Below are 115,343 nucleotides of genomic sequence, written 5' to 3' on the forward strand. Positions count from 1 at the left end.
GTATTAGGCACGCCGCCAGCGTTCATCCTGAGCCAGGATCAAACTCTCCAATAAAGTTAGTTTGTCTAGCATCTAAAATAAAAATTGACGTTTCACGTTGTTTGTTTCGTTTAGTTTTCAAAGTTCAACATCGCGTTTCAGCGACCTTTATAATATATCATAGTATATTATTTTCGTCAACAAGTTTTTTCGATAACTTGTATCTCTCATTTGCTGACTCTGCCTATTATATAGACTTTCTCTTCCCTATGCAAGTATTATTATAAAAAAATAAAGAGGGGAGATATCTCCCCTCTTATTCTTCTGAAGAAACCTCTTCGCTCGTTTCTTCCTCATCATCTTTTTGTGCTTTTGCTACTGTCGCTACCTCTTGTTCATCCTCTAATCGAATTAGACGAACACCTTGTGTATTACGTCCCATTTGAGAGATTTGATCAACTGGCATACGAATAATAACACCTGCCGCTGTAATTAACATGATATCTTCTTCACCTGTTACAGATTTAACAGCTACTAATTTACCGTTTTTATCTGTAATATTACAAGTCTTCAGACCTTTACCACCACGGCTTTGTAGACGGTATTCATCAATCGGCGTACGTTTTCCATAACCATTTTTCGTTACAATTAAAACATTTACATCCTCTTCGACAATTTCCATACCTACAACTTGATCCTCTTCACCTAATGTAATTGCTTTTACACCAGCCGCATTACGTCCCATAGAACGCACATCTTGCTCGTTAAAACGAATTAACATACCATTGCTTGTTCCTACAATAATATCCTTATCACCAGATGTTAAACGTACAGATATTACTTCATCCTCTTCACGAAGAGAGATTGCAATCAAACCATTTGTACGGATATTTGCAAATGATGAAAGTGGTGTTCTCTTAGAGATACCTTGTTTTGTTGTGAAGAATAAGAATTCATCGTCACCAAATTCACGAATTGGAATAATGGCGTTAATCCATTCCCCCTTATCTACACCTAATAGGTTAATAATAGGTATACCTTTCGCTGTACGACTATACTCTGGGATTTCATATCCTTTCGTACGGTATACTTTACCCTTATTAGTGAAGAATAGAATATGATCATGCGTAGAAGTAGTTAATAAATGCTCTACGAAATCATCATCATTTGTCCCCATTCCTTGCACACCACGTCCACCACGGTTCTGTGTTTTATACGTGGAAGCTGGTAACCTCTTAATATAACCATTATGAGTTAACGTAATGGCGATATTTTGTTCTGGAATCAAGTCTTCATCTTCAATAGACTCCATACCACCAATTGTAATTTCTGTGCGTCTCTTATCATTGAAGCGCTCTTTTACTTCCGTTAATTCTTCACGAATAATCTCAAGAACCTTTTCTTCATCTGCTAAGATTGCTTTTAATTCAGCGATTAACTTCATTAAGTCCTGATATTCTTGTTCAATCTTTTCGCGTTCTAAACCTGTTAAACGTTGCAAACGCATATCTAAAATAGCTTGCGCTTGTTTTTCACTTAAGCCGAAACGTTCCATTAAACCTTGCTTTGCAATTTCCGCTGTTTTCGAACTACGAATTAATGTAATAACTTCATCCAGATGGTCTAAGGCAATTCGTAATCCTTCTAAAATATGAGCACGCGCTTCTGCTTTTTCTAGTTCATAAGCTGTACGTCTACGAATTACTACCTTTTGATGTTCCAAGTAATGATATAAATTTTGTTTTAAGTTCAGTACTTGCGGCTCTCCATTTACAAGAGACAGCATGTTAATACCGAAACTTGTTTGAAGTGCTGTATGTTTATATAAGTTATTTAATAATACATTAGCATTGGCATCACGACGTACTTCCATAACAATACGCATACCATTTCGATCTGATTCATCACGTAAATCTGTAATACCTTCAATTTTCTTATCGCGAACTAATTCTGCAATTTTTTCAATTAATCGCGCCTTATTTACTTGATAAGGTAGTTCCGTTACGATAATAGATTGTTTGCCATTTGACTTCTCTTCAATTTCAACTTTAGCACGAAGTATAATAGAACCGCGTCCTGTTTCATAAGCTCTACGAATACCACTTCTTCCTAAAATTAAACCTGCCGTTGGGAAATCTGGTCCTGGAATGCACTCCATTAATTCTGCAATAGTAATATCGGGATTATGACTTAATGCCAATACGCCATCAATTACTTCGCCAAGTTGATGCGGCGGAATATTCGTTGCCATACCAACTGCAATACCTGTCGTACCATTTACTAGTAAGTTAGGAAAACGCGCTGGTAATACAATCGGCTCTCTTTCAGAACCATCGTAGTTATCTTGATAATCAATCGTATTTTTTGAAATATCTCGTATTAATTCCATAGAGATTTTAGACATTCTTGCTTCTGTATAACGCATTGCTGCCGCAGAATCTCCATCGACAGATCCAAAGTTACCATGCCCATCAACAAGCATATAACGTTGACTGAAATCTTGCGCCATACGTACCATTGTTTCATAAACAGCTGAATCACCATGAGGGTGATACTTACCGATTACTTCACCAACAATACGTGCTGATTTCTTATACGCTTTATCAGCCGTAATTCCTAAATCATTCATCGCATATAAAACCCTACGATGCACAGGTTTTAATCCATCACGAACATCTGGTAATGCACGAGATACGATAACACTCATTGCGTAATCTAAAAATGAGGTACGCATTTCATGACTAATATTAATTTCTCGAATTCGTGCTTGTTGTTGATTGTCTGACATCAACGAGCACCTCCTCTTACATTTCCGTTACACATACATTGATTTATATGTAGAAGACAGGAATACTCAGATTCCTGTCATTACTCATTTAAATATCAAGGTTTTTCACGTATTTTGCATTTTCTTGGATAAAGTTACGACGTGGCTCTACTTTATCCCCCATTAAAATTTCAAATGTTTCATCTGCTTCAATTGCATCTTGAAGGGAAACTTGAAGTAATGAACGCACTTCTGGGTCCATTGTCGTTTCCCAAAGCTGGGTTGGGTTCATTTCTCCTAAACCTTTGTAACGTTGGATACCAGGCTTAGGTTGAGCTGGTAATTCAGCTAAAATCTTTTCAAGCTCTTTTTCATTATAAGCATATTGAATTTTTTTACCTTGTTGTATTTTAAACAACGGTGGCTGTGCAATATAGATATAACCATGTTCAATAATTTGACGCATATAACGATAGAAGAACGTTAATAATAGGGTACGAATATGCGCACCATCTACGTCGGCATCCGTCATAATAATAACTTTATGATAACGAGCTTTCTCGATATCAAAATCGCCGCCAATGTTCGTACCAATTGCAGTAATAATTGTACGCACTTCATCGTTAGATAAAATTTTATCCAATCTTGCTTTTTCAACATTAATAATTTTACCTTTTAACGGTAAAATCGCTTGGAAGTGACGATCACGCCCTTGTTTTGCTGATCCACCGGCAGAGTCACCCTCTACAATGTAAATTTCACTAATTGCTGGATCTTTCGAAGAGCAATCTGCTAATTTACCAGGTAAACTTGAAACTTCTAATGCGCTCTTGCGGCGTGTCAATTCACGCGCTTTTTTCGCTGCAACACGTGCACGTGCTGCCATCGTACCTTTTTCTACGATTTTTCGTGCAACATTCGGGTTTTCTAGTAAGAACTTTTCAAATGCCTCTGAAAACACAGACTCTGTAATCGTTCTTGCTTCACTATTCCCAAGTTTCGTCTTCGTTTGTCCTTCAAATTGTGGGTTTGGATGTTTAATTGATACAATTGCAGTTAAACCTTCACGAACATCCTCACCCGTTAAGTTACTGTCTGCATCTTTTAAAATACTATTTTTACGTCCATAATCGTTAATCACACGAGTTAAAGCTGTTTTAAACCCTACTTCATGTGTTCCACCTTCATACGTATGAATGTTATTCGTAAATGAGTAAATATTATTTGTATATCCTTCGTTATACTGTAAGGAAACCTCAACTTGAATACCATCTTTTGATCCTTCTACATATACAGGTTCTTCATGGATTGGTTGTTTTGAGCGATTTAAATGCTCGACGTATGATTTAATTCCACCTTCATAATGGAATTCTTTCTTTTGCTTATGTTCACGTTTATCTTCAATTGTTAATTTAATATTACGATTTAAAAATGCTAATTCACGCATACGAGTTGCGAGCGTATCAAATTCGTATACTGTTGTTTCCTGAAAAATTTCTGGATCTGGTTTAAATCGAGTTATCGTTCCTGTTTGATCTGTGTCACCAATGACTTTTAAATCCGCAACCGGAATACCTCTTTCGTATTTTTGATAATGGATTTTACCTTCACGATGTACAAATACCTCTAGTTCTGTTGATAGGGCATTTACTACAGATGCCCCAACACCATGCAAACCACCAGAAACTTTATAACCGCCGCCGCCAAACTTACCACCAGCATGAAGAACGGTCATAATAACTTCTACAGCAGGACGTCCCATTTTTTCTTGTATACCAACTGGAATACCACGTCCATTATCCGTTACACGAATACTATTATCTTCTTCGATACTAACGTTAATTTCATCACAGTACCCTGCAAGTGCCTCATCAATACTATTATCGACGATTTCCCATACAAGATGGTGAAGTCCTTTTCCGCTTGTAGATCCAATATACATACCAGGGCGTTTTCGAACTGCTTCTAGTCCTTCAAGTACCTGTATTTGACTTTCATCATATGAATTTTCTTGCATTTGCTTTTGTTCCATTGACACAAAGATCACCTACTTTTCCATTTAAACAGGGATTACGCCCTATCTATTTCACAATCTACCGTGCCGTTCGTTACATGAATTGTTTTCGCTTCTTTTAATGTTTCGTGTTCAATTCCGTCGACACTCGTCGTTGTCACAAATGTTTGCACTTTTCCTTGAATTGTATTTAACAGATGCGATTGACGATAATCATCTAATTCTGATAATACATCATCTAATAGAAGAATCGGATATTCTTTAACTTCTGAGTAAATCAATTCAATTTCAGCTAATTTTAGGGACAGTGCGGTCGTTCGTTGTTGTCCTTGCGAACCAAAGACTTGAACATTTTTACTATTAACGAAGAATTGTAAATCATCACGATGAGGACCAATTAAAGTCGTACCACGGAAAATTTCACGTTGTTTCACGGATTGAAAACTTTCATAGTATACTTCTTTTATTTTCGACAAATCCATTGATTCTGATACATCTACACTCGGTTTATAGACAATTTCTAATTCTTCTAACCCACGGCTTATACCACGATGAATTGGAGCTGCCCATTCTTGTAGTAAATGCAAAAATTCAAAGCGTTTTTGCAAAATTTTTGTACCATGCTCAATAAGTTGAAGTGTAAATACATCCAACATCGTTTCCTCATTCTTACTATTCCCTTGCATCTTTTTTAGCAAGTGATTTCGTTGTGTGAGCACCTTTTGATATTGACTCAGTTCATACAAATAGACCGGAGCTATTTGGCCTAATTCCATATCTAAAAAGCGTCTTCTTACTTGAGGGCTTCCTTTTACAAGATTTAAATCTTCTGGGGCAAACATGACAACATTCATCACGCCAATATATTGACTCAATTTTTGTTGTTCAAGTTGATTTAATTTTGCCTTTTTACCTTTTTTCGAGATATTTAATTCCAAAGACAAAGAACTATTTCTCTTTTGTAGCTTTCCTTTAATTTGACCGAAATCTTCATCCCAACGGATAAGCTCGCGATCATTAGAGGTTCTATGAGATTTCGCCATCGCTAAAACATAAATAGCTTCCATCAAATTCGTTTTCCCTTGCGCATTCTCGCCGATAATTACATTTACCTTATCTTCAAAGGAAAGCTCTAACTTTTCATAATTGCGATAGTTTTTTAATTGTATTTCTGAAATAAACAAAGGGCTCCCCCTTTATGACTGAACTTGGAAACTTCCGCTTCCTGGAATTTCAATAATATCGTTCGCATATAGTTTGCGACCTCTTCTATTTTCAAGTTCTTGATTCACGTACACTTCATATTCTTGTAAAAACCATTTTACAGCGCCACCTGTATCAATTACATCGGCTAACTTTAAAAATTGCCCTAGTGTAATATACTCTGTTGAAATTTTAATACGTTTCATAAAATCGCTCACTTTCTGAAAGTGTTCATTCTTTCATTGTACTAAATAAACTAGCATTAGGAAAGTAATACCCAAAAATCAAATAAGGGCTACTAGCATCTGAAAACTAGCAACCCTTATTTCTTACTTAGTAAGTACGAACCGGTAAAATTAATTGAATAATGGATTCATCATTTACTGTACGAATTAAGAATGGTCTCATTGCTCCAGTAAAGCTAATCTTAATTTCAGTACTATCTAATGCTTTTAGTGCATCCATCATATATTTTGCACTAAAAGATATTTTTAACTCTTCCCCATCTACTTTTTCACATTGAACTTCTTCTACTACTTTTCCGATTTCTGGTGAATTCGAGGAAATTTCTAGCATTGCCTGCTCTAAAGTTGATAATTTTACAACATTATTACGACCATCTCTTGCTAAAAGAGATGCACGATCAATTGCTTGTAAAAATTCTTTTGTATTTACAAAAATATCTGTTTTGCTCTCCGCTGGAATTAAGCGAGTTGTATCAGGGTAATTTCCTTCTAACAATCTTGAGAAGAATAATAAATGTTTTGTACGGAATAATACTTGATACTCCGTAATAACGATATCTACCATTTCTTCAGACTCATCTAGAATTTTACTTAATTCATTTAAACTTTTTCCTGGAATAACAACATTTGCTTGGAACTCATCTGCAATGCCTTCGATTTTCGCTTTTCGAAGAGCTAGTCTGTGACTATCTGTAGCAATGCCAGTTAGTTCGCTGTTATATACCTTCCAGTTTACACCTGTCAAGATTGGTCTTGTTTCAGAAGTGGAAACTGCAAATACAGTTTGTCTAATCATATGTTTAAGTAAATCCGTTGGAATCTTAAAAACATGATGTTCTTCAATTTGTGGTAACAATGGATATTCTGCAGAATCTAAACCATTTAAATTAAACTCTGATTTTCCAGAAGTTATTTTTGTCATCAAATGATTTTCCACAGAAATTTCTACAGTTTCTTTAGGCAATTTTTTTACAATTTCACTAAAATATTTAGCCTGTAAAACAATACTTCCTGATTGTTTCACTTCTACGATTTCTTTTCCATTCTCTTCAACTGGAATGAAAGATTCAATCGAAATATCAGCATCACTTCCTGTTAATGTAACTCCTTCTTCCGTAGCGACAACTTTAATCCCCGTAAGAATCGGAATTGTTGTACGAGAAGAAACTGCCTTCATTACATCTTGTACACTTCTTACAAGATAGTCTTTTTGTATTGTAAAACGCATAAAGAAAAACCTCCGGTAAGTATAAGATTTTATTTAATTAATAAAGATAAAAAATAGTAGTAATAGTAATAGGGCTTGTGGATATGTGGATAACCCCGTTAAAGGATGTAAAAACAGTCTATCTACATGTGGATAGACTGTGCGTAAAACAAGGAAAGTTATTCACACTATTCAGCTACTACTTTAAAATATCGTTAATTTCTTCAACTTGCTTTTGTAATTGCGTGTCCGTCTTAAGTAGCTTAGAAATTTTTTCATGAGCATGGATAACGGTTGTATGATCGCGTCCACCGAATTCTTCACCTATTTTAGGTAAGGAGGAGTCTGTCAGTTCACGTGATAAATACATTGCAATTTGGCGAGGAAAGGCAACTGATTTCGTTCGCTTTTTCGCCTTGAAATCTTCCAATTTTACTTGATAAACATCTCCGACAGCTTTTTGAATATCATAAATGGAGATAATTTTTGGTTTAGAATTTGGAATAATATCTTTAAGTGCTTCAGCTGCTAAATCAGCATTAATATCTTTATTAATTAAAGATGAATAAGCTACAACTCGGATGAGTGCACCTTCTAGTTCACGAATATTTGAATCGATTTGATTTGCAATATAAAGCATGACCTCATTTGGTATATCAAGTCCTTCAGCCTTTGCTTTTTTGCGCAAAATTGCAATTCGTGTTTCTAAATCTGGTGGCGTAATATCCGTAATGAGTCCCCATTCAAAGCGAGAACGAAGACGATCTTCTAAAGTTGGAATTTCTTTTGGTGGCCGATCACTGGAAATTACAATTTGTTTACTTTCTTCGTGTAATGCATTGAATGTATGGAAAAACTCTTCTTGAGTTTGTTCTTTTCCCGCTAAAAATTGAATATCATCTATCAATAAAACATCTACATTGCGGTATTTATTACGAAAATCGACTGCTTTATTATCACGAATAGAATTAATAAATTCATTTGTAAATTTTTCTGATGATAAATATACAACTTTGGCATTTGGGTTATGTTCAATTACATAATGACCAATTGCATGCATTAAATGGGTCTTTCCAAGTCCAACTCCCCCATAAATAAAGAGGGGATTATATGCTTTAGCTGGCGCTTCGGCTACGGCCAATGAAGCAGCGTGAGCAAAACGGTTACCAGAGCCAATAACAAACGTATCAAACGTATATTTTGGATTTAGCATACTCTGTGGTAAATGATTAGAATCATCTTGTGCTGAATTCGGTTTAGAAGGAGGAAGATCGATCTCCTCTTCAGCTTGACTTTGGGGAATAATAAAGCGAATAGCTAGTTTTGCCCCTGTTAAATCATAAAGTGTTTCCGAAATTAGCTCTGAATAATGAGATTCTAGCCAATCGCGGGCGAATTCATTTGGAGCCGTAATTGTTAATACATCTTTCTTTAAATTATGTGCGGTCGTTGATTTTAACCATGTTTCATAGCTTGGTTTACTGACCTTTTTTTCTAGTTCTTTTAAGGCGCTGTTCCATAAATCAGAGATGTTTTCCAAAGGTGTCCCTCCTTTACTAAGATGGTAAAAGAATAAGGTTGCGCAACAAATGTACAACCTAAATAAATATAAAATGTATATTTATACGAAACGTATTTTAAAACCTAAAAACGTCGTTTGTATATGAGATAGGGTTTTCGACAAAAAAAGCGAATGTGGATAATCATTTACCCACATGTGATTAAAACTGTCCACATGTTATGCACAAATTGTGGATAAGATAAAGATGTGGAAAACTTATTCAAAGTGAAAACACAACTATAATATCAAAAAAAAGTAGCTATAGCAATGAAATTAAGAAAGTTATCCACAAAATCAATACCTTGTGGAATAAACTTGTCCACAACACGATATACTGTGTAAAAGTACGAAAAGAGTTTGTGGATATAAAAAACAAGAAAAATTATTTATCCACAAGGAAATATAGCGTCTGTGAAAAAGTATGTGAATAGGTTCAAAATGAATATTTGATGAAAATTTCTAGAACCATTGACATTTTCCTAGTTGATTAACTATAATTTATAAGACTGTCTTTAACAGATATTCCTCAGGGAGGTGTCATATAATGAAAAGAACTTACCAACCAAATAAACGTAAGCGCAGCAAAGTACATGGTTTCCGCAGCCGTATGAGCACAGCGAACGGACGTAAAGTGCTAGCAGCTCGTCGTCGTAAAGGAAGAAAAGTATTATCTGCGTAGACCACTGATCGTTCAGTGGTCTTTTTTTCTAATAATAGTGAATTTCCGCTGATGAACTACAGGAGTGTCAATTGATATGAAGAAAAAACATCGTATAAAAAAGAATGATGAATTCCAGACGGTTTTTCAAAAAGGAAAATCGAATGCAAATCGTCAATTTGTTGTCTATCAACTAGATAAAGAAGAACAGCCAAACTTTCGTATTGGCCTATCTGTCAGCAAGAAAATAGGAAATGCAGTAGTGCGTAATCGAATTAAACGTATGATTCGCCAGTCGATCACAGAATTAAAAGATGAGATAGATTCTGGAAAAGATTTTGTTATAATAGCAAGGAAGCCTTGTGCAGAGATGACATATGAAGAATTGAAGAAAAGCTTAATTCATGTCTTTAAACGCTCTGGTATGAAAAGAATAAAAAAGTAGCGTAAGGAAATGAATTACACTATATACATACCGAAACAAGGAGGAGCAGGCTTTGAAAAAGAAAATAGGTTTACTAGCCATGGTTATTGCATTAATGGCAATTGCTACTGGCTGTAGTGAAGTCAATCAGCCGATTACACCGAAAAGTACTGGAATTTGGAATGAATATTTCGTATACCCGCTTTCTCAGTTAATTACGTATTTTGCCAACTTATTTGGTAGTAATTACGGTTTAGCAATCGTTGTTACAACTCTTATCATTCGTTTTGCATTATTACCGTTAATGATTAAACAAACGAAGAGTACGAAAGCAATGCAATCGTTACAACCAGAAATGGTGAAGTTAAAAGAGAAATATAGTTCTAAAGATCAAGCGACACAGCAAAAATTACAACAGGAAATGATGCAGTTATATCAAAAAAATGGTGTAAATCCATTAGCCGGTTGTTTACCAATCTTCATTCAAATGCCAATTCTATTCGCTTTTTATCATGCGATTATGAGAACGGCTGAAATTAAGCAGCATAGTTTCTTATGGTTTGATTTGGGACATGCAGATCCGTACTATATCTTACCGATTGTTGCGGCAATTACGACATTTATTCAGCAAAAGCTTGCAATGGCAGGAACTGCTGGCCAAAACCCGCAAATGGCAATGATGATTTGGCTTATGCCTATCATGATTTTAATCTTTGCAATTAACTTCCCGGCTGCATTATCACTTTACTGGGTTGTTGGTAATATCTTTGGTATTGCTCAAATGTATTTTATCAAAGGACCAGAAATTAAGGCTAGTAAGGCTGAGGGATCAGGCAAGTGAGTATAATCACTGCTAAAGGTCATACAGTCGAGCTGGCAGTAGAGGATGCTTTAAGACAATTAAATGCTTCAAAAGACCGAGTAGATATAAATATTATCGATGAGGGTAAGAGAGGGTTCTTAGGTTTATTTGGAAACCGACCTGCAGTAGTAGAAGTTGTATTGAAGAAAGATCCAATTCAAGAATGTGAAGAATATTTAAAAAATGTTATTCACGATATGGGTGTGGAAGCTGAGATTAGTAAAATTGTAAAAGGACGCGAAGTTGAATTTACAATTTACGGCGAAAATGTAGGTGTTTTGATTGGAAAGAGAGGAAACACCTTGAATTCTTTACAGTATTTAACAAAACTTGTGGCGAATCGTAATAAGAAGCAGTACATTGGTATCACACTAGATGTGGAAAATTATCGTAGTAAAAGAAAAGCTACGTTAGAAGCACTTTCTTATCGATTAGCAAAACAAGTAGTAAGTACGAAAAAAAGAGTTGTGTTGGAGCCTATGCCATCTTTTGAACGAAAGATTATCCACCAAGCATTATCTAATCATCAAAATATCATTACAACTTCTGAAGGAAAAGAACCACATCGACATGTTGTAATATCTTCCAAGTGACCGGTTACTCAATTGAGTGCCGGTTTTTTTGAGGGGAAAATAGGTGTGGATAACTAAAAAACACTAAACTTATCCACTGTGAATAAGTTTAGTGTTTTTTACATGAGGACATAATAAAATGAGTTATTATTCTTTTGTAGATAGGTTCGTTATGGTATTCTAATAATTTAGTGAAGAAAATAATCATGTTGAAATAGAGATAAATAAGCAAGTGAGGTGAAAGGACATGGAATTTGATACAATTGCCGCGATTTCCACAGCGCTTGGAGAGGGTGCAATTGCCATTGTTCGAGTAAGTGGGGATGATGCGGTTGAAAAAGTTAATCGTATTTTTAAAGGGAAGGATTTAACAGAGGTTCCTTCTCACACAATTCATTATGGTCATATTGTTGATTTAGATACAAATCAGGTTATTGAAGAAGTAATGGTGTCTATTATGCGTGCACCAAGAACTTTTACACGTGAAAATATAGTAGAAATTAACTGTCATGGTGGACTTGTTTCAGTAAATAAAGTATTGCAGCTTATTTTAGCGCAAGGAGTACGATTAGCGGAACCTGGTGAATTTACAAAACGTGCTTTTTTAAATGGCCGTATTGATTTATCACAAGCAGAAGCTGTTATGGACTTAATCCGTGCAAAAACAGATCGTGCAATGAATGTAGCGATTAATCAAATGGAAGGACGATTATCTAAATTAATCGGCCGTTTGCGTCAGGACATATTAGAAACGTTAGCTCATGTTGAGGTAAACATAGATTACCCTGAATATGATGACGTGGAAGAAATGACACATAATATTTTAATTGAGAAAGCTACACATGTTCGTGCTGAAATTGCAAAAATATTAGAAACATCGAAGCAAGGAAAGATTTTACGTGAAGGTATTGCTACTGCAATCATCGGTAGACCTAATGTTGGGAAATCATCGCTATTAAATAGTCTCGTTCAGGAGAAAAAGGCAATTGTAACTGATATTGCAGGAACAACTCGTGATGTTATTGAAGAGTACGTTAATGTGCGTGGTGTACCACTTAAACTTATAGATACAGCCGGAATTCGTGAAACAGAAGATGTTGTTGAACGAATTGGTGTAGAGCGTTCAAAAGAAATGATGAGTCAAGCTGATTTAGTGTTAGTTGTCGTTAATTATAGTGAAGCTTTAACGAATGAGGATGAAGATCTATTCCGTGCCGTACAAGGAAAAGATTTCATTGTTATTGTAAATAAGACAGATTTACCGCAAGCAATTGATATGGAACGTGTTATAGAATTGGCAGCGGGGAATCGTGTTATTACAACGTCGTTAATTGAGGAACAGGGAATAGATGAGCTTGAAACGGCAATCGCTGATTTATTCTTTGAAGGAACAATTGATTCTGCAGATGTAACATATGTTTCTAACGCGAGACATATTGGATTATTAACACAAGCAGGAAAAACAATTGGAGATGCAATTGAGGCGATAGAAAATGGTGTTCCAATTGATATGGTGCAGATTGATTTAACAAGAACGTGGGAAATACTTGGTGAAATTACTGGTGACACCGTTCATGAAAGCTTAATTGACCAGTTGTTCTCTCAATTTTGTTTAGGAAAATAATATAGTGATGTTTCAGAAAGATAGAGATTATTAGGAGGAATAAACAATGGGATACAATGCCGGTTCATACGATGTCATAGTAATCGGTGCAGGTCATGCAGGATGTGAAGCTGGTCTTGCGGCAGCACGAATGGGCTCCAAAACATTAATGTTAACAATTAACTTAGATATGGTAGCGTTTATGCCATGTAACCCTTCTGTTGGTGGACCAGCAAAAGGGATTGTTGTTCGTGAAATTGATGCATTAGGCGGAGAAATGGGACGCAACATTGATAAAACGCATATTCAAATGCGTATGTTAAATACAGGTAAAGGGCCAGCTGTACGTGCACTTCGAGCACAAGCAGATAAGTTCTCTTACCAGCATGAATTAAAGAAAACAATTGAAGAAACACCAAACTTAACGTTATTCCAAGGAATGGTAGAGCGTTTAATCGTTGAAGACGGCGAATGTAAAGGGGTAATTACGCAAGCTGGTGCTGAATATACAGCAAAGACAGTCGTAATTACGACTGGAACGTTTTTACGTGGTGAGATTATTATGGGAGATTTAAAATATTCGAGTGGTCCAAATAATCAACAACCATCTATTACCTTATCGGAACATTTAGAGGAGCTTGGATTTGATCTTGTTAGATTTAAAACAGGTACACCTCCGCGCGTAAATAGTAATACGATTGATTACAGTAAAACAGAAATTCAGCCAGGCGATGATAAGCCACGAGCTTTCTCTTTTGAAACGACAAAGTTTATTATGGATCAAATTCCATGTTGGTTAACGTATACAAGTACGGAAACACATCGTTTAATAGATGAAAACCTACATCGCTCAGCTATGTATTCTGGTATGATTAAGGGAACAGGTCCTAGATATTGTCCTTCAATTGAAGACAAGGTAGTAAGGTTTAATGATAAACCACGTCATCAAATTTTCTTAGAGCCAGAAGGACGTAACACACAAGAAGTGTACGTACAAGGTTTATCCACAAGCTTACCAGAAGACGTACAGCGTGATATGCTTAGAACAATCCCTGGTCTAGAAAATGTTGAAATGATGCGTACAGGTTATGCAATTGAATATGATGCAATTGTGCCAACGCAACTATGGCCAACACTTGAAACGAAAAAAATTAAAAATTTATATACAGCAGGACAAATTAATGGAACTTCTGGTTACGAAGAGGCGGCAGGACAAGGGCTTATGGCCGGAATTAATGCAGCATGTCGTTCTTTAGGTAAAAAAGAAGTTATTTTAGGTCGTGAGGATGCTTATATTGGTGTCTTAATTGATGATCTTGTAACGAAAGGGACGAATGAACCATATCGTTTATTAACGTCTCGTGCAGAGTATCGTCTATTATTACGCCATGATAATGCGGATCTTCGTTTAACTGAAATTGGTCATGAAATTGGATTAATTAAAGAAGAACGCTATGAGCGATTTACAAATAAAAAATTACAAATTGAACAGGAAAAGGAACGTTTAAGTAGCATTATTATTAAACCACGTCCTGAAGTTCAAGAATTAATTCGCAATATTGGTGGAAGTGAATTGAAAGATGGAATACGTGCAAGTGACTTATTACGTCGTCCAGAGATGACATATGAGCATATCCATCTTTTAGTACCAAGTGAAGTAGAATTAAGTGATGAAGTTACAGAACAAGTTGAAATTCAGATTAAGTACGAAGGATATATCGAAAAATCTTTACAGCAAGTAGAGCGTATGAAGAAGATGGAAAGCAAAAAAATTCCTGTCGATATTGATTATGATGCGATTTCTAGCCTTGCATCAGAAGCTAGACAGAAATTGAAAGATGTTCGTCCACTTTCAGTGGGGCAGGCTTCACGTATATCGGGCGTAAATCCAGCGGACATTTCCATTTTACTTGTGTATATTGAACAAGGAAAAATTGCGCGAGTATCGAACCAATAAATAGTAAGGAGATATTGTTAGATGAACATAGAACAATTTCAATCTATGCTAGAAGAGAAGGGTATCATCCTCTCTTCTAGACAGTTAGAGCAGTTCGAAATCTACTTCGAAACATTAGTAGAGTGGAATGAAAAAATGAACTTAACGGCTATTACGGAAAAAGAGGAAGTATATTTAAAACACTTTTTTGATTCTATTACAGCTGCTTTTTATTACGATTTTTCAAAACCATTCTCAATTTGTGATGTTGGCGCAGGAGCTGGATTCCCGAGTATTCCTTTAAAAATCTGTTTCCCGCATTTAAAAGTGACGATTGTAGATTCATTGCAAAAACGTATTAATTTCTTAAATCATTTAGCACAAAAGTTGGAATTGAGTGACGTCGCGTTTTGTCATGATCGTGCTGAAACATTTGGAAAAAAAGAAGGTGTACGTGAAGCGTACGACATTGTAATGGCACGTGCAGTCGCGCGTCTTTCAGTATTAAGTGAGCTATGTTTACCACTTGTAAAAGTTGGAGGAACATTCATTGCAATGAAAGGTGCTGCAGCAAACGAAGAAATTGAAAATGGCAAGTATGCTTTAGAGGTGCTAGGCGGGGATTTAAAAGAAATGTCTACGTTCCAATTACCGTTTGAAGAAAGTGAACGTAATATTTTATTAATCGAGAAAAAGCGCAAGACACCAAAGAAATATCCACGCAAACCGGGAACACCCAATAAATTACCTATTGAAAAATAAATCTTATTAGACGTAAGATTAAATTATATAAATGAAAACGTAAATGTTTCATAGGAAACATTTTATGGAGAATAGTCAATAGGCCTAAAGGTGGTGGAATATGTATGAAAAATACGTTTTCTCGTTTATTTGGCTTTGGAGATAAAGAGAGCGAATTCGAATTACAAGACGAAAGCCATGAAGAAATAGATAAAAAGGTATATGAAGAAATACAAGAAATTCCGATAGTAAATATTACCCCTAACCGTTATCAACCACGAACAGTTTTTGATGACGCGCGTATTGAGGAACTAGCATTAACGATTCGTACACACGGACTTATTCAGCCAATTGTTGTGAGGCAATATGAGGATGATAAGTACGAGATTATTGCTGGAGAAAGGCGTTTCCGTGCAGCAACAAAGTTAGGGTGGGAAAAGGTTCCTGCAATTATAAAAAACTTAAATGATACAGAAACAGCTTCTGTGGCTTTAATTGAAAATTTGCAACGTGAGGAACTAACAGCAATCGAGGAAGCTGTGGCATATCAAAAGCTAATTGAGTTACATAATTTAACGCAAGAAGCATTGGCACAAAGACTCGGAAAAGGACAATCCACAATCGCAAATAAGTTGCGATTGTTAAAGTTGCCTGAAGAAATAAAAAATGCGTTATTAGAAAAAAGTATTACAGAACGCCATGCCCGTGCGCTCATCCCTTTAAAGAATGAGGAATTACAACTGAAGGTTTTACAGGAAATTGTGGAGAAACAACTGAATGTAAAGCAAACAGAGGAACGAATTGCGAAATTACTAGAGGAAGCAAAACCGAAGCGTAAGGCAAAGCAAAAAGCAGTAAGTCGAGATACGAGAATTGCCATGAATACAATTAGGCAGTCATTACAAATGGTTGCTGACAGTGGTTTAAATGTTAATTCTGAGGAAGAAGAGTTTGACGAGTACTATCAAATTACAATTCAAATTCCGAAGAAAAAATAATAATGGCGTGTTAGAGACCTGATCCTATTGGATAGGTCTCTTTTACTATATTTTCTTGTTAGATGAAGAAGGAGTTTACAAATAAATTTTGAAGTTTAATAAGGACGTAAAAGAAAAACTTTTATTTCATGTTACAATAAACGTAATTGTTACTAGAATAAGATAGAAAGGTTGAAAGTAGGTGACATCATGGGAAAAATCATTGCTATAGCCAATCAAAAGGGTGGCGTTGGAAAAACAACAACATCTGTTAATTTAGGGGCTGGATTGGCACAAGTAGGTAAAAAGGTCCTTCTTGTAGATATTGATGCTCAAGGAAATGCAACGACGGGTGTGGGAATTGAAAAATCCGAATTAGATCAATGTATTTACAATGTTCTTGTGGAAGATGCAGATGTTCAAGGGGTTATACAGAAAACCGCAACTGAAAACTTAGATGTTCTACCCGCTACAATTCAATTAGCAGGTGCTGAAATTGAATTGGTACCGACTATTTCCCGGGAAGTACGTTTGCAAAGGGCATTACAGCCAGTTCGTGATGAATATGATTATATTATTATCGACTGTCCCCCGTCCTTAGGGTTATTAACGATTAATGCATTAACTGCAGCAGATTCTGTTATTATTCCTGTTCAATGCGAATATTACGCACTAGAAGGGTTAAGTCAGCTATTAAATACAGTTCGACTTGTGCAAAAGCACTTAAATAAAAATCTAGCAATTCAAGGCGTATTGCTAACAATGTTAGATGCCCGTACAAATTTAGGGATTCAGGTTATAGATGAAGTGAAAAAATACTTTAGAGATAAAGTATACCGTTCGATTATCCCTCGTAATGTTCGTTTGAGTGAAGCACCAAGTCATGGGAAACCAATTATGCAGTATGACGCTAAATCAAGAGGGGCAGAAGTATATATAGATTTAGCAGAGGAAGTGATTGCAGGTGGCTAAAGGATTAGGAAGAGGAATCAATGTGTTTTTTCCTGATTTAGATGCGAAAGAAGAAGAGACAATTCAGGAGATTACGATAACTGAATTAAGACCGAATCCATATCAACCACGTAAACACTTTAATAAAGAGGCGATTCAGGAATTATCGGCCTCTATTAAAGAGCACGGCATATTACAACCATTAATTGCTAGAAAGAGTATTAAAGGATATGAAATTGTTGCAGGTGAAAGAAGATATCGTGCTGCTAAAGAGGCGGGACTCGAAAAAGTACCTGCCGTTGTAAGACAATTAAATGAGCAGCAAATGATGGAGTTTGCATTGCTTGAAAACTTACAACGAGAAGATTTAAATCCAATGGAAGAAGCAATGGCATATCAAATGTTAATGAATGAGCTAAATGTGACGCAAGAACAATTAGCAAAACGTCTTGGTAAGAGTAGACCTTACATTGCAAACTATACGCGGTTATTGAGCCTCCCTTCTTTTGTTCAAGATATGATTGCAAATGGTCAACTTTCAATGGCTCATGGGAGAACCTTGCTTACGATAAAAGATGAAGAACAATTGAAAGCTTTATTGAAACGAATTGAAAAAGAAGGATTAAATGTTCGTCAATTAGAGAAAATTGTTCAGGAGATCAATCAACGCGTTTCACGTGAAACAAAACAAGTGAAAAAAGAAAGAAATATATTTTTCGTAGAACGCGAAACATTCTTAAGAGAAAAGTTTGGCACAGATGTAAAAATTAAAGAAACAAAAAAAGAAAAAGGTAAAATCGAAATTGAATTTTTCAATAAAGAAGATTTAAATCGTATTTTAGAATTATTAGCGCAGCAAAACTAAAAAGCAAACCATCTTATTATTTATAGATGGTTTGCTTTTTTTAATACAGATAATTTTTGGTCTGTTTCTTTTATGCTTTGTGCAATTACATCAGCCATTTTCATAACTAAACTTAATCTTGTATTTTGCAGGACGAAAAATTCCATAAAACCATTTAGATTTACGATGCCATGAATATGTAAATCACCAACTGCCGGTAATTTCTTATTCATCGCAGCTCCAGGTTTACTAGGTCCCATTCCGGTAGTGATGGAACCAATACTTTGAGACTTTCCTAAACAGGCATCCACTGCAATTATAAATGAAGCAGGATTATCTTTCTGTATATTCTGAATTTTTTCTTCTAAGTTTAGCGCATGTACTGGATCATCTAGTGTGCCGAACACTTGGAAGTTTGTAATTTCTACTTGTTCTAGTTTCGTACCGACTAACGGACCGAGTGCATCTCCTGTGGAACGATCTGTTCCGATACAAACGAGAATAATTGGTATATGAGTCTTAATAGGGATATGGGAAAGTAAGAAGTTACTAATTGTCTCGGAGGCTTCTAAATCTTGGTGCATAACATTTTGAGTTTCTTTTTCGAAAAAAGGTAAGCGAAAACTTCCAATATTCATGAAGCACCCATCCTTTTAATAAATTTTCAAAATATGTTATATGGTGAGTGAAATGGAAAACTATAAGTGCGTACTTGCTGTAAAATTTAAGTGAGAACGGAAATAATAGTACTAGTATATATATATTCGTTCCATTTTATACCTGTATGTAGGTTAACAAATGGAATTAAAGTCATAAAATTTTTTCAGCAATTAGGAGACTTCTGATACAATAAGAAGGATAACTAAAAAGAAATTTTGGCTGGAGAGGTAGAGGTACATGGATTTATTAACGAAGTGGTTTAATGCTACGAAACAGTATTTACTAGATGCTGATCGTTGGGCTCATATTGGAATTGCGACATTAAAAATATGTATCATTTTAACAATTGGTGCAATTGTAGTACGAATTGCAAGAGCGGTTGTACGGAATGCGTTTCGTATGGGAAGTCGTTCGCCAATTCAAATTTCAGAACGTCGTACAGTTACAGTAGCGAAGTTACTTGAAAATATTGTGGCATACGTTGTTATGTTTATTATGTTAATTGCGATTTTAGGTGTGTTTGATATTAATGCATCAGGTTTATTAGCCGGTGCAGGGGTAATTGGTTTGGCAGTCGGATTTGGTGCTCAAAGTTTAGTAAAAGATGTTATTACAGGGTTATTTATCTTGCTAGAAGATCAATTTTCAGTCGGTGACTACGTAAAAATTGGTCAGTTTGAAGGAGTCGTTTTAGAGATTGGACTTCGTACAACAAAAGTAAAAAGCTGGACAGGTGAAATTCATACTTTACCAAATGGAAGTATCATTCAAGTTACGAACTATTCAGTTAGTAATAGTGTAGCATTTGTTGATGTATCTATTTCGTATGAGGCTGACATAGCGAAAGCAGAGCAAGTCATTGAAGACTTATTACAAGAATTACCTGCAAAGTACGAAAAAATGGTAACAACACCGCAATTGTTAGGTGTACAAACATTAGCTGCTTCAGAAGTGATATTACGTGTTATTGCTGAAGTAGAGCCAATGCAACATGCAGTTATTGCAAGAGCACTTCGTAAAGAAATTAAAAATCGTCTAGATCTACATGGTATTGAAATTCCATATCCACGTATGGTTTTATATAATCGTGAAGAATTAGTGAGTGAAAAAGCAAATTAGTATGGAGAGGGGTTTGGAGAATGGAGCAAAAGCAGTATAACTTGTATGATGTTGTGGAAATGAAGAAAGCCCACCCATGTGGTGAGAATCGTTGGAAGATTATTCGTATGGGAATGGATATCCGCATTAAGTGCGAGGGATGTGACCATTCAGTAATGATTCCTCGAAGAGAGTTTGATCGTAAGGTAAAAAAAATACTTGTGAAGCACGAAGAATAGAGAGAAAGTAACAGTTGCAGTGGGTAGCTGTTACTTTTTTTCGTTTGGAGGAAACTTGTCATTTTTTTCGTTACTATCTATAATGATGAAAGATTGAGACATAGGAGTGAAAAATATGGGATTAACGGCTGGGATTGTTGGATTACCTAACGTAGGGAAGTCCACTTTATTTAATGCAATTACACAAGCAGGAGCAGAATCTGCAAACTATCCATTCTGTACAATTGATCCAAACGTAGGAATTGTAGAAGTACCAGATGAGCGTTTAAATAAATTAACGGAATTAGTAGAACCGAAAAAAACTGTTCCGACTGTATTTGAGTTTACTGATATTGCAGGTATCGTAAAAGGTGCTAGTAAAGGCGAAGGTTTAGGAAATAAATTCTTATCTCACATTCGCCAAGTAGATGCAATTTGCCAAGTTGTTCGTTGTTTTGAAGACGAAAATATTACGCACGTTTCAGGGAAAGTAGATCCAATTGATGATATTGAAACAATCAACCTAGAACTAATCTTAGCCGATTTAGAATCTGTTGATAAACGTATCGAACGTGTTGCGAAATTAGCAAGACAAAAAGATAAAGAAGCAGTATATGAGCATGAAATTTTAGTTCGTTTAAAAGAAGCTTTTGAAGAGGGAAAACCGGCTCGTACTGTTGAATTTACAGAAGAACAAATGAAGATTGTTAAAGGCCTTCATTTACTGACAACGAAAGAAATGTTATATGTAGCAAACGTAAGCGAGGACGATGTAATCGATCCTTCTGAAAACAAATATGTACAAATGGTAAAAGAATTTGCTGCGAATGAAAACTCTCAAGTAATCGTTGTATGTGCAAAGATCGAATCAGAAATCGCTGAGTTAGACGAAGAAGAGAAAAAGGTATTCCTTGAAGAACTAGGCATTGAAGAATCTGGTTTAGATCAATTAATTCGTGCTGCATATGATTTATTAGGACTTGCTACTTACTTCACAGCTGGTGTACAAGAAGTACGTGCATGGACATTCAAACAAGGTATGAAAGCACCACAATGTGCTGGTGTAATTCATACAGACTTTGAGCGTGGATTTATTCGTGCAGAAACAGTTTCTTACGAAGACTTAATGACAAATGGTTCTATGACAGCTGCAAAAGAAGCTGGTAAAGTTCGTTTAGAAGGAAAAGAGTATATCGTAAAAGACGGAGATGTTATGCACTTCCGTTTTAACGTTTAATTTAATATTTCCTAGGAAAAATAAAGATATGAGCTTGGCAAATATATTATATGTTTGCCAAGTTTTTTATGTATGGGTGAGTTGATTCATCTAACTTACTATGATATAATCTAAACTCGTGAGTAATTACTATAAATTAATTGCTCCTTGCCCATTATGGGCCGTTTAGACCAAAAGGAGGTGAAAGTGTAATGAGAAAGTACGAAATTATGTACATCATTCGTCCTGGCGTTGAAGAAGAAGCTCAAAAAGCTTTAGTTGAACGTTTTGCAGGTGTTTTAACAAACAATGGTGCAGAAATCATTAACACGAAAGAGTGGGGTAAGCGTCGTTTAGCTTACGAAATCAACGACTTACGTGAAGGTTTCTACATGATCTTAAACGTGAAATCTAACGCAGAAGCGATTAACGAATTCGACCGTTTAGCTAAGATCAACGAAGACATCCTTCGTCATATCGTTGTTAAAGAAGAAGAAAAATAATTGATATATAAGGGAGAGTGGTTCGATTGATGAATCGTGTTATCCTCGTTGGTCGTTTAACTAAGGACCCTGACTTACGTTACACGCCCAATGGTGTTGCAGTAGCTACTTTTACGTTAGCTGTGAATCGCGCATTTGCCAATCAACAAGGTGAGCGTGAAGCTGACTTTATTAATTGTGTAATATGGCGTAAACAAGCAGAAAACGTAGCAAATTATTTGAAAAAAGGTAGCTTAGCAGGCGTAGATGGACGTCTTCAAACTCGTAATTACGAGGGACAAGATGGTAAACGTGTATACGTAACAGAAGTTCTTGCGGAAAGCGTACAATTTTTAGAGCCGCGTAATGGCGGTGGGGAGCAACGCGGTTCATTTAATCAGCAACCATCAGGAGCTGGTTTCGGTAACCAAGGCTCTAACCCATTTGGTCAATCTAGTAATTCAGGTAACCAAGGTAACTCTGGATTTACGAAGAATGACGATCCATTTTCAAATGTAGGTCAACCGATCGACATTTCCGACGACGATTTACCGTTCTAATACAGTAAATTTGTTAGTTTTAACAAAGAATGGAGGGAAATAGACATGGCAGGACGCAAAGGTGGACGTGCGAAACGTCGTAAGGTGTGTTTCTTCACAGCTAACGGCATCACTCGCATCGATTATAAAGATGTTGATTTATTAAAACGTTTCGTTTCTGAGCGTGGTAAAATTTTACCTCGTCGTGTAACAGGAACAAGCGCAAAATACCAACGCAAACTTACAGTTGCAATTAAACGTGCTCGTCAAATGGCACTTTTACCATATGTTGGTGAATAATAGCGTATGAAATGCACAGTAGAGTCGGACTCTACTGTGCATTTTGCTATGCTTTTCTTTTTTGAAAGAGAGGTTAAAATGTGAGGCAAGCGAGATTTATTACTGAAGGAGCCGCGTTGTTGGCTATATATGTAATGTTATTGTTTATATCTATGTATGTTCCGATTTTAGGTACAGTTGTAACGTTTGCATTGCCGTTGCCATTTATATTGTTAACGATAAGATATAAATTATCGAATGCATTTGTAATTTTTACGGCTGCATTTTTAATTGTTGTTTTTGTAAGTCAGCCGATAGGTCTAGTAAAGACGGTCGTATTTGGGTTGATGGGTATTGTTTTAGGGTGCATGTATAAAAAACAAAGAAAGCCATTGGAGATTTTAATAACCGGTTCACTTGCATACTTAATCAGTATTATGCTCATTTATGTTGCCAGTATAAAGTTTTTTAACATAGATTTTATAAAGCAAATACAAAATATGTTTAATAAAAGCGTAGTGCAAAGTGAAAAGATAGCAAGTGTTGCTGGTATGCCGATTAGTAAAGAGCAAAAAGAGTTATTTGTACAAATGAATGATATATTACAAGTGGTATTCCCGAGTATACTTGTGATGGTTTCTGTATGTCTTTCTTGGATTACCATAATAATATCAGGTAGTGCTTTAAAAAAGCTAAAGCATGATGTTATACCTTGGCCTAAGTTCAAAGATATACAATTACCAAAGAGTATTGTTTGGTATTACGTTATATTTATTTTGCTATCAACTTTTATAAAAGTAGAACCGACATCATATTTACATATGGTATTTTCTAACCTATATGTCATATTTGCTTTATTACTAGTGCTGCAAGGCCTGACGTTTATCACTTTTCTAGCGCATAGCAAAGGTTTTACGAAAGGGGTTCCTATTATTAGTTTTATCGCCTGCATGTTTATTCCGATGCTGTTTCCTCTTGTGACAATCTTAGGTATAATTGATTTAGGGATTTCATTGCGTTCTAAAATAGGAGGATAAAATAATATTTCTTATACTATTTTAATCTGTTTAACTAACTGGAAGATAAGTTAGTTTTACTTTATAGGAGTTGTATACATGCCTGAATTTTATAAGAAACAGTGGTTTTTATATCCTGTTTACGTATTGGCATTTTTTGTGTTTGTGCTCATTTCAATTCTCTGTTATTTTCATTTACTAATGGGGATAGTCTCCTTCTTTATTTTTTGTATCGTCCTTTTTGTTGTTGTACGATTTGAACTTACTTTCCAAAAGAATTTTGAAAAACATACGACAGATATGATTACAAGGGTAAAGAAAGTGAGTAATGAGGCATTTAACCAGATGCCAATTGGTATTTTGTTATACAATAAGGATTATGGGATTGATTGGGCAAATCCTTATTTATCTTCATGTCTGGGGCAGCATGCATTGGCTGGATGGCACCTTTATGATGTATCAGAAACGTTACTTCTTTTTATTAAGGGAGAAACGTCCGATGATATAGTCTCTTTAAATAATCGAAAGTTTCGTGTCTTTGTAAGGAAAGAAGAAAAGTTAATTTATTTCTTTGATGTAACAGAACAAACAGAGATTGAAAAGATGTACGAGGATCAACGTACTGTTTTAGCTGTCATTTATTTAGATAATTATGATGAAGTTACACAAGGGTTGGATGATCAATTACGTACGAATATAACAAGTCTTGTAACATCAAGACTAAATGAGTGGGCCGTTAAGTATGGGGCATATTTAAAACGTGCATCTTCAGAAAGATTCTTCGTTGTGTTAAATGAAAGTATTTTAGCGCAGATGGAGAAAGGGAAATTTAGCATTTTAGATCAAGTACGTGAAGAAACATCTAAAAGGAATATACCACTTACATTAAGTGTAGGTGTTGGATCAGGTGATTTACCTTTATCCGAGCTTGGGGCAATGGCTCAATCAGGTTTAGATCTTGCGCTTGGGCGTGGTGGAGATCAAGTAGCTATTAAACAAGCGACAGGTAAAGTTAAGTTTTATGGTGGTAAGACAAATCCGGTGGAAAAACGTACTCGTGTACGTGCCAGAGTGATTTCGCATGCATTAAAGGATTTAGTATTAGAAAGTAGCAATGTCATTATAATGGGGCATAGGGCTCCTGATATGGACGCAATTGGTGCTGCGATTGGTATTTTAAAGGTAGCGCAATTAAATGAGCGCAAAGGATATATTGTGCTCGATGAAAATGATTCTGATAAGGGAATTAAGCGTTTAATGGATAAAGTGAAACAAAATGAAGAGTTATGGTCTCACTTTATTACACCAGAACAAGCGATGGAATTTGCAAATGATGATTCCTTACTTGTTGTTGTTGATACGCATAAACCTTCAATGGTGATGGAAGAAAAGCTGTTACGCAAAATTGAAAATGTAGTTGTGATTGACCATCATCGCCGAGGAGAAGACTTTATTGAGGATCCGTTGCTTGTTTACATGGAGCCATATGCTTCTTCTACGGCAGAGCTTGTTACGGAATTACTTGAATACCAACCGAAAAATTTAAAAATGACAATGTTAGAAGCAACAGCATTATTAGCAGGTATTATTGTTGATACGAAAAGCTTTACATTCCGGACAGGTGCTCGTACGTTTGATGCGGCTTCTTATTTACGCTCACACGGTGCAGATACTGTACTTGTACAAGAGCTTTTAAAAGAAGATATGAATCAGTATTTACGGGTTGCAAAAGCTATTAAAAATGCGTACATTTATACAAATGGAATTGCGATTGCAAAAGTTGATAGCGATGATTACTACGATCAAGTGCTTATTGCGCAATCAGCGGACACATTATTAACAATGACAGGAATTATTGCATCGTTTGTTATTGCAAAACGTGGCGAGAATTTCATTGGAATTAGCGGCAGGTCTTTAGGTGAAGTGAATGTGCAGCTAATTATGGAAAACTTAGGTGGTGGCGGGCATTTAACGAATGCAGCCACACAAATGAAAAATGTTACAGTAGATGAAGCTGAGGAGAAGCTTCGATTTGTTATTGATGACTATTTACAGGGAGGCACACAATCATGAAAGTAATTTTTCTAAAAGACGTAAAAGGTAAAGGGAAAAAAGGGGAAGTAAAAAACGTACCAGATGGTTATGCAAATAACTTCTTACTAAAACAAGGATTAGCTGCTGAAGCGACAAATAGCAGTATGAAAACTTTAGAAGCTCAAAAGCGCAAAGAAGAAAAAGATGCAGCAGCAGAGCTTGAAAATGCAAAACAATTAAAAGAAACGTTAGAGAAATTAACTGTAGAATTAAAGGCTAAATCTGGAGAAGGCGGCCGTCTATTCGGTTCAATCACAAGTAAACAAATCGTAGATGCAATGCAAAAATCTCACAATATTAAACTTGATAAGCGTAAATTTGAAATGGATGATGCAATTCGTGCGTTAGGCTATACAAACGTTACTGTGAAATTGCATCCGCAAGTAACAGCAACAGTAAAAGTTCATGTTAGTGAACAATAAAACTAAGTTAAGCAAGGAGGATTGCGTATGAGTGATGTAATGGCTGATCGTACCCCTCCGCATAATATAGAAGCTGAGCAGGCAGTCTTAGGTGCTATATTGATTGATCAGGATGCATTAACTTCAGCATCGGAACTGTTGGTACCTGACTCATTTTATCGAACGAAACATCAAAAGATTTTTGAAGTCATGCTTGGGCTATCTGATAAGGGGGAGCCAATTGACTTAGTAATGATGACGTCAGCGATGGCTGATCAAGGATTACTAGAAGAAGTTGGTGGGGTTTCTTACTTAGCAGAATTAGCAGAAGTTGTTCCGACTGCTGCTAACGTAGAGTATTATGCAAGAATCATCGCTGAAAAAGCACTGTTACGTCGTTTAATTCGAACGGCGACTCATATTGTGTCTGATGGATATGAGAGAGAAGATGATGTGGATGGTCTTTTAAATGAGGCTGAGAAAAAAATATTAGAAGTATCTCATCAGACGAATGCGAAAGCATTCCAAAATATTAAAGACGTTCTTGTAGATGCTTACGATAAAATCGAACTTTTGCATAATCAAAAAGGTGAAGTGACCGGGATACCGACTGGATTTACTGAATTAGATAAGATGACGGCAGGGTTCCAACGAAATGATTTAATCATCGTGGCGGCACGTCCTTCGGTAGGTAAAACGGCATTTTCATTAAATATCGCACAAAACGTAGCGACGAAAACGGATGAAAATGTAGCGATTTTTAGTCTAGAGATGGGTGCTGATCAGCTTGTTATGCGTATGCTTTGTGCAGAAGGGAATATTGATGCACAAAGACTTCGTACCGGATCGTTAACTTCTGATGATTGGGCGAAATTAACGATGGCAATGGGTAGCCTTTCTAATGCTGGTATTTATATTGATGATACGCCGGGGATTAAAGTAAATGAGATTCGAGCAAAATGTCGTAGATTAAAACAGGAACAGGGTCTTGGTATGATCTTGATTGACTACTTACAGCTTATTCAAGGAAGTGGGAAATCAGGAGAGAACCGTCAGCAGGAAGTATCTGAGATTTCTCGTACACTAAAAGGGATTGCGCGTGAATTACAAGTTCCTGTTATTGCCTTGTCACAGTTATCTCGTGGTGTAGAATCTCGTCAAGATAAACGTCCGATGATGTCTGATATTCGTGAATCGGGAAGTATCGAGCAGGATGCCGATATCGTAGCCTTTCTATATCGTGAAGATTACTATGACCGAGAAACGGAAAATAAAAATACGATTGAAATTATTATTGCAAAGCAGCGTAATGGTCCAGTAGGCTCAGTAGAGCTCGCATTCGTTAAAGAGTTCAATAAGTTCGTTAACTTAGAACGTCGCTTCGAAGATGGACATGCGCCGCCGGCATAACGATAGTATAAAAAAGAAACGCATTTCTTATAATAAGATGTGTTTCTTTTTTTTTATAGAAAAGATAAGGCTTTCATAGTGTGAAAATATAATTCTTACGAACGAAAAAGTTTTTTGGTAAAAAAATGTTCGTTTTTTGGTTGACTTCTTTTTCGGTTTTGGTACAATTATATTGTTTGAATAGATCGTTTGAAAATTGCGGAGGTGCTTTAATAATGTCTTCAGTAGTAGTTGTAGGAACACAATGGGGCGACGAAGGAAAAGGTAAAATCACTGATTTTCTTTCTGAGCATGCGGAAGTAGTTGCAAGATATCAAGGTGGAAATAACGCAGGACATACAATTGTTTTTGGCGGAGTTAAATATAAATTACACTTAATTCCATCTGGTATTTTCTATAAAGAGAAAATTTGTGTAATCGGAAACGGCTTAGTAGTAGATCCGAAAGCATTACTTGAAGAGTTAAAATACTTACACGATCGTGGTGTAAGTACTGATAATTTACGCGTAAGTAACCGTGCGCACGTTATTTTGCCTTATCACTTAAAACAAGATGAGTTAGAAGAAGCAAGTAAAGGTGATAACAAAATCGGTACAACGAAAAAAGGTATCGGTCCTGCATATATGGACAAAGCTGCTCGTATTGGTATTCGTATGGCTGATCTTTTAGACCGTGAAGCATTTAAAGAGAAGCTTGAGCGCAATTTAGCACAAAAAAATCGTTTGTTTGAAAAAATGTACGATACAGAAGGTTTCAGTGTAGAAGAAATCTTCGAAGAGTACTTCGAGTACGGACAACAAATCGCGCAATATGTGTGTGATACGTCTGTTGTATTAAATGATGCATTAGATAATAATCACCGTGTATTATTTGAAGGTGCACAAGGTGTTATGCTTGATATCGACCACGGTACGTATCCGTTTGTTACATCTTCTAACCCAATTGCTGGTGGTGTAACAGTTGGAACTGGAGTTGGTCCTGCAAAAGTTACTCGCGTTGTAGGTGTATGTAAAGCATATACAAGCCGTGTAGGTGATGGTCCATTCCCTACTGAGCTTCATGACGAAATTGGTCATCAAATTCGTGAAGTTGGTCGTGAGTATGGAACGACAACTGGTCGTCCACGCCGCGTAGGTTGGTTTGATAGCGTTGTTGTAAGACATGCGCGTCGTGTTAGTGGTTTAACAGATTTATCATTAAACTCTATCGACGTTCTAACTGGTATTCCAACTCTTAAAATTTGTGTTGCTTACAAATACAATGGCGAAGTTATCGATGAAGTTCCAGCAAACTTAAACATTTTAGCGAAATGTGAGCCTGTATACGAAGAGCTTCCAGGTTGGACAGAAGATATTACTGGTGTAAGATCATTAGACGAGCTTCCTGAGAATGCAAGAAAATACGTAGAACGTGTTTCTGAGTTAACAGGAATTCAATTATCTATGTTCTCAGTTGGACCAGATCGTAACCAAACGAATATCGTTCGTAACGTATACGAAGCTTAATTGATATTTTTAAGAAAAAACTCATGTCCGCATGAGTTTTTTCTTATTTTTTATAAAAAAATAAAAAAGGTATTGCAAAAAATAAATAAAACATGTTATGATACATCTTGTCGTCACGAAAATATGACGTTGGTGAGTATGAGCCATTAGCTCAGTTGGTAGAGCATCTGACTTTTAATCAGAGGGTCGAAGGTTCGAGTCCTTCATGGCTCACCATTTTATTTTTCGTGGCCCGTTGGTCAAGTGGTTAAGACACCGCCCTTTCACGGCGGTAACACGGGTTCGAATCCCGTACGGGTCATGTTTTTTTATGTTCATTTTTGGTCCCGTGGTGTAGTGGTTAACATGCCTGCCTGTCACGCAGGAGATCGCCGGTTCGACCCCGGTCGGGACCGCCACTTTTGTTTATACCACCATTAGTGGTTTTATATATAGTTTTGGCTCGGTAGCTCAGTCGGTAGAGCAGAGGACTGAAAATCCTCGTGTCGGCGGTTCGATTCCGTCCCGAGCCACTCTCAGGATATTAAGTGGGCCCACTTAATATCCTTTTTATTTGTGTAATTTTACAAAATTGAGTAGTTATTTTAAAATAGAATGAGGAGCCTCTAGCAGTTGAAGCTAGAGGTTTTTCTATAGATCGTATAGGATTCCGTGTAAAAGTGGATCATACATGAGTCTGTGAGAATAGAGGAGAAAGTACTTAAGCAAAAGATGCGGTCATATAGGGACATACTATGTAGACATCAATGTGTTTAGGGATATTGACCATATTTTTACCCCGCTATTTAATGGGCAGTAAGGCCTTCACCTTAAAATTCAGCGAAAGCAAAGAAGTTAGGTGGAGGGAGGGCTGCCCGTAAAAGCCCAATTGGTGAGGGCTGATTAAAGCTTCACTTTATAAGGAGGAAATAAACGATGATGGGAAAGAAAATTTTAGTAGTTGATGATGAAAAGCCGATTGCAGATATTTTGAAGTTCAACCTAGAAAAAGAAGGTTTTGAAATTGTAATGGCGCATGATGGTGATGAAGCAATTGAAAAAGCAACTGAAGAACAACCAGATATGGTTTTATTAGATATTATGCTACCAGGTAAGGATGGCTTAGAGGTTTGCCGTGAAATACGTAAAAGCTCAGAAATGCCGATTATTATGCTTACAGCGAAGGACTCTGAAATCGATAAAGTATTAGGACTTGAGCTTGGGGCAGATGATTATGTAACGAAGCCATTTAGTACGAGGGAATTACTTGCTCGCGTGAAGGCGAATTTACGTCGCCATCAGCAAGGTGGTGCGGCAGAAAAAGAAGAAAATACGGAAATGGTTATTGGACCAATTGTTATCAATCCAAATGCGTATAGTGTAACGAAACGTGAGGAAAATATTGAGCTTACACACCGTGAATTTGAGCTATTACATTATTTAGCAAAACATTTAGGACAAGTTATGACACGTGAACATTTATTGCAAACAGTTTGGGGTTATGACTATTTTGGAGATGTACGTACAGTGGATGTAACAGTACGTCGTCTACGTGAAAAAATCGAAGATAATCCAAGTCATCCTACATTAATTGTCACTAGACGTGGAGTAGGGTATTACTTGCGTGACCCAGAGCAGGAATAGTATATGAAGAAAGTCGGTTTTTTTCAATCTATTCATTTAAAATTTGTACTCATATATATGCTATTAATATTGATAGCTATGCAAGTTATTGGGGTATATTTCGTAAGAGAGTTAGAAAAGAGTCTTGTACAAGGTTTTAGAGATTCTTTAACGCAACAAACGAACTTATTATCGTATAACTTGAAACAAGAGTTTAAAAAAAGTTATACAAAAGCAGAGACAGAATCAACAGGTGAAACGATTAAAACTTCTATTCGAAAATTTGCCTCTGATCGAAAGAAGGATATTCAAGAAGTAAGTGTATTTGATGCGAATAGAAAGCTGCTCGCTATTTCAGATGAGTCAAAGCAAAACAAGGTAAATAGAACGTCAACTGATATAGCTGTTCAGCGGGTATTGGTACAAAAAAAACCAGAAGTGAAAATTGAGAAGGATGGTCGTACAGGTCACCGTGTACAAGTTATGATTACTCCTATTATGGATGATAACAACAAAGATGCACTTGGTGCTATTTACGTTGTTGCATCCATGGAAGATGTTTATAAGCAGATGAAGGATATTAATCAAATCTTTGCGACTGGAACCGTTATTGCATTACTCGTAACAGCTGTACTTGGAATTTTGTTAGCTCAAACGATTACGAGACCAATCTCTGATATGCGAAGACAAGCAATTGAAATGGCGAAAGGAAACTATTCAAGAAAAGTAAAAGTGCACAGCCATGATGAAATTGGACAATTAGCATTATCTTTCAATAATTTATCAAAAAAATTACAACAAGCTCGTTCTTCAACAGAAAGTGAAAGACGTAAATTGTCATCCGTATTATCACATATGACAGATGGAGTAATTGCTACTGATCGAAAAGGGGACATTATTTTATTAAATGATCCTGCGGAAAAGATGCTAAATGTTTCGCGTGAAACGGCGCTCGATCAATCTGTTTTAGAAGTATTGGGAATACAAGAAGAATTTACGCTCGATCATTTATACGAAGAGCCGGATTCTGTTTTATTAGATTTTAGTACGAGAAATGAGCCATATATTTTACGCGCTAGTTTCTCTGTTATTCAAAAAGAGACAGGGAAAGCAAATGGTTTAATTGCCGTATTATATGATGTGACTGAGCAGGAGCGTATAGAAAGAGAACGCCGCGAGTTTGTAGCAAACGTCTCTCATGAATTAAGAACGCCATTAACGACAATGCGCAGTTACTTAGAGGCACTTACAGACGGTGCATGGCAGGATCCAAATATTGCACCACAATTTTTAACAGTTACACAAGAAGAAACAGAAAGAATGATTAGACTTGTAAATGCATTATTGCAACTATCTAAACTCGATAGTACAGAACATCGTTTAATGAAAGAATGGGTCGACTTTACTGACTTCTTTAATAACATTATTGATCGTTTTGAAATGTCTAAAGAGCAAAACGTAAGCTTCAAACGATCTTTCTCTAAAAAATCTCGATTTATTGATATGGATACGGATAAAATTACGCAAGTATTGTATAACATTATTTCGAATGCATTAAAGTATTCGCCAGAAGGTGGAACAGTAACATATCGCTTACGTGATCGCGGAGAATTATTAGAGATTAGTGTAAGTGACCAAGGAATGGGTATTCCGAAAGAAAACGTTGATAAAATCTTTGAACGTTTTTATCGCGTAGATAAAGCACGTTCAAGACAAATGGGCGGTACAGGACTTGGATTAGCGATTGCGAAAGAAATGATTGAGGCACATGGTGGCTCAATTTGGGCAAAGAGTGAGGAAGGAAAAGGGACAACGATTTATTTCACATTGCCTATGGCAGCAGATGAAGAGGACGAATGGGAATGAGTATGGAGAATGTTAAAACGATAGTTTTAATTAATTTAGTTGTAATTAGTCTATTTCTTACTTTTAACTTATGGACGTATGTGCCAGATTCCACATCTATGCAAAATGCAAAATTTGTACAGGGGAATGAGGGAAATACTCAAACTAAAATCGCTGATGTTGTCCGCCCTACTTCTATCATCGTGCATAAAGATAAAAATCATTACGGGAGCAAAAGAGAGGGAGATATAGAATCAATCTATAGAACTTTGGAAGCAGGGGAATTAAATGAGTTCAAAGAGATATCGATTGCTAAGGCTGACTTCCTTTCTTATGTTCATGGTGAAGGGAAAATTGAACTTATTTTCCCTACCAACATCCCATTTGATGCAGTTAAATCTATGTTTAGTATGAAAGAAAAAAGTATAGCTAAGCCTAAACACTTTAATCGAATTATTCTTGATCCTTCTAGAAGTAGGGATCAAGAAATTAAAATTAATTTTGTTTCTGATGGTGATAACTCTAGAATATATGAAGCAAAATTAAGTGGTGTGTATTTAAAAGATATTGTAAATGCACAAAATCAATTTATAGTATCAGCGAAACCTTATTTTGACTATCAAATTAATGATATGAAAAAGTTATTTTTACCAGATGGAACGACAGAATTAAGCAATATAACATATATTTCATCTAATTTGGCGGTTGATACATTTAAGAATGCTCTTTTTAGTGATCCACGTTATTTAAGCCCTATTATCGAGAGGTCGAAAGAAATATTTACAGATGGTATTAGGTCTATGGAGATTGAAAACGATCAGCATATGCTAAAGTATAAAAATTCTTCTGTTTTAAGTGAGAAAAAGCCAGATAATTTAATGCTTTTACAAAAAAGTTTTGATTTTGTAAATGGTCACAGTGGGAGTTTGGATTCATATCGTTTGGACTATATGAATAAAGGACAGACAGTATTCCGCTTACAGGAAGATGGATATCCCGTATTCAATACAGATGGATTAGCTGAATTGAGACAAGTATGGGGATCGGAAGAAGTAATGGAATATGAAAGACCGTTACTTTCTTTAAATACGAAAGGTATAGAGCAGAAGGTTACTCTTCCGTCAGGTCATGTTGTAATAGCATCCTTAGAAAATAATGCCGCGGTAGATAAAAAATCTATTAAAGATATTGGGATTGGATACAAATTATCACTAGATGGGCAAGTAGCGCGACTACAGCCAATTTGGTATGTAAAGTTTGTTGAAGATGAAGCTGGCAAACAAAAAATATATGAGTGGAATGAGGGAGGACTAAATGGATTGGGATCGGATTAAAACCATATTTATTGTGACCTTTTTTGTTTTGGACCTCTTTCTCATTTTTCAATTCATTCAAAAGCAAGATAGTAATCAATTGGAGCTTATTGCAGAAACAAAGATAGATCAAGAATTAAAAGCAAACAAAATTACTATGGGTAATTTTCCTAAAGAACCGAAAAAAGAGTCATTTATTAGGGCTGAAAACAAGACATTTAAAGAAGAAGACGTACAGTCTTTAAAAAATCAAACGGCGCATATACAAAATATGTATAAGATAGAAAGTAAGCTAAAAGAGCCCTTTTTAAATACAAAATCTTTATCCAAAGATAAGTATAATGATTTTTTGAAGAACTATGTATTAGATGGACAAAAGTATGAGTTTGGGGCGATGAAAGACTCTAAAATTTACTTCTTCCAAAAATATAAAGATAAGCCTATTTTCTATAACGATCAGGCAATGATTGTTGTGGAATTAAATGAAAAAAATGAACTTGTGTCGTACACGCAGACGATGCTAACAGGTTTAAAAGAAATGGGCGAAAGTGAAAAAATGAAACAGCAAGAAATTATTACTGCCCAAACTGCTTTAGAAAATCTGTATTTAAAAAATAAAATTCATGGGAATATACATGTAAAAGAAGCGCAAATTGGTTATGCCAACCTTACCGCATCTACTTCTAATAACCAAGTACTTGCTCCAACGTGGAACTTAAAGACGGAGCAGAAGCAGGACTTCTTTGTAAATGCAATTGAAGGACAAGTTATGGAATTAGGGGAAAAGGAAAATCAAGTGGTTGATGAACATACTGGAGTGAGAAAGAATGGGATTGCATTTTAGCGTACTTGCAAGTGGAAGTACAGGGAATATGCTATATGTAGGAACAGATGAAAAGAAGTTACTTGTCGATGCAGGTTTAAGTGGCAAAGCAACTGAGGCTTTATTTAAACAGGCAGAATTAAATATAAACGATGTATCAGGTATTCTTGTAACACATGAACATAGTGATCATATTAAAGGATTAGGTGTATTGGCACGTAAATATGATTTACCTGTTTATGCAAATGAGAAAACATGGAATGCAATGGAACACTTAATAGGAAATATCCCAACTGAGCAAAAGTTTATTTTCTCAGTTGGGGATGTAAAAACATTCGGTGATATTGAGGTCGAGTCATTTGGAGTTTCACATGACGCGGCAGAGCCGATGTTCTATGCTTTTCATAACAATAATAGAAAGTTAGCTCTTATTACAGATACAGGATACGTGAGTGACCGTATGAAAGGTGTTATTAAGGGGGCTAATGCTTTCGTGTTTGAAAGCAATCATGACGTGGAAATGCTTCGTATGGGACGCTATCCATGGAGTATTAAGCGACGTATTTTAAGCGATGTGGGGCACGTTTGTAATGAAGATGCTGCATTAGCGATGGCGGATGTAATTACAGATGAGACAAAGCATATTTATTTAGCCCATTTAAGTTTAGATAATAACATGAAAGAATTGGCGCGTATGTCAGTATCACAAGTATTAGAGGAAAAGGGATTTGGAGTGGGAGAAGCTTTTGAAATCCACGATACAGATCCAAAAATGCCTACAAAAATTCAATACGTATAATTCTCCATTTTAGTAAACAATAAAGGTGAATATAGTTGTTTTCAGGAAGATGGGTGAACAAATATGTCCTTTATTGATGGAGAAAATTATCGTATGAAACGTGCAAGGAAAAAGAAGCATAAAGGTATTGTTATTTCTAGCATAGCAGGAACAATTGTAGGAGCTTCGTTATTTGCATTTGGAGCTCCTTTATTTTCAAATGATACGGACGCGTTTCCGCAAGCTGAAGCAAGTGGAAGTAATATGGCGGAAGCTCAAGGCATTAAACAGATTAGTTTTGTGGATGCTGTTGATCGTGCGTCTGAAGCTGTTGTTGGAGTTATTAATATTCAACGAGATAATTTTTCAGAGGCAGATTCAGAAGCAGGTACGGGATCAGGTGTAATTTATAAGAAGACAGATGGTCAAGCTTATATTGTAACGAATAATCATGTTGTTGCTGGAGCAAATCGTATTGAAGTAAGTTTAAGTGACGGTAAGAAGGTTCCAGGAAAGGTATTAGGAACCGATGTAGTCACAGATTTGGCTGTACTAGAGATAGATGCAAAGCATGTGAAAAAAGTAATTGAGATTGGCGATTCTAATACTGTTCGTAGAGGAGAACCAGTCATTGCGATTGGAAACCCACTCGGGCTCCAATTTTCTGGAACTGTCACACAAGGTATTATTTCAGCTAATGAGCGTATTGTCCCTGTAGATTTAGATCAAGATGGACATTATGATTGGCAAGTAGAAGTGTTGCAAACAGACGCAGCAATTAATCCGGGTAATAGTGGTGGTGCGCTTGTAAATGCAGCGGGTCAATTAATTGGTATTAACTCAATGAAAATTGCGGCAAAAGAAGTAGAAGGAATTGGGCTAGCTATTCCTGTTACTAGAGCTGTTCCAATTATGAATGAATTAGAGAAGTACGGAAAAGTAAGAAGACCGTATGTTGGAATTGAACTGAGATCATTAAATGAAATTCCAAACTACTATTGGTCAAAAACATTGCATTTACCAGGCAATGTAACAGAGGGAGTTTGCATTTTAGATGTGAAAAGTCCTTCGCCAGGTACAGATGCTGGTTTGCGAGAACACGATGTGATTGTAGCAGTAGATGGGAAACCAGTTCGCGATATTATCGGATTCCGTACGGCCTTATATGATAAAAAAATTAATGATAAAATGACTCTTACGTTTTATCGTGGTACAAAACGAGCAACAACAACGGTTAAACTAGGCATTCAAAAGTATTAAAAACAGGAGGGCCTACCTCCTGTTTTCTATTGTAGAAAAGTGAGGTGAAGAATATGAACTTACCTTGTTGTTTAGAACATGTTGAATTAGCTTTAGATATTATTGTGGATGAGTGTGAAGTGCCACCGGTTATTAACAATGTGGATAACTCAGAAAAAGAGAAAAAAACATGTGAATTTTGTCAAAATGAGGCGACATATGTTGTATCGAACACAGATTCTCACACAATATGTGGGTAACAATTGTGGATATGTGGATAAGTTATGTGGATAACATGTTTGTAAGGTGGGGAATACGTGTGAATATCTCGATTATTTCAATTGGGAAATTAAAAGAAAAATATTTAAAACAAGGTATAGCAGAATACTTAAAACGATTATCTGCATACGCAAAAGTAGAAGTAATTGAATTGCCAGATGAAAAGGCACCAGAAAATTTAAGTGAAGCAGAAATGTTAATTGTAAAAGAAAAAGAAGGTATACGTATACTAGATAAAATTTCTGATGATACGCATGTCATTGCGTTAGCGATAGAAGGAAAGCAAAAATCATCAGAAGAATTTGCAGTAAGCTTAGATCGTCTTGCTACATATGGGAAGAGTAAAGTTGCCTTTGTAATTGGTGGATCACTTGGACTAAGTTCAGAAGTAATGAAACGTTCAAATGAATCTCTTTCTTTTTCAAAGATGACACTACCACACCAATTAATGCGATTAGTATTGCTTGAGCAAGTGTATAGAGCATTTCGTATTAATCGTGGGGAACCGTATCATAAATAGTAATAGTACATTCAAACGGCTACAGATGTGGCCGTTTTCTATATTTCCTAAAATAAGTATGTTTCTATTTCTAAAAAAGTATGCTGTAATATGAAGAGGAAAAAGTATAAGTAGTCATAGAAGTGAGGAGTTAAAGGTGAAGAAGTTTAAGAAATTTTACTTGGAGATTACGAGTGTATGTAATCTTGCGTGCAGCTTTTGTCCGCCGACGGAAAGACAGAAGCAATTCATTTCTGTGGAGGATTTTGCAAAAAGGTTAGACCAAATTAAACCACACACAGACTACATTTATTTGCACGTGAAGGGTGAGCCGTTGCTGCATCCAAAAATAGATCAATTGTTAGATTTAAGCCATGAAAAAGGGTTTAAAGTTAATATTACAACGAACGGAACGTTAATTAATAAGAGAAGGCATAGATTGTTAAATAAGCCTGCTTTAAGACAAATGAATTTTTCACTGCATAGTTTTGATGGGCACCCAGGTTCACAAGATAAAGAGGGGTATGTAAGAAGTATACTTTCCTTCATTAGAGAGGCGACAAGTCAATCAGATTTAATTGTTTCACTAAGATTATGGAATTTAACGCAGGATAATAAAACGAATGCTGAAATTCAGAAGAATAGAGAGTTATTATCCATCATTGAAAATGAGTTTGATCTATCTTATCAAATTGAAGAGAAGCTTACACCAGGAAAAGGTATAAAAATTGCGGAGCGTGTCTTTATTAATCAAGACTATGAATTCCAGTGGCCAGCATTACATGAAGAAGAGGATGATGGAAAAGGATTCTGTCACGGGCTTCGAAATCAAGCAGGTATTTTAGCGAACGGAACGGTTATTCCTTGTTGTTTAGATGGTGAAGGGATTATTAACCTTGGAAATATTAATAATGATTCATTTTCTAACATTATAGAAGGCGAAAGAGCAACAAACATTGTTGATGGATTTTCGAGAAGAGTGGCAGTCGAAGAGCTATGTAGAAAATGTGGATACCGTAAAAGATTTGGAAAGTAAATATGAAATAAGCCCTCATAAAGCGAGGGCTTATTTTTTATTCTTGATAAGAGCGCTCTAATTCATCAATTAAGGAACCAACGTAAGAAACAGCCCTGCGGATTGCGTCTGGCTTTGACATATCGACTCCGGCATGTTTCATTAATTCAAGTGGTTTCATCGTACCACCAGCGCGAAGTACATCTAACCAGCGATCAACGGCAGGTTGTCCTTCTTCTTTAATCATTTGAGCTACTGCAGTAGATGCAGTGAGGCCTGCGGAATACGTGTAAGAATATAAGCCCATATAATAATGAGGTTGACGCATCCAGGTTAAGCCAGCACCTTCATCAATTTCTACGGAGTCTCCCCAGAATGTTGAAAGTACATTTGCTTTTATTTCAGTTAAAGTTGTAGCTGTAAGTGCTCCACCTTCTTCTGCTAGGCTGTATACTCTTCTTTGATATTCTCCCTCAAGTAAGTGAGTAACAAAGTTGTGATAATATGTGCCAAGTAGTTGCAGGATTACCCATCTGCGCATTCTCTTATCGTCATTCGTCGCTAATAAATGCTGGGCTAATAGTAATTCATTCATTGTAGATGGTGCTTCAACGAAGTACATAGATGGACGTACATTCATAATACGTTGGTTTTTATTTGCTAAATAAAAATGACCAGCATGCCCAAATTCATGAGCTAATGTGAAGCAGCCACGCATCGTATTTTGCCATGTAATTAAAATGTACGGATGAGAACCATATGGACTTGAACAAAATGCTCCAGTTGATTTGCCTACGTTATCTGCAAGGTCGACCCATCTTTCTTTGAATCCTTTTTCGATAATGGCACTATATTCATCGCCAAGTACTTGTAAAGATTCTTGAATGAGTTTTCCTGCTTCTTCGTAAGTAATTGCTGGATTAAATTCGGGATCTAAAGGTGCATGTAAGTCACAGAACAGCATTTGATCGAGTCCCAATACTTTCTTTTTTAAATCTGCAAAACGGCGCATATGAGGTGCTAATTCTTTATAAATAATATCGAGTTGATTGTTATACATTTCAAGTGGAACTTTTTGAGGTTCTAAAAGCATATGAGTAACAGATTCAAATTTGCGTAAACGAGAGAGTGTTACTTGTTTTTTTACCTCGGTAGCATATGTTGTTGCCACGGTATTCTTATATCGCTTCAAGGTGGATACAAATGATGAGTATGCCTTTCTGCGTATGTCTACGCTTGGAGAAAACTCATATTTACTTTCAAATAATGCAAATGAGACAGGGAGTTCGTTTCCTTGTTCGTCTTGTATGGAATTAAAATCCATATCGGCTAATTTAGTCATGCCGTAAATTTTGTATGGAGAACTATGTACTTCACCAAGTGCAGCAAGTGCTTCTTCAGTTTCAGGAGAGAGCGTGTGCTGCCTTTTTTGTAATATGTCTAGTAATGATTTACGGAAAGGTTCAAGTTTTGTTTCTTGAGTTAAATATTTTTCAATTGTTCCTTCTTCTAATGAGAGAATTTCATTATGAATAAAGGATAGCGCCGTATGTACTTTCGTCCATAAAGCGGAAATTTTGGAAGAGTTCGCTTGAACAACTGGGTTTGTACGGTCGGTAGATTCTTTTAAATTTGCGTAGGAGTATAATTTTGTTAACTTCATTAAAAGCTCTTCTTCTAAAAGTAGGCAATGTAATAAGGTCGTGGGACTAGTGTGTAATTGACCTTTAAACGCATCAAGTTTTTTTATATCATCTGTTAATACACGTAATGCAGTTTCCCACTCTTTATCAGATTCGTATAAATCAGAGAGGTCCCATGTTAATTCAGTAGGAACGTCTGCACGAATATGACGTTTCTCAATAGTTTTTTTCATTTGCTATATCCCCCTTATTATAAGTATTTAAAAACATAATACTAGAAAATTCAGTAAAATGAAAATATTTTACATTTCTATATATGAAAAAGAAGGACAAGCATAAAACTGCTTGTCCTTCGAGTTAAATTTAAAAATTAATATACTTTATCACCGTTGAAAATAGAGTTTTTCACGACTACATAATCCACAGTACGAATAGAGTCTAATTTTGTTCCACCAGCGTAAGAGATAGAAGATTGAAGATCTTGTTCCATTTCGATTAAAGTGTCTTCTAAAGAACCTTTATGCTCAACGAACATTTTCTTACCTTCAACGTTTTTCTTCTCACCTTTTTGGAATTCAGAAGCTGAACCGAAGTACTCTTTATAAAGTTTGCCGTCTTTTTCGATTGTTTCCCCTGGAGACTCTTCATGACCAGCGAATAGAGAACCGATCATAACCATAGTCGCCCCAAATCGAATAGATTTAGCTACGTCGCCATGTGTACGAATACCACCGTCAGCGATAATTGGTTTACTTGCAGCTTTTGCACACCAGCGAAGTGCAGCTAGTTGCCAACCACCAGTTCCAAAGCCTGTTTTAATTTTAGTAATACAAACTTTACCAGGTCCAATACCAACTTTTGTTGCGTCAGCACCAGCGTTTTCTAATTCTCTTACCGCTTCTGGAGTTCCAACGTTTCCAGCGATAACGAAGCTTTCTGGTAAATGCTTTTTAATATGTTGAATCATGTTGATTACAGCATTAGAATGTCCATGCGCGATATCAATCGTGATGTATTCAGGTGTAAGGTGTTCAGCAGCTAACTGTTGTACGAATTCATACTCGTCCGCTTTTACACCAACGCTAATAGAAGCGATTAATCCACGTGATTGCATATCTCTAATGAATGAGATTCGTTTCTCTGGTTGGAAACGATGCATGATATAGAAGTAATTATTTTCAGCTAAATAAGTTGCAATTCTTTCATCAATAATCGTTTGCATATTTGCAGGTACGACAGGTAATTTAAATTTATGTTTACCTAAAGTGACAGTTGTATCACATTCAGAGCGGCTGTTCACAATACATTTTGCAGGAATTAATTGAATATCTTCATAGTCGAATACGTTTTCCATCATTTACACCCCTAAAATACGAATATTTTATTTTTATTAATCAAAAATGTTCGTCCATATGATAATTTACATTGTTTTCATTAAAAAGTCAAAGGATTTCTTAACGTTTTTTTTAAAAGTAGATTTTATATCTAAAAAAAAACGTTAAAAACGAATTTAAAACGTTTTTTTGTTTGTATTGTTCGTTTATAAAAAGGGTTGAAAAATTAAGATAATTATACAAGGGTGTATGTATTCTTTTTATTTTTTGGAGTGGATGTAGGATTCTATGAAAAGGTTAATGCTAACAATACGAGCAAAAGATGTTATCAAGTAGTTGAACAATATATGAAATGCTAAGGTTTATTTCTATGTAAAAAGATGAATCTGGCATAATCCATCTTTTTATGTGAGGTTTCAAGTATAATAAGTAGGGCGATAGTAACGTATACAAAAGATAAAAAAGAAAATAATACAGAATAAAATGAGGTTAATATATGAGTAAAAAAGGGTTTTTTGAGTATAAATTAAGTAAAGAAATTGTAAGGGCACTTACGGGGTTAGGGTATGATCATCCAACAGAAGTACAAGGTGAGGTTATTCCAGTCGCATTACAAAAGAAGGATCTTGTTGTGAAGTCCCAGACGGGAAGTGGAAAAACAGCTTCATTTGGTATTCCACTTTGTGAGATGGTGGAGTGGGAAGAGAATAAACCACAAGCATTAGTTTTAACACCAACGAGAGAGCTTGCGGTACAGGTGAAAGAAGATATTACAAATATAGGGCGATTCAAAAGAATTAAAGCCGCCGCAATTTATGGTAAGTCCCCATTTGCACGTCAAAAATTAGAGTTAAAGCAAAAGACGCATATTGTAGTAGGGACTCCAGGGCGTGTATTGGATCATATTGAAAAAGGGACCCTTTCTTTAGAGCGATTAAAATATTTAGTGATTGATGAAGCGGACGAAATGCTAAACATGGGCTTTATCGATCAAGTAGAGGCAATTATTGATGAATTACCTACAAATAGAATGACAATGCTATTTTCAGCAACTTTACCGGAAGATGTTGAAAGGTTATCACGTACATATATGAATGCACCAACTCATATTGAAATTAAAGCGGCTGGGATTACGACGGATAAAATTGAACATACCCTTTTTGAGGCGATAGAAGACGAGAAGCTTTCACTACTTAAAGATGTAACAACGATTGAGAATCCTGATAGCTGTATTATTTTCTGCCGTACACAAGAAAATGTAGATCATGTATATAGACAATTAAAACGAGCTAACTATCCTTGTGACAAAATACATGGTGGTATGGTACAAGAAGATCGTTTTGAAGTCATGGATGATTTTAGAAAAGGAAAATTCCGTTATTTAGTAGCAACAGACGTAGCTGCGAGAGGAATTGATATTGATAATATTACACATGTTATTAATTATGATATTCCACTTGAAAAAGAAAGCTATGTACATCGTACTGGAAGAACGGGACGAGCTGGAAATAGTGGAAAAGCTATTACATTTATAACACCATATGAAAATAGATTTTTAGAAGAGATTGAGGAGTATATTGGCTTTGAAATTCCAAAGGCAATTGGACCTTCAAAAGAAGAAGTTATGAAAGGGAAAGCTGCATTTGAAGAAAAGATACATGCTAAACCAATTATAAAGAAAGATAAAAATGCAGACATCAACAAAGGCATTATGAAGCTGTACTTTAATGGCGGGAAGAAAAAGAAAATTAGGGCGGTAGATTTCGTCGGTACAATTGCTAAAATTAAAGGTGTTACAGCAGAAGATATAGGTATTATTACGATACAAGATAATGTTTCTTACGTCGAAATATTAAATGGAAAAGGACCACTTGTCTTGAAAGTCATGAAGACTACAACGATTAAAGGGAAACAACTAAAAGTTCATGAAGCAATTAAGTAAATAAAAACTATCCACTTTAATAGGTGGATAGTTTTTTATTTATGATTCTTTTAAATCATCCACTAGTTGCTCCGCTAAACGTCTATACATATTACTCATAGTCACGAAGGATGTTAGTAGTAGAAATTTTTCTAGCTTTGTGTCTTCTAAGGAAGAAATCTCATTTACTTCTGTAACACGGTTATTTACGTCTTGTTTAAAGCTTTCGACATTGCTTTCAGTAAGAGCAAGATAATTTTTGTATAACGTATTTAATTCGAATGAATCATCATTTAATAAGGAGTCATTTATAGTTTCTAATGAACTTTTTATGTCGTTAATGGAAAGAGCACCTTTTAATTGATAAATTAGGCTAATTAAAATCATATGCTCTTTTGAATATTTTTTATTTTTGATAGGGATGAATAGTTTCCCTTTTGCGTAATTATTAATCATCGTTTTTGTTAATACTTTTTCATCATCAGTTCTCGTTGTATCTGCATAAGTATTCTCAAATAGTTGGACAACTTGATCTACATATAAGTCAACATTTGGAATATCCTCAAGTTTAATATTTTTTTCTAAATGCAATGTCTCAAGTAATTCATTTATATTTTCCACGTAGAATCCCTCACTTTTATAACTTAGTGGAACTTAATGTCTAATACATCCTTAAATATGGTATTACGAAACAAATAAATTGTAAATGTTGACCTTAAAAAGAAATGTGTATATAATTACATGTAGTTATTGAAACTACATGTAATTATATGGGGGTGTTATTATGAATGCTTATGTAAGGGAACCAGTTAATGCATTTACTCACTTAGGTGGAGCGATATTATCATTTATTGCCTTATTAGCTATGCTTGTGAAAGTTTCTATCAAGATGCCATCATTTGCTGCAATTACAGCTGTTATTTTGTTTGGGATTGGAATGATGGTCCTTTATACGGCATCAGCTGTATATCATAGTGTTGTGGCCAATGAACGTGTTATTTACTTCTTTAGGAAGCTAGATCATTCTATGATTTTTATATTAATTGCAGGTACATATGCACCCTTTTGCTTAATTACATTAAATTCAGCAAGTGGTTTGCTATTATTTTGTTTAGTCTATGCAACTGCGATTTGTGGCATTGTGTTTAAAATGTTTTGGTTTAATTGTCCAAGATGGTTATCGACAGCAATTTATATTACGATGGGTTGGTTAATTGTTTTATTCTTTGCGCCTTTAGCTGAGAATTTAAGTACAGGAGGCATTGTTTTCTTAGTACTTGGGGGCATTTTTTATACAATTGGTGGATTTATTTATGGAACAAAGCCAAAATGGCTAGAGTTTAAATATATGGGACATCATGAAATTTTTCACGTTTTTGTATTATTAGGTAGTCTTGCACATTTTCTAAGTGTATATTGTTACGTAATTTAATAAGAAAAACGCCACATAACAAAAATTATGTGGCGTTTTTCTTATTACTTGATTGGAATCGTATATGTTATAAAATTATTATGGGATAAAATGTAAGTTTATGTGTTCGCATATTAAACATAGGATAAGAAATATGTGATATACTTTGAGAAGTTTATAATGAATGAAATATGGAGGACTATAATTATGGCAATACTTGTAACAGGTGGAGCAGGGTATATTGGTAGTCATACATGTGTAGAATTACTAAATAGCGGTTACGAAATTATAGTAGTTGATAATCTTTCGAATAGCTCGGTAGAATCTATAAATCGAGTGAAAGAAATAACAGGAAAACAATTTAAGTTTTATAAAGAAGATGTTTTAAATCAAGAAGCACTTGACGCAATTTTTGAAGAAAATGCAATCGAAGCAGTTATTCACTTTGCAGGATTTAAAGCTGTAGGGGAATCAGTAGCAATTCCATTAACATATTATCATAACAACATTACGAGCACTTTAGTGCTATGTGAAGTAATGCAGAAACATAATGTAAAGAAGATGATTTTTAGTTCATCCGCAACTGTATATGGTATCCCGGAAACGTCACCGATTACAGAGGAGTTTCCATTAAGTGCAACAAATCCATATGGTCAAACGAAATTAATGATTGAGCAAATTATGCGTGATGTAGCATTTGCAGATAGAGAATGGAGTATCGCGTTACTTCGCTATTTCAACCCATTTGGTGCACATGAAAGTGGACGTATTGGAGAGGATCCAAATGGAATTCCAAATAACTTAATGCCATATGTCACACAAGTGGCAGTAGGTAAGCTAAAAGAATTAAGTGTATTTGGAAATGACTACCCAACGAAAGATGGAACAGGCATCCGTGACTACATACATGTTGTAGACTTAGCAAAAGGTCACGTAAAAGCGCTAGAGAAAGTACTGAATACAACAGGAGTAGATGCTTATAATCTGGGCACAGGTACAGGGTATAGTGTACTTGAGATGGTTGAGGCATTTGAAAGGGTTTCAGGAAAGAAAGTTCCTTATAAAATTACAGAGCGTCGTCCTGGTGATGTGGCAATATGTTTTGCAGATGCATCAAAGGCAAAACGTGAACTAGGATGGGAAGCAAAACGTGGATTAGAAGAAATGTGTGCAGATTCTTGGAGATGGCAATCAAATAATAAAAATGGCTATTTGGAAGTTTAATATGTAGATACAAAAATGACCTTTGCATAAGCAAAGGTCATTTTTGTATTTATTTTCCGTTAAGTTTATTAGCTAATTTGGTAAAAAAAGTCCGCTGTTTTATAGGGATATTTGACTGGCAAAATGTATAATAATCAATATCTTTAATGTAAGTAAAGAGCCTAGAAATAGCATATAGGAATGTAATAGAGGATCCAACTGCGAAACTAATGCCGTAACCATTGAATCCAAATGGAAGCAGGATAAGGCTTAATAACAAGTTTGCAAAAAAGAAAATAGCTGATGTTCGAAATGCCCCTTTACGATCCTCAAAGTATAGGAGTAGTAATGTAATAACGAGTACCATTCCATTTGCATAAGCACCAACTATAGTTAGTTGCAGAATAGAGTAATTAAGTGTTATGTTTCCAGATTGCGAACTAAACATCCATATTATAAAAATAATAAGTAAGGAAAAAATACCTTGATTACGAAGTATACGTTCCATTTCCTGCTTTAAGACAAAGTTCATGGAATCCTTCAATTGTAAAAGCGTATGTAATGTTCCGCCATTGTTTACTGAACCGAAGAACTTTTTATATCTTTCATAAAACCTGGTTTCAATGGATACTACAAAGAAAATATAGGTTGGGATAATACTTAAATACGCCCAGAAAACAGAAGTATCATAAATTTGATGATAAATAAATGTGTTTTCAATATTTCCCCGACCGTCTCCAAACCAAATAACAAAATTACATACCCAAATACCCACATTGTAAAAGAGGCTTGACCAAAATAATTCTGGATATTTATCTAAATAAGACAGAAAGGTAAATTGTTCAGTAGCATCACTATTTGGAAACATTCTTACAATAACGATACTTAACCATACTAGTGTAATGAAAGTACCGAGTGTAAAAGAAATTAAAAGCAATAGGGCAGATCCATGTTCTAACCCAAGTGTAGGGTGCCAGTAAGCTACTAGGATAATTCCTAATAGGGAAAAAATGGATCCGATTAAAAATGCCAGTGCAATTGATTGATAATCTTTAGCTGCTGTTAAATAAATGGACTGAATCCAGATGATATTTAAAGCTAAAAATAAAAATAGCATCACGATTTTATAATATAAAGCTAATGGTGTGAAAAATGCAAATAAAAGCCATAACATAATAGCTAAAAAAAGTGTGATCTTTGTCATTCCTAAAAATGAAGAAAATACTTTATCAGCTTTTTGTTCGTATAAAAGGTCAGCTACATATCTAGTTACAATGAGCTGCAATGCTCCGTAAATAATTTGAGAAAAAATAAAGCAATATGAAATTGAAATAGTGAAAAGGCGCTGTTCTTCAATTGAAATAGAATGAAATAAACTCAAAATGAATCGAATAGTTGTTACTGCTAAAATAACGACTAACCAAGGACCAGCTGTAACAAATAACGAAAATCCATAAGCTTTTACCCTGGAAGAATAGTAGTCTTCCTGAAATAATTTTTGTAATCGAAATCCTATACCTGCCATGTTTTTGCACCCCTTTCTAAATAAAGCTTACGATAACTATCAACAACACCTGATAATTGATAATATGCTTCAATACGATTACGCCCATTGTTTCCGAATTGTTGAATGGATTCAGGGTGGCGATAATACCATTCTAAGTGGGTGGCAACTTGTTCAGGAGATACAGGTGGTACAACAAAGCCACATTGGCCGTAAGGATCTTCATCTTGTCCATAAATTAACTCCTTACAAGAACCAACGTCTGTAACAACCCATGGTAATCCCGATGCCATTCCTTCTAACATAGCTAGTGGTTGTCCTTCAGATATGCTGGTTAATACGAGAATATCCGTTTGTTTTAAGTAATCTTTAATGTTTACTCTGCCAGTCATTATTACATGTTCTTTTAATCCAAGTTGCTGAATTAAATCACGACATTCTTGGGCATACTCTGGTTCTTCTGTATCAGGACCTAATAAGTAGAAGATAAACGGAATATCTTTTTCTAATAATAATTTAGCTGCATAAATCATTGTTTTTACATCTTTAATTGGCACAACTCGTATAATAGCAGAAATAATGAGTTTATCTGAATTATGTTTTGGCTTACGTAGCCCCTTATAGTCAGATAAAGTAACACCATTTGGAACAATTTTTAGTTTATGGGCCGGAGCTCCTAGTTCTTTTTGATATGCACTATTCCGTCCGAATAACGTAATCACATCAGCAGCTTGTTCATATGCTTGGTGAGATAAATGATGGAAGAAAGAAACCCATCTTTTTTTGTATTCGATTGGTATCCAAGTTGATTGGAGTATTTCCTCTTCGCGTTCCCGAGAATAAATACCATGCTCTGTTAGAATAAATGGTATGTCAGATTTGGCACTAATTGCAGCTCCAAGAAGCCCACCATAGCCTGTAGATACAGAATGGATAAGATCTAATTCAGGAAAATCAATTTGTAAAATTTGAATGATTGGTGTGAACATAGATCTCCACATCCAAAAGTAATTTAAGAAAGAACCACTACTTTCTTCATACAAATAGCTTTCTTTCACTATTTCATAAAATTCACGACTTTCGAAGAAGGAATGTAGTGTTCCTAGCTTTTGCTTGTTTCCTAATATTTGTAATGCTTCTGTGTCGTTAGCTTGGAATGTAAACCATTTTTGAAGTGTTTGTACTTCATCAGTCGTTAAATTGGTTTTTATATGTTTTGAGTCACTTTCTGATTGTAAGGGAATCATAATGATATCTTTTACATTGTTAGGAATTTCATATTGATATTCCTCTTCTGTTTTTATTTGCGGTACGATCGCAAAAATGGTGAATTCATGTTCTTTAAATTGTTGGATAATCATTTGTACCCAACTTGCTACTCCGCCACTGACAAAAGGATAACTTCCTTCAACGACTAAACCTATTCTCATCTGCTATACCCCTTTAATTGGAATTGTAGCGTTAGCTTGTTTTAATATAACGCTATAAATTTGTGAATCTAGCTTTGTAACTGTGCCGTATGGGAATGAACCGGTTTTCAATTTTTTCCCTTCTTCCACACGTATAATTGTTGCAGTGTGGTTTGGTAATCCTTTATATGCAATGTGAACAGCATCATCTTCATAAGAAACAGCTAAATCACCAGTTTGATAAATTTTCATGGAAGCAGTTGCTTCACTTTGTGTCATACTTTTTATATAAGGATATCTTTCTCGTATTTCTTTAATTGTCGTTTTATAAGCTTTAAATAATTCTTCCCATGTTAAATTACCCGAACGTTTTTCATCAAGGATATCATCTGGATGGACGAAATGTGAGATAACCCCTAAATTTGCGGTAACATCAGCTAAAATAAATTGTTCTTCATCTGGGATAGCGTAGCCACTCGTAATACGCGGGAAGTGATAAATATTTTTGTTGTGCTCGTCTGGTCCAAATTCTTGAATTAAACTACCGTTAATTTTACTTCCCACATATAGAGAGGCAACTGTTTCCATAGTTGGAACCGCGTCGTTTAATGCACTTAATCCAGTTGTATTTATAATATTGGATGGTGGTACATAGGTTTTTAGTTTTTCGTTTGGAAAGAAGTTATACACGAGTTTTTGTAAAGCATCTAAGGATCTCTCCATGTCCTCTTTTGAATTCCACGGAACATATTCAAGTACTTTATCTACTGGGTCTGGTGGTAATAATAAAGGTTGATGGTTATAGCCATGAATACCGATTTCTCCACCGTGACTTAATAATTCTCTCCCAAATAATAAATAGGTATTTCTATTTTTACCTGTGAAATTTTCAAAAGGTGGCGTTACTTTATTTTGGTATGTCCCAATTGCAACCCCTGTATATTTAATATCAAGCTCTTCAGAGATATCCTTCATATTTTTCCACCAATGTTTTTTATAAAATTCTTCAACAGAAATTTTTTCTGTTGTTAAGTTTTTTAGTTCTCCACTTGGAATTGGAGATGGGAAGTCATCGATATACATAATCTCCGCTCCAAGTTGTACTGTAGCGAAAGTCGGGAAAATAGTACCCAGTGATTGAACGAACATACCTCTACCTAATTTATCGTTCAATGCTGTTGTATTCCAATATAAGACTTTTCCTTCACCGTAGTCATTGGTCCAAAGGATGGGAGTATCTTCTGCAGTAATCCAAGTATTAGTTGTATTCTCATCTAGCGTAATATTCATTGAGCTATGAGTGAACAATGGAGAAGAACTTGAGAGATCAGGATAACCAGGGAATAAAACTTCTTCAAAGGTTAATCCTTTTACATCTTTGAAGCCTTCTTTTTTTGTAATACCAAATAATGTGTTCCAGGAAGGATCTGAATCAAGTCGGTTTGCGATAATAATCCTTCCGCCCATTTTTACAAAATTTTGAATATCAGCTTGTGGAAGTTGCGCCATTATTTCACCTGTAATAATAATCCCTGTATAGGGAGAGGGAGTAAGTCCCTTAATTTCATTAGCTGTAATATCTTTATAGTGTAGGTGTGCGTAATCCATTGCCTTTTTCGTATTAAATTCGACTTGTTGCCCTAATGTATTATCCGTTTTTAAAACGTATAATTGCATTTTTTGTCCATTTTGGGCTACATCTTTTGCTTTGAGTGTTTTAACAGTATCTGTTTCTTTAGTTTTAGGAACAGAAAACTTTTGATAGAAATTTTCTGTTCGATATATAAGGATAGATATAATTAAGAGAAATAAAATGATACTAACAATTCCGATATATATATTAATCCCCTTTTTCAATGTGTGCGCCTCCAAACTGCCTTACAAATAATTGATATTTACGCGGTAGTATATGAACTCTTTTTGCAGCTGCTAGATTATTGATTAAGTTATAGAGCTCGTCCCATAACTTTTGCTCATAATATATTTCAAGTAACCCAACGTAACCGTAATATGATTCAGGATAGAAATGAATAAGATTTAAAAATTGTTCTTCAGACTTTGCATATTGTTTTGTATGTAGAAACAGATTTCCAAGGTGGAAAGGATAAAGAGGTTCGGTAGGAAATAGTTCTACACTTTGTGTAATAAAATTCATAAATTCGGCGATTATTTTTTCTTTTTGCTGATTAGAAAGAAGACCACTGTCTATATATCTTAAATAGTTAGAAACCAATTCTTTTGCAATTTCATTTTGTGGATTTTGTAGAAATTGCTTATTTAAGTATTCGATCTGTTTTTCGTACCGTTCATTTAGTAAATTAATAGTAGTTGCTGCGTAATGTACAGTTTCAGGATCTTTATGGTGAATGGCTTCTTTCAATAAGCCTCCTTCATTGGAAATAGGGGAGGAGCTTAACTGTACAATGAGTTGTTTATGTAATTCAGGCTTATCTAGTTCTAATCCAGAAGAAAATGAAATTAGGTCCATATCTTGTTTTGCTGATGCCAAAATATCTTCATAATGATCAACTTGAAAGGAAACATAATCAGAGTATTGCTGTAACCACTCGGTCTTGGAGCGTCTTATATTCAGTAATAACATGATTGCTGATACAATAAGTCCGACAAGCGGGAAAAGGAGAGAGATAATCAAGCAAAACTCAATAATTCCTTTCTTATCTTCAGTAATCAAACCTTTCGTAAATCGAAATAAAAGAAAAACCAAAATAGCATAAATAAAGTAAAGAAGGAGTAAAATCATTAGAATACCACTCCTTTAGAAGAAAGAGCGTTTTGTATACGAGTTTGGACTGGTAATAAAAACTTTTCTTCAGTGCCAGGTAATAGGATCATAACTTTTTGTTTGGTCGTACTATAACCGAATATATCAATATCACGCAAATGATCTTTTAAAATAGAATTTATCATTTCTAAGGAATCTTGTGGAACAGTAAATTCAAAATAGGAATATGGATAAGATAATGTTTCGTACCGTTTCTTTTCTATTTTTAGTAAATGTTCAAATTCATCTTCATAATAAATACTCGTTTTAGGGAATGTACGATCCTCTTGACTTGATAGCCAAAGATTAGAAGCGTTTTGTAAACGATCACCCATCCAGCGCAAATACCATGTGAAAAGTTCGAATTGCTCAGAAGTTACTTTTGAAAATTCAATTTCGTCTAATATAATGACGTATTGTACATCATCTTGGAATAGGACGGGACCAACTAAAAGTGGAGCGTCTTGAAAATCCTCTTCTGTACGGAAAAAAGGTCGATTATGCGCTAGAGCGTTTTTGATGACTAGCGAAGCATTTTTAACAAAAATGGATTGAGGTAAGGTATTTTTACCAGTTTCTGCTCTTAATTTAATACGAAGTGATTGTTTATTGTTATCGACGTGATAGATACCAATTTTTTTTGCTCCGAAATACATTTTTAATACATTTATTCCCTCATCGAGTACAATTTCAGGATGTGTATGATTTAAAGCTTTAAACATATGATACATTTTAGATAAGTGATTATTTGATTCAAGTACACGAGAACGTAGTGTAATACGTGTTTCATCCAATTGTTTCACAACATATTTTAATTCTTTATTTTCGGCTTTTAGCTCATTATTTATCATATGTACATCTTCATACCGTTCTTTTTGTGCAGTACTCATTAGTCCACAACATAAACTAATAACAAGTAAGAAAATCCAATTAATCCAGTAATCTAATGAATAAAAGTACAGTAATATATCATCTTCTTTATATATACCGCTTATAAAAATATAAATCATTGCTTCTAGAAAGGTGAAAAGGGCGATAGATATGCCATACCGGCTAGAAATAATTAATGTAATAAATAAGAGTAAGAAGTATTCATACGTTGGTGTTAGAAAATCAGTTAGTATTGAGAGAAAAAATAGAGCAATAAAGAGAATCGTAGGTTCAATCATTTTTTGTAATAAATTAGATTGTCTATAGTGCATAAAAAATCCCTTCTTTCGTTTGCAAATTTAATTTTGAGGAATAGTACACTGAAATAAAATACATAATTTAAAAGAATTATTTTAAAATATATAAAGCCCAAATCATTTTATCAACAGAGATGTAGTAAATTCAAGTGAAATAAATTCTAATTTTTGTTAATGTATTGTATTTATTGGGATTTTTTATTAAATATCGAGCTTGAAAAAATGTAAAATGTTATTGTATTACTATACTTGTATTAATATATAAAATGATAAAAAATTACAGTTTTATAGGGGGTAATATTATTATGGAGTGGAAACGTTCCATGTACTTTTTAGCTATATTTTCTTTTATTTTTTCCTCAAGTACATCCGCCCAAGCAAATGTCGTGGAACCAGTTTTAAAAAATGTACGAAGTTATAAAATTTATTATGGTGAAGCAAATGAGCAAGTAATTGAGGGACTTTCAAAGTATGACATGGTCATTATAGAGCCATATGCATTTACGAAAGAGCAAGTTCAGCAATTAAAAAAATCCGGAACAGTAGTCCTTGGGTATGTTAGTGTTTTAGAATTAGAATCGTGGCATAAATCGCAAGTAGTTGAATCAGACTATTATTATCGAGACGGTAAGAAAATGAAGATTGAGCAGTGGGATACATATATTATGAATTTAGCTGATGAACATTACCGGCGGATTGTTGTAAATAAAGTGAAACAGCAAGTTATTGGAAAAGGAATAGACGGTGTGTTTTTAGATACCGCTGGTGATATTGATGACTATTTTTATGATCAGCCAGTTACACAAGGGAAATTTCGCGAAGCATATGTAAATTTATTAAAAGAAATAAAAGGTGTTGATTCTGATTTGCTTCTTATACAGAATTGGGGATTTGACACAATCAAAAATACATCCTTGAATTTTATACATGGTGTATTGTGGGAGGACTTCAATAAACAAGTTATTACGAAAGATGAATGGAGTCAAAATTGGATGCGCTATTTTAAACAACAAAGTAATAAGATTGTAACGTTTACCGTTACTCCAAATACCGTATCTAAAAAATATAGTTCTATAAATGGATTTATTCCTACAATTAATCCGAATGATATTTATGATAAATAGCAATTATTAGGGATGAGAAACTATCAATATTGACTATGAAAGTTTAGGTCAGTATACGATTATCTTATAAAGATGAATGTATTACTGACTAGCTCATTTTATAATATTCCATGTTAGAAATTAGTAGAATAAGATAGAAAAAGTGCATTATCCTATTAATTTTTATAGAAATAAAAAACGTAATGTTTAAAATAACATCAATACTTGTGTCATGGTTAGAGTACGTTTATAATCAAGGAATCTTATTAATGTTCTGATAGGGTTATTTATGATTGAAAGCGTTTTAAAGTTGGCGTTCTTCAAGGTAGGAAGTCTGACCTATTTAGATTAAAAATTATGTATGTAGTTTGAAATAGGAAGAAAAATAATAAAGAATCACTTTATATTGTGGGGAGGTTAAAAGTGTGAAAGGGAAAGAATTTCACACGAATACATATGGGTTACGTAGGATTATTACTTTCGGGTGCAGCTTTATTTTTAAATAGTCTTGTTATATTAGGAAAAGCAGAGATGAAAAGTGCAGGTGTTTTTAATTTATTTGTGGGTGCACTACAAATTATTATTCCGTTCTATTTAATCATGATTTCTGATCAAAGTAATTGGACGGTATATTCATATGCAGCTACTTTCTTATTCGGATTAACCTATTTATATGTAGGTGTTACTTTTATAAAAGGAATGGACAGTAGCGGTTTAGGGTGGTTCTGCATTTGGGTAGCAATTATTGCTTTATTCTATATGGTTGTTTCATTTGTTCAATTCCACGATGTTGTGAATGCGTTAACGTGGTTTATGTGGGCATTACTTTGGTATTTATTCTTTGTATTAAATACACAAAAAAAGAACATCAATCAATATCTTGGAAGGATTGCCTTCGTACAATCATGGGTAACATTGACGTTACCTTCACTCTTTTATTTTATGGGAGTATGGGGAGAGGGATTCGTATATGAATTATGGGTTTATGTATCTGTAATTTCTATTTTATACTTCTGTTATTGTATTTATAAATATCGAGTACGTTAATATATTTTTTGTAGAAAAGCATGGAATCGTTAAACGAGTTCCATGCTTTTTATATGTTAGCATTTATAATAGAGAGGTAGTATTTTACAATTTATCGAAATGGGGATGATAAAGTTGAAAAAAGTATTGGTGCTAGGGGGAACAAGATTTTTTGGTAAACATTTAGTAGAAGCACTTTTGCAAGATGGGCACGATGTAACGATTGCGACGAGAGGAATTACGGAAGATTCTTTTGGGAGTAGAGTAAAAAGACTTATTGTAGATAGAGAAGATGAAAAACAACTAGCAGAGCGTCTAGCAGATAAAAGTTATGATATTGTATACGATAATTTATGCTATAGCTCGAACGCAGCGAAGATAATATGTGAAGTGTTACGAGGGAAAACGACAAAATACGTTATGACATCTTCAATGGCTGTCTATGAACCAGCACTAAGTTTATCAGAAGAGGACTTCGATCCGTACGAGTATGCAATTGCGTATGGAGATAGGAATGACTTCAATTATGGTGAAGGAAAGAGGTTAGCCGAAGCAGTTGTATTTCAACAAGCAACATTTCCAGTTGTTGCAGTTCGTTTTCCAGTTGTTATTGGAGAAAACGATTATACGAAAAGGTTACAATTTTACGTTGAACATATTGTGAGAGAAGAACCTGTCGCAGTGAATCATCTAGATGGAAAATTGTCGTTTATACATGAAGAAGAAGCCGGGGAATTTTTAGCTTGGTGTGGGATGAAAGACATAGAAGGGCCAATTAATGCTTGTAGCAACGGGGTAGTTTCTACTCGGGAAATTATTCATTTTATAGAAGAGAATACGGGAATAAAATCACTCATTCAAGAAGTAGGAGATCATGTAGCACCTTATAATGAATTGACTAATTGTACATTACATAATGGAAAAGCTAATGAATTAGGGTTCCCGTTCCGAGGATTGAAAATAGAAATAGAAAAAGTATTACGTTATTACATACATGCAATGAAATGATCATAAATCCCCCGGTGGCAATCCGGGGGATTCTGGAGGATTTCGACAATACTAATTTTACATTACCAAACTTACCTTATACGCACGACTAATGTTTTTGTGATTGAATTGCTTGTAAATACTTTTCATTTACCCGGTCCCAGTTCACTGTATGCCACCAGTTGGTAACAAATTCTGGGCGACGATTTTGGTACTTTAAATAATAGGCATGTTCCCATACATCAATGACAAGTAATGGGATTTTGCCTTCTTGCAAAGGTGTATCTTGATTAGGTGTACTCATTACAGTAAGTTCTTCACCATCAAGGACAAGCCATCCATAACCACTTCCAAAACGGCTAATTGCTGCTTTAGACAGTTGATCTTTTAAGTTGTCAAAGGTATTGAAATAATAATCAATTACTTTTGCAACGTCTCCATTAGGCTCGCCGCCACCCCGTGGGCTCATTACTTCCCAAAAAAGACTATGACAATAATGTCCACCACCGTTATTTCTGACAGCTGTAACAATTTCCTTTGGTAAAGCTTCTAAATTACATAGTAACTCTTCTAAAGATTTATTATGTAATTCCGAATAGTTTTCTAATGCGGCATTCAAATTATTTACGTATGTCGCATGGTGCTTTGCATGATGAATAGAAAGTGTATTGCTATCGATATATGGCTCTAGTTCATCATAGTCATATGAAAGCTTTGGCAATTGAAATGAAGACATGACATTTCCTCCTTTCTCTCTAAAAGTTGGTCTAGGTAAAAATAATTTACCTGAGTAAAAAATACACCTATTTTTCATGAAAGTCAATAGTAATCTCTTAATTTTCTGAAAGATAGTACAATAAAAGTAACACTTCGACTTTCGTTTGTGACTCTTATTCTTTTTGCTTATACTGTAAAGTAGTAACGTTTTGTTGAAATAGAAGGAGATCGCTTATGAGTAAAACGAAGCAATTAATAGAGGAAGCGAGTCATTTTATTACGATTTGCTATAAAGAGCTTAATAAAGAACAATTCATAGAAGAACGCATGAAAGAAATTCGAGTTGAAATAGAGAAGACGGGGACGTATGAACATACATTTGAAGAACTTGTTCACGGATCGCGAATGGCATGGCGCAATAGTAATCGATGTATCGGAAGACTATTTTGGAGTAAGATGCACATATTAGATGCACGTGAAGTAAATGATGAGGAAGGTGTATATAATGCATTAATTCATCATATTAAATATGCAACGAACGACGGAAAAGTGAAACCGACCATTACAATTTTTAAGCAATATCAAGGTGAAGAAAATAATATACGAATTTATAATCACCAATTGATTCGGTATGCAGGATATAAAACAGAAATGGGAGTGATTGGTGACTCTCATTCCGCTGTGTTTACAGATTTTTGTCAAGAACTTGGCTGGCAAGGAGAAGGTACGAATTTCGATGTATTACCACTTGTGTTTTCTATAGATGGAAAAGCGCCTATATATAAAGAAATTCCGAAAGAAGAAGTAAAAGAGGTACCAATTGAACACCCAGAATACCCAATTTCGTCACTTGGAGCAAAATGGTATGGGGTTCCAATGATTTCAGATATGCGCTTAGAAATTGGCGGTATTTCCTATACAGCAGCTCCGTTTAATGGATGGTATATGGGAACAGAGATTGGGGCACGTAACTTAGCGGATCATGATCGCTATAATTTACTTCCAGCAGTTGCGGAAATGATGGATTTGGATACATCGAGAAACGGTACGTTATGGAAAGATAAGGCATTAGTTGAATTAAACGTGGCTGTTTTACATTCCTTTAAAAAACAAGGAGTTAGTATTGTTGACCATCATACTGCGGCGCAACAATTTCAGCAATTTGAGAAGCAAGAAGCTGCTTGCGGTCGTGTTGTAACGGGCAATTGGGTGTGGCTCATTCCGCCGTTATCTCCAGCTACCACTCATATTTATCATAAACCGTATTCGAATGAAATTTTGAAGCCGAATTTTTTTCATAAATAGTTTGTAGTATAGGGCATTTTCTGTGAAAATATAATTTTTTTTAACTACTGTTACGTAGCAAATGGAAGCCTTTACCCTCGGTTATTTTTGGAAGGAGCTTTTTGAACCAAGGAGTTCCTTATGTTATAATCAAATTTCTGTTTCGAAGACCTTATAGAAATATAAGGTCTTTTATTTTGCTTTTTTATGTAAGAGGAATAGAAATTTTCTTTTAAATAAGGGATTTAGCATATTTTTAGGGACAACATAAGTGTGTAGGAAATAGATGAATTATTATGCTTATATAATCATTGTGTTTTGGGTGTAAACAATAAAACATAATAAAGTTGTTTTTTAGATTGCTGAGGAAGGAGGAAGTGTAAATGAGGATGAAGAGTCGAAAAACGGATTGGCCTGTATTTCTTATTAGTGGTGGTTCGCTTTTATTATTTGTAATTGCGGTTTTCTTAAATAAAAATTATGTAGAGGGAGTCATTAATAGCAGTTTTGCAGCTTCAATTAAATATTCTGGTGCCTTATGGCAATTTTTGTTAATTGGTACATTTATTGTTGCAATGTGTATGGCATTCTCGAAATATGGAAGAGTTAAACTTGGGGGATTAGAAAAACCTGAGATTAGTACGGCAAAGTGGCTTGCTATTATTATGTCGACATTACTTGCCGGAGGTGGCGTTTTTTGGGCAGCTGCAGAGCCAATGTACCACTTGATGACGGTGCCGCCGATACATGAAGGTATATCTGCTGGAACGAAAGAAGCAGTAATGCCTGCTTTAGCACAAAGTTATATGCATTGGGGTTTCTTGGCTTGGACGATTTTAGGTACAATCAGTGCGGTAGTTATGATGTATGGGCATTATCATAAAGGTATGCCGTTAAAACCTCGAACGCTTTTATATCCTATTTTTGGTGAGAAATTGCGAAAGAGTTTGCTTGGAACAATGATTGATGCATTTGCCATTATTGCGGTAGCTGCAGGGACGATTGGACCGATCGGATTTTTAGGCTTACAAGCAAGTTATGGCCTACAGGCATTGTTTAATATTCCTGATGTTTTTACTACTCAATTAGCAATTATTATTTGTGTAGTTGCGGTTTCTACTATATCTGCAGTAACAGGAATTAATAAAGGGATTCAAATTATAAGCGATTTAAATGTTAAATTAGCGATTTTATTAATGGTATTTGTATTATTATGTGGACCAGGTGGATTTATTATTGATTCGTTTGTATCTTCGTTTGGATTTTATATAAATGAATTTATTCCAATGAGCACATACCGCGGTGATACAGGTTGGTTAGGATCGTGGACAATCTTTTTCTGGGGATGGTTTATTGGATATGGACCGATGATGGCAATTTTAGTGAGCCGTATTTCAAGAGGAAGAACGATTCGAGAAATCATCGTTGCAATTGGAATTATTGCACCTATTATTACAACATTTTGGTTTACAATTCTGGGAGGGTCAGGTGTGTTTTATGAATTAATGAAGCCTGGTTCTATTTCAAGCGCATTAAGTGAATCGGGTATGCCAGCTGCTATGATTGCAATTACAGAACAACTGCCACTCTCTCATATTATTGGACCGGCATTTCTTTTATTAACAATTTTATTTGTAGTGACAACAGGAGATTCAATGGCTTATTCGATTTCGATGGCAGTGACTGGAGACGGAGATCCTAGAATTAGCTTACGAATTTTTTGGTCGCTTATTATGGGAGCAGTTGCGGCAATTCTGTTATACATGGGTGAGGGAAGTATTAACGCCTTACAATCATTCATCGTAGTAACAGCTGTCCCCGTATCCATTCTGTTACTCCCAATGCTATGGCTAGCGCCTAAAGTTGCAGGGGAACTAGCATTAAAACAAGGCATTGTAAAAGAAGAAGATAAAACTAGCTTCTTGTTCCAAAAAGCTAGTAGATCAAAATAAATAATTGTATTTATATAAAAAGAGGAAGCATTTCATCTGAAATGCTTCCTCTTTACTATTTATTTAACTATGATCATACTCTGTACAGTTTCAATCTATTCTAATACTTTATCTTTCGTCTCTGGGACACATAGTAGCATTGTAATTAAACCGATTGGATAGATAATGAAGATAAGAGATAATGCGCCCATTAAATTACCACCTGCAGCAAGTAATCCGATAATAACAGGTCCAAAGCCAGCTAAACCACGTCCTGTACCGAAAATAAAGTTTTCTGCTGTAGAGCGAGCTTCAGCAGGATAGTTTTCAGCTAAAATTGCTCCGAATCCTCCCATCATGCCATTTGCGAAGAATCCAAGCAATGCGCTGCCCCATAACAATAATGTTGGATTTGTGAATAAGAAGAAGTAAATGAGACAGTATATAGTACCACCGACATAATAGATTGTAAAAGTTTTACGGCGACCAATTTTATCAGCTAGAATTCCAAAAATTGCAATTCCAATTAACATACCGATCGTAGAGATGAACATCCAACCACTAGCTTTTGCTAATGTATAGTTATATTTATTCGCTAAAATAGTTGGCATCCATGTAAAGATACCATAATATCCGAAGTTCTGGATGAATGACATAATAATAAGGCCAATAGTTGTTACTGTTACTTTTTTATTTGCAAATAGCTTTCGAAGTGGGAACTTTTTCATTTGTTTTAGTTGTTCAGCCTCAGTAGTTGTTAAACTGCCTGCAACCTCTTTTTGTAACAATTCTTTTTTGTATTGTTGTTTTTGTTCCCATATTTTCGGTTCACTTAAACTTTTTCGTACATAAACAGCTAATAAAGCGGGAATAAGTCCAAATAGGAAAACAGCTCTCCACCCAAAATGTGGGACGATAAATGCTGGAAGGAGTGAAGCTACTAGTACGCCAAATTGCCATCCAAGTGCAACAACAGATGTCGCCTTAGCGCGCATTTCTTTAGACCATGTTTCAGTTACGATGGCCATTCCAATCCCGAATTCACCACCAACTCCCATTCCTACTAAAAAGCGAAGAATTAATAATTGCCAATAATCTGTTGCGAAATAAATAAGTGCTGTTGCGAGTGAAAATAGTAAGATTGTGAAGGCCATCGTACGGATACGCCCAAATAAATCAGCAATAAATCCAAATAAATAAGACCCAATTAGCATTCCTATTGTAGTAGCTAAAGTTAAGTTCCCACCTTCAACAGGGCTTAAATGAAATTCTTTTAAAATGTAGACGAGTACGAAAGATAAGAGCAACATATCTAAGCCTTCTGCTGCATATCCTAGCGCAGACCCAAATAGTGTTTTATATCTTTTCTCTTTCGTCTCCTCTGTTGTTGATTGTACATCAGTAGTGACGTTCATCATTATTCCTCCTTATTTTCTTCTACAGTCGCTATGGAAGAATAACAAAAGGCCTTCTCACCTGATATGATGAGAAGGCCAAAAAAGCATACGTATTCCTAGAAAAGAACATACGTATATTGTATTCCGACTTCCTTCTCAACCTCACGGGGTTGGGTTAAAGGACTGTATTATATTACTTTATTTTTAGCACTCTTCTATTAGATTGTCAAATAAAGAGGGAATTGTTATGTGTAAAATATTGCAAAAGGTATTTCATTCTTCTTGACGCCCACTTCACTATTTTCCGATAATAAAACTAACTACTATAAAAGGGAATGAATCACAGATGCTAAATTTAGTACTTATGATGATTGAACGCGTCGGACTTATTGTTATTTTAGGATTTTTACTTTCGCATATTAAAACATTCAGGCGCCTTCTTCATAAGCAAGATGGTTATGTAGATAAGCTTAAGCTTATTTGTATTTTTTCGGTGTTTACAATTGTAAGCAATTACACTGGGATTGAAATAGCGGGTAATACGATTATGAATGAAAATTGGCTACAGGGTGTTTCTTCATCGAGCACAATCGCGAATACACGTATTATGGGTGTTGGAATTAGTGGATTGCTCGGCGGACCTATCGTCGGAATTGGAGTAGGATCAATTGCTGGTATTCACCGCTATATGCTTGGCGGGACGACGGCGCTAAGTTGTGCAATCTCTTCAATTTTAGCGGGCGTTATAACTGGTTATATCGGATACATTTTTAAAAAATATAACCGTACAATTACACCTAAGTTTTCAGCGGTTTTAAGTGTTTTTATCGTTTCTTTAGAAATGATTATGATCTTATTAATTGTAGAGGATGGAATGAGCATTGTGAAAACAATTGCGATACCAATGATCCTTGTAAATAGCTTTGGAAGTTTTATTTTACTTTCTATGATACAAGCTATTTTGCGTCAGGAAGAGAACGCAAAGGCACTTCAGACTCATAAGGTATTACGTATTGCAGATAAAACGTTACCGTATTTTCGCCAAGGCTTAACAGAAGAATCGTGTAAGCATGTGGCACAAATTATTCACCGCTTTACAGGAACAGATGCGGTATCCTTAACAGATACAGAGAAAATATTAGCTCATGTTGGATTAGCATCAGATCACCATATTCCTTCACATAGTTTAATAACTGGTTTGTCGAAAGAAGTGTTACACACAGGAAAAATAATGAAAGCAAAATCACGTGAGGTTATTAATTGTCAACATGAAGGCTGCCCTTTGCAAGCGGCGATTGTTATTCCACTAACTTCACATGGAAATACGATAGGGACATTAAAACTGTATTTCAAAAATCCTAACCAGTTAAGTCGTGTGGAAGAGGAATTAGCAGAAGGGTTAGCAAAAATATTCTCTACACAACTTGAATTAGGGGAAGCTGAGTTGCAAAGTAAATTATTGCAAGATGCGGAAATAAAGGCATTACAAGCACAAATTAACCCACACTTTTTATTTAATGCGATTAATACAGTATCAGCTTTATGCCGAACAGATGTAGAAAAAGCAAGGAAGTTATTATTACAGCTTAGTGTGTATTTCCGTTGTAATTTACAAGGGGCACGACAGTTATTGATTCCACTAGAACAAGAATTAAACCATGTACAGGCATACTTATCGCTAGAACAAGCAAGGTTTCCAAATAAGTATGAAGTAAAGGTGTATATTGAGGATGAGCTAAAGACAACTTTAGTACCACCATTTGTTCTTCAACTATTGGTTGAAAATGCATTGCGACACGCTTTCCCGAAGAAGCAACCAGTATGCCAAGTGGAAGTGCATGTTTTTGAAAAAGAGGGTATGGTTCATTTTGAAGTAAAAGATAATGGGCAAGGAATTGAGGAAGAACGTTTAGAACAATTAGGAAAGATGGTAGTTTCGTCCAAGAAAGGGACTGGAACAGCTTTATATAATATTAATGAACGTCTTATTGGGCTATTTGGAAAAGAAACGATGCTTCATATCGAAAGTAAATTAAACGAGGGGACAGAGATTACTTTTGTTATTCCAAAAAAAGTAGGGGAGGAAGAGCAGATTGTTAAAAGTACTAGTAGTTGATGATGAAATGTTAGCACGCGATGAACTAAAGTATTTATTAGAAAGAACGAAGGAAGTTGAGATAATTGGTGAGGCTGATTGTGTAGAGGACGCATTAGAAGAGCTAATGAAAAACAAACCAGATATTGTTTTCCTAGATATTCAGTTATCTGATGATAACGGATTTGAAATCGCGAATATATTAAAGAAGATGAAAAATCCACCTGCCATTGTATTTGCGACTGCCTATGATCAATACGCGTTGCAAGCATTTGAAGTAGATGCGTTAGACTATATTTTAAAGCCATTTGATGAAGAACGTATTGTACAAACATTAAAGAAGTATAAAAAACAAAAGCAGTCGCAAATAGAAACGAAGCAAGAAATAAAAGGGGCAGATGTAACGGCAGAGATGCATAAATTAGCATTACCAATTGAAGAATCAATTGTACTTGTAAATATTGAAGATATTATATATGTAGGGCTTGTGGATGGAAAAGTGACAGTAAAAACAATGAGGGACACATATATAACACACGATACACTTGTGATTTTGGAAAAGAAGTTGCCGCAAGCAAGTTTTATGCGTGTACATCGTAGCTTTATTGCAAATATTAATCATATTACTGAAATCCAGCCGTGGTTCAATTCTACGTATAATTTAATTATGAAAGAAGGATCAAAAGTACCTGTTAGTCGTACATATGCAAAAGAACTCAAGAAGCTGCTTCGTATTTAAGAAGCAGCTTTTGTATTTCATCCTTTTGTATTTGTAACTGATTCTGTATATTTGACGTTCTGTTATGTAAACGCTTACCAAGGCGGGTATATCCTATACAATAAAGGTACCAAATCGAAAGAGGTGGCCAAAATGAGTACGAAAAAAGTATATAGTTTCTTATCACAAGCATTCATATTCTCAGCTATTATGTTAATTTCTAATATTATTGCAACACATTTACCAATTCCGATGCCTTCATCGGTAATCGGGTTAGTCATTTTATTTAGTCTATTATGTTTAAAGGTTATTAAATTGGAACAAGTTGAATCACTTGGAACAGCTTTAACAGGTATTATCGGATTCCTTTTCGTCCCATCAGGTATTTCGGTTATTAATTCTCTTGGTGTAATGGGACAATATTTTGTACAAATTTTAACTGTAATTGTTGTCGCGACAGTTATTTTACTCGCTGTAACAGGATTATTTGCACAATTTATTTTAGGAAAAGATGAAAAAGAAACAGAAGATACAAAAGAATTGAAAGTAGTAAATAAAGGACGCAAGCACGGAAAAGTTGCGTAACCATTTTAGTATATATTGTTAGGAGGGAATGAACATGGCAAGCACAATGACTCCATATTTCGGAATCGTCGTTTCATTAATCGCATACGGAATCGGAACATTATTATTCAAGCATTCAAAAGGGTTCTTCTTATTCACACCATTATTCGTAGCGATGGTATTAGGGATTGTCTTTTTAAAAGTAGGTAACTTTACTTTCGAAGAATATAATACTGGTGGAAAAATGATTAGCTTTTTCTTAGAGCCAGCAACAATCGCGTTTGCAATTCCATTATATAAACAAGTGGATAAGTTGAAAAAATATTGGTGGCAAATTTTATCAGCTATCGTGGTTGGATCTATTTGTTCAGTAATTGTCGTGTTCATTGTTGCAAAAGCAATTGGCCTAGATACAGCAGTAATGAATTCAATGTTACCACAAGCGGCAACAACAGCAATTGCGTTACCAATCTCTGAAAGTATTGGTGGTATACCAGCAATTACATCGTTTGCAGTAATCTTTAACGCAGTTATCGTATACGCATTAGGAGCGTTATTCTTAAAAACATTTAGAGTGAAACATCCAATTGCAAAAGGTTTAGCACTGGGAACAGCAGGTCATGCATTAGGAGTGGCAGTAGGAATTGAAATGGGTGAAGTAGAGGCAGCTATGGCAAGTATTGCTGTAACAGTAGTTGGAGTTGTAACGGTAGTTGTCATACCGATGTTCATGCCATTCATTGGATAGTAAAACTTACTTAAAAAATGAGAAAAGCAAGCTATTTGTAGGACAGATTTCTACTGATAGCTTGCTTTTTATGTTACAGTAGTGGTAAGACCTATTTTGAAAAAATGTAAGTTTCCTTAAATCTTTATTAATACTGTGTAGAATACGTTTTGAATTAGGTCATTGTATTGTAAAATAAGAAGTAAGCTACTATAGATCTGCTAAGGTAGGCGTATAATGAGCTTATAAAAATCTTAATATGAATGAATAATTAAAAGTAGAAAAGAGAGAAAAATCTACTTATTAACGTTTTACTTTATAGGACAGGAGAGAGTACTCGTCGATTATGCAAATAAAAAACCTGTTTCAAAGCAAAGGATTTCAGAGGTTACTCGTATTAGTAATACTTGCTCTCGTATTATATGGGCTGCAAAGTATGTTGAATTTAATATTAATTACGTTTATTCTTACGTATTTAATGGATCGATTCCAAAAGTTTATTTCTCGCAAATTAGACCACTTTATGCCCATTAATCGAAAGCTCATTATAGCATTTCTATATGTTATGTTAATTGGCGGAATTGCTATTACGCTATTTAAATATTTACCAGTATTAACGATACAAATTTCACAATTGATTTATCAATTTAACGTATTTTTAAGAAACCCACCGGACAGTGAATTAATTAAGTATGCAGTTAATGCTGTTAATCATATGGAACTTTCGAAGTATGTAGGACAAGGCGTTGACATTTTGTATAAATCGATTACGAATGTTGGGAAATTTGGCCTTCAAGTGTTACTTTCTTTAATTTTAAGTTTATTTTTCTTATTGGAGAAAGCTCGTATCGTTGCTTTTACTGCAAAATTTAAAGAGAGCAGACTTGCAATTTTCTATACTGAAATCGAGTACTTCGGTAAGAAATTTGCACGTTCATTCGGAAAAGTAATCGAAGCCCAATTTTTAATTGCAGTTGTTAACTGCGTTTTATCCGTTATTGCATTATGGATATTAGGATTCCCACAATTATTAGGTTTAGCGTTAATGATCTTCTTACTTGGTTTAATTCCAGTAGCTGGGGTTATCATTTCGTTATTCCCGCTTTGTATGATTGCTTACAATATCGGCGGTATTATGTACGTTGTTTATATTTTAGTTATCGTAACAGTCATTCATGCGCTTGAAAGTTACGTGTTAAATCCGAAGTTTATGTCACAAAAAACAAACTTACCAATTTTCTATACGTTTATGGTATTAATCTTCTCGGAACACTTCTTAGGTGTATGGGGATTAATTATCGGTATTCCAATCTTCATTTTCTTATTAGATGTCTTAGATGTGACAAGTGATGAAATGGAGAAGGACGCTGGGAAAAAATAAAGTGAAGAGAAAAAAGCATCGATGTTCGATGCTTTTTCTTTTATAACATGATGTTTCTTATGCCATACTGTAAGGAGAAGATAGAATAGGGGTGAAAGAATGGCTGTAAATGAAAAGGTAGAATTAGCTACATTTGCTGGAGGGTGCTTCTGGTGTATGGTTTCGCCATTTGAAGAGATGGAAGGAATTATAAAGGTTGTTTCTGGCTATACAGGTGGTCATAAAGAGAATCCAACATATAAAGAAGTATGTTCAGAAACGACGGGACATTATGAGGCAGTACAAATTACATTTGATGCAAATAAAATGCCGTATGAAGAGTTATTAAATATATATTGGAGACAAATTGATCCGACTGATGTAGGTGGGCAATTCCACGATCGCGGACAGTCTTACGAAACAGTGATTTTTTATCATAATGAAGAACAACATAAAAAAGCAGAGGCTTCAAAAGAAGGGCTTGCAAGGAGTGGGCGCTTTTCAAAGCCGATTGCGACAAAAATATTGCCAGCTGCTACGTTTTATCCCGCAGAGGAATATCACCAAGGATATCATAAGAAAAATGAATTCCGCTACGAGTTATACCGTAAGGGCTCAGGGCGAGATGCGTTTATTAAGCAACATTGGCCAAAGGATAATGCTCATTTAAAGGAAAAACTGAATGAGATGCAATTTTATGTAACACAGGAAAATGGTACAGAACCACCATTTCGAAATGAGTATTGGAATCATAAAGAAGAAGGTCTTTATGTAGATATCGTTTCAGGTGAACCTTTGTTTACTTCTCTAGATAAATTTGATAGTGGATGTGGATGGCCTAGTTTTACAAAGCCAGTTATGTCAGCTAGTGTGAAGGAAAAAATGGATGTGAGTCATAATATGACGCGTACAGAAGTGAGAAGTAAGGAAGGAGATTCACATCTCGGGCACGTATTTCCAGATGGCCCAGGACCGAATGGACTTCGCTATTGTATAAATTCAGCAGCTCTTCGATTTATTCCAAAAGAGGAATTAGAAAAAGAAGGCTATGGTGATTTCCTAATCTTGTTTGGAAATAAAAAATAACCTCGCAATTAGCGAGGTTATTTTTTTGTTACTTTACTTTTTTCTTTTTAAACTTGCTTAATACTTCATAAACGATTGGAACAATAAGAAGTGTTAATAATGTTGAACTTGTTAATCCACCAATTACTGTTACACCAAGTCCTTTAGAAATTAAGCCGCTACCTTCAAATCCTAATGCGAGCGGGATAAGAGCACCGATTGTTGCAATTGCAGTCATTAAAATCGGGCGAAGGCGTGTTGCACCAGCCTCTAATAAAGCTTCACGTGTTGATAGACCTTCATTTTCTTTATGAATAACGCGGTCGATAAGCACGATTGCGTTTGTTACAACGATACCGATTAACATAAGGGCACCGATCATTGCAGAGACACTTAAAGTTTCACCAGAGATTAATAAGGCAACAAGAGCTCCAATGATTGTAAATGGTAGCGAGAATAAAATTGCGAATGGTGCAAGAGCACCGCCAAATGTAACGACAAGAACGAAGTATACAATAGCAATCGCAGCTAACATCGCTAAGCCAAGTTGCTTGAATGATTCTTCAATATCTTTTGTAACGCCTCCCATAGAAACATCTACGCCAGAAGGAAGATCCATTTTATCTACTTCTTTTTGAACTGCGGCTGATGCTTTTGAAACGTCATCAGATGTTAGTTTTGCACTTACTTCCGCATAAACACGGCCATCGCGGTGTTTCACTGTATTCGAAGTTTCTCCTTCTTTTACAGTCATCACATCTTTTACAGCCACTTCATTACCAAGCGGCGTTGTAATTTTACGATTTGTTAAGTCATCGATTGTTTCATAATTTTGTTTTTCAGCTTCTACATATACATTGATATCTTTACCGTCTTTTTTAATTGTTGTCAGAACAGGGCGATCATGTTGATTAGAAAGTCCCATTCCAATTTGTGCAGCCGTTAGACCCATTTTACTTAGCTTTTCCTGATCTGCGACTAAAGTGTATTCTGCGTATGTTTTTGCAATACTAGAGTCTATATCTTTTAAGTCTTTGTTTTTCTTCATTATGTTTTGAATATCTTTTACGACAGGCTTAATGTCTTCTGAGCTATCTCCGTAAACGTATAACTTGATTTCGTTACTACCGCCACTTGCCCCGAAGTCTTGGTTTTTCCATTCACCTTTTCCAGACATCTTCTGTAAATCTTTAACGACTTGTTCTTTCTCTTTTTCGAAGTTTTTCGTGTCATTATCATATTGTACGAAGAACATTGCTTGATTTGATTGACCAGGACTCATTGGGTTTTCGCCACCTAATGAGAATTGAATTGTTTTGACGTTTTTATTATCTTGGAAGTGCTTCTCAGCTTTCGTTGCAATTTTTTCAACGTCTTCTAACGTTTGACCTGGTTCAGGGTTGTATGTTGCAATGATCATTTTTTCTTCTTCAGATGGTAAGAAACTTACACCAATGATTGGCACAAGTGCAAGACTACCAACTAATAGAAGGATAGCGATACTTGATGTAATAATTTTGTGATTTAAAGCCCATGCAAGTATGCGTTTATAAATATTTGCTAATTTACTTGGTTTTTCTTCATGATGTACTTCTTTTTCCCTCATGCTCTCTTTCTTAAATAAAGAGTGAGCTAGCATCGGTACGATTGTAACTGCTACTAGCAACGATGCTAATAAAGCGAAGACGATAGTTAAAGCGAATGGTAAGAACATTTCACCAATCATACCTTTTACTAGTCCAAGCGGTAAAAATACAGCAATTGTTACAATGGTAGAAGACATAATCGGAATAAACATTTCTTTTGTAGCTTCACGAATTAAATCTTTCCCGCGTAGTTTCTCTCCTGATAACGACATACGTCGGTAAATATTTTCGATAACAACAATGGAGTCATCCACAACGCGCCCGATAGCGACTGTCATTGCCCCGAGCGTCATAATGTTAAGCGTAATATCCATTTGTTTTATAACTAATACAGCAATTAATAAAGAAAGTGGTATGGAAACGACAGAGATTAATGTTGTTCGGATATTTCGTAGGAACAACATAATAATAACAATCGCAAAGATAGCACCAAAAATGGCTTTACTTAGCATTGTTTCTACTGATTTCTCAATAGGTGCACCTTGGTCGAATGTTGAAATAATCTCTAAGTCTTTATATTTTTTCTCAAGTTCTTTTACTTTATCTTTAACAGCATTTACAACATCAACTGTGTTCGCGTCAGCCGCTTTTACAATTTGAATTCCAATTGCTTCTTTTCCATTTGTTCGAGAAATAGATTCCGCTTTTCCGACTTCTTTAATATCAGCAATTTCGTCTAATGTAACTGTCGGAATCCCGTTGTTCATAGCGGCTGGATTCATTTGCGGCACTTGTGTACCAGCTCCGGCATTTTGACTACCTTGACCGCTTGCTGATGAAGGAACAGCAGGGATTTTTAATTCTTTTAATGCTTTCATTGTTGTAATATTTCCATCTACAACAACTGACTTTTCTGTGTCTTTAAATGTATATAAACCAAGTGGTAAAGATACGTCCGATCCTTTAATTACATTTTTTACAGTATCTTCACTTAAACCTAATTCTTTCATCTTATCTTTTTTGAAGACAAGTTGTACTTCATCTACTTGTTGACCTGAAATTTGAACAGATGCGACCCCATCAAGTCCTTTTAATCCTGGAACAACATTTTTTTCTACATTTTCAGTTAAGGTAGCTAAAGATTCATTTTTACTTGCTACGCTTAATGAAATTACAGGAAAGGCATTGAAGTTCACACGTGAAACTTTCGGGTCCTTTACGCCTTCTGGCAGTTTCACATTTGCGAGAGCTTCTTTTATTTCTGTTTCAGCCTTTTCCATATTTTTATCAAAATCATATTCTACCTGAATGGAAGATGCATTTTGAAAAGATGATGAACTAACAACGTTTACACCACTTAAATTTTGCAGTTGCTCTTCCATCGGTTTTGAAACTTTATCAGCTACTTCTTCTGGTGTAGCACCAGGATAAACCGTGGTTACTGTTACAACAGGTGTTGTAATATCAGGAATTGTTTCCAGCTTCATATTCAGCCCAGAATAAATACCTGCAATGGTAACGATAATGGTTAGTAGCCAAACTGCGAACTTATTTTTTAACGAAAAATTAATAATTTTGTTCATGTTTGCGCTCCCTTTGTATTATATTGACCAACTGGTCAGTCTAATACATAATATAACTGACTGATTGGTCAGCCGTCAATGAAAAGGGATGGTATAATACATTCATAATAAGATGCGAGATTAAATTTAGGAGAGACATGATATGAAAGAAAAAGAGCGCTTAATTATAGAGATGGCTATGAAGTTATTTGCGACTAAGGGTGTAAATGCGACATCAGTGCAGGAAATTGTGACAGCTTGTGGCATATCTAAGGGAGCCTTTTATTTATACTTTAAATCAAAAGAGGAACTTTTATTAGCGACACTTCGATATTACTATGACAAGATTCAAAACAAAATGATGGATATTGAAAAAGAGTCGTTATTGCCACGTGAAAAATTTGCAAAACAATTGCATTGCCAGTTTAATGATATACAAAAGCATAAAGAATTTATTATTATGCATGCAAGGGAAAATGCGATTCCTTTTAATAAAGAAGTAGAAGAATTTATGATGCGGATGAAGTTAGAGTCTCACGCATTTTATCGGAATAGTTTACTGTCTATTTATGGTGATAAGGTTATGCCATATTTATTAGATTTAGTCATTATGGTAGAAGGCATATGCCGGGGATATTTAGAACTAATTATTTTACAAGCGCCAGAAATAGACTTATCTTACGTCTCGGCTTTTATTTTGAAAAGAGTGGATCATTTAGTAGATGGATTGGTAAAATCTTCAGAAGAACCTGTGTTACATGAAGAAAGGCTTGGAGAATTTCTTTGTAAATCAGAGCTTATTAAGGAGCAGGTTAAGGAACATTTTTTAAAAGAAATTATTGTGTTTAAACGTACTTTAGCAGATCAATTAGAAGATGAGGAATTGCTTGTTACATTAGATGTTTTGGAGGCAGAAATGAGGATGCAAAATCCAAGAATTCCGGTTATCCAAGGGATGTTGTTCAATTTAGAGGCATATCCAACTTTAAAAGAATTCCGTTTGAGGCTTATGGGCTATTACAATATAAAAAGGTAACAATGATAGTTTTCATTGTTACCTTTTTATTATTTAGGTCTTTCATCTGAATTCACTAGCTTAGAAGTATCGAAATTCCGTATTTCATTAGAGAAGTTAGTTAATCTTTGTTCGTAATCTCGTTTATTAGTAATCGGTTCAGTTGTAGCTAATTGTTTTACAATCCAATCATTTATATATCTGTAATAATGCGTTTGGTCAGACATATAATTAGAAAGATTATACGTAACTTCTTTTTGATCTTGGAAATCATAGAGTTTTACATTTTTTAGTTGTGCTAATTTAGTGTATACTTCTTTTTTAAATAACATATTTTCCTTTGTATGCTTTGAGTCGTTTTTATCCATAACTACGTGATATGTTACTGGATATGGCGCATAGAAAAATGTAAACTGTACTTCCGGGTTTTGTTTTACAAATTCAATAATATTAGAATCAAAAGATTTAAGCATTTGTTCATGATACCAACCATCGCTGATTGATTGATGAGGTGTTCCGTCAACAACCCTTTTAGCTATATCTACTGAGAAATTTGGCTCGTCATCTCCAAATTTGTATAGCCAGTGGGGATCCTGTGGAGATTTTGTTGGATCTAGTTTTAACTTCATATTCTGCAATGCTATTTTTCGAGAATACGGGCTAATTAAATATTGGATATCATTCAACTTATTTGTATCATACATGTAAGTTGGAAATGGTGAAGCACCTTCTGATACCCATTCAGGTTTTCCAGAGAATGAATATAAATTAAGCTCCCAAATAATATTTTTAACAGTTTTTGAATGCGTAGCTAACTGGGCTGTCATATTTTGTTCCCTAGCTGTTGAACCTGGAAGAGAGCCATTAAAGCTGGTAGTATGAAGTAATTTATTAGCGTCAGGTTCAAGGAAGTTTCTTCCCATAGAAGTTCCTACAAATAAGGTATCATAATCCATATGTTTAATAAGTCCAGGCATTTGATAGCGTTCAGTAGCATAAAAATAATCGTTCTTCTTAAATTTATATACATACAATGGGTCAAGCTTATAAACAATAGAGCAAACTATTCCAGATAAAATGAAAAGGAATATAATAAACCAACATATAAAACGTTTATACATATTTTTCACCTACGGTTATTAGAAATTAAAGTATAAGAATGAACTTACACGATTTAAATACATCAAAGAAAGTATAAACATGCTAGCTAATGCAAGAGCATAAATCGGTTTTGGACGGAAAGATTCTAATTTTTCTATAGAATTTTTTGTAAATAATACAATAGCGATTCCAATTGCTAGGTATAAAATAGTTTGGAAGTTAAAATGATCACCAGTCACTTGGAACGGGAATAAATTACAAATTGAATAAATTAAATTATCCATTATAGACACACCAGTTAATGTTTCTGGACGGAATTGAATAAGTGCTGTTTGGATGTGTAAGTAATTTACGTTGAACATGCGATTTAACATAGTTAATGCATCTTCTACAGAAGTAGCTCTGAAGAACACCCATGTTACATGTACAAATCCCATTGTTAAAATCCAAGCAATAAATTTAGGCATTTTTCCACCTAAGTTTTTAAATAATCGATGTATTACAATAGCTAATCCGTGTAAAACGCCCCAAATAACAAACGTCCATCCAGCGCCATGCCAAATTCCACTTATAAGAAAAATTGTAAATAAATTTAAATAAGTACGAATTTGCCCTTTTCGACTCCCACCCAATGGAATATATACATATTGGGTGAAAAATCGTCCTAATGTCATATGCCAACGTCTCCAAAAATCTTGAATACTTAAAGATTTATAAGGAGAGAAGAAGTTAATTGGTAGTATAATGTTGAATAACAACGCTGCACCTATTGCCATATCACAATATCCACTAAAATCAAAATACAGTTGTAATGTATACGCAAGTGATGAAACCCATGCATCGGTCGTAGATAGTTGATTTACATTGCTAAAGCCAAAATCAGCCCATTGTGCTAGTGAATCAGCAATTACTACTTTTTTAGTAAGACCAATTCCGAATATGTAAAGTCCTTTTGTAATGTTTTCAATATTCGGCCTTCTTTTAGATTCATCTTGAAATTGAGGGAGGACCTTACTATGATGGACAATGGGTCCTGCAATAAGTTGCGGGAAAAACGTTACGAACAAGCAAAAATCAATAAAATTAAACTTTGTTAATTCCCTCTTATAACAATCTACTAAAAAACCTATCTTTTGGAAGGTAATAAAACTAATGCCTAAAGGCAGTAATAACTTTAATAAAGGTACATCAGTTCCAAATAGGGTATTTATATTATCTAAGAAGAAATCAGAGTATTTAAAGTATCCCAGTAATGAGATGTTAAATACTAAACCAACTATTAAAAATACTTTTCGGGTTTTTTGATTGATTTTTTGTATAATTTGTTGGCCTATAAATGCGTTTGTAAATAATGAAACTCCTATTAGCAATAGGTATTTCACCTCAAAATATGCATAAAAGTAAAGGGACATACCTACTAAAAAAAGTTTCGCGAAATTTTTGTTAACTTTTTGCAATAGGAAATATCCAATTACTGCTATAGGCAAGAATAAAAGCATAAATTCAAAAGAATTAAAAAGCATAATATAGCCCCCAGCATTAATAAAATCTTACTCTATAAAAAACGTGACAACAGAGCAAGATGTTGTCACGCAAAGTATAGTATAGCATAAAATATGGATGAAAATCTTATATCTATTAATTTTTATTTTGAGACCATTCTTCTACATTCCAAACTTTTGTAATCCAATCTTCATAGAAGTCTGGTTCGTGACATACAAGGAGGATTGTTCCTTTATATGCTTTCATAGCCTTCTTAAGTTCTGCTTTTGCTGTAACATCAAGATGGTTTGTCGGCTCATCAAATAGTAGCCAGTTACTTTCTTCACCCATTAGTTTACATAAACGAACTTTTGCTTGTTCTCCACCACTTAATTGACTTAACGGGCGAGAAATATGTTCATTTTTTAATCCGCATTTTGCTAACATCGCACGAATTTGATGCTGGTCTAAGCCAGGGAATGTATTCCATACATCATCAATTGGTGTTATATTGTCAGCTTTAACCTCTTGCTCAAAGTATGCAGGCTCTAAGAAGTCCCCAAGGCTTGTTTTACCGCTTAAAGGTTTAATTTTACCTAAGATTGTTTTTAGTAACGTTGATTTACCAACACCATTACATCCAACGATAGCAATTTTTTCACCGCGTTCAATTGTCATTGATAGCTTTGGTAGTAGTGGATGTGTATATCCAATTTCTACATTTTCACCTTCAAAGACGAAGCGACTACTTGCACGACTTTCTTTAAATGAGAATTCAGGTTTAATTGCTGTTTCCGGGCGATCGATAAGTTCCATGCGGTCAAGTTGTTTTTGACGACTCTTTGCACGACCTGTTGTTGAATAACGGGCTTTGTTCTTTGCAATGAAATCTTCTTGCTTTTTGATAAACTCGCGCTGCTTTTCATAAGCGTTTATATGTTGATTTTTATTGATTTCTGCTAGTTCTAGGAATTTTTCATATGTCGCTGTATAGCGTGTCATTTTTGTGAATTCTAGATGGAAAATAACATCAACACATTTGTTCATAAATTCCGTATCATGAGAAATTAATAAGAATGCATGTGGGTATTCTTTTAAATAATTTGTTAACCAATGAATATGTTCAACGTCTAAATAGTTAGTAGGTTCATCAAGTAATAATACTTCTGGTTGTTCAAGTAATAGCTTTGCAAGCAATACTTTTGTACGTTGTCCACCACTTAGTGCTGAAACATCACGATCTAAACCAATTGCATCAATTCCAAGACCACGTGCAGCCTCTTCAATTTTCATATCTAGTAAATAGAAACCACCTGCTTCAAGTGCATCTTGTATTTCTGCCATTTGCTCAAGAAGTTCTTCTAGTTCTTCTGGTGTAGCAGTTCCCATTTTTTCTGTAACTTCATTTAAAGCTTTTTCTTTTTCAAATAGCGGTAAAAATGCATCCGCTAGTATGTCACGAATTGTACGTCCAGGCGTTAAAACCGTATGTTGATCTAAGTAACCGTAATGTGTGCCCGGTGTCCATTCTACACGACCTTGGTCATGAATAAGCTGACCAGTAATGATATTCATGAATGTTGATTTACCAACACCGTTTGCACCAACTAATCCAACGTGCTCACCTGCTAGTAATCGCATAGATACATCTTTAAATAATGTACGATCGCCAAATGTATGTCCTAATTTTTCAACTGTTAATAAGCTCATAGTATCCTCCGTCCAACTTGAAATAGTACCTTGAATCATGATACTAAATTCTGTGATATAATGCTATTATTTCAAAAAGGTACATTATTCATTTTCCGGATTTTTATAGATGAAATACAGAAAATCGGATGGATTATTATGTTTTTATATGTATATTATTGGGTATTTTTTAATTTAAATGAACAAATGATAATTAAGGTATAAATATGTTGAAGTTAATTAGGTTACTGTATAATTTGTAGAGGTACTATATTTAATAGGGGAACCTGCTATACTAAGTGAAGAGAATTATGAAATATACACTAGAAAAAATAAAAAATTATATTAGTGCTTTACCGGATATCGTTATATATGTGGAAAATAGACAGATCTGGTTTAAATGGAAAGGTGAGCCCTTTCTTGAATGATGTAAAGTATCTATTATATAATATGAAACAATTTTAAATTCTTTTTATGGAGGTCAACAATGCCAAAAATTACGGTACTAATGCCTGTATATAATGGTGAAAAATATTTAAGAGAGTCTGTTGATAGTATTTTGAACCAAACTTTTACAGATTTTGAATTATTAATTATAAACGATGGATCAACAGATAGTAGTATGGAGATTTTGAATTCTTATAGTGATTCACGAATAAGAATAGTGACAAATGAAGTAAATTTAAGGTTGATTAAAACATTAAATAAGGGAATTGATTTAGCAACAGGAGAATATATTGCTAGGATGGATTGTGATGATATAGCAGATCCAAAACGTTTAGAAATTCAATTGCAGTATATGGAGAAGCATCCTGATGTTGCAGTTTGTGGAACGGGTGTTAAAGTTATAGGTCAGAATCGAAAACCGTGGCAAATTTCAGGCTCTTCAGAATTAATAAGAAATTGTTTGTATGTTCGAAGCTGTATGATTCATCCATCTGTGATGATGCGCACAGAATTTTTAAAAGAACACAACATTTATTATGATTTGAATTACTTACATGCTGAAGATTATGAGTTGTTCCAGAGATTAAGTGAGAAGTATAAAGTAATTAACTTAGAGGAGCCACTACTGAATTATCGTTGGTCAGAAACAAGTGTAAGTAGTCTTAATGCCTCCGATCAAGAGGTTATGGCCGCAAAGATTTCTACAGAGGCTTTATCTCGTATTGGAATTGAATTTAATCGCGTACCATTTGCAAGGGGTACATTAACGAAAGAAGAATTATTAGAAGTAAAACGCCAATTAGAAGAACAATATCATAAGGCTAACAAAGAGGATAAAAATATTAAGCAAATATTCCAATTTCTATGGCTTGATATGATTCTTAAAGGAACGAATCATGGTTTATGGAATATAAAAATGTTATTTTCTCCTAAATTTTGTTCTATTTTATTGATGGATAAAGGCCTCCTGACACGTATAATTGCGAAGAGTTTACTGAAGAAGTAATTGGAATCAACTCAATGTTGAAATATTATAATGAGAACAGTTTTTATAAGTTTAAAAATAAGAAAAGAGACGTGCTATTCAAAAGTGAATGGTACGTCTCTTTTTATTACGTCTTTAAGATTTTTTAAATTTAGATGTTAACTTAGAAAGAGCCATGAATAAGATTTCATCTTTTGTCAGGAATAACAACAGAGTATATGCAAGTCCATTTGTGACAACTAATGCTAGAAATAAAGGAATTGTTCCTGACACGTATAGTTGAACTGCATAAGAAATCGGAAAGAATGTAAGGGAATAGAATAAATATTTAAAGTTGGCCATCGTAAATAGGTGATAGTTTACCTTTAAATATTTTTTGATATAAAAATATATATACACAACAAGTAATAGCGTTGCAATTGTTGTTGTCAAAGTTGCTGTCGTTGGTGTAAATAAATTGATCTTTAGCAGTATTACTTTAAGTATAATATTTATAACCCCAAATATTAATAGCGCACGTACCAATATATGTTCTTTACGTTTAATGTACATAATCTGATTTCCAAGAATGGATTGGATACCTAATATAACCATGTAAACAGAAAAAATAGCCAATGTAGGTCCAGCAGCAGCATATTGTGCGCCGCCATAGATTACAACAATTAAATTCGAGACAATGATAATTCCTATAGCTGCTGGGAATAAGGTGATGAAATAAAGTTGAGATATTGTATTTAATAATTTATCATATGCTGTTTCATCATCACCTTCGGATAAGTAAGAAAGCCTTGGTAAGGTTACTTGTATAACGCTTAACATGAGTAAGTTAATAATAGACATAATTTGAAAAGCCATTACATAGAAAGAAACATATTTTTCGCCTACGTATTCTCCAAGGAAGAAGCGATCCAAGTGAGTATAAAGTATATGCGCATTTGAGAAGATGGCGATTAATAATAATGGTTTTAAATGTTTTTTGATAGTAATATTTGAAAAATCGAATTTTACAGTACGTCTTATATATATATAACTAATAATATTATTTAAGAAATTAGAAAGTACTAATAGTCCTGTAAATTGATAAAAATCTTGAGCAGTTTGTACAAAGATAAAAAGCATTACGACATAAATTAATTTTACAATGATGGTCTTTAATGTAATAAAGTCGAAATTTTCGTAGGCTTCATTTAGCCACTCTACATAAAAAATATTTGCAATAAAGTTAAATCCAAATATGAGGAGGATATAAAATAAACCTTTTTCCGCATATCCGAAGTAACTAAATAGTAAATATGCTCCAAATGTTAATAAATTCGTGAAGATACTTAATATAAATAAACTAGTAAATAATTGTTCAGATTTCTTTTTATTATCCTTAATGGCACTAATTTCTCTTAATCCATATTGATGGATGCCAAATACAGCAAAAATAAAGAAGTAAGTAAAAATTGTTTCAGAGAAGTTCACTTTCCCCATCGAAGAGGCACCTAGTGTACGATAAGCATAGGGGCCAACAAGAATTGGAAGTATGACATTGAAAATGTTTAGTAAAATTTTGTATATAATATTTTTAGCAATTGATTTTTGCATAATAGAACCCTTCTAAATATATTTTTAATTTTGTAATGAACCAAAATATTTATTCTAAAATTTTAAAAGTAAAAACAAGAACATCTGTATAAGTTTACCGCATATAAACTTTGTAAATCAACTTTTTATATTATTTATAATGTGTATAAAAGGTAGTTATTCTGTTTGGAGCTGTATACTTGGAATAATAGGTAGTCTATTATGGGAGGCTTTGATTAAGAAATATAATTATTGATTATTTATATCGCTATATGGAGTAACTCCTATAGATTTAACAATTATTTTTTCGCTTTCTGTATCATCCAAATATTGTTTCACTACTTGGATTTTTTCTGTTGAAGAAAATTGAGCCATAAAAAATGCACTCCACTTGTTAGAATATGTCTAACAAGTGGAGTGCCCTTCAATTCTTAATATGAAAGTAAGAGGCTTTTGTATTAAGAATTGAAATGATAGGTTATTCTTTTTCTGTCTCCGTTGCATTTAATTTTTGCTTTAGTAACGCATAATCTTGCGTTAATGTTACAAGTTGATGATGTTGTTTAGAAATTTTTCTTGTTAGGTCAAAAATTAAGATGAAACAGAATAATAATCCAAATAAAAATAAAATGGAAGGGGGATATTCTACTTTTAATAGTTTTCCAATCCAGTTTATAATTTTATCGGTAGAACTTAAAATAGCCATTGCAATACAAACAAAAATCCACAAAACAGCATATTTCGTTTCTAAAGTTCCGCGACGAATAGAATTAATAATTAATAATAATAATAATAAAATAAAGATGAATGAAAAGGTAATTATAGGCATTTATTATCAACCTTTCACGATTTTTTGCATCAATATAGCAAGACTTACCTTAATCATGTAATATGCAGATTTAAAAGGTGTGATAGAAGATTGTCCACCTTGTCGCTCTTGCATATTTACAGATATTTCATTAATGCGAAGTTTTTTCTTTTTTAAATGAATAAGAACTTCTGGTTCTGGATAATCTTTTGGATAATTGTGTGCAAAAATTGTAATTACTTCTCGATTGATAGCACGATATCCAGAAGTTGGATCCATAAATGTTTGTTTTGTTAGTACTTTCAATAGGGCAGTAAAATAAAAAATACCGATTCTTCTGGAAATACTACCTTTATATGCTGTTTTTTCTGTAAAACGTGACCCTAGTACCATATCGCATTCATCTTCAGCGATAGGCTTTATAATTTTATATAAATCATCTGGGTTATGTTGTCCATCAGCATCGAACTGAATCGCAATATCATATCCATTCTCATATGCGTATTTATATCCAGTTTGTACAGCTGAGCCAATACCTAGATTATAGGGTAAATTCACAAGGTGAACAGGAAATTCTTTTACGATTTGAGCTGTTTTATCGTGTGATCCATCATTAATAACGCAAATGCTTAATCCAGTAAAATGCTGTTTTAGTTTTAATAATCTTGTTAATGTATCTGCAATTGCTTCTTCCTCGTTATACGCTGGAATAATAATTAACGTTTTTGGTATTGAAATTGGTACTTCAATAGTCATTACCGCACCATCCCTTATATACTTAATCATATTATGGTTATTTTTAAACGAACTTTATTTAATATACCATTAACAGTATAACAAAATAAAGGAAAAGCTGGTGCATGTTTTAAGAGAACAGATTGAGAATAAAAGGATAAGAGAGAATATTTTGTATAAAAAATACATGCAAGGAAGAAAGAACCTATGCATGTATATGGAAGAGTATCGTATTAAATATTCCAAGGTTTATTTAAAGTTAAAACCTCAGCCATTTCTTTACTTTTTAAACGTCCTTTTTTTCTATTTTCCGCGCGTTCTGAACCGGTTGTGTGTAACCAATGTTCTTCCTCAGTTTCAGGAAGTACTTGTGGTACGGACGAAGGTTTTCCATCTTTTATTGCCACAAATGTAATGAAGCAAGTGGCGGCAATTCTACGCTCGCCTGCTAATAAATTTTCTGCGATTACTTTTACGAAAACTTCCATTGAAGATTTCCCTGTATAACATACAAATGCTTCATAACAAACAGAATCAGCTTGGTGAATTGGGGTTAAAAAATCAACTGAATCAATAGATGCTGTTACGCAATGTTTACGACTATGTCTTGCAGCCGCAATTGAAGCAATACTATCAATTTCTGCTAATAATTTCCCTCCAAAAAGTGTTTGGTGATTATTTAAATCGTTAGGAAAAACACGTGTTGTTTTAATTGCTTTTGATTCTCGCATGAATTTCTTTTCCATATATTCAGCCCCTATAGTCTGTTTTCAATCAGAATAATATGTGTAAGTGGATTACTCATATTAGATATTTAATAAAGTAAAGCGTATTCCAAAAGAGGATTATTTAAACTTCTGTATTTGTATTCATGTAACTGAAAGAAAATTTATTTTATCTAAAATGTAGTGTAAAAGAGGATTCGCTTACATTGCAAGTAAAAAGTAATGACTATATATTTGTCATAGAAATTCCCTATCAGCCGTGTACCCATTCATGATAGAATCGTTTTGTTATGAATGGAAATAGAGGTGCAATGGACATATGAATCATATACAAACAAATTTTTCATCTTTCTTCAATAAAATTACGATTGGTGCGATGCTCGCATTTTTTGTTTATAGTTGTTGGACAGCATTTGAGACAAGTAAGCAATTTTTTGGAGGAAGTACAACAAGTGTAACAATCATATTGGCAATTTTCGTCATACTCATTTTGTTAGTGGCATCAATTCTACAATATCGTTTTACAGACAAACAATTTCTTATTTTTCTTATAAGTGTATCTATACTTGTGAGGCTTAGTATGCTGTTATTTGTAGACGCTCCAATAATTGGTGATATGAAAGTGATGTATGAGTCTGCAAAGGAGATTGCAATTGGTAATAATATAGGGACTGTAACTCATTTGCCGTTTATTATATATGAGTCAGTAATTATTCGTATATTTGGTAATACATTATTTGCTTTGCAACTATTTAATGTGTTATTTTGCGCAGGAACTGCACTTTTTATTTATCGTATTGCGGCAATGGTTTTTGGAGAAGAATGCGGTCGTATTGCTTCCACATTTTATGCTCTGTATATTCCAAATATATTCATGAGTTCCGTATTAACTCCTGAGTCACTTGCAATGTTTTTATTTTATTTTGCTTGCTACATACTTTTATATAAAGGATTAGATCATCCTTATATGTGGGTGTTTTCAGCGATTTTATTTGCATGTAGTAATATGATTTTCCCAATGGGATTATTTCTTCCTATTTTTATCACGATATATGTATTATTAATTGAAGTGTTTCAATCAGCAACGAAACAAAAAGTGTTACTAAAGACGATAGGGATACTTATTCTGTTTTATAGTGCTCATTTTAGTGTGAATTATGGAATTAAGACAATGGGACTGTCACAATATACGATTACGAATGAGACGTATGTTCAATCTGTCTTAATTGGAAAAACGCAACGTGAGGAAAAAGTATCGAAAAATCAAAGTGTAACAGAGCATATTGATCAAAAGTTAAAAGAGATTGAGGGAGAAAGATTTAAACTTTTAGAACCGGTGATAAATCAGTTTTCAGATGAGGGAATAAATTCTATTCTTTTTAAATGTGAAAAACTGATATATATAGCGGTAACATTATTTATGACTATAGCTCTATTACACTTCCTTATTAAGAAACAACAAAACGAGGGATATATGTTGTTCTTATTGTTAATTAGCGGGTACGTATTGCTAAAGCTCTTCCAAGTCGATATGGCATATTATAATCTTATTGTGCCAGCATTGTTTATTTTGCAAAGCTTTGGTGTTTATATGAGTTATGTGTATTGTCAAAAAATATTCTTTAGAAAATAAAAAGAATCCAAATTGGATTCTTTTTTTTGATGGAAGATGAATACTAAGAGCTAGTAGAGATAAAAAATCTCTACTGTAATCGCTCTATCGGTTCAGTTCTAGTTGTAAACTATCAGCTGTTAGAGCCATTTTTGAGGAATCGTCTTGAATTCCTTTCATTACTTGTGAAATGGTTTCTAACTCATTTTCAATTTTTTTATTCTGTTCTTTTGAGTTAGACATGTCTTTTACGATTTCTTGGAAGTATTGATCCGTTGCAGACATACTATCAGTTCCTTCAGATACGAGAGAGCTAATTTGTTTCACGGAAGAAGAGACACGAACAATCTGTTCATTTGTTTTTTCAACGAGCTTTGTAACGTTAAATATAGATTCTTTCGTTTGCTCTGATAACTTTCTAATTTCTCCAGCTACAACAGAAAAGCCTTTGCCAAATTCCCCAGCACGCGCAGATTCAATTGCAGCGTTTAGTGCGAGTAAATTTGTTTGCTCGGCAATTGATTTTACAATATCTATAATTTCGTTAATTTTGTTAGAAATATCGAGAAGTTCATGTGTATCTGTAATAATCGTTTCCATGTTCGTTTGAATGTATTCCATTCGTTTATTTTGCTCATTTAATTGTTCTTTACCTTTATTTGCTTTTTCTTCTGATGTTGTAGCTAATGACGTACCTGTTTTAGCAATTTCTACAATCGTTTCAGATTTAGCGGTTAACTGTTGAATAGAAGCACTTGTTTTTTCAGATACAGATGCTAGTTCTGTTGCAATATGCGTAATGGTCATAGCTGTTATTTCTTTTTCTTTTTCAAGTTCTTTTTGCATTCTTTCATATTCAGATTCATAAGACGCAATAACGAGTTCTTGTTCAAGAGTAAGTAATTTGTTTATTACGTTTATAGAATAAGAAAAATCGTCAATTGTTGTAATTTTCGTTTTTAAAATCTTCATGATAGAGCGGAATAATTCTTGATAAGCGGCAGTATACCATTTTCTATGTAACCCAATTTGTACATGTCTTTTTGCAATTCTAACACGTTGTTCAATAAAGTTTTCATGCATATCTCCGCTAAATAATTCTTTTATATGTGTTTTTAAAGTTTGCTTTAGTTTTGGAATAGAGCTATAACGTTCGATAATCGTAATTAAATTAGGCTGTTTTGTAATATTGGAATAGAATTTTTCAGTAATCCAATCAATTTCTTCATAAATAAAAGGCTGTAGTACCTTTACGATTTGTAAATCTTCTTTTGAAATATGTAGCATATCCATTTGAATTTTCAGTTCAGAATTAGTAGGAACGTTAAAAGTGATTTGTTGATTCTTACTTAATTCAAGTATACTTACGTTTGTTGTATTGTTATGTTTTTTAAAAACCCCAAGCATCGTTCTTCCCCCTGTTTGTAAAGCGTTTTCATTTTTTTGGTTCTAATATAATTATATATATTTATATACAATTACTCTATATTAGTGTGTAGAATAGTATATAAATTAAGAGAATTCCATATAGAATTCTCTTAATGACCTTTATTAATTTTAGCATGTGTTTTAAAGAAAACTGGGAAATGTACATTATATATGACAGTGACAACACGAATAATGAATGTTACTAATAAACAAACATAGAAAGCCAATACGTGTGCCCCCATTGCATATGTGATTAGGAAACTAATTGCCCCTAAAATAGAAGCGATGGCGTAAATTTCTTTTCGGAATACGTAGGGGATATCTTGAGCGCAAATGTCACGCAAAATACCGCCTCCAATACCTGTAATGACTCCCATTGAAACAACTAAAAATGAGGCGTCAACATGATGTGACATTGCCGCATTTGCACCAATAGCTGTAAAAACGCCTAAACCAACAGCATCAGAAAGCATAATAACAACTTGAAGTTTATTGATACGCTCAAAAAACATACAAGTAAATAATGCTGATAATACGCTTACGAAAAAGTAAATGGGTTTAACAAATGCGACGGGAGGCAGGTTACCGATCATAATATCACGAATAATACCGCCGCCGAGCGCAGTAGCTACAGCTAAACAAAGGACACCGAATAAATCTAAATCTTTTTTTAAACCAACTAATGTACCAGAAATGGCAGCGGCGATAATGCCAAGAAACGTAAATATATCGATTAATAACATGGCCTTAATCCCTTCCTCTTAAAGATGTTCCAGAGAAAAAATATACACTAAAGTATTGGAAATAACAATTACTTTTCGCTACATGTAGAAAAACGGATAAAATACATAAAGAAAGCGTTTGAAAATGTTTGGAAAATAGCTATAAAGTAATTTGAAAAAGATATGAAAAGATTAATTTTACATTTTTTTGGTGTTACCTATTTGGTAAAATGTTACAATGATAGGTATGTTGTTTACATCTGTATAAAATGATAAAAAAATATGTATATACTGACAAAAATAAGGGGATGGTTGTTAGATAGCTTTTGTAAAAATAGGGAGTATAGCGAAAGGACAGTAATTTCTATTACTGATTAATACTTGTCCTGGCTAGTTTTAGCTGGAAAAATAGTTCTCGATTTGAATATGAGTTATGTTATAATTGCTAGGTGTGTTTGAATGATAAAAAATTATGATTAAAAGATAATGTTAAGATTTTGTATGGAGGTCTTGGAATGTTAGCAAATCAAGCTAGGGTTAGATTTGAGCGTTTTTTGCTCTTTTTTATTATTTTACAGCCTGTTTTAGATTTATTAACGTCTCTTAGCATCACTTTATTAAAGTCAAGTGCTACCGTTGGAATTTTAGTAAGATTCCTTATTATGGCTGTGGGTAGTATTTACATTTTAATTCAGGCAAAAGAGAAGGGAAATAGAAAGTTTTTAATTTATCTTATATTACTAGCCGGAGTTTTAGGGGTAGGATTTATTAATAACAAACTAGTTAAGAATCCTATTGTACTTGGTGAAGAAGTTAAATTCGTTGCGAAAGCATTATATATATATATCATGCTGGGATCATACATTTTAGCTTTAAAATCATTGAAAAAGAAAGTTAATATTAGTGATAAGGTTCGAAATAGTATTGTATATTCTACATTAATCATTAACGCAATTATGGTTATTTCTATTTCAACATCTACTGACTTTGGTAGTTATGAATGGATGAAGGTGGGTTCTCGAGGTTGGTTCTATGCAGGGAATGAACTAGGTTCAATCTTAGCCATTATTTTCCCTATTGTGGTACTATATTCTATTCAAAAAACAAAGAGCTGGAAACACGTTTTATATTGGATTCCATCGCTTTTAATGATTTACTCATTAATTCAGGTCGGTACGAAAGTAGGAATGGGCTCAATTGGTGCTACGTTAGCGGCAGCAATCGGGATCATTGTACTACAATTATTATTTGATAGAAAAAATCCGAACAAAAAATCCCTTGCGCTTAATGCAGTAATTGCTATTGTCCTATTAGCTGGTGTAGTTGGAACGTTTAAACAAACGCCATTAGCACAAAATATGGGCATTCACAATAACTATTTATCAGAGCAAAATGTGGCACAGCAAGGTCAAAAAGAAAAAGAAATTAAAGAGAAGCTGAAAAAAGAGCAAGAACTTAAAGCAAAAGAAGAAAATCATCATAAAGTTGAAAAGCCAGAAGAAAAGGCAAAGATAGAAGAGGAAGTTAAGAAAGAGCTTGAGAAAGAGCAAAAGAAAGAAAATCAAGAAAATCTTATTTTCAGCGGACGTCAAGTATATGAAGAAAGACATAAGCAGTTCTTTAAAGAAGCGCCAACGTCACAAAAGTTATTAGGAATGGGTTATGCAGGTAATTTTAAATATAATGAACAAAAGCAGCCAGATCCAAAGCTAATTGAAATGGACTTCCATGATTGGTTTTATGACTTTGGGATTATTGGTTTTGCATTACTAATGATTCCATTTATTTATTACGGCTTAAGAATCCTACTAGTATTTATTACAAGGTTTAAAGAGATATTTAATATAAAATATGGAATGATTGCAGCAAGCTTATTGTTAGCATTAGGTATTGCTTATATTGCAGGACATATTTTAACAGCACCAGGAGTTGGGATCTACTTTGTAGTGGTGTTAGCTTATCTAATTGTAGACTTAGAAATTGAATGATCAAAATAAAAGCTAACTTTTGTTAGCTTTTATTTTTTAGTACAGTAAAATAAAGATAGATGGAAATGTGGCGAGGATTTAAAGGAGGAAAAAATATGAGGATATTGCATATGAATGCAGGAGCAGAAGATGGGGGAGGGAAAACACATATTATTTCACTTCTCGATCAGTTTCCAACTGGTGAAGTAGAATTAGCGGTATTTGAAGATGGAATTGTTGCGAAAGAAGCAAGAGAGTTAGGGATAAAAGTCCATGTGTTTTCACAAAAATCCCGCTATGATTTATCTATTTTAAAGAATATAAGCGAATTCATTAATAATGAAAAATTTGATATAGTTCATACGCATGGTCCTAGGGCTAATTTCTATGTTTCTTTAATGAAAAAGAGAATAACGGCAAAATGGGTAACGACTATTCATAGTGATCCATTTGAAGACTTTACTAAACAAGGCTTAAAAGGTTGGATTTTTACGAAATTGAATTTGAAAGCCTTAAAAAATGTAGATTTATTTTTTGTTGTAACAAATAGATTAAAGAAAAGTTTAGCTGCTTTAGGCATTTCTAATGAAAAGATGCATGTTATTTATAATGGAATTGAATACGATAAGGAAAAAGCAGAAGGTTATAATAAAAAAGAAATGTTCAATATTGATGAAGATGTATTTACGGCAATCCAAGTAGCACGATTGCATCCTGTGAAAGGACATGAAGTTCTATTTGATGCGTTACAACGAACAAAATTAGAGAAAATTAAAGTATTGTTAGTTGGTGATGGCCCGTTAGAAGAAAATCTAAAGTCATTGGCTACTGAAAAAGGGATTAATAATAAAGTTGAGTTTTTAGGGCATCGTCAAGATGTAAAACAATTATTTGCGTCGTCACATGTGAATTTATTAACCTCCCATAGTGAAGGGTTCCCACTAGTTTTATTAGAAGCGGCAAATCAACGCGTACCATCAATTGTGACTAGGGCTGGAGAGATTGAACCATTAATTGTAGATGAAACGTACGGATGGATTGTGCCAACAGATGATGGAAGGGCATTAGCATTAGCTTTAGAAGAAGCGTATGATAAGTGGAAAACTGGAGAATTAGCAGCAATGGGGAAACATATTTATGAGCATGCTATTATGAACTTCTCACTTCAAAAACTATATGAAGATACAAAGGAAACATATAAGCAATTAATAGCGAAAAACTTGTAATGATAGAGAGGATAGTTAACTATGGCAGTACAAACAGTTGATATTCTAGGCGTTCCTTTTTCTACAATGACAATGGATGAAACGGTCCAATATTTAAAAGAACAACTAGAAGTGGAGCGAACACATACTTTTCAGGTAGTAACAGCAAATCCTGAAATTGTTATGTGTGCAAAAAAGGATGAAGCATTCCATCAAACATTATTAAATGCAGATTTAATTACACCTGATGGTATTGGAGTCGTAAAAGCAAGTGGTATGTTAGGTACACCTGTAAAGGAACGTGTAGCAGGTTTTGATTTAATGTGTAATTTACTTGCGGCGTTATCAGAAGACAATAAACCAGTATCAGTTTTCTTATTAGGTGCAAAACCGCATGTTGTACAAGCTGCAGCAGATCATTTAACGAAGACGTATTCAGCTGTATCTATTGTGGGTATACAAGATGGGTATTTTAAACAAGAAGAAGAAGAAAATATTGTTTCTCGTATTCAAAAGGCAAAACCAGACTTATTGCTTGTTGCACTTGGTTTCCCGAGACAAGAGAACTTTATCCAAACGAATAAGCATCGTTTAGAAACGAAAATGGCCGTTGGAGTAGGCGGAAGTTTAGATGTATGGGCTGGAGAGGTAAAACGTGCACCAAAATGGATTCAAGCGATCCATTTAGAGTGGTTTTATAGATTGTGTAGCAATCCAACGCGTTGGCGTCGTCAGTTAGTATTAGCGGAATTTTTAAAAGAAGTCATGCGTTCAAAAAAGTAGCGTTCTATCGCTACTTTTTTATTTGTCCATTTTTAATAAAGTGCGTTTTTATTCATCTACTACCGATTGCGGACACTCACTAATCGGGTGTTTAATGGCCATGGTTTTTTTATCTATCTCTCTTTGCTTCAGCTGAATTTTGAGGTGAGGGGTCTTACTGCCCTCAAATAGTCGGATAAGTATTTTACTTTTTGGGAATGATGAAGGAGAATTTTTTACACGAAAGTATTTTACTTATACAATTCACACATGTAAAATGATGTGTAAAGACAGCTGTGTAAGGAGGACTTCTTGTGGGCAAGGTGAAAGAAATTTCGAAGCGAAAGCTACTTAGTATAGCGGGGCTTGGATGGTTATTTGATGCAATGGATGTTGGAATGCTTTCATTTGTAATGGTAGCGCTGCAAAAAGATTGGGGATTAAGTACCCAAGAAATGGGCTGGATAGGCAGCATTAATTCAATTGGTATGGCGGTCGGGGCGCTCGTTTTTGGAATACTATCAGATAAAATAGGGCGAAAATCAGTCTTTATTATTACATTATTATTATTTTCTATCGGTAGTGGTTTAACGGCTTTAACGACGACACTTGCTATGTTCCTTGTTTTACGATTTTTAATTGGTATGGGGCTTGGTGGAGAACTTCCAGTTGCTTCTACATTAGTATCGGAGAGTGTTGAAGCACATGAACGTGGCAAAATAGTTGTGCTATTAGAAAGTTTTTGGGCAGGTGGATGGCTAATCGCAGCTCTTATCTCGTATTTTGTTATACCGAAATATGGTTGGGAAGTTGCGATGATATTGAGTGCGGTTCCGGCGCTATATGCTTTATATTTAAGATGGAATTTACCGGATTCTCCAAGATTCCAAAAGGTTGAAAAAAGGCCATCCGTTATCGAAAATATAAAGTCAGTTTGGTCTGGGGAATATCGTAAGGCAACAATTATGTTATGGATTTTATGGTTTTCTGTTGTTTTCTCCTATTATGGCATGTTCCTTTGGTTACCTAGTGTAATGGTATTAAAAGGATTTAGTTTAATAAAAAGTTTCCAATACGTACTTATTATGACGTTAGCTCAATTGCCAGGTTATTTCACAGCTGCTTGGTTTATTGAACGTCTTGGTCGTAAGTTTGTTTTAGTTACGTATTTAATTGGTACAGCTTGCAGTGCTTACTTATTTGGAGTAGCAGAGTCATTAACGGTATTAATCGTAGCAGGCATGTTACTATCATTCTTTAATTTAGGTGCTTGGGGTGCATTATATGCTTATACACCTGAACAATACCCAACAGTTATTCGTGGTACAGGTGCAGGGATGGCGGCAGCATTCGGTCGTATTGGTGGTATTCTTGGACCGCTATTAGTAGGATATTTAGTTGCTTCACAGGCTTCACTATCACTAATATTTACGATTTTCTGTGGATCAATTTTAATAGGCGTATTTGCTGTAATTATACTTGGGCAAGAAACGAAACAACGAGAATTAGTATAAGGTAAAACTTTAATCGGTAAGTGATCTCAATTATTGGTCCGTACCAATTATGTTTTAGAGTAGTAAAACTAAGAGCTCATGTTTTCTCATTCAGTGGGTTTTACTGCCTACAAATAACGGAATAAAAGGGCAGGGGGAACCATGATGGTTCCCTTTTTTCTGTTTTTTTAGATAAATAATGGTATAGTAAGAAAAAGGGAATGTTCCTTATAAAAGCGAATGTATACAACAGGACATACGGACAAAAGAATTAGGTGGTTGAAGAAATGAAAATTTTACTGATCATGGAAGATGCAGAAGAGCGAAGAAGTTTAGCTGAAAAATTTACTGAAAATATAAGGAATGTAGAATGTTTTGAAGCAAATACAGGAACAGAATCATTATTTATGATGAAGAAGCATACACCAGATTTTGTTTTTTTAAATTCAAAATTAATAGATGGAACGGGTTTTGAATATGCGAGTTTATTACGGGAAGTAAATTGTTATACGAAATTTATTTTTATGGGTGAAGATATAGAAGAGTCCATTACAGCATTTCGTTTTCAAGCAGTTTATTATTTACTACGCCCATTCCGCGAGGAAGATTTGCAATTCCTTTTATATAGAATGGCTAAAGAGCAAGGTGAGAAAGCAAAGAGCTATTTGCGTAAACTACCGATAGAAGGTCAAGAGGGGATTCGGTATATTTTCCCTGAAGATATTGTATATGTAAGCAAAAATAAGGAAAACAAAACAGTTTCAATTTATACAACAAATAATCAGTATATTTCAACATATACACTTCAGGAGCTAGAAAATAAGCTAAATGCATATGATTTTTTACGGGTGCATAAAAGTTATTTAATTAATATGTCATATGTACAAGAGTTAAAGCCTTACTATAATGGCACATATAATCTGTATTTAGATAAATATGATGAGCAACCGATTCCAGTAAGTCGTAATTATGTGAAACGACTTCGAAATAAAATTGAATTATAGCAGATAATGCGAATTTTTTAACATGATAAACTAAAAATCCTTCATGATAGGGAGGATTCAAATTAAATATTCAGAAAATTTAGTACAATCCCACTAAGAAATAGTATTGGGGGGATTGTATGTGAGAACAGTGAAGTCAATTTTACTTTGGGGAGTTATTGCAGCAGTAGGAGCCGGTGCTTTTGGTGTAATAGCTTTATCACAAGGTGAAACTATTAATGCTGTATGGCTCTTAGTAGCTGCGGTATGTGTGTATGCAGTTGCTTATCGCTTTTATAGTAGATTTATAGCGAGAAAGGTATTCGGTTTAGATAATAATCGGCAAACGCCAGCTCATACATTAAATGATGGAAAAGATTATGTTCCAACAAATAAATGGGTATTATTTGGGCATCATTTTGCAGCAATCGCTGGGGCTGGGCCTTTAGTAGGACCGATTTTGGCGGCACAAATGGGATATTTGCCAGGGTCAATATGGATTATTGTAGGGGTAGTTGTCGCTGGAGCTGTGCAAGATTTTGTCATTTTATTTGCTTCGATGAGACGTAATGGTAAATCTCTCGGTGAAATGATTAAAGATGAGATTGGTCCTGTTACAGGACTTATTGCAATGATTGGTATTTTAGGCATTATGATTATTTTATTAGCAGTATTAGCATTAGTAGTAGTAAAGGCGCTTGTCGGAAGCCCTTGGGGAATGTTTACGATAGCAGCGACGATTCCTATTGCTATTTTAATGGGAGTATATATGCGCTACATTAGGCCTGGACGGGTTGGTGAAGGGTCAGTAATTGGAATTATCCTACTTATACTGTCTCTTATTGGAGGGCAGTATGTAGCGGAAAATCCAGCGCTTGCAAGCATGTTCACGTTTAGCGGAGAAACAATTGCTATAATGCTTATTGTATATGGGTTTATCGCATCGGCATTACCAGTTTGGATGCTTTTAGCACCACGTGATTATTTAAGTACATTTTTAAAAGTCGGAACAATTGTAGGATTAGCAATCGGTATTTTAATTGTAGCACCAGATTTACAAATGCCAGCAGTTTCGAAATTTATTGATGGAACTGGTCCTGTGTTCTCTGGAAACTTATTCCCGTTCTTATTTATTACTATTGCTTGTGGTGCAGTGTCTGGATTCCATGCTCTTGTTTCATCAGGTACGACGCCGAAGATGATTGAGCAAGAGGGACACGCACAGCCAATCGGTTATGGAGCAATGTTAATGGAGTCGTTTGTAGCGGCGATGGCGATGATTGCAGCTTGTGTATTAACACCGGGAACGTATTTTGCAATTAATAGTCCTGCAGCACTTATCGGTACAGATGTCTCGCAGGCAGCTCAAGTTATTTCCTCATGGGGATTTGCTATTACACCAAATGAACTAAAAGATCTCGCTGTAAACGTTGGAGAGCAAACGATTTTATCACGTACAGGTGGTGCACCAACGTTAGCGATAGGTATGGCATATATTTTCTCACAAGTAATAGGTGGAACGGCCATGATGGCATTTTGGTATCATTTTGCGATTCTCTTTGAAGCACTATTCATTTTAACAACAATTGATGCTGGAACGCGTGTCGGCCGATTTATGATTCAAGATATTTTAGGGCATGTGTATAAGCCATTTGGGAAAACGGATTCTACATTCGCGAATGTAATAGCTACAACGTTATGTGTATTAGGATGGGGTTATTTCTTATATCAAGGGGTAGTTGATCCACTTGGTGGAATTAATACATTATGGCCACTTTTCGGTATTGCAAATCAAATGTTAGCAGGTATTGCATTATTACTTGGAACGACAATTTTATTCAAAATGGGAAAAAAGGCATATGTTTGGGTGACGCTTATTCCAACTGTCGGATTGCTTATTGTAACGATGACAGCGGGTTATCAAAAGCTATTTCATGAAAATCCTAAAATAGGATTTCTATCCCACGCGAAGGTGTTTCAAGGAGCATTAGATGAAGGGAAAGTGTTAGCGCCAGCTAAAAATGTTGCCCAAATGAAGCAAATTATTTTCAATGATTATATTGATGCGGCACTTTGTGGGATTTTTATGATCGTTGTAATCGCTGTATTAATTTCTGCAATTCGTATTTGGATTCAAGTATTAAGAAATAAGCCGATGCCGCTAAAAGAGGCACCATATATCCCTAGAGATGAAAGTGAGTCGAGGAACTATGCTTAAAAGACTACGGCAAGTATGGGGACAAAGGAAACACTTTATTAGCTTACTTGTTGGGGTACCAAGCTATGAAACATATGTAGAGCATATGAAAAAGCATCATCCAGAAGAAGAAGTTGTATGTCAAAAACAATTTTTTGCAGAAGCGCAAGAAGCAAGATTTAATGCAAAGGGCGGAAAAATCTCGCGCTGTTGTTAGTGAAAAGGACGAATTTTCGTCCTTTTTATTTTTTGCTGTTTCACGTGGAACAGCAAAAAATAAATAAAAAGCTTTGGGAATTATAGGTATTTCGTATACAATAAAATAAGGAAAGGGATAGATAGAAAAGTAGGGAGATTATTTTATGTTAAGGGATTTATTTGTAAATACAACAATTATTCTTTCCTTTATTTTTATTGGAGGGCAGCTTTTAAGGGACAAGCCGTTAAAAGAAGAGTTCTCTTTTTGGCAGAAATGTGTAGTAGGATTGTTGACTGGAATATTAAGTATACTATTGATGCATTTTGGCGTACATATTGAGGATATTATGTTGGATCTACGTTATTTAGCTGTTATTTTGGCAATTACAATTGGAGGTCCAATAGCTAGTAGTATAACAGTTACGATTATTTTAATTACCCGATTATTTTTAACCGAGTACTCTTTAGCCTCTGAATTGGCTTGTTATACTATTGTATTAATAGGCGTTGGAATTATTTTTATTTGGCGGATGAAAGCTTCTATATTTACAAGGTGGATATGGTTTAATATATATAGTTTATCTATTTTAGTAGTGCCACTTTCTATTTTATTTAAGGATAGATCTATAGTAGTATTATATTTAGTTTGTAGTAGTATAGCGGCATATATCACATTTATAAGCGCGAATTATGTATTACAATCCAATGAGTTATTTCAAAAGATGAAGCAATATGCAACGATAGATGCATTGACAGGTTTAGGAAATGTAAGGCAGTTTGATTTAGAAATGAATCATCATATTGGTAATAAGCGTATGAAAAATGATTCACTTTGTTTACTACTTATAGATATTGATCATTTTAAGTGTGTAAATGATACGTATGGGCATCCTGCAGGAGATGAAGTGTTAAAACAAATAGGTAGTATTTTAAGGGAAGTTTCACCGTTCCCAAATTTGTCCTTTCGAAAAGGTGGAGAAGAGTTCGCGCTTTTGATACCAAAGAAGGGATTAGCTTACGGAATGCATACGGGGGAAAAAGTTCGCACAGCTGTTGAAAACCATTCATTCGAATTGTTAAATGGAACAAAAATAAAAATTACAGTTTCAGTAGGCGTTTCAGTATATGAAGAATCACCAGAGCAATTTATTCAAGCTGCCGATGATGCATTATATTACTCCAAAAGAAATGGTAGAAATCAGGTTAGTTCCGCATCTTAAAGATAGGATGACCAGAAGAGCTTATAAATAAAAACACCCACAGAGAGGGAAATACACACTCTGTGGGTGTTTTTATTTATAAGTTAGACAAGCTCTTTTGATACAACGAATTTACGATATGCACCGTGATGTGTTGGGCCTACGTATTCGTTGATCTTGAATGAATAACGGATAGCAGCTGTGATAAATTCTTTAGCAGTTTTTACTGCTTCTTTTACAGGTTTTCCTTTTGCAAGTTCTGCTGTAATTGCAGCAGAATATGTGCAACCTGCGCCGTGTGTATTTGTCGTATCAATTTTTTCTGATTCTAGAATGTCGAATGTCTCTCCATCATATAGAACGTCGATTGCAGTTTCGGTACCAAGCTTGCTACCGCCTTTAATTAGGACATACTTCGCACCTAAAGTATGGATTTTTTTCGCTGCTTCTTTCATGTCTTCAAGAGAATTAATCTTTACGCCACTTAATTGGTAAGCTTCAAATAAGTTTGGTGTGACAACTAATGCCTTTGGAACAAGAACGTCACGTAAGCAATCATTCGTTTCAGGATGTAATGCTTCATCAGCCCCTTTACATACCATAACAGGGTCAACTACTACATTTTTGAAATTATGTTTTTCGATTGTTTCTGCAACCATTTCAATAATTTCTACTGATCCAAGCATACCTGTTTTTAAAGCATCTACGCCAACTCCCTCAATTGTCGTTTCTAATTGTGGTTTTAATGTAGAAGCTGGGATTGGGAATACGTTATGTGCCCAACCGTTATGTGGATCCATCGTTACGATTGTCGTAAGAGATGTCATTCCGTACACACCAAGTTCTTGGAATGTTTTTAAATCTGCTTGTATACCAGCACCGCCACTTGTGTCAGAACCAGCGATAGTAAGTGCTTTATTTAATGTCATTATGAAAAGCCCCCTCAGGTGATATAATGAAAACTATGTTTTCACCATTATATCAATGTTACGAATAAGTACAAAGTGAAAAGTAGATGATTTATGTTAGGAACTATGTAAAATCTTGTATGTAGGAGACGAATTATGTTTCAAGAGAATCGTACAAATGAATTAGTTATATTAAAAGAGATTGCAGAAACACTAAATACATCAAATGATACATATCATGTATTGCAAGCAGTACTAGAAAAATTGCTGAGTGTAACAGGTTTAACGACAGGATGGATATTTCTTGCGGATGAAGATGGTAGGTATACAAAATTAATTGATTATCAATTACCAGAGGCACTTACATATGAAAACAAACGTCCGATGTGTGAAGGGGAATGTTGGTGTTTACGTGGCTTTGTTGATGGAAAATTAGAACGAGCTGTTAATATTATTGAATGTAAAAGAATTAATAATGCAATTGAATATAATTGGGGAGATACAGAAGGAATTCTTCATCATGCTACGGTTCCTTTAAAGGCTGGAGGAGAAAAATTTGGTTTGTTAAATGTGGCAAGCCCAGGTAAAACACATTTTTCAGAAGAAGAATTAGTATTGCTTCAATCAGTTGCCTTCCAAATTGGAACGGCTTTAAAACGAGCAAAGTTATATGAAAATGAAAAGCGAAGAGCACATTATTATGTGAAATTAGAACGGTTCATTCAAGTTTTAAGAACGATTCATCAATTTAATATATTGCCTGAAAAAGTTGTAGATCAATTAGGTGAAGTGTTTCAGTGGAATCAAGTCGCATTCTTTATTAGGGAAGAGAAAGAATTATCCTTGCGGGCATCTTATTGCCAGGAAGAATTGCAAGAGGATATAAAAAAAGCAGCGAAAGAAGCATTAGAAAAAGGTGAACCTATTCTATTAAATCATCAAGTCAGTCATAAGGTAGCCTCTAATAGGACGGTTATTGCTACACCAATACAGATTCAAACTCACATATTTGGTGTTTTATGTGTTAGTTCAAATAATGGTGAATTTGATGTGAATACGATAGATGTACTTCAAGCAATTACAAATCATATTTCCTTCGTGATAGAAAATTTAAGGTTAAATGAGCAACGGCGTGAACTTGTACGAATGGAAGAAAGAAATCGGTTAGCAAGGGATTTACATGATTCCGTCTCACAAAAGCTATTTTCGTTAACCTTTATGACAAAAGGCGCTGAGGCAGTTTTAAAAGGTCAAAATGAAAAAGTGGATCGATCTTTGCATGATATGCGTGAACTAGCGCAAGGAGCTTTAAAAGAAATGAGGACGTTAATTTGGCAACTACGTCCAGCGGGTTTAGAGAAAGGGTTATTACCAGCTTTAAAGCAATATGGTGAAAGTTTGGGATTGAAAATTCGGGAACAAGTTACAGGTGTCCGTGATTTACCACGTGTAGTAGAGGAAGCGCTATGGAGAATTGGACAAGAAGCTTTAAATAATGTAAGTAAGCATGCGAATGTTAGAGAAGCGACGATTTATTTCAAAGTGACGGAGAAGAATGTATCATTAGAAATAGTAGATCAAGGAAACGGCTTTGTAGAAAAGGATATAAAAGAGAAGAAATCACTTGGCATGACTACGATGCGCGAAAGAGTAGAATTAATCGGTGGAACAATTAAAGTTGTAAGTGATAAAAAAAGAACAAGTGTAAAAGTAAACGTACCATTATGATGTGAAAATGAGGGAAGTTTGTGAAAATAAAAGTATTGTTAGTGGATGATCATACAGTCGTTTTAAAAGGATTAGCATTTTTCTTAAGTACACAGGAAGATATAGAGTTAGTTGGAGAAGCAAGTAATGGGAAAGAGGCACTAATAAAAGTAGGGGAGACGAATCCTGATGTTGTACTAATGGATTTATATATGCCCGAAATGGATGGTGTTGAGGCGACAGCATGTATTAAAAAAGAATATCCTGATGTGAAAGTAATTGTATTAACTAGCTTTTCTGATCAGGCGCATGTGTTACCAGCATTAAGGGCTGGAGCAAGCGGGTATATTTTAAAAGATGTAGAACCGGATCAGCTTGTTGAGGCTATTCGAAGTGCATATAAAGGTAATATTCAATTACATCCTGATATAGCAAATGCTCTTCTCTCTCAAACATTACCTGTAGAAGAAAAAGAAGAAGAGCCTTCTATTCAAGTGGATGTGCTAACAGCGAGAGAAAATGAAGTATTGCAGCTATTAGCGAAAGGGATGAGTAATAAAGAAATCGCTTCTGTTTTAGTTATTACAGAAAAAACGGTAAAAGCTCATGTAAGTAGTATTTTGAGTAAGTTGAATTTATCTGATCGTACGCAAGCGGCATTATATGCAGTGAAAAATGGAGTTGTATAAGACGAAAGTCGTAAGACCTAGTTCGCCTTTAGAAGGTGGACTTTTTTTATGGAAAAATACGTCTATGTGAGGACGAAATTGTCTTGATATAAAGATAAAATATGTTTGTAAGCAACAAAACAACAATTACAAGGGATACCTTTTTAAAAGCATATAACAACATAAGAGTGAGTAGTAGGAGGAAAAACAATGGCAACAGTTTTATTTGTAAAAGCAAACAACCGCCCAGCGGAACAAGCAGTTAGTGTGAAATTATACGAGGCATTTTTAGCGAACTATAAAGAAGCACATCCAAATGATACAGTAGTAGAACTTGATTTATATAAAGAAGAATTACCATATGTAGGCGTAGATATGATTAATGGTACATTCAAAGCAGGTAAAGGATTTGATTTAACTGAAGAGGAAGCAAAAGCAGTAGCAGTTGCTGATAAGTATTTAAATCAATTCCTAGAAGCTGATAAAGTCGTTTTCGGTTTCCCATTATGGAACTTAACGATTCCAGCAGTATTACACACATATATTGACTATTTAAACCGAGCTGGTAAAACATTTAAATATACGCCAGAAGGCCCAGTTGGTTTAATTGGTGATAAGAAGATTGCATTATTAAACGCGCGCGGCGGTGTATATTCTGAAGGTCCAGCAGCTGAAGTAGAAATGGCTGTTAAATATGTAGCAAGCATGATGGGCTTCTTCGGTGCAACAAACATGGAAACAGTAGTTATTGAAGGACATAATCAATTCCCAGATAAAGCAGAAGAAATCATTGCAGCTGGTCTTGAAGAAGCAGCTAAAGTAGCAAGTAAATTTTAATTGAAAATAAAATCGTCACTCAAAAAAGTAGCATTAACAGATAAACGTTAATGCTACTTTTTTATATTTTAAGTTCGTCAGCTAGTTTTTCTAACTGAATTCGATCTTGTATGTAATAGGTTCTTCCATCTTTCCGTAAGTAATTTTGTTGGCAAAATTGGTTTAATACATATAAAAGGTGACGGTAGCTAACATTTAAGTATTCCGAAACCTCGGTATGTTTTTCTATATAACTGTTATTTTGTTCTGTTAATAGAATAAACGCCGCTAATCGATTTTCGAACGGATAACTATTATTTTTAGCATAACTTTCTGTTCGGGTAATGGTTTTCTCACCGATAAATTTGCATAGTTTCTGTAGAAAGGTAGCATCTTGTAACAAAAGATGCTGACAATCTTTAAGAGGAAGCGCTAAGCATATACAATCTTCAATTACTTCCACCGTTTTCGTAATAGATTCTACGCCAATTAATCCTAATTCCCCAATGAACGAAGGTGCCTGAATAAAGTTAATCAAGGAGACCTTTCCGTTTTTGTGACTCATATATATTTTTGCTTTCCCAGCAATTAAGTAATAAAGATAAGGAACATCGACCCCTTCATTACATATCTTTTCTCTTTTCTGAAAGGAATGTAGTTCAGCATACGGTAAGATATCAAAAGAAAAAAGAGTATGGAAATTGTAAGTTTGTATGTAATGAGAGATTTCTTCGCTATTTCTGCTGACTTTCATGTTTTCACCTCATGTTTAGTATGAGATATCTCCTATTATTTTTACAAGAAAGAATGATACGATTTACGTAAATTTGTTTTTGTAGAAAAGAGAGTGTGAAGGGCTTATGAAAAAATATAAAACATTATTATTCGATGTAGATGATACATTGTTAGATTTTCAAAAGGCGGAAAAATCGGCATTACGTATGCTTTTTGAAGAGAAAGGGATGTTTCTAACTAGCGAAATTGAAGCGCAATATAAAAAAATTAATAAAAGTCTTTGGACTGCTTTTGAAGAAGGTGAAATAAGTCGTGATGAAGTTGTAAATACACGATTTTCAATTTTGTTTAAAGAATACGGGGAAGAAGTAGATGGGATATTATTCGAAAATAATTATCGCAGTTACTTAGAAGAAGGAAATCAGCTCATGGAAGGTGCTTTACAATTTATAAATCAAATTCAAAGTGAGTACGATTTATATATAGTGACAAACGGTATTTCTAAGACGCAAGATAAACGATTACGTAATGCAGGGTTACATGCCTTGTTTCAAGATATTTTCGTTTCTGAAGATACAGGTTATCAAAAGCCGATGAAAGAGTATTTTGATTATGTTTTTGAAAGGATCCCTAACTTTGTTCCTGAAGAAGGGCTCATTATTGGGGATTCGTTAAGCGCTGATATGAAAGGTGGATATGTAGCGGGAATTGATACTTGTTGGTTTAATCCAGAAAAGAAATGTAATAATAGCGGGATTGTGCCAACATATGAAGTGCAAAATTTTGAAGAGTTATACGCGTTATTGAAGCAACATGTGTAATGAGAATAGGCAGTGGAACTTTCGTCCCTACTGCCTATTTCTATTCGTTTATAGCTTCGTTATTTTTAGGAAGTGGAAATGCATTACCAATTGCTGCTGCCCCAAGCATCGGTAATAGTAAATTGAGCGGGAAAAACATGAGTAATAGTAATGTTATAGCAATTGGTTTTCTTAGTGCATAGCTTGAAATTGCTGTCGTGACGATGGCGACCGAAGCGATTGGATCTATTGGGGCAATGGACGCTATAGCATATCCGATACTTGACCCAGAAAATATAATTGGGAAAATATGTCCACCGCGCCAGCCTGTATTTAAACAAACAGCAGTAATACATAATTTTAAAACCCCTGAAAGAAGTAGTACCCAGAAGGATAAATGGCTCCATTCAACGACTAAATCTTTTAATTGATGTTCTCCGGAGAATAATGTGTATGGGAGAAAAGTTCCTGCAATCCCTAATAAAATGCCACCGATAATTCCAAGCGATAGTTTGTATTCTTTTAAGGGATGGATTAATTTCTCTAATGTGAACTCTAATTTGAAATAAAAGAATCCGACTATAGCACCAATACTAGCAAGTGGAAGAAATGCAATCCATTCATTAAGAGAAAGAGAACCTTCTCCGAAATTAACGATAAAGGATCCACGATTATCAAATTTACTAAGCAATAAATAAACGGAAAAACCAGCGAAAGTGGTAGCCAAATATACAATTGCTTTTTTTCCTTTAGAGAATTCGTTAATTTGCTCTCCCTCATTTTCACTTGGAGCTAAATAACCGAATAATGGCGCGTTAAAAATTACACTTAAAGTAGCACCAATCCCAACTTCTGTTAGTTCATTCATTCCTTTTAAGGCGAATGTAAAGCGATCCCCGACCCATGTACAAAGCCCACCGATAATGCCAACAAGTGCTGCTTCAGGACCTAAGCTAGCTCCAAATATTAAAACGATAATCGCAGTTAAAGTGGCTTTATGTACGAAACGGTATTCAATTCTACCTGTTTTTTTATATTCACTCATTACTTCCGGCATAAGGCGTGGACATGTACCGAAGTATTTTTGAGTTAAACCAACAAGAATACCACCGATAGTTGTTACACAAATGGTGTAATACGGGGGAGAAGAGAAGATAGTAGGTAAGTATCCCCAAATAAAGTGAATGCCGATATTTATTGTAACTAAAAATAACCAGACTGTTGCGCCGACTATAGAGCCTAATAGAATGCCGTATAGGGCGAGTATATAGTGCATGTCTTTCTGGTTTGTCATGTTATACCTCCGTTATGTAAGTTTTAATGTCAAAAGGATTAAATATGCTACTGTGAAATGAATATGTATAGTATCTTTTTGAGAGGGTGGCTTATTCAATATATTGAGGTCTCGTGAGAATCTGAAATGTATACAGTTAAACTACTTATTTAATTCTATATATTAATTGAGGGTTTTAAAAGGTCTTTTTCAAATGGATATGGAATATATTTCTTTTGTTATGTACATTAAATTCTTCGTAGTTAATTTAGAACATTCAGAAAAACCGATTGACATTAGGGAATTATTGCTATAAAATCAACGGTAATTGCATAGTCTTATCAAGAAAAGGTGGAGGGACAGGCCCGATGAAACCTTGGCAACAGCCGTATAACGGAATTGTGCCAAATCCTGCAGGTAATAAACCCTGAGAGATAAGAAAGAGCCTTTAGAGCGTGTTTTCAAACTGCTCCTTTCTTGTTTTCAGGAAAGGGGCAGTTTTTTATTTTGTATAAAAGAAAGGAGAATAAGAGATGGGAGAATCATGGGGGAAAGGAACAATTTGCGTGCAAGGTGGCTATACGCCAAAGAATGGTGAACCGCGTGTTTTACCGCTTTATCAAAGTACAACGTATAAATACGATACTTCGGATGATTTAGCAGCCTTATTTAATTTAGAGGCAGAAGGATATATATATACGCGTATTGGAAATCCTACTTTAGCTGCATTTGAGCAAAAGCTAGCAGATTTAGAGGGTGGCGTAGGAGCTGTTGCAACGGCTTCTGGGCAGGCTGCTATTATGCTTGCTGTTTTAAACATTTGTAGTAGCGGAGACCACTTGCTTTGTTCTTCCACAGTTTATGGCGGGACGTTTAATTTATTTGGAGTGAGTTTGCGTAAGCTTGGTATCGATGTTACATTCTTTAATCCGAATTTAACTGCTGATGAAATTGTGGCCCTTGCTAATGATAAGACGAAACTCGTTTATGCAGAATCGCTAGGAAATCCGGCGATGAACGTTTTAAATTTCAAAGAGTTTTCAGATGCAGCGAAAGAGTTGGAAGTACCGTTTATCGTGGATAATACATTAGCAACTCCTTATTTATGCCAAGCATTTGAGCACGGAGCAAATATTATCGTTCATTCTACGACGAAATATATTGATGGTCATGCAAGTTCGTTAGGTGGCATTGTTATTGACGGAGGGAGCTTCGATTGGACAAACGGGAAATATCCTGAACTAGTTGAACCGGATCCAAGTTATCACGGCGTAAGTTACGTTCAAAATTTTGGTGCAGCAGCTTATATTGTGAAGGCACGTGTTCAATTATTAAGAGACTACGGAAACTGTATGAGCCCATTCAATGCATATATTAGCAATATCGGCTTAGAAACATTGCATTTACGAATGGAGCGTCATAGTGAAAATGCTCTTGCAGTTGCTAAGTGGCTCGCTGATCATGAACGTATTGAATGGGTGAATTATCCGGGATTAAATAGTAATGAAAATTACTCGTTAGCACAAAAGTATTTGAAAAAAGGTGCGAGTGGTGTTTTAACATTCGGCATTAAGGGAGGATTAGAAGCAGCAAAAGAATTTATCGCAAATGTAAAACTAGCAACTCTCGTAACGCACGTGGCTGATGCGCGAACTTGCGTTATACATCCCGCAAGTACAACACATAGACAATTAAGTGCTGAAGATCAGCGCTTAGCTGGCGTCACATCAGATTTAATTCGTCTATCAGTTGGTATAGAAGATGTTTCGGATATTATTGCAGATTTAGAAGCAGCGCTAGTCGGAGGCAAACAACATGCCGATCATAATTGATAAAGATTTGCCAGCTCGCAAAGTGTTGCAGGAGGAAAATATTTTTGTAATGACAAAAGAGCGAGCAGAAACACAAGATATCCGGGCATTGAAAATTGCTATATTAAACTTAATGCCTACAAAGCAAGAAACAGAAGCGCAATTACTTCGTTTAATTGGCAATACACCGTTGCAATTAGATGTACATTTACTTCATATGGAATCACACCTGTCCCGTAATGTCGCACAGGAACATTTAACGAGTTTCTATAAAACATTCCGTGATATTGAGAATGAGAAATTTGATGGACTCATTATTACAGGAGCACCAGTTGAAACCCTTTCTTTTGAAGAGGTAGATTATTGGGAAGAGCTTAAACGTATTATGGAGTATTCAAAAACGAATGTAACATCTACGCTTCATATTTGCTGGGGGGCACAGGCTGGTTTGTATCATCATTATGGTGTTCAAAAGTATCCTCTTAAGGAAAAAATGTTTGGTGTATTTGAACATGAAGTTCGTGAGCAACATGTGAAATTGTTACAAGGATTTGATGAATTATTTTTTGCCCCGCATTCTCGTCATACGGAAGTACGAGAGAGTGACATTAGAGAAGTGAAGGAGTTAACGTTATTAGCCAACTCTGAGGAAGCGGGCGTTCATCTTGTTATTGGGCAAGAAGGAAGACAAGTGTTTGCGCTCGGTCATAGTGAATATAGTTGTGATACGTTAAAGCAAGAATACGAGCGAGATCGTGACAAAGGGTTAAATATTGATGTGCCGAAAAATTATTTTAAGCATGATAATCCAAATGAGAAGCCGCTTGTAAGGTGGAGAAGCCATGGAAATCTATTATTCTCTAATTGGCTAAATTATTACGTGTATCAAGAAACCCCTTATGTATTATAAAAAAAGATTGTGTAACACGTGGCAACGTTTTCTCTGCAATGGTTAACTTATATTTTTCCGAATGTTCTAAAAATATTGTTTTTCAGATTTTTTACTCATATAATTTCATCTAAACACAATTTTTGAGGGGTGGACAGTATTATGAAAGAAATTCAAGTTGGCTTATTAGGTCTTGGGACAGTTGGTAGCGGTGTAGTTCGTATAATTACAGATCACCAAGAGCGACTGATACACCAAGTAGGTTGTCCTGTAAAAGTAACGAAAGTGCTAGTACAAAATATTGAAAAAGAGAGAGAAGTAGAGGTACCTTCTACTCTATTAACGCAAAATGCAAATGAAATTTTAGATAATCCAAATATTGATGTTGTCATCGAAGTGATGGGTGGCATTGATGACGCAAAATTGTATATTTTACAAGCTTTACAAAGCGGGAAGCATGTTGTGACTGCCAATAAAGATTTAATGGCGTTACATGGAGCGGAACTGTTAGCGGTAGCAAAAGATAATAAAGCAGATTTGTTTTATGAAGCAAGTGTAGCCGGAGGGATTCCGATTTTACGAAGTATCGTAGAGGGACTTTCTTCAGATCTTATTACGAAAGTAATGGGAATTGTAAATGGAACGACAAATTTTATTTTGACGAAAATGTCAGATGAAGGGAGAGCATATAACGACGTGTTAAAAGAAGCCCAGCAACTTGGATTTGCAGAAGCGGATCCAACATCAGATGTAGAAGGTTTAGATGCAGCAAGAAAAATGACAATTTTGGCTACCCTTGGTTTCTCTACAAATGTAGAGCTTGGAGATGTGAAGGTAAAAGGGATTACTTCTATTACAGAGGAAGATATCGAATACAGTAAGAGTTTAGGTTACACGATTAAACTAATCGGTCTTGCGAAGCGAGATGGTGAAAAATTAGAGGTTACAGTTGAACCGACTTTACTTCCAAATACACATCCTCTTGCGGCCGTGCAAAATGAATATAACGCTGTATATGTGTATGGTGAAGCAGTTGGAGAAACGATGTTTTATGGACCAGGTGCAGGAAGTTTACCGACAGCAACAGCTGTTGTTTCTGATTTAGTAGCTGTAATGCAAAATATTAGATTAGGGGTAACAGGAAATAGTGCTGTAGTCCCGCAATATCAAAAAGTATTAAAAGAGCCAGACGAAATTGTTGTGAAGAAATTTTTAAGACTTCATGTGAAAGATGAAATTGGTGTATTTGCAAAAATTACTTCGTTATTCTCTGAGCGTGGCGTTAGCTTTGAAAAAATTATTCAAATGCCACTTGAAGAGAAAGGAAAAGCTGAAATTGTAATTGTAACGCATCGTGCATCTCTTGCTGATTATGATTATATTCTACATACGTTGCAAGGGTATGAAGAAATAGATTGTTTGAAAGCAAACTACCGAATTGAAGGAGATGCTAAGTAGTATCTCTACTAATAAAAAACCTATTAAGCAGCTTGCTTAATAGGTTTTTTTCTATTTAAAATTTGTGTACCAACTTGAATAAATGCTTGTATAATCCAGCCTGTTGTAAAGGATAAAATAATTGTTCCAAAATAGATAGGTCCATCTAATAAGAAGCTTAATGTTAAAAATAAGAATGCTAATGAAATTTCTGTCCTTCTAAATGTCCATTTCTTTTTCTCAGCAACTGTTAAAACGAAAGCTTCTTGAGGTGCTGCGCAAAGATTTGTAGAGACGTAAAGACCGATACCGGCTCCAACGAATAGATTTCCGCAAATAAGTGTTATATATTTTGGAAGAGAACGGATAGCGTCCATAATAGTCGTAATGGAACCAATCCAATCAACAAAAAGAGAAATAAGAACCATTGTTACAATTGTACCGATCGTAATTTGTTTTTTATTCCAAAAGAGTACGATAAGGGTAAAAGCAAAGTTAATCATGAAAATCCAAAAACCGATACTTATCCCAAAATTTTGATATAGTGCAATAAAGAAGGAATCATAAGGGCTCAGTCCAAAGGAAGTAATTGTCGTCATCATATTAATGCCGATGGCGAGAATGAGTAGACCGCCAATGAAAAATATATGTTCTAATTTGACTCGAAGCATAGTTGTATATCCTTTCAAAAAGTATTTGCTAGGAAAGGATATATTGTGGAAAGCTTACCAGGTCAAGGGAGAATTTTTGCAGGGAAGGGGAAAATGAGATGACGAATATAAGAAAGATTGCTGAACTTGCTGGGGTATCTGTTTCAACTGTTTCACGTGTACTAAATAATCATCCATATGTGAATGAACAGAAGCGCAAAGAAATTTTAGCAATTATAGAAGAATTAAACTATACGCAAAATGTGAATGCAATTCATTTAGTGAAAGGGAAAACGAATGTCATTGGCGTTTTATTACCGCATGTAAATGACCAATATTATAGTGCTATTATTGAGGGAATATCAAAGGAAACAGCAAAGAATAATTATAATATGATGCTTTGTCAGACGAATTATAGCGAGGAAAGAGAATTAGAAATTTTGAATATGTTAAAAATGAAAAAGCTTGATGGGGTTATTATATGTTCGCGGGCAAATAGTAAGGAAAAGCTCGAAGAATATACGAAATTTGGTCCTATTGTTATGTGTGAAGAAATAGACTCGAACTACATTTCGAGTGTGCATATTGATTATTATAAAGTGTTTTCGCGCGGGATGAAGAGCTTAATAGATGCGGGCCATACAAGTATTGGGTATTGCATTGGAAGAAGTAACAGTATTAATAGTCAAAGAAGAAAACAAGCATATGAAGATTCGCTTCAACAGATTGCTGTAACACCGATAGAGGCTTGGAAGTTTAAAGGCTGTTTTACGGTGGAAGATGGGCGTAATGTAATTAGGGAATTGGCCTCTATGTCAGTAAAACCAACAGCGTTTCTTGTATCTTGCAACCATATTGCAGCGGGGATGGTAACAGAAGCGAAAAAACAAGAAATTCGTATTCCAGAGGATATTACGATTATCGGTTGTGATGATCAAGATGTAGCAGACATTTTAGGCATTACGACGATTTCATATTGTAGTAAAAATGTTGGCGTGAAGGCATTTGAATTATTATATGAAAAGATTAATGATAAGCAAATCGATATAAAGCACGTAGAGTTATTGCCACAATTAGTACATAGGGAAACAACATAATAGATAAGGTTTGAAAATCGCTTTTCAAAATTGCGTTTGGTATAATTATGGACAATCTATGAGGGCTAAAAGGGGTTTTGATATGAGATCAAAAGTAGTTAAAGTAATTCTACTCATTACAATTGCATCTTTCTGTTTATTTGCATATGGCTTTGTTTCAGGTGTAAATGATGTATTAAATCCGAAAGCTTCAAATTTAATTAAAAAGACCGATGTAGTGACAAAGGAGAAAAAGAAAACGGGAACGTTACAAATCGTTAGTTTAGGTGATTCATTAACACGCGGTGTTGGTGATAAAGAAGGAATTGGCTATATTGGACGGATGAAAGAAGATTTACAAAAAGATTATAAGCAAAAGGTTGCCTTAACGAATTTAGCAGTTAGTGGTGCAAAAATGCCCGATTTATTAAAACAAATTGAAAGTAGTGGCGCTCAATATTCAATTAAACAAGCAGATGTAATCGTTTTAACGATTGGAGGAAATGATTTATTTCCAGGCTGGGAATCGCTTGGAAAGATAGATTTAGAAACATATCGTCCTGATACGGAAACATTCCAAAATGAAGCGAAGAAAATTATAGAAGAAATTCGTAAATTAAATGCAGATAGCCCTATTTTTTGGCTAGGTTTATATAATCCTTTTGAAGATGTAGAAGATTTAAAGGGGGCTTCAAACATTGTTGTAGACTGGAATGCATCTTTAGAAAAATTAGCGGTAAATAATAAAAATGTGTATATTACGCCGACATTTGATTTATTCCAAAACCGTGGGAAAGATTTATTATACTCCGATCATTTTCATCCGAATGAAGTAGGGTATACATATATGGCGGACCGATTAGTTCAAAATGTAGCAAGTAAATTAAAACTAGAACAAGGAGGGATAAAATGACGACGATACTTTCCGTACGAGACTTGAAGAAGGTAATTGGAAAGAAGACTCTTGTAGAGAATATTTCCTTTGATGTAAAGCAAGGAGAAGTGTTCGGGTTCTTAGGACCAAATGGTGCTGGAAAGACGACTACCATTCGAATGTTAGTCGGATTGATTAAGGCGACAGAAGGTACGATTTCTATCGGTGGTTATTCGATTAAGGAAAATTTTAGAGAAGCGATGCGTCAAATTGGGAGTATCGTTGAAAACCCAGAGTTGTATACATATTTAACGGGATGGGAAAATTTAAAGCAATTTGCTCGTATGTTAGGTGATATATCAGATGAACGTATTATTGAAATTGCTGAAATGGTTCATTTAGATGAAAGAATTCATGACAAGGTAAAAACGTACTCACTTGGTATGAAACAACGACTTGGAATTGCGCAGGCGCTCCTTGGGAATCCAAAATTGCTCATATTAGATGAGCCAACGAATGGTTTAGATCCAGCAGGGATTAGAGAACTTAGGGAATTTATACATAAGCTTGTAAAAGAAGAAAATATGAGCGTGTTTATTTCAAGTCATTTGCTAAGTGAAGTGCAAATGATATGCGATCGCGTTGCTATTATTCATAAAGGAAAGATGATAACAGTTGCCAAGGTTGAAGAATTAATTAAAACAGCAAGTGACCGCGTAGAATGGATTGTTACGCCGATTGGGAAGGCAAAAGATATGCTAGAAGATGCTGAGGAAGTAAGAGAAGTGAGTATAGAAGGTGATCGATTACTATGCCGCATGAATATCGCATCTATAAGTAATTGGAATAAACATTTTGTAGAAAACGGGATAGATGTACATAGTGTTAAGGAACTTGTATTTACGCTAGAAGATTTATTTATTGAACTCACAAGGGGTGAGCAGCATGCGTGAATTTGCGAATCTAGTTTTAAACGAATCGGAGAAGATTTATCGTAAGAAGCGTATTTTTGTTGTTATGCTTATTTTAGCAATCTTAATCCCGCTCTTCGTGTATGCGCAGTATCGTGAAATAGAAACAACACAAAAAAGGCTAGGTACAACGGATTGGAAAGTTTCGCTGCAGCAACAAATTGTTGATTCTCAAAACCGTTTGAACAATTCTAGGTTGCCAGAAGAATGGCGTGATTGGTTAAAGGTAAGAGTTGAGCAGCAACAATATTATTTAGATCATGATATTAACCCGATGGCACCGGGCGCACCAACTTTTGTAAGGGCGTTTATTGAGCAAGGAATTACATTATTTATTCCACTTCTCGTAATGATTGTCGCCATTGATATCGTTTCAGGAGAACGAAGTGATGGAACGATGAAGATGTTACTTACGCGGCCGATTCGGCGCTGGAAAATACTCCTTAGTAAATACGTAACGATGTTATTTTTCATTTCGCTCATACTGCTCCTTGTAGGTGTGTTTGCTTACGTATTATCAGGGCTTGTATTTGGATACTCGGGATGGAATTTACCTGTTTTAACTGGATTTGTTATTGATAAGGAAACGTTAAATACGAATTTTGTACATCTTATTCCGCAGTGGCAATACATCTTAATGGCGTATGGACTAGCCTGGTTTGTTGCTATCGTTGTCGGAACTATATCATTTATGGTCTCTGTTTTAATTCGTAATACACCAGCTGGTATGGGCGTTATGCTAGCTGCATTAATTGCAGGCGGTATTTTAAGCTCGTTCGCAACATCTTGGGAAGGTGCGAAATATATTTTTAGTGTGAATTTATCATTAACAGATTATCTATCAGGAAAACTACCTGCATTACAAGGTTTATCGATGGAGTTTTCTTTAATGAATTTAACGGTTTGGGCAGTTGTTTCCCTTATCATTTCATTTGTAGTATTTACAAAACAGGATATGGTGAATTAATTAGACGGGAAGTGAAAGCATGGAAAATGTTTTAAAAAATGATTGGGGGCCATTATTGGCACCAGAATTTGAGAAAGAATATTATCGTAAGCTAGCTGATTTTTTGAAAGAAGAGTACAGTACACATGTTGTTTACCCAAAGAAAGAAGATATTTTTAACGCTCTAGAGTATACAAGTTATGAAAATACAAAGGTCGTTATTTTAGGACAAGATCCATATCATGGACCGAATCAAGCGCATGGTTTAAGCTTTTCTGTGCAACCCGGTATTAAAACGCCACCGTCGTTGTTAAATATGTATAAAGAACTTCGAGATGAATATGGGTATGATATTCCAAATAACGGTTATTTAGTAAAGTGGGCAGAGCAAGGCGTTTTATTATTAAATACTGTATTAACAGTTCGACAAGGTGAAGCAAATTCTCATAAGGGAAAAGGATGGGAGCATTTCACAGATCGCGTAATTGAGCTATTAAATGAACGTGAAAAGCCAGTTATTTTCATATTGTGGGGACGCCATGCACAGGCGAAGAAAAAATTAATTACAAATACGAAGCACCACATTATCGAATCTGTACATCCAAGCCCACTATCAGCAAGACGTGGTTTCTTCGGAAGTAAGCCATACTCTAAAGTAAATACGATTTTAGCTAATATGGGCGAGAGGGAAATTGATTGGGAAATTCCAAATTTGTAAATAAAAAAGGTAGTTAACAGTCGTTAACTACCTTTTCATTATTGTTGCTCGTTCTTTAATTTTGCATCTAGTACAAACGTGCCAAATGGGATAACTGATGAAACGAATGCCCCAAGTGCCCATAAAATTGATTTACGGTGTACGATTGTTACTTGAATTACTGCGAAGATAAATAAAATAAATAAAACACCGTGAGCCATGCCTGTAATTTTAACAGCTGTTGCAAATCCTGCGAAATATTTTAATGGCATTGCTACAAATAATAGTAGTAGAAAAGAAATCCCCTCAATAAGTCCAATTGCTCTTAATCGTCCGATTGGTGTAGATAACATGTAAAATAGCCTCCCTTAACGTATGCTTGTTTATAGTAAATTTGTATTCTTTTTTAAAATAAAATAGTCTATTTTGTTTCATTATATACAAAAAGAAAGTTTACACTACGAGAATAGTGTAAAGTTCAAAATATAGTCACAAAAGCATGGTAATTTAAATAAAAACCTATTTGAAGTGTTTGACTTCAAATAGGTTTTATGAGTGGAAATATTAAACAAGTGCTTCTTTTTTTAGTACGAACTTCTCTACAACCTTTGCTACACCATCGTTCATATTTGTATCTGTTACATAGTTTGCAATTTCCTTAATATCATCAGGTGCATTGCCCATTGCAACACCAAGACCGGCGAATTCAATCATCGCCTGATCGTTATAGCTATCGCCCATTGCGATAACTTCTTCGCGCTTAATGCCAAGTTTTTGGATTAATTGGTTTAAGCTCGTTCCTTTTGTAACACCGGCTTCAGTAAATTCTAAGAAGAATGGTTTAGAACGCATAACGCTTAATTGTCCTTCTAGTTGTTTTTGTAATTTCTTTTCTACTTCAACAAGGCGTTCAGCTTCTTTATTCATTAATACTTTTACTACAGGCTCTTTAACAGCAGCTTTAAAGTCATCTACTACAACAATAGGCATCCCAGTAATATCGCCCTCGATTTCAGTGTAAGGATTATTTTCTTCTGTTACGATATCATCGCCAATATAAGTATGAATCCATACATCTTCAGTTTTACTAATTTCAAATAAGTTGTGAACGATTTCAGGAGAAAGCGTACTACTAAAGATTTCTTCGTTTGTTTTACAGTTAATAATTTTTGCGCCATTAAAAGATAGAATGAAACTGCCGTATTCTTCTAAACGAAGTTCTTTCGCTACATTGCGCATACCAAACGTTGGACGTCCGGAAGCAAGTACAACTTTTACACCTTGTTCTTGTGCAGTCATTAGAGCTTCTTTCGTACGAGGTGAAATAGTATGGTCGTCACGTAATAAAGTATCATCTAAATCTAAAACAATCATTTTATAAGTCATATTGAAAATTCCCTTCTTTATTTAAATCAAATATATGTTCATGGAGATGTAAGAAATAATAGTAAGACATCGAACCTCTTTAAAAAGAAGTAGATTCATTCTTCTGAGTGTTTTTCTCATCATATTAATTAATAATCATTGGGGATGGACAAAACCCCAATGATTAAATGTTTATTTTATCGTAACAACTCTAAAGGTAGAGTGCAATAATGGAAGTTTTCCAATTTACGATACTTGTTTTGTTGTCGAACGAGAAAATAGTATTTCTAGTAAGATTGCCATTACAGCCCCAAGAACGAGACCATTACTTAGGAATGAAGCTAGAAATGGTGGAAGCGTGGAATATGCTCCTGCTGGAACGAACATAACCCCAATTCCTGTGAAGATTGACAGACCTGCTACTTTAAATAATCGTTCTTTATCCTGTACCGTTTCGTATTCTCGAAAGGCGAGACCGATCATGCTTGCAAATACAGGATAAATGGCAGCATAACCAACTGCAACTGGGATTGCCGCAAAGAATGAAGTGATCTTTGGGAATATACTAACGACAATAATAAAGCTTGACCCTAATATAAATGGGAGGCGTTTATAAATATTAGTCGTTGCAATAAAACCTGCTGATCCAGAAATAGCGACAGGTCCGATAGCCGAAAACAGGCCGCCTAGTAATTGATTGATTCCTGTTATAATACCGGCCTGTTTAAAACGATCTGATGCAGCATTTTCTTCATATTTAGAGACAACCTTTTGTACAACGCGAATACTTGCTAACATATTTGTTAGAAGTAAGAGTGTAACGAAAATGACCGTAATTACCATGTTCCATTCAACACGAGGCATTCCGAAAACAAATAAGGATGGAAAACGGATTATATCTGTCACTGGTGTTATTGGATTAGATAATCCGAAGCATGCGAATAATATCCAGCCACAGACGATACTGAAAAGAACAGAATATTGTCCGATAATAGGTAGCTTCATGATGAAAAAGGATAGTAAAATAACAATGAGTGAAAGAATAAATACGTTAGGTTGTACTTCTGTATGTTTTCCATCCAGGCCGAACATTCCTTTTAAGAAGGAACCACTAAGTTGTGCAACAAGAAGAAATAAGTACGTTCCAATGACTGTCGGTGTAAAATAGCGAACGAGTTTATCAATAAGTCCAAAAACGCTAAGAATAATACAAATGATACCGCTTAATAAGAAAGCATATTGAAGAACTTTAAGTGTCTCATTGTTTGATCCAAATAATACGACACCTAAACTTGCATATAGGGAGAAAATTCCCCACCAAAGGCCAGCAGGACCTTCTTGAATAGGAAGTTTATGCCCAAATATAGCTTGTAAGAGACCAGCAAAGCCTAGAACAAATAATGTTCTTTGTACGAATGCGATAGCTTCAGCGCCATCAAGACCATAACTAGTTGCGACGCTAATTGGTACAATAAGACTCCCAGCTAAAATAAATAGTGCCCATTGTAAGGCGGAAAGAAATGTTTTCATTATATCAACCTCTTTCATAGATTCCGTATCTAGTATATATGTATTTCATTTCCACTGGCAAAGATTGTAGATAGAGAAAAGAGTTGAAACATGATATGAATGCACGTAAGCAATTATGGATAGCAGTTATATGTATGACTTTTGTTGTAATTTTAGGAACGCTAGGATTTATGACGATTGAAGAGATTAGTTTGTTTCAAGCATTTTGGATGACGATGATTACTGTATTAACTGTTGGATACGGAGATGCCATTCCTGTAACACAGGCAGGAAAAGTTTTTGCGCTCCTTATCATACCGATTGGAGTCGGTATCGTTACGTATGCAATCGGTGTAGTGGCAGCTATGATTATTGAAGGGAATTTATTTCATGCAGTACGGAGGAAGAAGATGGATAAACAAATAGCACAGTTACAAAATCATATTATCGTATGTGGTTGCGGTAGAGTAGGGCTTCAAGTTGTACATGAATTGCAAGAAAAGAAAATTCCATTTGTC

The 115,343-nt window shown here is 34.9% G+C and carries 103 protein-coding genes, 4 tRNA genes, 1 pseudogene and 1 riboswitch (1 of these 109 running past the window's edge); of the genes and pseudogenes, 72 read left to right on the plus strand and 36 right to left on the minus strand.

Annotated elements, in window-relative coordinates; genetic code table 11:
* Positions 1-295 precede the first annotated feature (295 nt).
* The 6 genes from gyrA to dnaA form a co-directional block, all read right to left on the minus strand.
* Positions 296-2,767, minus strand: a complete 2,472-nt coding sequence (gene gyrA, locus ACTFRN_RS20695) for a DNA gyrase subunit A (RefSeq protein ID WP_001282851.1) — start codon at positions 2,765-2,767, stop codon at positions 296-298.
* Positions 2,768-2,855: 88 nt separating this feature from the next.
* Positions 2,856-4,778, minus strand: a complete 1,923-nt coding sequence (gyrB, locus tag ACTFRN_RS20700; RefSeq protein ID WP_000435991.1) for a DNA topoisomerase (ATP-hydrolyzing) subunit B — start codon at positions 4,776-4,778, stop codon at positions 2,856-2,858.
* A gap of 38 nt (positions 4,779-4,816) precedes the next feature.
* Entirely contained in the window at positions 4,817-5,944 is a 1,128-nt protein-coding gene (gene recF / locus ACTFRN_RS20705; RefSeq protein WP_000470750.1) for a DNA replication/repair protein RecF, read from the minus strand.
* A gap of 12 nt (positions 5,945-5,956) precedes the next feature.
* Positions 5,957-6,169, minus strand: coding sequence for a S4 domain-containing protein YaaA (gene yaaA / locus ACTFRN_RS20710; protein WP_000821367.1), 213 nt, complete (start codon positions 6,167-6,169; stop codon positions 5,957-5,959).
* Positions 6,170-6,296: 127 nt separating this feature from the next.
* Positions 6,297-7,436, minus strand: a complete 1,140-nt coding sequence (dnaN, locus tag ACTFRN_RS20715) for a DNA polymerase III subunit beta (protein WP_001212895.1) — start codon at positions 7,434-7,436, stop codon at positions 6,297-6,299.
* 178 nt (positions 7,437-7,614) lie between these two features.
* On the minus strand, positions 7,615-8,955 hold the full coding sequence (gene dnaA, locus ACTFRN_RS20720) for a chromosomal replication initiator protein DnaA (protein WP_000428025.1): 1,341 nt from the start codon (positions 8,953-8,955) through the stop codon (positions 7,615-7,617).
* 565 nt (positions 8,956-9,520) lie between these two features.
* Here dnaA and rpmH point away from each other — a divergent pair.
* The 10 genes from rpmH (at position 9,521) to spo0J (ending at position 18,565) form a co-directional block, all read left to right on the plus strand.
* A complete protein-coding gene (rpmH, locus tag ACTFRN_RS20725; RefSeq protein WP_000831901.1) occupies positions 9,521-9,655 on the plus strand; it encodes a 50S ribosomal protein L34 in 135 nt (44 codons plus the stop codon).
* Positions 9,656-9,731: 76 nt separating this feature from the next.
* A complete protein-coding gene (gene rnpA / locus ACTFRN_RS20730) occupies positions 9,732-10,079 on the plus strand; it encodes a ribonuclease P protein component (protein ID WP_000726627.1) in 348 nt (115 codons plus the stop codon).
* A gap of 52 nt (positions 10,080-10,131) precedes the next feature.
* Positions 10,132-10,899 (plus strand): YidC family membrane integrase SpoIIIJ, encoded by a 768-nt coding sequence (spoIIIJ, locus tag ACTFRN_RS20735; protein ID WP_000726761.1) that lies wholly within the window; start codon positions 10,132-10,134, stop codon positions 10,897-10,899.
* Complete coding sequence (jag, locus tag ACTFRN_RS20740) at positions 10,896-11,513, plus strand: RNA-binding cell elongation regulator Jag/EloR (RefSeq protein ID WP_000022790.1); 618 nt, start codon at positions 10,896-10,898, stop codon at positions 11,511-11,513. The genes spoIIIJ and jag overlap by 4 nt, the downstream gene beginning before the upstream one ends.
* A gap of 226 nt (positions 11,514-11,739) precedes the next feature.
* Positions 11,740-13,116: a tRNA uridine-5-carboxymethylaminomethyl(34) synthesis GTPase MnmE gene (gene mnmE, locus ACTFRN_RS20745; RefSeq protein ID WP_000393773.1), complete on the plus strand. Its 1,377-nt coding sequence runs from the start codon at positions 11,740-11,742 to the stop codon at positions 13,114-13,116.
* 46 nt (positions 13,117-13,162) lie between these two features.
* The gene (mnmG, locus tag ACTFRN_RS20750; protein ID WP_000541033.1) at positions 13,163-15,052 is read left to right on the plus strand and encodes a tRNA uridine-5-carboxymethylaminomethyl(34) synthesis enzyme MnmG; all 1,890 of its coding nucleotides are present in this window, start codon (positions 13,163-13,165) and stop codon (positions 15,050-15,052) included.
* 21 nt (positions 15,053-15,073) lie between these two features.
* Positions 15,074-15,793 carry a 16S rRNA (guanine(527)-N(7))-methyltransferase RsmG gene (gene rsmG, locus ACTFRN_RS20755; protein WP_001019615.1) on the plus strand — a complete coding sequence of 240 codons (720 nt, stop codon included), beginning with the start codon at positions 15,074-15,076 and terminating at the stop codon, positions 15,791-15,793.
* A 104-nt stretch (positions 15,794-15,897) separates the two neighbouring features.
* Positions 15,898-16,770, plus strand: a complete 873-nt coding sequence (gene noc, locus ACTFRN_RS20760) for a nucleoid occlusion protein (protein ID WP_000799023.1) — start codon at positions 15,898-15,900, stop codon at positions 16,768-16,770.
* A gap of 189 nt (positions 16,771-16,959) precedes the next feature.
* Positions 16,960-17,721 (plus strand): sporulation initiation inhibitor protein Soj, encoded by a 762-nt coding sequence (gene soj, locus ACTFRN_RS20765; protein ID WP_000516114.1) that lies wholly within the window; start codon positions 16,960-16,962, stop codon positions 17,719-17,721.
* The gene (gene spo0J, locus ACTFRN_RS20770) at positions 17,714-18,565 is read left to right on the plus strand and encodes a stage 0 sporulation protein Spo0J (protein ID WP_001051812.1); all 852 of its coding nucleotides are present in this window, start codon (positions 17,714-17,716) and stop codon (positions 18,563-18,565) included. Before soj ends, spo0J begins: the two co-directional genes overlap by 8 nt.
* Positions 18,566-18,585: 20 nt before the next feature.
* On the opposite strand, the gene yyaC is transcribed toward spo0J, so the two are convergent.
* Positions 18,586-19,182: a spore protease YyaC gene (gene yyaC / locus ACTFRN_RS20775; RefSeq protein ID WP_014893384.1), complete on the minus strand. Its 597-nt coding sequence runs from the start codon at positions 19,180-19,182 to the stop codon at positions 18,586-18,588.
* 259 nt (positions 19,183-19,441) lie between these two features.
* On the opposite strand from yyaC, the gene ACTFRN_RS20780 reads away from it, so the two are divergent.
* The 24 genes from ACTFRN_RS20780 to ACTFRN_RS20895 all read left to right on the plus strand — a co-directional run bounded on the left by ACTFRN_RS20780 (position 19,442) and on the right by ACTFRN_RS20895 (position 38,876).
* A complete protein-coding gene (locus tag ACTFRN_RS20780) occupies positions 19,442-20,323 on the plus strand; it encodes a mechanosensitive ion channel family protein (protein WP_000365103.1) in 882 nt (293 codons plus the stop codon).
* Positions 20,324-20,343: 20 nt separating this feature from the next.
* A complete protein-coding gene (locus ACTFRN_RS20785) occupies positions 20,344-20,541 on the plus strand; it encodes a DUF951 domain-containing protein (RefSeq protein ID WP_000436051.1) in 198 nt (65 codons plus the stop codon).
* Between the two features lie 115 nt (positions 20,542-20,656).
* Positions 20,657-21,757 (plus strand): redox-regulated ATPase YchF, encoded by a 1,101-nt coding sequence (gene ychF / locus ACTFRN_RS20790; RefSeq protein ID WP_000524669.1) that lies wholly within the window; start codon positions 20,657-20,659, stop codon positions 21,755-21,757.
* Positions 21,758-21,948: 191 nt separating this feature from the next.
* Complete coding sequence (gene rpsF, locus ACTFRN_RS20795) at positions 21,949-22,239, plus strand: 30S ribosomal protein S6 (RefSeq protein ID WP_001233778.1); 291 nt, start codon at positions 21,949-21,951, stop codon at positions 22,237-22,239.
* 26 nt (positions 22,240-22,265) lie between these two features.
* Positions 22,266-22,778 carry a single-stranded DNA-binding protein gene (gene ssb / locus ACTFRN_RS20800; RefSeq protein ID WP_000981966.1) on the plus strand — a complete coding sequence of 171 codons (513 nt, stop codon included), beginning with the start codon at positions 22,266-22,268 and terminating at the stop codon, positions 22,776-22,778.
* 45 nt (positions 22,779-22,823) lie between these two features.
* Positions 22,824-23,057 carry a 30S ribosomal protein S18 gene (gene rpsR, locus ACTFRN_RS20805; protein ID WP_000918873.1) on the plus strand — a complete coding sequence of 78 codons (234 nt, stop codon included), beginning with the start codon at positions 22,824-22,826 and terminating at the stop codon, positions 23,055-23,057.
* 134 nt (positions 23,058-23,191) lie between these two features.
* Positions 23,192-24,073: a YybS family protein gene (locus ACTFRN_RS20810; protein ID WP_088106277.1), complete on the plus strand. Its 882-nt coding sequence runs from the start codon at positions 23,192-23,194 to the stop codon at positions 24,071-24,073.
* A gap of 78 nt (positions 24,074-24,151) precedes the next feature.
* Entirely contained in the window at positions 24,152-26,125 is a 1,974-nt protein-coding gene (locus tag ACTFRN_RS20815) for a DHH family phosphoesterase (protein WP_001113898.1), read from the plus strand.
* Positions 26,122-26,568, plus strand: coding sequence for a 50S ribosomal protein L9 (gene rplI / locus ACTFRN_RS20820; RefSeq protein ID WP_000864231.1), 447 nt, complete (start codon positions 26,122-26,124; stop codon positions 26,566-26,568). Before ACTFRN_RS20815 ends, rplI begins: the two co-directional genes overlap by 4 nt.
* A gap of 27 nt (positions 26,569-26,595) precedes the next feature.
* Positions 26,596-27,957 (plus strand): replicative DNA helicase, encoded by a 1,362-nt coding sequence (dnaB, locus tag ACTFRN_RS20825; RefSeq protein WP_001286244.1) that lies wholly within the window; start codon positions 26,596-26,598, stop codon positions 27,955-27,957.
* A 215-nt stretch (positions 27,958-28,172) separates the two neighbouring features.
* Positions 28,173-29,462 carry an adenylosuccinate synthase gene (locus ACTFRN_RS20830; protein ID WP_000100224.1) on the plus strand — a complete coding sequence of 430 codons (1,290 nt, stop codon included), beginning with the start codon at positions 28,173-28,175 and terminating at the stop codon, positions 29,460-29,462.
* Between the two features lie 140 nt (positions 29,463-29,602).
* Positions 29,603-29,678: transfer RNA gene (locus ACTFRN_RS20835), tRNA-Lys, on the plus strand.
* 13 nt (positions 29,679-29,691) lie between these two features.
* Positions 29,692-29,763: transfer RNA gene (locus tag ACTFRN_RS20840), tRNA-Glu, on the plus strand.
* Between the two features lie 21 nt (positions 29,764-29,784).
* Positions 29,785-29,860 (plus strand) — tRNA-Asp (locus ACTFRN_RS20845).
* A gap of 41 nt (positions 29,861-29,901) precedes the next feature.
* Positions 29,902-29,974 (plus strand) — tRNA-Phe (locus ACTFRN_RS20850).
* A 403-nt stretch (positions 29,975-30,377) separates the two neighbouring features.
* Positions 30,378-31,085 carry a cell wall metabolism DNA-binding response regulator WalR gene (gene walR / locus ACTFRN_RS20855; RefSeq protein WP_000971872.1) on the plus strand — a complete coding sequence of 236 codons (708 nt, stop codon included), beginning with the start codon at positions 30,378-30,380 and terminating at the stop codon, positions 31,083-31,085.
* A gap of 3 nt (positions 31,086-31,088) precedes the next feature.
* On the plus strand, positions 31,089-32,930 hold the full coding sequence (gene walK / locus ACTFRN_RS20860; RefSeq protein WP_000755380.1) for a cell wall metabolism sensor histidine kinase WalK: 1,842 nt from the start codon (positions 31,089-31,091) through the stop codon (positions 32,928-32,930).
* Positions 32,927-34,243, plus strand: coding sequence for a YycH family regulatory protein (locus tag ACTFRN_RS20865; RefSeq protein ID WP_014893385.1), 1,317 nt, complete (start codon positions 32,927-32,929; stop codon positions 34,241-34,243). Before walK ends, ACTFRN_RS20865 begins: the two co-directional genes overlap by 4 nt.
* Positions 34,224-35,066: a two-component system regulatory protein YycI gene (locus tag ACTFRN_RS20870; RefSeq protein WP_088106276.1), complete on the plus strand. Its 843-nt coding sequence runs from the start codon at positions 34,224-34,226 to the stop codon at positions 35,064-35,066. The genes ACTFRN_RS20865 and ACTFRN_RS20870 overlap by 20 nt, the downstream gene beginning before the upstream one ends.
* The gene (locus ACTFRN_RS20875) at positions 35,050-35,844 is read left to right on the plus strand and encodes an MBL fold metallo-hydrolase (RefSeq protein WP_000522836.1); all 795 of its coding nucleotides are present in this window, start codon (positions 35,050-35,052) and stop codon (positions 35,842-35,844) included. Before ACTFRN_RS20870 ends, ACTFRN_RS20875 begins: the two co-directional genes overlap by 17 nt.
* A 63-nt stretch (positions 35,845-35,907) precedes the next feature.
* Positions 35,908-37,083 carry a S1C family serine protease gene (locus ACTFRN_RS20880; RefSeq protein WP_000008058.1) on the plus strand — a complete coding sequence of 392 codons (1,176 nt, stop codon included), beginning with the start codon at positions 35,908-35,910 and terminating at the stop codon, positions 37,081-37,083.
* Positions 37,084-37,136: 53 nt separating this feature from the next.
* Positions 37,137-37,322: a CxxH/CxxC protein gene (locus ACTFRN_RS20885; RefSeq protein WP_001052835.1), complete on the plus strand. Its 186-nt coding sequence runs from the start codon at positions 37,137-37,139 to the stop codon at positions 37,320-37,322.
* Between the two features lie 59 nt (positions 37,323-37,381).
* Complete coding sequence (gene rlmH, locus ACTFRN_RS20890; RefSeq protein WP_001027003.1) at positions 37,382-37,861, plus strand: 23S rRNA (pseudouridine(1915)-N(3))-methyltransferase RlmH; 480 nt, start codon at positions 37,382-37,384, stop codon at positions 37,859-37,861.
* A gap of 136 nt (positions 37,862-37,997) precedes the next feature.
* The gene (locus ACTFRN_RS20895) at positions 37,998-38,876 is read left to right on the plus strand and encodes a radical SAM/SPASM domain-containing protein (protein WP_000713634.1); all 879 of its coding nucleotides are present in this window, start codon (positions 37,998-38,000) and stop codon (positions 38,874-38,876) included.
* 37 nt (positions 38,877-38,913) lie between these two features.
* On the opposite strand, the gene pepF is transcribed toward ACTFRN_RS20895, so the two are convergent.
* Both pepF and guaC read right to left on the minus strand, forming a co-directional pair.
* Positions 38,914-40,731, minus strand: coding sequence for an oligoendopeptidase F (gene pepF / locus ACTFRN_RS20900; protein ID WP_000750877.1), 1,818 nt, complete (start codon positions 40,729-40,731; stop codon positions 38,914-38,916).
* A gap of 137 nt (positions 40,732-40,868) precedes the next feature.
* Positions 40,869-41,852 (minus strand): GMP reductase, encoded by a 984-nt coding sequence (gene guaC, locus ACTFRN_RS20905; RefSeq protein ID WP_000432432.1) that lies wholly within the window; start codon positions 41,850-41,852, stop codon positions 40,869-40,871.
* A 476-nt stretch (positions 41,853-42,328) separates the two neighbouring features.
* Here guaC and dbpA point away from each other — a divergent pair, with 476 nt between their 5' ends.
* Positions 42,329-43,774, plus strand: a complete 1,446-nt coding sequence (gene dbpA, locus ACTFRN_RS20910) for an ATP-dependent RNA helicase DbpA (protein WP_000037423.1) — start codon at positions 42,329-42,331, stop codon at positions 43,772-43,774.
* Positions 43,775-43,813: 39 nt separating this feature from the next.
* On the opposite strand, the gene ACTFRN_RS20915 is transcribed toward dbpA, so the two are convergent.
* The gene (locus ACTFRN_RS20915) at positions 43,814-44,374 is read right to left on the minus strand and encodes a DUF1836 domain-containing protein (protein WP_000427879.1); all 561 of its coding nucleotides are present in this window, start codon (positions 44,372-44,374) and stop codon (positions 43,814-43,816) included.
* A 163-nt stretch (positions 44,375-44,537) separates the two neighbouring features.
* Here ACTFRN_RS20915 and trhA point away from each other — a divergent pair, with 163 nt between their 5' ends.
* Both trhA and galE read left to right on the plus strand, forming a co-directional pair.
* Entirely contained in the window at positions 44,538-45,185 is a 648-nt protein-coding gene (trhA, locus tag ACTFRN_RS20920; RefSeq protein ID WP_000995364.1) for a PAQR family membrane homeostasis protein TrhA, read from the plus strand.
* 186 nt (positions 45,186-45,371) lie between these two features.
* Entirely contained in the window at positions 45,372-46,388 is a 1,017-nt protein-coding gene (galE, locus tag ACTFRN_RS20925) for a UDP-glucose 4-epimerase GalE (RefSeq protein ID WP_000996533.1), read from the plus strand.
* Positions 46,389-46,437: 49 nt separating this feature from the next.
* On the opposite strand, the gene pelG is transcribed toward galE, so the two are convergent.
* From pelG to ACTFRN_RS20950, 5 genes are read right to left on the minus strand one after another with little or no spacing between them, the layout of a single operon-like run.
* Positions 46,438-47,892, minus strand: coding sequence for an exopolysaccharide Pel transporter PelG (gene pelG, locus ACTFRN_RS20930; protein WP_014893388.1), 1,455 nt, complete (start codon positions 47,890-47,892; stop codon positions 46,438-46,440).
* Positions 47,880-49,301: a GT4 family glycosyltransferase PelF gene (gene pelF / locus ACTFRN_RS20935; RefSeq protein WP_001219499.1), complete on the minus strand. Its 1,422-nt coding sequence runs from the start codon at positions 49,299-49,301 to the stop codon at positions 47,880-47,882. Before pelF ends, pelG begins: the two co-directional genes overlap by 13 nt.
* A gap of 3 nt (positions 49,302-49,304) precedes the next feature.
* Positions 49,305-51,137 (minus strand): DUF2194 domain-containing protein, encoded by a 1,833-nt coding sequence (locus ACTFRN_RS20940; protein WP_088106275.1) that lies wholly within the window; start codon positions 51,135-51,137, stop codon positions 49,305-49,307.
* Positions 51,121-52,041: a tetratricopeptide repeat protein gene (locus ACTFRN_RS20945; RefSeq protein ID WP_014893390.1), complete on the minus strand. Its 921-nt coding sequence runs from the start codon at positions 52,039-52,041 to the stop codon at positions 51,121-51,123. Before ACTFRN_RS20945 ends, ACTFRN_RS20940 begins: the two co-directional genes overlap by 17 nt.
* Positions 52,041-53,264, minus strand: coding sequence for a hypothetical protein (locus tag ACTFRN_RS20950; protein WP_014893391.1), 1,224 nt, complete (start codon positions 53,262-53,264; stop codon positions 52,041-52,043). Before ACTFRN_RS20950 ends, ACTFRN_RS20945 begins: the two co-directional genes overlap by 1 nt.
* A 290-nt stretch (positions 53,265-53,554) precedes the next feature.
* Between ACTFRN_RS20950 and ACTFRN_RS20955 the strand changes: the two genes are divergently transcribed.
* The 3 genes from ACTFRN_RS20955 (at position 53,555) to ACTFRN_RS20965 (ending at position 56,386) form a co-directional block, all read left to right on the plus strand.
* A complete protein-coding gene (locus ACTFRN_RS20955) occupies positions 53,555-54,373 on the plus strand; it encodes a putative glycoside hydrolase (RefSeq protein WP_000455000.1) in 819 nt (272 codons plus the stop codon).
* A gap of 435 nt (positions 54,374-54,808) precedes the next feature.
* Positions 54,809-55,399 (plus strand): AmiS/UreI family transporter, encoded by a 591-nt coding sequence (locus ACTFRN_RS20960; RefSeq protein ID WP_000542569.1) that lies wholly within the window; start codon positions 54,809-54,811, stop codon positions 55,397-55,399.
* A gap of 105 nt (positions 55,400-55,504) precedes the next feature.
* On the plus strand, positions 55,505-56,386 hold the full coding sequence (locus ACTFRN_RS20965) for an NAD-dependent epimerase/dehydratase family protein (RefSeq protein WP_014893392.1): 882 nt from the start codon (positions 55,505-55,507) through the stop codon (positions 56,384-56,386).
* A gap of 88 nt (positions 56,387-56,474) precedes the next feature.
* On the opposite strand, the gene sodA is transcribed toward ACTFRN_RS20965, so the two are convergent.
* Positions 56,475-57,101: a superoxide dismutase [Mn] gene (sodA, locus tag ACTFRN_RS20970; RefSeq protein WP_000094043.1), complete on the minus strand. Its 627-nt coding sequence runs from the start codon at positions 57,099-57,101 to the stop codon at positions 56,475-56,477.
* 215 nt (positions 57,102-57,316) lie between these two features.
* Between sodA and ACTFRN_RS20975 the strand changes: the two genes are divergently transcribed.
* Both ACTFRN_RS20975 and ACTFRN_RS20980 read left to right on the plus strand, forming a co-directional pair.
* Positions 57,317-58,387 (plus strand): nitric oxide synthase oxygenase, encoded by a 1,071-nt coding sequence (locus ACTFRN_RS20975; protein ID WP_000047607.1) that lies wholly within the window; start codon positions 57,317-57,319, stop codon positions 58,385-58,387.
* A gap of 362 nt (positions 58,388-58,749) precedes the next feature.
* Positions 58,750-60,318 carry a BCCT family transporter gene (locus ACTFRN_RS20980; RefSeq protein WP_088106274.1) on the plus strand — a complete coding sequence of 523 codons (1,569 nt, stop codon included), beginning with the start codon at positions 58,750-58,752 and terminating at the stop codon, positions 60,316-60,318.
* 95 nt (positions 60,319-60,413) lie between these two features.
* Here ACTFRN_RS20980 and ACTFRN_RS20985 read toward each other — a convergent pair whose 3' ends face one another.
* Positions 60,414-61,712 carry an MFS transporter gene (locus ACTFRN_RS20985; protein WP_041184481.1) on the minus strand — a complete coding sequence of 433 codons (1,299 nt, stop codon included), beginning with the start codon at positions 61,710-61,712 and terminating at the stop codon, positions 60,414-60,416.
* A gap of 328 nt (positions 61,713-62,040) precedes the next feature.
* Here ACTFRN_RS20985 and lytS point away from each other — a divergent pair, with 328 nt between their 5' ends.
* The 6 genes from lytS (at position 62,041) to msrB (ending at position 68,244) form a co-directional block, all read left to right on the plus strand.
* A complete protein-coding gene (gene lytS / locus ACTFRN_RS20990; RefSeq protein ID WP_000933578.1) occupies positions 62,041-63,810 on the plus strand; it encodes a two-component system sensor histidine kinase LytS in 1,770 nt (589 codons plus the stop codon).
* The gene (locus ACTFRN_RS20995) at positions 63,788-64,528 is read left to right on the plus strand and encodes a LytR/AlgR family response regulator transcription factor (RefSeq protein ID WP_000921835.1); all 741 of its coding nucleotides are present in this window, start codon (positions 63,788-63,790) and stop codon (positions 64,526-64,528) included. Before lytS ends, ACTFRN_RS20995 begins: the two co-directional genes overlap by 23 nt.
* A 132-nt stretch (positions 64,529-64,660) precedes the next feature.
* Positions 64,661-65,092, plus strand: a complete 432-nt coding sequence (gene lrgA, locus ACTFRN_RS21000; protein ID WP_000104901.1) for an antiholin-like murein hydrolase modulator LrgA — start codon at positions 64,661-64,663, stop codon at positions 65,090-65,092.
* A 34-nt stretch (positions 65,093-65,126) separates the two neighbouring features.
* A complete protein-coding gene (lrgB, locus tag ACTFRN_RS21005; protein ID WP_000168869.1) occupies positions 65,127-65,819 on the plus strand; it encodes an antiholin-like protein LrgB in 693 nt (230 codons plus the stop codon).
* Between the two features lie 325 nt (positions 65,820-66,144).
* The gene (locus ACTFRN_RS21010; RefSeq protein ID WP_001166015.1) at positions 66,145-67,179 is read left to right on the plus strand and encodes an AI-2E family transporter; all 1,035 of its coding nucleotides are present in this window, start codon (positions 66,145-66,147) and stop codon (positions 67,177-67,179) included.
* A 99-nt stretch (positions 67,180-67,278) separates the two neighbouring features.
* Positions 67,279-68,244: a peptide-methionine (R)-S-oxide reductase MsrB gene (msrB, locus tag ACTFRN_RS21015; protein ID WP_000290166.1), complete on the plus strand. Its 966-nt coding sequence runs from the start codon at positions 67,279-67,281 to the stop codon at positions 68,242-68,244.
* Positions 68,245-68,272: 28 nt separating this feature from the next.
* On the opposite strand, the gene ACTFRN_RS21020 is transcribed toward msrB, so the two are convergent.
* Positions 68,273-71,392 carry an efflux RND transporter permease subunit gene (locus ACTFRN_RS21020; RefSeq protein ID WP_001033529.1) on the minus strand — a complete coding sequence of 1,040 codons (3,120 nt, stop codon included), beginning with the start codon at positions 71,390-71,392 and terminating at the stop codon, positions 68,273-68,275.
* A 142-nt stretch (positions 71,393-71,534) separates the two neighbouring features.
* On the opposite strand from ACTFRN_RS21020, the gene ACTFRN_RS21025 reads away from it, so the two are divergent.
* Complete coding sequence (locus ACTFRN_RS21025) at positions 71,535-72,407, plus strand: TetR/AcrR family transcriptional regulator (protein ID WP_000659619.1); 873 nt, start codon at positions 71,535-71,537, stop codon at positions 72,405-72,407.
* Positions 72,408-72,436: 29 nt separating this feature from the next.
* Here ACTFRN_RS21025 and ACTFRN_RS21030 read toward each other — a convergent pair whose 3' ends face one another.
* From ACTFRN_RS21030 to ACTFRN_RS21040, 3 genes are all read right to left on the minus strand, one after another.
* On the minus strand, positions 72,437-73,507 hold the full coding sequence (locus tag ACTFRN_RS21030; RefSeq protein WP_000278073.1) for a hypothetical protein: 1,071 nt from the start codon (positions 73,505-73,507) through the stop codon (positions 72,437-72,439).
* Between the two features lie 18 nt (positions 73,508-73,525).
* Positions 73,526-75,010: an MBOAT family O-acyltransferase gene (locus ACTFRN_RS21035; protein WP_000898525.1), complete on the minus strand. Its 1,485-nt coding sequence runs from the start codon at positions 75,008-75,010 to the stop codon at positions 73,526-73,528.
* 115 nt (positions 75,011-75,125) lie between these two features.
* The gene (locus ACTFRN_RS21040; protein WP_000055406.1) at positions 75,126-76,679 is read right to left on the minus strand and encodes an ABC-F family ATP-binding cassette domain-containing protein; all 1,554 of its coding nucleotides are present in this window, start codon (positions 76,677-76,679) and stop codon (positions 75,126-75,128) included.
* Between the two features lie 466 nt (positions 76,680-77,145).
* Here ACTFRN_RS21040 and ACTFRN_RS21045 point away from each other — a divergent pair, with 466 nt between their 5' ends.
* A complete protein-coding gene (locus tag ACTFRN_RS21045) occupies positions 77,146-78,111 on the plus strand; it encodes a glycosyltransferase family 2 protein (RefSeq protein WP_001124451.1) in 966 nt (321 codons plus the stop codon).
* Positions 78,112-78,225: 114 nt separating this feature from the next.
* On the opposite strand, the gene ACTFRN_RS21050 is transcribed toward ACTFRN_RS21045, so the two are convergent.
* The 5 genes from ACTFRN_RS21050 to ACTFRN_RS21070 all read right to left on the minus strand — a co-directional run bounded on the left by ACTFRN_RS21050 (position 78,226) and on the right by ACTFRN_RS21070 (position 81,948).
* Positions 78,226-79,680 carry an oligosaccharide flippase family protein gene (locus ACTFRN_RS21050; protein ID WP_001172389.1) on the minus strand — a complete coding sequence of 485 codons (1,455 nt, stop codon included), beginning with the start codon at positions 79,678-79,680 and terminating at the stop codon, positions 78,226-78,228.
* Between the two features lie 228 nt (positions 79,681-79,908).
* On the minus strand, positions 79,909-80,034 hold the full coding sequence (locus ACTFRN_RS21055) for a hypothetical protein (protein WP_000046732.1): 126 nt from the start codon (positions 80,032-80,034) through the stop codon (positions 79,909-79,911).
* A gap of 103 nt (positions 80,035-80,137) precedes the next feature.
* A complete protein-coding gene (locus tag ACTFRN_RS21060) occupies positions 80,138-80,488 on the minus strand; it encodes a DUF2304 domain-containing protein (RefSeq protein ID WP_001121775.1) in 351 nt (116 codons plus the stop codon).
* A gap of 6 nt (positions 80,489-80,494) precedes the next feature.
* Positions 80,495-81,223, minus strand: a complete 729-nt coding sequence (locus ACTFRN_RS21065) for a glycosyltransferase family 2 protein (RefSeq protein ID WP_000151538.1) — start codon at positions 81,221-81,223, stop codon at positions 80,495-80,497.
* Between the two features lie 212 nt (positions 81,224-81,435).
* A complete protein-coding gene (locus tag ACTFRN_RS21070; RefSeq protein ID WP_000412121.1) occupies positions 81,436-81,948 on the minus strand; it encodes an acyl-CoA thioesterase in 513 nt (170 codons plus the stop codon).
* A 298-nt stretch (positions 81,949-82,246) separates the two neighbouring features.
* On the opposite strand from ACTFRN_RS21070, the gene ACTFRN_RS21075 reads away from it, so the two are divergent.
* Positions 82,247-83,560: an ArnT family glycosyltransferase gene (locus ACTFRN_RS21075; RefSeq protein WP_001015644.1), complete on the plus strand. Its 1,314-nt coding sequence runs from the start codon at positions 82,247-82,249 to the stop codon at positions 83,558-83,560.
* An 84-nt stretch (positions 83,561-83,644) separates the two neighbouring features.
* Here the strand turns inward: ACTFRN_RS21075 and ACTFRN_RS21080 are convergent, their stop codons facing one another.
* From ACTFRN_RS21080 to ACTFRN_RS21090, 3 genes and pseudogenes are all read right to left on the minus strand, one after another.
* The gene (locus ACTFRN_RS21080; RefSeq protein WP_370530095.1) at positions 83,645-84,385 is read right to left on the minus strand and encodes a methyl-accepting chemotaxis protein; all 741 of its coding nucleotides are present in this window, start codon (positions 84,383-84,385) and stop codon (positions 83,645-83,647) included.
* 63 nt (positions 84,386-84,448) lie between these two features.
* Positions 84,449-84,946 (minus strand): annotated as a pseudogene (locus ACTFRN_RS21085) (protoglobin family protein); the annotation flags it as partial.
* A 131-nt stretch (positions 84,947-85,077) separates the two neighbouring features.
* Positions 85,078-85,710 (minus strand): trimeric intracellular cation channel family protein, encoded by a 633-nt coding sequence (locus ACTFRN_RS21090; RefSeq protein WP_000924376.1) that lies wholly within the window; start codon positions 85,708-85,710, stop codon positions 85,078-85,080.
* A 494-nt stretch (positions 85,711-86,204) separates the two neighbouring features.
* Between ACTFRN_RS21090 and ACTFRN_RS21095 the strand changes: the two genes are divergently transcribed.
* From ACTFRN_RS21095 to ACTFRN_RS21130, 8 genes are all read left to right on the plus strand, one after another.
* Entirely contained in the window at positions 86,205-87,677 is a 1,473-nt protein-coding gene (locus ACTFRN_RS21095; protein WP_000880773.1) for an O-antigen ligase family protein, read from the plus strand.
* A 95-nt stretch (positions 87,678-87,772) separates the two neighbouring features.
* The gene (locus ACTFRN_RS21100; protein ID WP_001221234.1) at positions 87,773-88,882 is read left to right on the plus strand and encodes a glycosyltransferase family 4 protein; all 1,110 of its coding nucleotides are present in this window, start codon (positions 87,773-87,775) and stop codon (positions 88,880-88,882) included.
* A 21-nt stretch (positions 88,883-88,903) separates the two neighbouring features.
* Positions 88,904-89,644, plus strand: coding sequence for a WecB/TagA/CpsF family glycosyltransferase (locus ACTFRN_RS21105; protein WP_000290759.1), 741 nt, complete (start codon positions 88,904-88,906; stop codon positions 89,642-89,644).
* Positions 89,645-89,937: 293 nt separating this feature from the next.
* Entirely contained in the window at positions 89,938-91,137 is a 1,200-nt protein-coding gene (locus ACTFRN_RS21110; protein ID WP_000521111.1) for an MFS transporter, read from the plus strand.
* Between the two features lie 266 nt (positions 91,138-91,403).
* Positions 91,404-92,120, plus strand: a complete 717-nt coding sequence (locus tag ACTFRN_RS21115; RefSeq protein ID WP_000698248.1) for a LytR/AlgR family response regulator transcription factor — start codon at positions 91,404-91,406, stop codon at positions 92,118-92,120.
* Between the two features lie 121 nt (positions 92,121-92,241).
* Positions 92,242-94,317, plus strand: coding sequence for a carbon starvation protein CstA (gene cstA, locus ACTFRN_RS21120; RefSeq protein ID WP_088106273.1), 2,076 nt, complete (start codon positions 92,242-92,244; stop codon positions 94,315-94,317).
* A complete protein-coding gene (locus ACTFRN_RS21125; RefSeq protein WP_000919824.1) occupies positions 94,310-94,513 on the plus strand; it encodes a YbdD/YjiX family protein in 204 nt (67 codons plus the stop codon). Before cstA ends, ACTFRN_RS21125 begins: the two co-directional genes overlap by 8 nt.
* 145 nt (positions 94,514-94,658) lie before the next feature.
* A complete protein-coding gene (locus ACTFRN_RS21130) occupies positions 94,659-95,714 on the plus strand; it encodes a GGDEF domain-containing protein (RefSeq protein ID WP_049114190.1) in 1,056 nt (351 codons plus the stop codon).
* Positions 95,715-95,797: 83 nt separating this feature from the next.
* Here the strand turns inward: ACTFRN_RS21130 and pdxK are convergent, their stop codons facing one another.
* A complete protein-coding gene (gene pdxK / locus ACTFRN_RS21135) occupies positions 95,798-96,622 on the minus strand; it encodes a pyridoxine/pyridoxal/pyridoxamine kinase (protein ID WP_088106272.1) in 825 nt (274 codons plus the stop codon).
* A 135-nt stretch (positions 96,623-96,757) separates the two neighbouring features.
* Between pdxK and ACTFRN_RS21140 the strand changes: the two genes are divergently transcribed.
* The 3 genes from ACTFRN_RS21140 (at position 96,758) to ACTFRN_RS21150 (ending at position 99,813) form a co-directional block, all read left to right on the plus strand.
* Positions 96,758-98,329: a GAF domain-containing sensor histidine kinase gene (locus ACTFRN_RS21140; protein WP_000485089.1), complete on the plus strand. Its 1,572-nt coding sequence runs from the start codon at positions 96,758-96,760 to the stop codon at positions 98,327-98,329.
* A gap of 20 nt (positions 98,330-98,349) precedes the next feature.
* Positions 98,350-98,997: a response regulator gene (locus ACTFRN_RS21145; RefSeq protein WP_000695782.1), complete on the plus strand. Its 648-nt coding sequence runs from the start codon at positions 98,350-98,352 to the stop codon at positions 98,995-98,997.
* A 189-nt stretch (positions 98,998-99,186) separates the two neighbouring features.
* Complete coding sequence (locus ACTFRN_RS21150) at positions 99,187-99,813, plus strand: FMN-dependent NADH-azoreductase (protein WP_000246724.1); 627 nt, start codon at positions 99,187-99,189, stop codon at positions 99,811-99,813.
* Between the two features lie 61 nt (positions 99,814-99,874).
* Here ACTFRN_RS21150 and ACTFRN_RS21155 read toward each other — a convergent pair whose 3' ends face one another.
* On the minus strand, positions 99,875-100,546 hold the full coding sequence (locus ACTFRN_RS21155; RefSeq protein WP_000868835.1) for a transcriptional regulator YeiL: 672 nt from the start codon (positions 100,544-100,546) through the stop codon (positions 99,875-99,877).
* 106 nt (positions 100,547-100,652) lie between these two features.
* Between ACTFRN_RS21155 and ACTFRN_RS21160 the strand changes: the two genes are divergently transcribed.
* A complete protein-coding gene (locus ACTFRN_RS21160; protein ID WP_088106271.1) occupies positions 100,653-101,348 on the plus strand; it encodes a YjjG family noncanonical pyrimidine nucleotidase in 696 nt (231 codons plus the stop codon).
* Between the two features lie 40 nt (positions 101,349-101,388).
* Here the strand turns inward: ACTFRN_RS21160 and ACTFRN_RS21165 are convergent, their stop codons facing one another.
* On the minus strand, positions 101,389-102,621 hold the full coding sequence (locus tag ACTFRN_RS21165) for a chloride channel protein (RefSeq protein ID WP_000184452.1): 1,233 nt from the start codon (positions 102,619-102,621) through the stop codon (positions 101,389-101,391).
* A gap of 314 nt (positions 102,622-102,935) precedes the next feature.
* Positions 102,936-103,041: riboswitch (SAM riboswitch) on the plus strand.
* A 92-nt stretch (positions 103,042-103,133) separates the two neighbouring features.
* On the opposite strand from ACTFRN_RS21165, the gene ACTFRN_RS21170 reads away from it, so the two are divergent.
* From ACTFRN_RS21170 to ACTFRN_RS21180, 3 genes are all read left to right on the plus strand, one after another.
* Positions 103,134-104,432: a bifunctional O-acetylhomoserine aminocarboxypropyltransferase/cysteine synthase gene (locus tag ACTFRN_RS21170; protein ID WP_088106270.1), complete on the plus strand. Its 1,299-nt coding sequence runs from the start codon at positions 103,134-103,136 to the stop codon at positions 104,430-104,432.
* On the plus strand, positions 104,416-105,321 hold the full coding sequence (metA, locus tag ACTFRN_RS21175) for a homoserine O-acetyltransferase MetA (RefSeq protein ID WP_001121522.1): 906 nt from the start codon (positions 104,416-104,418) through the stop codon (positions 105,319-105,321). The genes ACTFRN_RS21170 and metA overlap by 17 nt, the downstream gene beginning before the upstream one ends.
* 141 nt (positions 105,322-105,462) lie before the next feature.
* Positions 105,463-106,758, plus strand: coding sequence for a homoserine dehydrogenase (locus ACTFRN_RS21180; protein WP_000659114.1), 1,296 nt, complete (start codon positions 105,463-105,465; stop codon positions 106,756-106,758).
* A gap of 23 nt (positions 106,759-106,781) precedes the next feature.
* Here the strand turns inward: ACTFRN_RS21180 and ACTFRN_RS21185 are convergent, their stop codons facing one another.
* Positions 106,782-107,408: a YczE/YyaS/YitT family protein gene (locus ACTFRN_RS21185; RefSeq protein ID WP_000946665.1), complete on the minus strand. Its 627-nt coding sequence runs from the start codon at positions 107,406-107,408 to the stop codon at positions 106,782-106,784.
* Positions 107,409-107,506: 98 nt separating this feature from the next.
* On the opposite strand from ACTFRN_RS21185, the gene ACTFRN_RS21190 reads away from it, so the two are divergent.
* From ACTFRN_RS21190 to ACTFRN_RS21210, 5 genes are read left to right on the plus strand one after another with little or no spacing between them, the layout of a single operon-like run.
* Complete coding sequence (locus ACTFRN_RS21190) at positions 107,507-108,484, plus strand: LacI family DNA-binding transcriptional regulator (protein WP_074614824.1); 978 nt, start codon at positions 107,507-107,509, stop codon at positions 108,482-108,484.
* A 10-nt stretch (positions 108,485-108,494) separates the two neighbouring features.
* A complete protein-coding gene (locus tag ACTFRN_RS21195) occupies positions 108,495-109,376 on the plus strand; it encodes an SGNH/GDSL hydrolase family protein (RefSeq protein ID WP_139302951.1) in 882 nt (293 codons plus the stop codon).
* On the plus strand, positions 109,373-110,290 hold the full coding sequence (locus ACTFRN_RS21200; RefSeq protein ID WP_000207715.1) for an ABC transporter ATP-binding protein: 918 nt from the start codon (positions 109,373-109,375) through the stop codon (positions 110,288-110,290). The genes ACTFRN_RS21195 and ACTFRN_RS21200 overlap by 4 nt, the downstream gene beginning before the upstream one ends.
* Positions 110,283-111,275 carry an ABC transporter permease subunit gene (locus ACTFRN_RS21205; protein ID WP_001206495.1) on the plus strand — a complete coding sequence of 331 codons (993 nt, stop codon included), beginning with the start codon at positions 110,283-110,285 and terminating at the stop codon, positions 111,273-111,275. Before ACTFRN_RS21200 ends, ACTFRN_RS21205 begins: the two co-directional genes overlap by 8 nt.
* Before the next feature lie 19 nt (positions 111,276-111,294).
* Positions 111,295-111,972: a uracil-DNA glycosylase gene (locus ACTFRN_RS21210; protein WP_000432535.1), complete on the plus strand. Its 678-nt coding sequence runs from the start codon at positions 111,295-111,297 to the stop codon at positions 111,970-111,972.
* 38 nt (positions 111,973-112,010) lie between these two features.
* Here ACTFRN_RS21210 and ACTFRN_RS21215 read toward each other — a convergent pair whose 3' ends face one another.
* From ACTFRN_RS21215 to ACTFRN_RS21225, 3 genes are all read right to left on the minus strand, one after another.
* Entirely contained in the window at positions 112,011-112,304 is a 294-nt protein-coding gene (locus ACTFRN_RS21215; RefSeq protein ID WP_000953390.1) for a DUF3817 domain-containing protein, read from the minus strand.
* A 211-nt stretch (positions 112,305-112,515) separates the two neighbouring features.
* Positions 112,516-113,337, minus strand: a complete 822-nt coding sequence (locus tag ACTFRN_RS21220) for a Cof-type HAD-IIB family hydrolase (protein ID WP_000221376.1) — start codon at positions 113,335-113,337, stop codon at positions 112,516-112,518.
* A gap of 225 nt (positions 113,338-113,562) precedes the next feature.
* On the minus strand, positions 113,563-114,846 hold the full coding sequence (locus tag ACTFRN_RS21225) for a purine/pyrimidine permease (protein WP_000847024.1): 1,284 nt from the start codon (positions 114,844-114,846) through the stop codon (positions 113,563-113,565).
* 95 nt (positions 114,847-114,941) lie between these two features.
* Between ACTFRN_RS21225 and ACTFRN_RS21230 the strand changes: the two genes are divergently transcribed.
* Positions 114,942-115,343 carry the 5' end (the start) of a potassium channel family protein gene (locus ACTFRN_RS21230; RefSeq protein WP_000994000.1) on the plus strand. Its footprint extends 591 nt past the window's final position, so only the first 402 of its 993 coding nucleotides appear in the window; its start codon is at positions 114,942-114,944; its stop codon lies beyond the right edge, outside the window.

Origin of the sequence: Bacillus cereus group sp. MYBK245-2 (assembly GCF_051916145.1) — a bacterium.
In the GTDB taxonomy this organism is placed as follows: domain Bacteria; phylum Bacillota; class Bacilli; order Bacillales; family Bacillaceae_G; genus Bacillus_A; species Bacillus_A pacificus.

Coding starts and splice junctions, on each gene's coding strand:
- gyrA (WP_001282851.1), bottom strand. CDS start 2,767: ATGTCAGACAATCAACAACAAGCACGAATTCGAGAAATTAATATTAGT.
- gyrB (WP_000435991.1), bottom strand. CDS start 4,778: ATGGAACAAAAGCAAATGCAAGAAAATTCATATGATGAAAGTCAAATA.
- yaaA (WP_000821367.1), bottom strand. CDS start 6,169: ATGAAACGTATTAAAATTTCAACAGAGTATATTACACTAGGGCAATTT.
- dnaN (WP_001212895.1), bottom strand. CDS start 7,436: ATGCGTTTTACAATACAAAAAGACTATCTTGTAAGAAGTGTACAAGAT.
- rpmH (WP_000831901.1), top strand. CDS start 9,521: ATGAAAAGAACTTACCAACCAAATAAACGTAAGCGCAGCAAAGTACAT.
- rnpA (WP_000726627.1), top strand. CDS start 9,732: ATGAAGAAAAAACATCGTATAAAAAAGAATGATGAATTCCAGACGGTT.
- mnmE (WP_000393773.1), top strand. CDS start 11,740: ATGGAATTTGATACAATTGCCGCGATTTCCACAGCGCTTGGAGAGGGT.
- mnmG (WP_000541033.1), top strand. CDS start 13,163: ATGGGATACAATGCCGGTTCATACGATGTCATAGTAATCGGTGCAGGT.
- rsmG (WP_001019615.1), top strand. CDS start 15,074: ATGAACATAGAACAATTTCAATCTATGCTAGAAGAGAAGGGTATCATC.
- noc (WP_000799023.1), top strand. CDS start 15,898: ATGAAAAATACGTTTTCTCGTTTATTTGGCTTTGGAGATAAAGAGAGC.
- soj (WP_000516114.1), top strand. CDS start 16,960: ATGGGAAAAATCATTGCTATAGCCAATCAAAAGGGTGGCGTTGGAAAA.
- yyaC (WP_014893384.1), bottom strand. CDS start 19,182: ATGAATATTGGAAGTTTTCGCTTACCTTTTTTCGAAAAAGAAACTCAA.
- ACTFRN_RS20780 (WP_000365103.1), top strand. CDS start 19,442: ATGGATTTATTAACGAAGTGGTTTAATGCTACGAAACAGTATTTACTA.
- ACTFRN_RS20785 (WP_000436051.1), top strand. CDS start 20,344: ATGGAGCAAAAGCAGTATAACTTGTATGATGTTGTGGAAATGAAGAAA.
- ychF (WP_000524669.1), top strand. CDS start 20,657: ATGGGATTAACGGCTGGGATTGTTGGATTACCTAACGTAGGGAAGTCC.
- rpsF (WP_001233778.1), top strand. CDS start 21,949: ATGAGAAAGTACGAAATTATGTACATCATTCGTCCTGGCGTTGAAGAA.
- rpsR (WP_000918873.1), top strand. CDS start 22,824: ATGGCAGGACGCAAAGGTGGACGTGCGAAACGTCGTAAGGTGTGTTTC.
- ACTFRN_RS20810 (WP_088106277.1), top strand. CDS start 23,192: ATGTTATTGTTTATATCTATGTATGTTCCGATTTTAGGTACAGTTGTA.
- ACTFRN_RS20815 (WP_001113898.1), top strand. CDS start 24,152: ATGCCTGAATTTTATAAGAAACAGTGGTTTTTATATCCTGTTTACGTA.
- rplI (WP_000864231.1), top strand. CDS start 26,122: ATGAAAGTAATTTTTCTAAAAGACGTAAAAGGTAAAGGGAAAAAAGGG.
- dnaB (WP_001286244.1), top strand. CDS start 26,596: ATGAGTGATGTAATGGCTGATCGTACCCCTCCGCATAATATAGAAGCT.
- ACTFRN_RS20830 (WP_000100224.1), top strand. CDS start 28,173: ATGTCTTCAGTAGTAGTTGTAGGAACACAATGGGGCGACGAAGGAAAA.
- walR (WP_000971872.1), top strand. CDS start 30,378: ATGATGGGAAAGAAAATTTTAGTAGTTGATGATGAAAAGCCGATTGCA.
- walK (WP_000755380.1), top strand. CDS start 31,089: ATGAAGAAAGTCGGTTTTTTTCAATCTATTCATTTAAAATTTGTACTC.
- ACTFRN_RS20865 (WP_014893385.1), top strand. CDS start 32,927: ATGAGTATGGAGAATGTTAAAACGATAGTTTTAATTAATTTAGTTGTA.
- ACTFRN_RS20870 (WP_088106276.1), top strand. CDS start 34,224: ATGGATTGGGATCGGATTAAAACCATATTTATTGTGACCTTTTTTGTT.
- ACTFRN_RS20875 (WP_000522836.1), top strand. CDS start 35,050: ATGGGATTGCATTTTAGCGTACTTGCAAGTGGAAGTACAGGGAATATG.
- ACTFRN_RS20880 (WP_000008058.1), top strand. CDS start 35,908: ATGTCCTTTATTGATGGAGAAAATTATCGTATGAAACGTGCAAGGAAA.
- ACTFRN_RS20885 (WP_001052835.1), top strand. CDS start 37,137: ATGAACTTACCTTGTTGTTTAGAACATGTTGAATTAGCTTTAGATATT.
- pepF (WP_000750877.1), bottom strand. CDS start 40,731: ATGAAAAAAACTATTGAGAAACGTCATATTCGTGCAGACGTTCCTACT.
- guaC (WP_000432432.1), bottom strand. CDS start 41,852: ATGGAAAACGTATTCGACTATGAAGATATTCAATTAATTCCTGCAAAA.
- dbpA (WP_000037423.1), top strand. CDS start 42,329: ATGAGTAAAAAAGGGTTTTTTGAGTATAAATTAAGTAAAGAAATTGTA.
- trhA (WP_000995364.1), top strand. CDS start 44,538: ATGAATGCTTATGTAAGGGAACCAGTTAATGCATTTACTCACTTAGGT.
- galE (WP_000996533.1), top strand. CDS start 45,372: ATGGCAATACTTGTAACAGGTGGAGCAGGGTATATTGGTAGTCATACA.
- pelG (WP_014893388.1), bottom strand. CDS start 47,892: ATGGCAGGTATAGGATTTCGATTACAAAAATTATTTCAGGAAGACTAC.
- pelF (WP_001219499.1), bottom strand. CDS start 49,301: ATGAGAATAGGTTTAGTCGTTGAAGGAAGTTATCCTTTTGTCAGTGGC.
- ACTFRN_RS20945 (WP_014893390.1), bottom strand. CDS start 52,041: ATGATTTTACTCCTTCTTTACTTTATTTATGCTATTTTGGTTTTTCTT.
- ACTFRN_RS20950 (WP_014893391.1), bottom strand. CDS start 53,264: ATGCACTATAGACAATCTAATTTATTACAAAAAATGATTGAACCTACG.
- ACTFRN_RS20955 (WP_000455000.1), top strand. CDS start 53,555: ATGGAGTGGAAACGTTCCATGTACTTTTTAGCTATATTTTCTTTTATT.
- ACTFRN_RS20960 (WP_000542569.1), top strand. CDS start 54,809: ATGGGTTACGTAGGATTATTACTTTCGGGTGCAGCTTTATTTTTAAAT.
- ACTFRN_RS20965 (WP_014893392.1), top strand. CDS start 55,505: ATGATAAAGTTGAAAAAAGTATTGGTGCTAGGGGGAACAAGATTTTTT.
- sodA (WP_000094043.1), bottom strand. CDS start 57,101: ATGTCTTCATTTCAATTGCCAAAGCTTTCATATGACTATGATGAACTA.
- ACTFRN_RS20975 (WP_000047607.1), top strand. CDS start 57,317: ATGAGTAAAACGAAGCAATTAATAGAGGAAGCGAGTCATTTTATTACG.
- ACTFRN_RS20980 (WP_088106274.1), top strand. CDS start 58,750: ATGAGGATGAAGAGTCGAAAAACGGATTGGCCTGTATTTCTTATTAGT.
- ACTFRN_RS20985 (WP_041184481.1), bottom strand. CDS start 61,712: ATGAACGTCACTACTGATGTACAATCAACAACAGAGGAGACGAAAGAG.
- lytS (WP_000933578.1), top strand. CDS start 62,041: ATGCTAAATTTAGTACTTATGATGATTGAACGCGTCGGACTTATTGTT.
- lrgA (WP_000104901.1), top strand. CDS start 64,661: ATGAGTACGAAAAAAGTATATAGTTTCTTATCACAAGCATTCATATTC.
- lrgB (WP_000168869.1), top strand. CDS start 65,127: ATGGCAAGCACAATGACTCCATATTTCGGAATCGTCGTTTCATTAATC.
- ACTFRN_RS21010 (WP_001166015.1), top strand. CDS start 66,145: ATGCAAATAAAAAACCTGTTTCAAAGCAAAGGATTTCAGAGGTTACTC.
- msrB (WP_000290166.1), top strand. CDS start 67,279: ATGGCTGTAAATGAAAAGGTAGAATTAGCTACATTTGCTGGAGGGTGC.
- ACTFRN_RS21020 (WP_001033529.1), bottom strand. CDS start 71,392: ATGAACAAAATTATTAATTTTTCGTTAAAAAATAAGTTCGCAGTTTGG.
- ACTFRN_RS21025 (WP_000659619.1), top strand. CDS start 71,535: ATGAAAGAAAAAGAGCGCTTAATTATAGAGATGGCTATGAAGTTATTT.
- ACTFRN_RS21030 (WP_000278073.1), bottom strand. CDS start 73,507: ATGTATAAACGTTTTATATGTTGGTTTATTATATTCCTTTTCATTTTA.
- ACTFRN_RS21035 (WP_000898525.1), bottom strand. CDS start 75,010: ATGCTTTTTAATTCTTTTGAATTTATGCTTTTATTCTTGCCTATAGCA.
- ACTFRN_RS21040 (WP_000055406.1), bottom strand. CDS start 76,679: ATGAGCTTATTAACAGTTGAAAAATTAGGACATACATTTGGCGATCGT.
- ACTFRN_RS21045 (WP_001124451.1), top strand. CDS start 77,146: ATGCCAAAAATTACGGTACTAATGCCTGTATATAATGGTGAAAAATAT.
- ACTFRN_RS21050 (WP_001172389.1), bottom strand. CDS start 79,680: ATGCAAAAATCAATTGCTAAAAATATTATATACAAAATTTTACTAAAC.
- ACTFRN_RS21055 (WP_000046732.1), bottom strand. CDS start 80,034: ATGGCTCAATTTTCTTCAACAGAAAAAATCCAAGTAGTGAAACAATAT.
- ACTFRN_RS21060 (WP_001121775.1), bottom strand. CDS start 80,488: ATGCCTATAATTACCTTTTCATTCATCTTTATTTTATTATTATTATTA.
- ACTFRN_RS21065 (WP_000151538.1), bottom strand. CDS start 81,223: ATGACTATTGAAGTACCAATTTCAATACCAAAAACGTTAATTATTATT.
- ACTFRN_RS21070 (WP_000412121.1), bottom strand. CDS start 81,948: ATGGAAAAGAAATTCATGCGAGAATCAAAAGCAATTAAAACAACACGT.
- ACTFRN_RS21075 (WP_001015644.1), top strand. CDS start 82,247: ATGAATCATATACAAACAAATTTTTCATCTTTCTTCAATAAAATTACG.
- ACTFRN_RS21080 (WP_370530095.1), bottom strand. CDS start 84,385: ATGCAAAAAGAACTTGAAAAAGAAAAAGAAATAACAGCTATGACCATT.
- ACTFRN_RS21090 (WP_000924376.1), bottom strand. CDS start 85,710: ATGTTATTAATCGATATATTTACGTTTCTTGGCATTATCGCCGCTGCC.
- ACTFRN_RS21095 (WP_000880773.1), top strand. CDS start 86,205: ATGTTAGCAAATCAAGCTAGGGTTAGATTTGAGCGTTTTTTGCTCTTT.
- ACTFRN_RS21100 (WP_001221234.1), top strand. CDS start 87,773: ATGAGGATATTGCATATGAATGCAGGAGCAGAAGATGGGGGAGGGAAA.
- ACTFRN_RS21105 (WP_000290759.1), top strand. CDS start 88,904: ATGGCAGTACAAACAGTTGATATTCTAGGCGTTCCTTTTTCTACAATG.
- ACTFRN_RS21115 (WP_000698248.1), top strand. CDS start 91,404: ATGAAAATTTTACTGATCATGGAAGATGCAGAAGAGCGAAGAAGTTTA.
- ACTFRN_RS21125 (WP_000919824.1), top strand. CDS start 94,310: ATGCTTAAAAGACTACGGCAAGTATGGGGACAAAGGAAACACTTTATT.
- ACTFRN_RS21130 (WP_049114190.1), top strand. CDS start 94,659: ATGTTAAGGGATTTATTTGTAAATACAACAATTATTCTTTCCTTTATT.
- pdxK (WP_088106272.1), bottom strand. CDS start 96,622: ATGACATTAAATAAAGCACTTACTATCGCTGGTTCTGACACAAGTGGC.
- ACTFRN_RS21140 (WP_000485089.1), top strand. CDS start 96,758: ATGTTTCAAGAGAATCGTACAAATGAATTAGTTATATTAAAAGAGATT.
- ACTFRN_RS21150 (WP_000246724.1), top strand. CDS start 99,187: ATGGCAACAGTTTTATTTGTAAAAGCAAACAACCGCCCAGCGGAACAA.
- ACTFRN_RS21155 (WP_000868835.1), bottom strand. CDS start 100,546: ATGAAAGTCAGCAGAAATAGCGAAGAAATCTCTCATTACATACAAACT.
- ACTFRN_RS21160 (WP_088106271.1), top strand. CDS start 100,653: ATGAAAAAATATAAAACATTATTATTCGATGTAGATGATACATTGTTA.
- ACTFRN_RS21165 (WP_000184452.1), bottom strand. CDS start 102,621: ATGACAAACCAGAAAGACATGCACTATATACTCGCCCTATACGGCATT.
- ACTFRN_RS21170 (WP_088106270.1), top strand. CDS start 103,134: ATGGGAGAATCATGGGGGAAAGGAACAATTTGCGTGCAAGGTGGCTAT.
- metA (WP_001121522.1), top strand. CDS start 104,416: ATGCCGATCATAATTGATAAAGATTTGCCAGCTCGCAAAGTGTTGCAG.
- ACTFRN_RS21180 (WP_000659114.1), top strand. CDS start 105,463: ATGAAAGAAATTCAAGTTGGCTTATTAGGTCTTGGGACAGTTGGTAGC.
- ACTFRN_RS21185 (WP_000946665.1), bottom strand. CDS start 107,408: ATGCTTCGAGTCAAATTAGAACATATATTTTTCATTGGCGGTCTACTC.
- ACTFRN_RS21190 (WP_074614824.1), top strand. CDS start 107,507: ATGACGAATATAAGAAAGATTGCTGAACTTGCTGGGGTATCTGTTTCA.
- ACTFRN_RS21200 (WP_000207715.1), top strand. CDS start 109,373: ATGACGACGATACTTTCCGTACGAGACTTGAAGAAGGTAATTGGAAAG.
- ACTFRN_RS21205 (WP_001206495.1), top strand. CDS start 110,283: ATGCGTGAATTTGCGAATCTAGTTTTAAACGAATCGGAGAAGATTTAT.
- ACTFRN_RS21210 (WP_000432535.1), top strand. CDS start 111,295: ATGGAAAATGTTTTAAAAAATGATTGGGGGCCATTATTGGCACCAGAA.
- ACTFRN_RS21215 (WP_000953390.1), bottom strand. CDS start 112,304: ATGTTATCTACACCAATCGGACGATTAAGAGCAATTGGACTTATTGAG.
- ACTFRN_RS21220 (WP_000221376.1), bottom strand. CDS start 113,337: ATGACTTATAAAATGATTGTTTTAGATTTAGATGATACTTTATTACGT.
- ACTFRN_RS21225 (WP_000847024.1), bottom strand. CDS start 114,846: ATGAAAACATTTCTTTCCGCCTTACAATGGGCACTATTTATTTTAGCT.